Consider the following 115,343-nt stretch of genomic DNA (forward strand, 5'->3'; position numbering starts at 1 on the left):
ATGTCAGTAGAATTAATCCACCCAATCGCAATGGACCCAGGTCTACGTTTTGCGATCCGTGAAGGTGGTCGTACTGTAGGTGCTGGTGTTGTTGCGAAAGTAACTGCATAAGCATAATATAGTGACGGATTACGTCTCAAGTTGAGGGCTTTGGCTCTCAACTTGCATTATAGGTCAGTAGTTCAATTGGTAGAGCGTCGGTCTCCAAAACCGAATGTTGGGGGTTCGAGTCCCTCCTGACCTGCCATATTTTGAAATAAAAAGCTTGATGCTGGCTTAGTTGTTCATATAATAAGTCGCGAGTTCTACGACGAGTACAAAAATGTCGAATGATAAATCGCGTGACGCATTGAGCGACGCGCCAATTCCTCAAAGAAATAATTCTGCTGAAGTTGTTCGTTCTGGTTCGCCTCTAGATATTGTTCTATGGGTGATTGCAATTGCATTGTTGCTTTCGGCTACTATGGTGAATCAGCACTTGCCAGCGTATTGGGCACCTGCAAATAATGTTTGGGTCCGCGTTGGTGCAATTTTAGCTTGTATCGTTGTGGCTTTAGGTTTATTATACGCCACCCATCAAGGTAAAGGCTTCGTTCGTTTGCTAAAAGATGCACGAGTCGAATTGCGTCGAGTAACTTGGCCAACAAAACAAGAAACAGTCACTACATCGTGGCAGGTTCTATTGGTTGTAGTTGTTGCATCATTGGTTTTATGGTGCTTTGACTATGGTTTGGGTTGGTTAATTAAGTTGATTATCGGGTAAAAGAGCTATGAAACGTTGGTACATTATTCATGCCTACTCTGGCTATGAAAAACAAGTGTTGCGTTCGCTTACAGAACGAATCCAGCGTAGCGCTGTTGCTGATAGCTTTGGTGATGTCCTTGTTCCTACCGAAGAAGTGGTAGAAATGAAGGATGGCAAGAAACGTAAGTCTGAGCGTAAATTCTTTCCTGGCTATGTGTTAGTTGAAATGGAAATGAATGACGATACTTGGCATATTGTTAAAGAATGTCCGAAAGTATTAGGTTTTATCGGTGGTACACCTGAAAAACCTGCGCCAATCACTCAACGTGAAGCAGATGCGATTCTTGCGCGTGTACGTAATACTGGTGAAGCTCCACGTCCTAAGACGATGTTTGAACCAGGTGAAGAATTACTCGTTATTGATGGCCCGTTCACTGACTTTAAGGGTGTGGTGGAAGAGGTTCAATACGAAAAGTCACGTTTAACGTTGACGATTAATGTATTTAATCGACCAACTCAGGTTGAACTCGAATTTCGTCAAGTCGAAAAAACGATTTAATCTCAATTGGTTGAAAAGCGCCCGATTTTATCGGGCATTGTTGTTGTAACAGTAGTGTTGCGTAAAGATTGGGGAGCCTAGCGGCGTTTGTACCCAGAGGTATTTTAAAATGGCTAAGAAGATTGACGGCTATATCAAGCTGCAAGTTCCAGCTGGTAAAGCAAATCCATCTCCACCAATTGGTCCTGCATTAGGTCAACGTGGTGTAAACATCATGGCATTCTGTAAAGAATTCAATGCTGCTACACAAAAAGTTGAACCAGGTCTTCCAATTCCTGTAGTGATTACTGTGTACAACGACAAGTCGTTCACATTCATCATGAAAACTCCTCCAGCTTCTATTCTTCTTAAGAAAGCTGCTGGTATCCAAAAGGGTTCATCTGTACCAAACAAAACTAAAGTTGGTAAGTTGACTCGTGCTCAGTTAGAAGAAATTGCGACTACTAAAGAGCCAGATTTAACTGGTGCTGATTTAGACGCACGTGTTCGTACCATCGCTGGTTCTGCACGTTCTATGGGCTTGGAAGTGGAGCTATAAGACATGGCAAAGTTAACTAAACGTCAAAAAGCCATTGCTGCTGCTGTTGAAGCAAACAAAGTTTACACTTTGGAAGAAGCGGTAGAAGTTCTTAACAGCCTACCTGCTGCAAAATTCAAAGAATCTTTGGATGTTGCTGTAAATCTTGGTGTAGACCCACGTAAATCTGACCAGGTTGTTCGTGGCGCAACTACATTACCTGCAGGTACTGGTAAAACTGTACGTGTAGCTGTATTTGCTCAAGGCGCGCAAGCAGAAGCTGCTAAAGAAGCTGGTGCTGATGTTGTAGGTTTTGATGACCTTGCTGAAAGCATCCAAGGTGGAAACCTTGACTTTGATGTTGTAATCGCTGCTCCAGACGCTATGCGTGTTGTTGGTAAGCTCGGTACAATTCTTGGTCCACGTGGTTTAATGCCAAACCCTAAAGTTGGTACTGTAACTCCTGACGTAGCGAATGCTGTTAAAAACGCTAAATCTGGTCAGGCTCGTTACCGTGTAGACAAAGCGGGTATTATCCATGCTGCGATCGGTCAATTAGGCTTCGATGCTGCTGCTATCCGTCAAAACGTTGAAACTTTAGTTGCTGACTTGAAAAAGTTAAAACCTGCAACTTCTAAAGGTGTATACATCAAAAAGATCACTTTGAGCTCAACTATGGGTCCTGGTCTTACTGTTGATGTAAACAACGTTTCTAACTAAGTTTTAAACTTAGTAAAGAATTTTAAAGTCCTGATGAGGACAAAACTTAAATAAAAAATATTTTTATTTAAGTTTGAATGAAGCAAAGCTTTATTACTTACTTATCAGGCAGACTTTGAATTGATAAATGAGAATTTATCAGCGTCAAAGACCTCAGGCGAGAAGGCGTTATTTTTTAATAGTGACTTTTCTTAATAGCTCAGCCTGCGTAGACGCGGTGGTGTGATTTGTTCCTCCTCCGCGTGTAAGTCGAAAGGCTTGCGAATTGGGAGTGTACTTTTTTGAGTACATAAATCACCGTTAGGAGGTTTTACAATGGCTCTTCTTATTGAAAGCAAAAAACAGATCGTTGCTGAAGTAGCTCAAACTGCTTCTACAGCGTTCGCTGCCGTTGTTGCTGACTATCAAGGTTTAACCGTTGAGCAATTAACTACTCTTCGTGTTGAAGCTCGTAAACTAGGTGTTGCTACACGTGTTGTACGTAATACTTTGGCTAAACGTGCTCTTCAAGATACGCAATTTGCAATCTTGAATGACAACCTTGTTGGCCCAACAATCTTAGCATTCTCAACTTCTGAAGACGATATGGGTGCAGCTGCACGCTTGTTTGAAGAATTTGCTAAAACTAACAAAGCATTTGAATTAAAAGCTGCTGCATTTGACGGCAAACTTTATCAAGGTGCTGATGTTAGCGTAATTGCAAATCTTCCAAACCAAGAAAAAGCGCTTACTATGCTCGCATCTGTTCTTCAAGCTCCTATTTCGAAATTGGGTCGCTTACTTACAGCGCTTCAAGAGAAAAACGAGTCAGAAGCTGCTTAAGCTTAAATCTACTTTCACACCATTCAATATCCATTTGGAGTTAATCTCATGGCTTTAACAAACGAAGAAATCTTAAACGCAGTTGCTGAAAAAACTGTTCTTGAACTTGTTGAATTAATTTCTGCTTTCGAAGAGAAATTCAACGTTTCTGCTGCTGCTGTAGCTGTAGCTGCTCCTGCTGCAGGCGCTGCTGCTGCTGAAGAACAAACTGAATTCAACGTTGAGTTGACTTCTTTCGGTGCTAACAAAGTAGCTGTAATTAAAGCAGTTCGTGAAGCAACTGGCCTTGGTCTTAAAGAAGCTAAAGACCTAGTTGAAGGTGCTCCTCAAGTTCTTAAAGAAGGCGTTTCTAAAGAAGAAGGCGAAGAACTTAAGAAGAAACTTGAAGAAGCTGGTGCTACAGTTACACTTAAGTAATTGTAAAAGGAGTCGGTTTTTAAATCGGCTCCATAAAATGGCTGATGGCTCTTGGGTCATCAGCCTTTTTGCGTTACAATAATCGGCTCGATTTTTGTTAGTTTTGTTTATTTTTTAGAAAAAACTAAATAAATCAATTAATTTCAAATGCTTACCAATATTTTTCTTTTTAAAAAATATTGTTAAGTGTTTTAGTACCACTAAAAGTTGCAGCATTTGTAAGCAGTGGTGGCCATATCGGCCTGTGTAATTCCTTCTGAGCCCGTTCTGCAGGCGGGCTTGGTTTACTTTCCGAGGACTCCAGATGGCATACTCATATACCGAAAAGAAACGGATCCGTAAGAATTTTGGTAAGTTGCCCCAAGTAATGGAAGCACCGTACTTACTCTCGATTCAGGTCGATTCGTATAGAACGTTCTTGCAAGGTGGCAAATCTCCAAAAAACCGTGAAGATATCGGTCTCCAGGCCGCATTTCGTTCAGTTTTTCCTATAGAAAGTTATTCTGGCAATGCTGCTTTAGAATTTGTTGAGTATAGCCTTGGTAAGCCTGAGTTTGATGTGCGTGAATGTATTTTACGTGGTTCGACTTATGCGGCACCAATGCGCGTAAAAATTCGTTTGATTATTAAAGATCGCGAAACTAAATCAATTAAAGACGTACGTGAACAAGAAGTCTACATGGGTGAAATGCCACTCATGACTGAAAATGGTACCTTTGTAATCAATGGTACTGAGCGTGTAATCGTATCTCAATTACACCGTTCACCAGGTGTGTTCTTCGACCATGATAAAGGTAAGACTCACTCAAGTGGTAAAGTGTTGTATTCAGCACGTATCATTCCTTACCGTGGTTCATGGTTAGACTTTGAGTTCGATGCAAAAGATCTAGTTTACGTACGTATTGACCGTCGTCGTAAATTACTTGCTACTGTTGTGTTACGTGCACTAGGTTATAACAATGAACAAATCTTGAATTTGTTCTACGAAAAAGTACCTGTGTACCTAGACATGGGCAGTTATCAAATTGACCTTGTTCCTGAGCGTTTACGTGGTGAAATGGCTCAATTTGATATTACTGACAATGAAGGTAAAGTCATTGTTGAGCAAGGTAAACGTATTAACGCGCGCCATGTACGTCAAATGGAAGCTTCAGGTTTAACTAAGCTTTCAGTTCCTGATGAATACTTATATGAGCGTATTACTGCTGAAGATATTACTTTACGTGATGGTGAAGTAATTGCTGCGAATACGTTATTAAGCCATGAAGTGATGGTGAAGTTAGCGGAAGGTGGTGTTAAGCAATTTAACATCCTGTTCACAAACGACATCGATCGTGGTTCTTTTGTTGCTGATACATTGCGTGCAGACACAACAGCAGGACGTGAAGAAGCTTTAGTTGAAATTTATAAAGTAATGCGTCCAGGCGAGCCGCCAACAAAAGAAGCTGCTGAAAACTTATTCAATAACTTATTCTTCTCTTCTGAGCGTTATGACTTATCTCCAGTAGGTCGTATGAAGTTCAACCGTCGTTTAGGTCGTCCTTACGAAGTTGGTACTGATCAGAAGTCTCGTGAAGTTGAAGGTATTTTGTCGCACGAAGATATCATCGATGTATTACGTACATTGGTTGAAATCCGTAACGGTAAAGGCGAAGTAGACGATATCGACCATTTAGGTAACCGTCGTGTACGTTCTGTTGGTGAAATGACAGAGAACCAATTCCGTGTTGGTTTAGTTCGTGTTGAGCGTGCTGTTAAAGAACGTTTAAGCCAAGCAGAAACAGATAACTTGTCTCCACAAGACTTGATTAACGCTAAGCCAGTTGCTGCGGCAATCAAAGAATTCTTTGGTTCAAGCCAATTATCTCAGTTCATGGACCAAAACAACCCATTATCTGAGATTACACACAAGCGTCGTGTATCTGCGCTTGGTCCTGGTGGTTTAACACGTGAGCGTGCTGGCTTCGAAGTACGTGACGTGCATCAAACTCACTATGGTCGTGTTTGTCCAATTGAAACTCCTGAAGGTCCAAACATTGGTTTGATCAACTCGCTTTCTGTATATGCAAAAGCGAATGATTTCGGTTTCTTGGAAACACCTTACCGCCGAGTTGTAGATGGTCGTGTAACTGATGCGGTTGAATATTTATCTGCTATTGAAGAAGTAGGCACTGTTATTGCACAGGCCGATTCTGCTGTAGATAAAGATGGCAACTTAACAGAAGACTTCGTTTCTGTTCGTCACCAAGGTGAATTCGTACGTATGCCACCTGAAAAAGTGACGCATATGGACGTTTCTGCACAGCAGGTTGTATCTGTTGCTGCATCACTTATTCCATTCCTTGAACACGATGACGCGAACCGTGCATTGATGGGTTCGAACATGCAACGTCAGGCTGTTCCTACTTTACGTGCTGACAAGCCACTTGTTGGTACTGGTATGGAAGCGAACGTAGCACGTGACTCTGGTGTGTGTGTAATCGCAAATCGTGGTGGTGCAATTGAATTTGTAGATGCTTCTCGTATCGTTATTCGTGTAAACGAAGATGAGATGGTTGCTGGTGAGGCGGGTGTAGATATCTATAACCTCATCAAATATACACGTTCGAACCAAAATACTTGTATTAACCAAAATGTTATCGTGAATTTGGGCGACAAAGTTGCTCGTGGTGACATCTTGGCAGACGGTCCATCTACAGACATGGGTGAACTTGCGCTTGGTCAAAACATGCGTGTAGCGTTCATGACATGGAATGGTTACAACTATGAAGACTCGATCTTGTTATCTGAGCGTGTTCTTCAAGAAGACCGTTTAACTTCTATTCATATTCAAGAATTGTCATGTGTAGCACGTGATACTAAGTTAGGTGCAGAAGAAATTACTGCCGATATTCCTAACGTAGGTGAAGCTGCGCTTTCTAAACTTGATGAGTCAGGTATCGTTTATATCGGTGCTGAAGTTACTGCTGGTGACATCTTAGTTGGTAAAGTAACGCCTAAAGGCGAAACTCAGTTAACTCCTGAAGAAAAATTGCTTCGCGCAATCTTTGGTGAAAAAGCTGCTGACGTTAAAGATTCATCTTTACGTGTTCCATCTGGTACTAAAGGTACAGTTATCGATGTTCAAGTCTTCACTCGTGATGGCTTAGAGAAAGATGACCGTGCATTAGCGATTGAAAAAGCACAGCTTGATTCTTACCGTAAAGACTTGAAAGAAGAATATAAAATCTTCGAAGAAGCGGCTCGTGAACGTGTAATTCGTTTACTTAAAGGCCAAGAGTCTAATGGTGGTGGTTCAACTAAACGCGGTGATAAACTTTCTGAAGATTTATTATCTGGTTTAGAGCTTGTTGATTTACTTGAAATCCAGCCAACAGATGAAGCAATCGCTGAGCGTTTAACTCAAATTCAAGTGTTCTTGAAAGAGAAGAGCGCAGAAATCGATGAGAAATTTGCTGAGAAGAAACGTAAGCTTGCAACAGGTGACGAGTTAACAACTGGTGTATTGAAAGTTGTTAAGGTTTACCTAGCTGTTAAACGTCGTATTCAACCTGGTGATAAGATGGCTGGTCGTCACGGTAACAAGGGTGTTGTTTCTAACATCTTACCTGTTGAAGACATGCCACACGATGCTAACGGTGTGCCAGTAGATATCGTATTGAACCCACTGGGTGTACCATCTCGTATGAACGTGGGTCAGATTCTTGAGACTCACTTGGGTATGGCGGCTAGAGGGCTTGGTGACAAAATCGAAAAAATGTTGAAAGAACAACGTACAGTTTTAGAGCTACGTGAATTCTTAGACAAGATTTATAACAAAGTCGGTGGCGAGCAAGAAGATCTTGATAGCTTAACGGATGACGAAATCCTAGCACTTTCAGGCAACTTGCGCGCTGGTGTGCCTTTGGCTACTCCGGTATTTGATGGTGCTGAAGAAAGTCAAATTAAAGATTTACTTGAATTAGCTGACATTTCACGTACAGGTCAAACAGTATTGTTTGACGGACGTACAGGTGAACAGTTCGATCGTCCAGTAACTGTTGGTTATATGTACATGCTTAAGTTGAACCATTTGGTTGATGACAAGATGCATGCGCGTTCAACTGGTTCTTACTCACTTGTTACACAACAGCCGCTTGGTGGTAAAGCACAATTCGGTGGTCAGCGTTTCGGTGAGATGGAAGTATGGGCACTTGAAGCATACGGTGCAGCATATACCCTTCAAGAAATGCTTACAGTGAAGTCGGATGACGTTGAAGGACGTACTCGCATCTATAAGAATATTGTAGATGGTAACCATTATATGGATCCGGGTATGCCTGAATCGTTCAACGTATTGACCAAAGAGATCCGTTCTTTAGGTATCAACATTGAACTGAAAAATGGTGACTAAGTCGTAAGACTCACGATTTTTTAGGAAAAAACAATATTTGTGACCCAGTCGGGTAAGCGAGGCTTCCCGACACACGGAGAAAAAAATTGAAAGACTTGCTCGATATCATGCGTAAGAAAACGGATTCAGATGGTCATGCACCAATTGAGTTCGACCGTATCCGTATTGGTCTTGCGTCACCAGAAATGATTAAGTCATGGTCTCATGGTGAAGTTAAAAAACCTGAGACAATCAACTACCGTACGTTCAAACCAGAACGTGATGGTTTATTCTGTGCCAAAATTTTTGGTCCAGTAAAAGATTACGAATGCTTGTGTGGTAAATACAAGCGTATGAAATATAAAGGCGTCATTTGTGAAAAATGTGGCGTTGAAGTAACTACAGCGAAAGTTCGTCGTGAACGTATGGGTCACATCGAACTTGCTTCACCAGTTGCGCATATCTGGTTCTTAAAATCGTTACCAAGCCGTATCGGTTTATTACTTGATATGACTCTTCGTGATATCGAACGCGTGTTGTATTTCGAATCATACGTTGTTACTGATCCTGGCATGACGCCATTTGAAAAGTATCAACTTCTTAATGATGAAGAATACTTTACAGCTCTAGAAGAGCACGGTGACGAATTTGTTGCAAAAATGGGTGCGGAAGCTGTTCAAGACTTGTTGAAAGACATCGATCTTGAAGCTGAAATTTCACGTTTACGTGAAGAAATTCCTCAAACAACTTCTGAAACGAAGTTGAAAAAAGCGTCTAAACGCTTGAAATTGATGGAAGCATTCAAAGATTCAAACAACAAGCCTGAATGGATGGTAATGAATGTACTTCCGGTGCTTCCACCAGATTTACGTCCATTAGTTCCACTTGAAGGTGGTCGTTTCGCGACTTCTGACTTGAACGATTTATATCGTCGTGTGATTAACCGTAACAACCGTTTGAAGCGTCTTCTTGACCTTGCAGCACCAGACATTATCGTACGTAACGAAAAACGTATGTTACAAGAGTCTGTAGATGCATTGCTTGATAACGGTCGTCGTGGTCGTGCAATCACTGGTTCTAACAAACGTCCATTAAAATCTTTGGCAGATATGATCAAAGGTAAGCAAGGTCGTTTCCGTCAGAACTTGTTAGGTAAGCGTGTTGACTATTCTGGTCGTTCGGTAATTACTGTAGGTCCTACTTTACGTCTTCACCAATGTGGTCTTCCGAAGAAAATGGCACTTGAATTATTCAAACCATTTATTTTCGCGAAACTACAAGCTTCAGGTCAGGCAACAACCATTAAAGCTGCGAAGAAAATGGTTGAGCGTGAAACTCCAGAAGTTTGGGACGTTCTTGCATCTGTAATTCGTCAACATCCAGTAATGTTGAACCGTGCGCCAACACTTCACCGTTTAGGTCTTCAAGCATTTGAACCTATTCTTATTGAAGGTAAGGCAATCCGTCTTCACCCACTCGTTTGTGCTGCGTTTAACGCCGACTTCGACGGTGACCAAATGGCGGTACACGTTCCATTGACACTTGAAGCACAGTTAGAAGCTCGTGCATTGATGATGTCAACAAACAACATCTTGTCACCAGCAAACGGTGAGCCAATCATCGTTCCTTCTCAGGACGTTGTCTTGGGTCTTTACTACATCACTCGTGATGCAGTAAATGCCAAAGGTGAAGGCATGGTGTTTGCTGACACTCACGAAGTAAACCGTGCACTTGCAACTGGTCAAGTTGCGATTCATGCGCGTGTTAAAGTGCGTGTGCATCAAACTGTTATCAATGAAAATGGTGAACGTGAACACCAAACGATTATCGTTGATACAACACCAGGTCGTTGTTTACTTTGGGAAGTTGTTCCACAAGGTCTAAGCTTTGACATGATCAACCTTGAGATGACTAAAAAGAACATCTCTAAGTTAATCAACTCTTGCTACCGTAAACTTGGTTTGAAAGATACTGTTATCTTCGCTGACCAGTTAATGTACTTGGGCTTCCGTCAAGCGACTCGTTCAGGTGTATCTGTAGGTATGGAAGACATGCTCATTCCACCTACAAAACACACAATTATTGATAAAGCGGAAACAGAAGTTCGTGAAATCGAACAACAGTTCGAACAAGGTTTCGTAACTGCTGGTGAACGTTATAACAAAGTTGTCGATATCTGGGCGCGTACAAACGACCAAGTTGCGAAAGCGATGATGGATAACTTGTCTTACACTGTTGTTAAAAACAAACAAGGTGAAGACGAGAAGCAAAAATCATTTAACAGCATTTACATGATGTCTGACTCTGGTGCCCGTGGTAGTGCGGCACAGATTCGTCAGCTTGCTGGTATGCGTGGTTTGATGGCAAAACCAGATGGCTCGATTATTGAGACACCGATTAAAGCGAACTTCCGTGAAGGTTTAACAGTACTTCAGTACTTTATTTCGACACACGGTGCGCGTAAAGGTTTGGCCGATACAGCATTAAAAACTGCGAACTCTGGTTACTTGACTCGTCGTCTTGTAGACGTAGCGCAAGATTTAGTAATTACCGAACCTGACTGTGGTACAGCGGGTGGCTTGGTGATGACTCCATTCATTCAAGGTGGTGATGTTATCGAGCCATTACGTGACCGCGTATTAGGTCGTGTAACTGCTGAAGATGTACGTCGTGCATCTGATGATGAAGTTGTATTACCTCGTGGTACGTTAATTGACGAGAAAATCGCAGCTCAGCTTGAAGAAGCTGGTGTCGATGAAGTTAAAGTACGTTCAGTAATCGCATGTGAATCTACATTCGGTGTATGTGCTCGTTGTTATGGTCGTGACCTTGCACGTGGTCACTTGGTGAACCCAGGTGAATCAGTAGGTGTAATGGCTGCACAGTCAATTGGTGAACCAGGTACACAGTTAACGATGCGTACGTTCCACGTTGGTGGTGCTGCGAGCCGAACTTCTGCTGCAAACAGTGTTCAAGTACGTAACAAAGGTACTGTACGTTTCCACAACGTGAAAACTGTACAACATGCAAAAGGCCACTTGGTTTCAGTTTCACGTTCAGGTGAAATTGGTATTGCTGATGAGCTAGGTCGTGAGCGCGAACGTTATAAACTTCCTTACGGTGCAAGCATCTTGTTGAAAGATGGTGAAATGGTTGAGGCTGGTGGTATCGTTGCAACTTGGGATCCGCATACACATCCATTAGTAACAGAAGTTGCTGGTAAAGCACGTTTCAGCCAAATTGCTGATGGTGTAACTGCAACATCGAAAACTGATGATGCAACCGGTATGACAACTGTTGAAATCTTACCTGTAACAGCACGTCCTGCTTCTGGTAAAGATTTACGTCCAGCAATCGTATTAGATATGACTGATGGCACTGAACAGTTCTACTTCTTACCACAAAATACAATTGTAACTGTCCGTGATGGCGAAACAATTGGTGTGGGTGACGTTATCGGTCGTGTACCACAAGAAACATCACGTACTCGTGATATTACCGGTGGTCTTCCGCGTGTTGCTGACTTGTTCGAAGCGCGTAAACCTAAAGAGCATGCAATCTTGGCAGAAGTGTCTGGTATCGTAAGCTTTGGTAAAGAGACTAAAGGTAAGAACCGTTTAGTGATTACACCAGATGACGGCTCTGAAATTTACGAAGAGTTGATTCCAAAATGGCGTCAAATCAACGTGTTTGAAGGCGAGCATGTGAACCGTGGTGAAACTATTTCTGATGGTCCACAAAACCCGCATGACATCTTACGTTTGAAAGGTGAAGTTGCATTAACAAACTACATCGTGAACGAAGTTCAAGACGTTTACCGTCTCCAAGGTGTAAAAATCAACGATAAGCACATTGAAGTTATCGTACGTCAAATGTTGCGTAAAGTTGATATCACTGATGGTGGCGATACAAGCTTTATCAAAGGCGAGCAAGTGGATTACATTCGCGTTGTTCAAGAGAACCAAGCTGTATTGGCTCAGAACAAGTTCCCAGCTAAGTTTGAACGTCAATTGATGGGTATTACGAAAGCATCGCTTTCTACTGACTCGTTCATCTCTGCTGCATCGTTCCAGGAAACAACTCGTGTGTTAACTGAAGCTGCTGTAACAGGTAAAGAAGATGATTTACGTGGCTTGAAAGAAAACGTTGTTGTGGGCCGCTTGATTCCAGCTGGTACTGGTCTTGCGTACCACTTAGAGCGTCGTCGTCAAGAAGCAGAAGCTGCAGAACATGAGCTTCATAATGACTTCAGTGAAGTAGACCAAGCATTTAGCCAAGCATTAAACTCAGAACAATTCTAAGTTTAGATTGGCATTAAAAAAGGCACCTCAGGGTGCCTTTTTTATTTAAAGTTATTTAACAATTTTAAGTTGTAATTACATAAGAATATTAAAGAGCAAATATTTTATTACTTAAGCGGGATAAAGACTCCACATAAGCAAATTAGGCTACCTACTTATGAAAACTGGAGTAAATCGAATGAAAAAAATGATGATGATTGCAGGTGTGGGTTTAATGTCGAGCACTTTGTTTGTAGGTTGTCAAAACGCAAGTCCAGAAAGTAAGCGTATTGGTTCTGCTGCGATTGGTGGTGGTGCTGGTGGTGCAGTGGGTAAAAGCTTGGGTGGTAACCTTGGCGCAGGTTTAGGAGCTGCATTAGGTGCAGGTGTAGCTGCAAATGCAAAAGGTTCGAATAGTAAAACTACGCGTAATAGTGCAATTGGCGCAGGTGTAGGGGCACTTTTAGGTGGAGCAGTCATTGGTGGTGAGGCGGGTGCTGCCGCTGGTGGTGCACTTGGCGGTAGTGCTGGAGCTGCTTATGAGGAAAAAAAAGGGAAGTACTAAGTTAGGTTGATTGTATCTAAATTAGAAGCTCTTAGGTTTTTTGAGAGCTTCTTTTTTTGCTTAATTTATGCGCATTAAGATGAATTAATTATCGATTCTATAAGGCTTTTACAAAATATCAATCGTCCACAACAGTGTATTAACACAAACTCATAAAATTCCCCATAAAAGAAGATTATGCTTGGAATAGAGCACAATGGAGTGAGTATGGTCATGAAGAAAACAATTGGTTTAGTGTCTACTTTAGTATTATCTGCAGTTATGTTTACTGGTTGTCAAAATATGAGCCCATCTGATCAGCGTATTGGTGCTGCTGCATTAGGCGGTGCTGTGGGTGGTGGCGTAGGTAACCATGTAGGTGGTGGTTTAGGTGCGGGTGTTGGTGCAGCAGCAGGCGCTGGTGTGGGGGCAAATGCTAAAGGTAGTGATAGAAGTTCGACAACAAGCAGCGCAATTGGTGCTGGTATTGGCTCTGTCGTAGGTAAAGCAATTTTTGGTGGTGATACGGGCGCTGCAATTGGTGGTGCACTCGGCGGTGGTGCTGGCGCAGCCTATGAAGAGAAAAGATAGAATTTATTGACATAAAATAAGCGCTTTAGAGCGCTTATTTTATTGGTGGAAAGCTTTAGCTTTTTTGCGGCGGATGTAAAGAGTCTTTTGTACTTCAGCAATTCTTACTCCAGATTCATCAAAAATATTGAGATGGTATGTTCTCATAACTGGCGCATAGTTCTCGGCGAGTTCTCGAATCTGCTCAATCTCTGCTAAGTCGACTCGAATGTCAGCGTAAACGGTACTTCGTCCAGGTGATAAAAAGTTAATTTCAGCTGCTTTATCCCAAACAATATATTTGGGTCCTAGATGGTGCATAAGAATAAGCATATAGAACGGGTCTACCATTGAATAAAGACTACCGCCAAAATGTGTTCCCACTAAATTTTGGTTTTTCCAGCTAAGGGGCATTTTTACCCGAACGTGGCAAAGTTCTAAATTCATGATTTCAATATGAATCCCTGCACCACGGTAGGGAGGATAATAATTAAATAAGAATTTAGAGATAGAAGGAATGTTCTGAAGTTTTTTTAAAATAGCCATAATAGTCAATTTTTTTTATTGCAACACTGGTCATACTAGATAAGTATCATCTTTTTTATATTGATGGCAATGCTTTATCCGATTAACGACATGATCAATTGAAAAACAAAATAGGAAATGATTATGCAGCCAAAGATTTATACAGTAACAACAACTGATCAACAAACCCTATGTGCCAAGGCTTGGGGCGATGAGAAAAAGACCCCATTAATTTTAGTCCATGGTTATCCTGATAATCAGGAAGTATGGGAATCGGTCATTGAATATTTAATTAATGATTTTTATATCGTTACTTATGATGTCCGTGGAGCGGGTTTGTCATCTATTCCTAAACGGATACGCGATTATCGTTTAGAGCGCTTATCTTTAGATTTAAAAGAAGTCGTCGATGAAGTGCTGCCAAATCGACAGTTCCATATGGCTGCACATGATTGGGGTTCGATTCAGTCGTGGGAGTCTGCAACTGAACCTAAATTTAAAGGCCGCTTGTTATCTTATACAACCATTTCTGGTCCTTGTTTAGATCACGCTGCGTTGTTCTTAAGAGATAAACTTAAAACGTCTCCTGCAAAGATCTTAAAAATTTTAACAAAATCATGGTATATCGGTGCCTTCCATTTACCATTTGTCGCGCCAACAGTATGGTCTCTTTTTAGCCCAGAAAAGTGGGGTAAAATATTAAAAGACTTAGAGCGAAAAGATAATTTACCGTTAAATAATAATATTTCTGCTGATGGTAAATACGGGATTAATTTATATCGTGCTAATTTTATTCCTCGCTTAACAGCACCTCGTCAGCGTTATGCACAGTGTCCAGTTAAAGCAATTATTTTAAAATATGATACTTTTGTGAGCCCTGAATATATTACGGAAGCGATGCCAAAATGGGTTGAAAACTTTGAGTATGTTGAGCTTGAAGCAAACCATTGGGCTATTTTAAGTCAAGCTGAGAAAGTAGCAGCTCATATTCGTCAGTTTATTCAATCACAAAGCAAATAAGTGATTGTTTAATATACAAAACTGCTAATTTGGCGATATTTTCGGCTTCGTAGATGCGAATCTGATAGAATATCGCCTTTTATTTTGTTCTGAATTTGTTGATGAATGCTGTTGTTGTGGCGATTGCTGTGATGTTTTTACTCTCACTAGCACGTGTTTCTGTCGTATTGACATTAGTGGTTTCTGCCATTGTTGGTGGTCTTGTCTCGGGTTTAAGTCTTTCTCAAACTGTTGATGCTTTTAATGCAGGCCTTGGTGATGGTGCTGAAGTTGCGCTCGCTTATGCCGTATTAGGTGCATTTGCACTTGCTCTTTCTAAATCGGGTTTACCTGACCTACTTGCCCATAAGCTGATTGGTTTATTAGGAATGGAAGCGGGGAAAAGCCGTGAAACCAAAGTAAAATATTTACTCTTAGGCATTCTACTTATTTCTGCAATTTTCTCTCAAAACCTGATTCCGGTTCATATCGCATTTATTCCTGTACTCGTACCGCCATTATTACGAGTCATGAATCACTTGAAACTAGACCGTCGCGCAGCAGCTTGTATTCTGACTTTGGGCTTGGTAGGTACCTATATTTTTCTACCTGTTGGTTTTGGTGCGATTTTCCTTGAACAAATTTTGATGGGGAATATCAACAAAATCGGTGCTGCTTATGGTTTACATGTAGAACGAGGCATGATGCCAATTGGCATGGCAATTCCAGTTTTAGGTATGGTGTTAGGTACTTTAGTTGCGGTATTTATTAGTTACCGTAAACCAAGAATTTATGCTGATCGAGCTATTACTCCTGTAACCACAATTGATTTAGATAAACCTCTACGTGCAACAGTACAAGATGAAACAGCAGATCTAAAAGCAGATGCAGAAGAACTTAAACATGAAGCAGAACAAGCTCCTGTCATTGCGAAAAAAACAATTTTCATGGCTTTACTGGCGATAGGTCTCACTTTAGTTGCACAGCTTTATTCTGGCTCAATGATTTTAGGTGGTCTAGTGGGCTTCGCAATTTTGTCTACAGCAGGCATTTTTAAATGGCAAGATGCAGATGATGTGTTCGTACAAGGTATGCGAATGATGGCTCTAGTCGGCTTTATTATGATCTCTGCTGCGGGTTTTGCATCAGTCATGACGCATACGGGTGATATTAATCAACTGGTAAAAGGTGTGGTTGAAATTATTGGTGATAATCGTGCCCTTGCGGCTTTCTTAATGCTTTGTATTGGTTTGTTTGTCACGATTGGTATCGGTTCATCTTTCTCTAGTGTTCCTGTCTTGGCAGTGATTTACGTTCCTTTATGCGTACAGTTTGGTTTTTCACCATTAGCAACGATTGCACTGATAGGTACAGCTGCGGCTTTAGGTGATGCAGGCTCTCCAGCTTCTGATTCAACGCTAGGGCCTACAGCTGGTTTAGGTGTTGATGGGCAACATGACCATATTTGGGATACTGTTATTCCAACATTTATTCATTTTAATATCCCTCTACTCGTTTTTGGCTGGATTGCAGCTATGATTTTATAATTTTTCATAATATATTAAATTTAAAGCCTTCTTAATAATTATCCAAAGGTGATCATTAAGAAGGCTTTTTTTATGGAATAAATAAAACATGTATTCAAAATAAATTATATTAAAATGCTCGGATTTAAAAGTATATTAAAAAGGTTGGTTATATAAAATAATTCTGATTAATAAGGTTGGAATAAAAACCAATTAAAATAGTTGGTTAATATATAATTTTATTTAAAACAGTTATTTAAAAATAAATATAAAAATAATTTTATAATAGGTGTTGCATCAATTTAAAATAAATGTTTATTATAAATATAAATAAGGTTGGAGATATTAAAGTGTTCAAGAAAGCGTTGGTTATTGCATTAATGGGGATGTCTTCATTTACTTTTGCTGGTAATTGGCAAGTAAAATTTGGTGGTAGTGTTATTGCTCCATCTGACGATACAACAACTCCTTTAGGCGTAGTAAAAGCTGATCATGAATATGCATTTACACCATCAGTTGAATACTTTTTTGGCGAATCTCCTTTTTCGGCTGAATTATTATTAGCAGCGCCCGTCAATCATGATGTTTTATTAGATGGTAAGAATGCCGCTCGTATTAAACAATTACCACCAACAATTACTGCAAAATATCATTTTAAAAACTCAACTCGTTTCACACCGTATATTGGTATAGGGGCGACAGCATTCATTCCTTGGGATGAGCAAGGCGTTGCTGTGAAAGTAAAAGAAGATTTTGGTATAGCTGGGCAAGTTGGTTTTAACTTTCAGCCTGCTGATGCGAAAAACTGGGGAGTATTTGTAGATGTTCGTTATGCAGATATTAGCCCCGAAGTAACAATTGATCCTTCAATTGCTAATTATAAGTTCGATTTAAATATTAACCCATTTGTTTATACTTTAGGTTATAGCTATAGATTTTAAGCATAATAATAAATAGAAAGAATATAATAACAAACCTAGACTCAGGCACCTCACATAGATTTTATGTGAGGTTTTTTATTTTTAACATCACTAAAAAAAGCATAAAACAGACAGTTTTCTACATATTCTTTCACCTTTTATTTTTAAACTATTTTTTATATATCTTTAAAGGAATAATCTCATGAATAGAAAATTTGCCATAGCTCTAGCACTTTTTAGTGGTATGGCTTTTGCCCATAATGTACAGGCTGCTAGTTTTTCGTGTAATGCTGCAAAAACTAAGACAGAACTGAGTATTTGTAAAAACCGCTCTTTAAATGATGCAGATGTGAAAATGGCAACAACCTATCAAATTGTTTTACATGCATTACCGATGGGAGGCAGAGATAATCAAAAAGATACTCAACAACAATGGTTGAAAAAAAGAAATGCCTGCGCTGCCAACGTTAGTTGTATTTCCAAAGCTTATCAGCAGAGACAACAACAGTTGGATTCTATCCTGCAAGATAGAGTGTTAAGCCATGGCCCATTTTAATTAAAGTAAAATTTTTTAATATTCAGGATTGAAAAATTCTAGAAATACTCCATTCATAAAGCATTCGAGAACAAACAGACTTCAAAATTTAAGGAGTGATTTATGAGTGAACAAGCATCACAAAATTATAGTTTCCAAGCAGAAGTAGCACAGCTTTTACATTTAGTGACGCATTCTCTCTATTCTAACCCTGAAATTTTCTTGCGTGAGCTGATCTCTAATGCATCTGATGCATGTGATAAGTTACGTTTTGAAGGAATCAATCATCCTGAATATTATGAAAATGATCCAGATTTACATGTACGAATCAGCTTAAATAAAGAAGATAAAACCTTAACGATCTCTGATAACGGTATTGGTTTAAGCCAACAAGAAGCAATTGATAACTTGGGTACCATTGCAAAATCTGGGACTAAAGACTTCATGTCAAAATTGACAGGCGATCAGAAAGCAGATGCTCAGCTGATTGGTCAGTTTGGTGTGGGTTTTTACTCAGGTTTTATTGTTGCAGATAAAATTACGGTTGAATCACGTCGTGCAGGCTCAGATGCATCTGAAGGTGTACGTTGGATTAGTGGTGGTACTGGCGAGTTTGAAGTTCAGCAAATTGATAAAGCTTCACGTGGTACTGACATTATTCTTCACTTGCGTGATGACGCGCTTGATTATTTAGAATCTTATAAAGTTAAGCAGATCGTTAACAAATACTCTGACCACATTAGTTTGCCAATTGAAATGCAAAAAGAAGTTTGGCAGGAAGAAGAGGCTGCTGAGGGTGAAGAGCCTAAAGGTGGTCAAATGGTCAAAACTGACGAGTGGGAAGCGATTAACTCTGCAAGTGCTTTATGGACCCGTAACAAAAGTGAAGTGACAGATGAGCAATATGTTGAGTTTTATAAAAACTTAACGCATGACTTTGATGCACCACTCGCTTGGGCGCATAACCGAGTTGAAGGTAGTACTGAATATACCCAATTACTTTATATTCCAAGCAAAGCTCCTCATGACATTTTTACACGTGAAGCAAAAGCGGGAATTAAGCTATATGTAAAACGTGTCTTCATTATGGATGATGCAGATAACTTAATTCCAAACTATTTACGCTTTGTACAAGGTGTGGTGGATAGTGCAGATTTACCGCTGAATGTTAGCCGTGAGTTATTGCAAGAAAGCCGTGACGTTAAAACAATTCGTGAAGGTAATGCACGCCGTGTATTGACTGTACTTGATGGTTTGGCTAAATCAGAAGATGAAAAAGACCAAGAAAAGTTCAAAGCGTTCTACACTGAGTTTGGCTCAGTACTTAAAGAAGGTTTGGGTGAAGACTTTGGTAATCGCGAACGTATTTTAAAATTATTACGTTATGCAACTTCAACAAATGATGAAGTCGTAACTTCTTTTGCAGACTATAAAGCTCGCATGAAAGAAGGCCAAAAAGCTATTTATTATGTGACTGCTGACAGCTTAGCTGCTGCTAAAAACTCACCACAGCTTGAGTTGTTTAAGAAAAAAGGCATTGAAGTATTGTTAATGGCAGAGCGTGTTGACGAATGGGCAATGAATTTTGTTCAAGAGTTTGACGGTACTCCATTGAAGAATGTTTCTAAAGGCGCGGTTGATTTAGGTGACTTGCAAGATGCAGAAGAGAAAAAGGCACTTGAGCAAGCGGCTGAACAATTTAAGCCTGTGGTTGAAAAGCTAAGTGACTCATTGAAAGCCAAAACTAAAGAAGTACGTGTAACAACCCGATTGGTCGACTCTCCAGCGTGTTTAGTAACAAGTGAAGGTGAATTATCACCGCAACTTATTCGTATGCTGAAACAAGCAGGTCAAGCTGTTCCTGAAATCAAGCCAATTTTAGAAATTAACCCTGAGCATCCTTTGGTGAAAAAACTTGAAGGCTCGGAACAATTTGATGATTTGGCGAACGTGATTTTTGATCAGGCTGTGATTGCTGAAGGTGGTTTACCAGAAGACCCAGCAGCTTATGTGAAGCGTATTAATAGCTTGTTGTTGAAATAATTTTGATATAAAAAAAGCCTCTGAACTGTCAGGGGCTTTTTTTGTGGATAAAGAAAGAGTTATCCACAACTTAATGATTTTTGGCTAAAAACTAGCTTCTAGATTCATTTGCATACTCAATTGATGCTTAGGGTCATCATCAATATAGTTAAAAAAGTTAAGATCATTTTGCATAAAAATCCAATCTCGCCATATAGGCTGACGCCATGAAAGATAGGGGCCCCAACTATTTACCCGCATGTCATTTTTGGTATATACGCCACCACTATAAATACCGTAAGTCAGACTATTGTCTTTTACAAACTCAAATTGTTGAAAAGTCCAATTACCCCAGTTGTATTCTTCATTTTCACTCTTATTCACATTAAATTTGTTAGCGAATAGGGTGTTGTCTTGCATTTTTTGCGTCAAGTTCAGTGTTGTTTCAGTGTAGTTCCTGCTGGTTGAGCCGTAGCGGAACAGTTGCTCTGTATCTAAGCTCATATTATGTCTTAAATTCCATTTTTTCTTGGCAAGAAATTGGACGTAAACATCACTGTCTGAGTTTGAGCCTAAATCAAGATTATTTTCAAAAGGTATCCATGTTGAAATAGTATCCCAACTTGCAGTAAGTGGATTACTGACTGAAATACGAGGGGTTGAAGCTTTCTTCTTTTTCTTACCCAAGGTTTTATAAGGATGCTTGGGCTGAGTTGCACGGCTCCATAACGTATCATTTCCAAATACGGCCATTAAGTCCTGAATCAGTGCGGCATCTGAATCATTATTTGTTTCTGCTTCACAGGGTGAAGGTGAAAAAGATAGAGAGTGACTGTTACTTTTTATGAATACGATGGACGAATGTAGAGATCGTCTTGTAGAGCGTTGATGCTTAAAAGAAGTAGAGAAAAGTTGCGTATGAGGAATTAAAACCAACATACCTAAACTATAAATACAAAGTAAGGCTTTAGATTTATATTCGAATGAAAAAGAAGAGAATTGATTCATTTTTCTGAAAATCAGGAATCAAAAGTTAGCTCAGTATTGTAAGGGAAAAAGCTTAAATTTTTATTTAAAAGTATTTTATTTTTCACCACCTTGGAGACAGCCTCCAAGGTGGTTCTTAACAATTAGAACAGTGCTTCTAAACGTAAGAATGTGCTGACAAAATGGTTACGGTCTTCACGGTGGTCATTAAAGTAATTGACGTCGCCTTGTACAAAGAACCATTCACGAAAGAGCGGCTGACGCCATGATACAAATGGACCCCAACTGTTTAAGCGTAAATCGTTGTCGTTGTAATAGCCACCTGTATAAATACCATAGTTAAAACGGTTGTTTGCAAAGAAACTATGTTCGCGGAAAACTCGGTTTTCCCATGTTAAATCATCATTTTGATCATCGGCATACGTTAAGCTGAACTGATTTGATAATATTGGTTGATTTGGACGAGCATGGGTGAGTTCTAGGTTAGTACGTAAATAATTTTCGCTATGAATACCATATCGATAAATTTCTTCTGCATAAAATTTAAAATCATTACGTAATTGCCAATCTCTTGATGCTTTTAAACGGACATACACATCGTCTCCAGAGCGTATACCCAAGTCAGCATCTGTTTCAAACGGCAGTTTTTTAGAGAAATTTGACCATCGTAACGCGATTGAACTATTGTCATCTCGTGTGCGTTTAGCATCAATTTTCTTGTTTGAATCTTGATTTGGATTCTGGTTGATATTGGCCGGACTGTTATTAAATTCATTATCTAATGAGTCATCACCAAATACCACGCTCAAACGTTTCTCTAGTGTAGGAAGCTTGATCTTACCGCGAATTCTGGGCTTGATTTCAAAGTTATCGTACTCATTCCAATAGTTATCAACCATGACACGGATCGTTGCTGTTGCTGGTTTTTGAGGGTCGACTTCACCAAACCAGTTGTCAATTTTTTCAGATGTATGATCGGCCCAATTGCGGATTTTCTTTTGCTTGCGATCAAACCAAGTCTGGTCTTCAGTTTGTTCCATGGGTGGAACAATAGGGTGATTGGACTGCTCAGGAAAAATCGTTGGAGTTGCATCAATCCACCTTGGGATCTGATCTAAAAGATTTTCACCTTTATTTTCTTGAGTTTGAGCTCCAGATGGCAAACTCTCTACTTGCTGAGTTGACGAAGAATTTATTTCTGCATGAGCCATGCATACTGAACCAAATCCTAATGTTACAAGTGCAAAAAGCTGCCGATACGTAATAACGTGAAATGTTTTCATATCTATCTTTATGTTTTGTTGTTATTGTCACTTTTGTTGATTTTTCTAATAAAATCAAGAGGACGACACAAAAGTTAAGTAAATTTAACTTTTTTTACATATTTGAACTAAATGAAAAAGTTTAAGCTAGTAGCGAGAATTTTTAAGCAAAAAAAATCCCCCAAACTAGGGGGATTTTAGATCAGGGAAACTTCAAATTCCGATCATTAAACACATAAAAAACAGAACATTACAGCGCGAATATTCTAAGTGGCAATCATAAACGCATTTTAAACAATTGAATAGTTCTTTTTTTAGAACGCTCTATTGCTAAAACGGTGATAAAACATACGATTTGTTCACACTTTACAGTTAAGACTGTTTATTTTGTGGGATATCACATGTTTCATCATTACAAACAGCCGCATCATCTTGCTCGATTTCTTGAGTATTTGCCTTGAGCTGTGCTTGTTCTAACACTTGTAAAAACACTTCACGAGGCTGTGCACCTGCAAGTGCAACTCTTTGATCAAATACAAAGAATGGTACGCCAGTTACGTTGAGTTGCTCGTGCGCAATTTTTTCGTCATGACGAACGAAATCAGCCAATTCATTTGTATCTAATACAAATTCAACTTCGGCATTATCAAGGCCAATACGAGAAGCAATTTCTTCTACCACTTCACGTTCACCAATCGCTAAACCTTCAGTCATATAAGCATGGAAAAAGGCTTCTTTTGCTTGGTTACCTAAGCCTTTACTTTGGGCTAAGTGAATAATGCGGTGAGCGTTAAAGCTATTGCCCGAGTTGGCTTTTTGCCATTGGAAGTCGATTCCTTCAGAGGCAGCCATGGCCGCAATGTTGCGCTCCATTTCTTCCATCTCTTCATAGGTTCGACCATATTTTTTCGCTAAACGCTCAGTATTTGAAGTGTCATGTGTTGCTGGCGCATTTGGATCTAGTTCGAAACTATGCCAATGAATATCAAGTTCAATACCAGCTTCAGCCGCGACATGTTCAAGGCGTTTTTTGCCGATGTAACAGAAAGGACAAACTACATCAGACCAGACATCAACACGCATGGGAGAATCTCATAAATTTTAATTACCCATCATAATAGGGGTGATGTATCAGGATTTAAAGCATTGAATAGCGAATAGAGTGTTGCGTATTGTGAAATAAATGACATATAAAGAATTAAGAGCTCTATTTTATAACTATAAAGAGCAAAACTATAAGAATGGAAATAGGAGGTGCGTATGCGCCGAATTTTGATTGCGATTGCAGGTCTGGTCGTCATTGCGGCTATTGTCTTTTTTTCCTATCAACATATTAAACAGCAACAAGCTAAAGACAGTAGCGAAATGTTCGATGTGGTGATGAGTGAAAAAATGAGTGAACTTTATGAACAGGCTCAAGATTGGTCTAAACCTGTACAACTCGATATTCATGATAAACGGCTTGCAGGACACTACAAGCAAGTCTCCGAGTTTCTTTTAAATTATTGGGTTCAAAACGTAAATGCGCGCAATGAATATTTAAGAGAACTAAAAGCTGCGAAATGGGACACTTTTTTAAATGTTGACCGTTTGGATATTGATAAAAAACAAAAATATGCTGAAACAGAAAAGATGTTGGCGGATGTTCGAAAAGCTTCAGATAAATATCAATCTGAATATGAATCAATTCATAAGACTTTTCTCGCTAAAATTCAGGAATTATCTGTTGATGCAGATACGAGACAACTACTTGAAATGAAATTGGGAACTCAGCAAAAGGCTGATCAGGATCATGCAATTTTTGTGATTGAGCTACAAATTTTAGATGATGCAGAGGAAATGTTTAAACTTCTAAAAAATTATTCGTGGCAAAAGAAAGATCATATGATTCTTTTTCATGAAAATGCCCAAGTTAAAAAATTTAACGAGCTTTACCAGCATGTTTTAAAGCTTAATGCAAAAATTGAAAGTATTAAGAAAAAGAACGTGGCTGCTTTAGAAAATGAGCTAGAAGAATAATGACAGCATGAGCATCAACTACTATGTATTGGTGCTCTCAGCTTTGCCTTTTACCAAGAAAGATTGTAATAAACTTTGAGAAGTTTGTAGTTTGTTTAACTGCTCACATACATGCATCAGTTCTGTTTGTAGCTTTTCTTGAACAATAGGGCAGAGCGTAAATATCCTTTCATCTAAATCAAAACACGGTAATAACACTTGGATATCTTTTAGTGTCATACCTGCATCATTTAATATTTTAATTTTCTTAATATTCTCAATGTCTTTTTGGGTATAACTTCGATAGTTATTGCTTGCACGATGAGGTTGTATTAGCCCTAAACTTTCATAATAACGCAGCATACGCGGACTAACTTTTGTAAGCTCGGCGACTTTAGCTAGGTTCATAAAATAGGCTTGACCTTAACAGTGGTGTCATAGTTTAGCATGCTTTTATCTTTCAAAATGGTACTTGTTCAATGATCAGAAAACTCATTTTATTGGTGTTATTCGGATTGATGTCATTTGTTGCAAATGCCAAAACACTAGAACTTCAGGAGAAGAACATGCGTCAAATATTTGTACTTCACGGTTATTCTGCTTCTATACATGATCACTGGTTTTTGGACCTAAACCATCAAATAGAAGATGAACATACGGCTGTGACCCTAATACCATTTCCAGATTCTGAGCATCCAGATGTAGATGCTTGGCAGAAGGTTTTAGATGAACAGATTCCACAGGTTAATGAAAATACCTATTTTGTGGCACATAGTTTGGGTGTGATTACTTTGCTGCACTTTTTGCAAAGACATGGTTATCAACATATTGGAGGAATGATTTTAGTATCTGGATTCTCTGGACCAATTGCAGATTCTTCACCTCTCACAGCTTATATAACAAAGAGCAAAGTCGACACCAATTACTTTAAGGGGATAAACAAAAAGCTGGTGTATTTGTCTGATAATGATGATTTGGTTCCACCAAAACTGACAGTTCAATTGGCTAAAGATATTGATGCGCCGTACATTACAGTTCCTAATGGCGGACATTTTTTAGGTCGGGAAGGTTATACGACATTTCCGCAAGTCGTGAATTCTTTAAAAGAAATGTTAGAGAACGACTAAAAATTTATAAGATAAATTTCACTCTATAAATGGTTATAAATCATTTATAGGGTGGTTTTTCTATTCGGCTTTCTATTAATAAAAGTCCCTCACTATTACATTAAAAATTTTAATTATATTTACCGTTTATCCGAGCTTTACTGAATCAAGATACAGTTTGTTGTAGCCTATTTATAGAGACCTTTATTTGAATCTTCATCTTTTGATTGAAATAGGATGACTGATTTTTTGGAGCAAGTTATGAGCTTTTTAAAACAATCAGCTTTAATCGCTGCATTTGCTTTTATGGGTTTGCCAACTGTTCAGGCAGAAGAGGTAACGACTTTACCCACTATTCGCGTTATGGCTGAATCTGAGCTACGTGATGAGGTGGGCTTTGTGCCATTTCAAGAAGATAAGAATGTACGCCAAGCACTACAACACCATGAATATAAAATATATAACGATATACAGAATGCTTTAGTCCCTGAAGGTATGACGACCGTAGATTATCAGCCCGTTATTGCGCAGCCTGATCTCTCACAACTTTCTCCATTTTTACGAGAATATATTTTAGCTGTAGCGGGTGGGATTCAGTCTTCTGACCCAACCAATGGTCTTTTTGAAATGTTAAAGCCGTTGAACATTAATCGAGGTAATGTCGATGGTTATCGTGAAGGTACGATGAAAGTAAATTTAGATGATATTTTGAAATTACAGCAACAAATCCAAGACGGTTTAAAAGGCCGATAAAATAAAAATCCCCGCATTGAGCGGGGATTTTTTATCTTGGTGTTAATTAAACACGTTCGATAATCGTTGCAATACCTTGACCAAGGCCGATACACATCGTCGCAAGACCAATTTGAGTATCTTGTTGTTCCATTACGTTCAACAACGTAGTGGTGATACGCGCACCAGAACAGCCTAGTGGGTGACCCAAAGCAATCGCACCACCATTTAAGTTAATGATGTCTTGCTTGTCATAAACGCCTAAGCCTTTCATTACTGACAAGCCTTGAGCAGCAAATGCTTCGTTTAATTCGATAGTTTGAATATCAGCCATCGTTAAACCAGCACGTTTAAGCGCTTTTTGAGTTGCTGGAACTGGACCATAACCCATGATTGCTGCGTCACAGCCTGCTACTGCCATAGAGCGAATTACAGCACGTGGTTTTAAACCTAATGCTTGAGCACGTTCAGCAGACATAAGCAACATTGCAGAAGCACCGTCAGAAAGAGCAGAAGAAGTTGCTGCTGTTACTGAACCACCTTTAGGGTCAAAGACAGGTTTTAATGCTTTGAACGCTTCAAGGTTTGCATCTGGACGAATTACTTCATCGATGTCACAAAGGATTTTAAAGCCATTTGCATCGTGGCCTTCAACACCAACGATTTCATTTTTGAAACGACCTTCTTGAGTTGCAGCCCAAGCACGGCGGTGAGATTCAACACCGAACGCATCTTGTTCTTCACGCGTAATGCCGTTCATGCGACCTAACATCTCAGCAGTTAAGCCCATCATGTTAGATGCTTTTGCATAGTGTTTAGATGCTTCTGGGTTAAGGTCGATGCCGTGCATCATACCTACGTGGCCCATATGCTCTACACCACCAATAATGAAAATATCACCTTGGTTAGTCGCAATTTGTGCAGCAGCAGTATGAAGCGCTTGCATAGATGAACCACAAAGACGGTTCACTGTTTGACCAGCAACAGTTTTAGGCAAGTCAGCCAATAAACCGATGTTACGGCCAATGTTCATACCTTGTTCTAGTGTCTGGTTTACACAGCCCCAGATCAGATCTTCAACTTCATTTACATCAAACTGGTTACGAGCAACGAGCGCGCGTACAAGTTCAGCAGATAAACTGTCGGCACGTACATTACGGAACATACCGTTTTTAGATTTGCCCATGGCAGAACGAACGCCATCAACAATCACAACGTCACGTGGATTTAAAGTAGCCATTCACGTCGCTCCTTAACCGTAGAATTTTTTATTGTTAGCAGCCATGTCGCGCAACATTTGCGGCGCTTCATAAGCCTTACCTAAGTGTGCATATTTATCGCAAAGTGCAACGTATTCAGCAACACCTGTTTGGTCGATGTAACGGCATGGACCACCACGGAATGGAGGGAAACCTACACCCATAATCATTGCCATGTCTGCTTCAGATGCAGTTGCTACAATCTTGTCTTCCAAGCAACGAACTGTTTCGTTACAGAAAGCAAGCATCATACGGTCAATGATTTCTTGGTTATCAAATTCGCGTTTTTCGCCAGTTACGAACGGAGCAATCACTTCATATGCTGTTGGATCAACAGTTTTTGCTTTCTTGCCTTTCTTGTCGAGTTCGTATTTGTAGAAACCTACGTCATTCTTTTGACCAAGACGTTTCGCTTCATACATTGCTTGGATTGCGCCTTTGTAGTCTGGCTTCATACGGTCAGGGAAACCTTCCGCCATGACTTCTGCACCATGCACACCTGTATCAATACCTACAACGTCGATGAGGTAAGCAGGACCCATTGGCCAACCAAACTTAGACATTACATTGTCGATTTGCTGGAAATCTGCGCCGTCTTTTACAAGAAGGTCAAATGCACCGAAGTAAGGGAACAATACACGGTTAACCAAGAACCCTGGGCAGTCATTTACAACGATTGGTGTTTTACCCATTTTTTGAGCAAGAACGACAGTCGTTGCAATTGCTTCTTCAGAAGTTTTTTCACCACGAATAACTTCTACAAGCGGCATCATGTGAACTGGGTTGAAGAAGTGCATACCAACGAAGTTTTCAGGACGTTGTAATGCTTTTGCCAAACGTGTAATTGAAATTGTAGAAGTGTTAGAAGCAATGATCGTATTTTCACGAACATTTTTCTCAGTTTCTGCAAGTACGATTTCTTTAACTTTTGGATTTTCAGTTACCGCTTCGATCACGATATCAACTTCTTTAAACTCATCGTAGCTTAAAGTAGGACGGATACGAGCAAGCGTTTCACCCATTTGCGCAGGTTTCATTTTCTTGCGTTCAACTTGTTTAGTTAACAAGCTGTTTGCTTCTGACATACCTAGTGCAAGTTGTGGGTTACCAATATCCTTCATGATAATTGGAGTGCCTTTGCTTGCCGCTTGGTAAGCAATACCGCCACCCATAATACCAGCGCCAAGTACAGCCGCTTGATTTACAGGGTGAGCACCTTTTTCATGTTGTTTAGATGCTTTTTTCACAACTTGGTCATTGATGAATAAACCAATCAATGCACCAGCTTGTGGAGTAATTGCTGCTTTAGCAAAGCCTTCAGCTTCAACTTTTAATGCTTCATCACGTGCAAGGCTTGCACCAGCTTGTAATGAATCAAGTAATAATTTTGGAGCAGGGTATTGAGCTGGGTTTGCTTTAGCAAGTACAGCCCCTTTTGCTGTGTTGAACGCCATCATTTGTTCAAGCGGGTTCAATTTTACAGCGTCAAGTTTTTCTTGGCGTTTTGCTTTCCAGTTTAAACGACCAGAAATTGCTTGTTTAACCAAGTCAGTTGCAGCATCAAGTAATTTGTCCGCAGCGACAACCGCATCTACAGCACCATCTTTAAGCGCAGCAGCTGGTTTTTTAGGAGCAGCCATTGCCATCCATTCAACTGCATTGTCGATACCAATAACTCGGCTTAAACGAACACTACCACCGAAACCAGGATAAATACCAAGTTTGATTTCTGGTAAGCCCACTTGTGCAGCTTCTGACATCACGCGATAGTCACAAACTAAACACATTTCAAAACCGCCACCCAAAGCCATGCCATTAATAGCAGCAACTTTTGGAAGGTCTAAATCTTCAAAGCTATTGAAGATTTCGTGAACAGGCATAAGCCAGTCAACAATCGCTTTTTCGCCTTGTGCGAAGTTTTCACCAAACTCAGTAATATCTGCACCAACAATAAATGTAGATTTACCAGAAGTTACAACTAAGCCTTTAATATCGTTATTGGCTTTTACAGCCGCGATAGCAGCTTTGAAATCTTCAATTGTTGCACGGTTAAATTTATTGACCGACTCACCTTGTAAGTCAAAGCGGAATTCTGCAATTCCGTCCGCAAGCATTTGGACGGTAATGGCATTGCCAGCGTGGATCATGCCTGATCTCCTTAGTTTTGGAGGATTTCTAAGTTGATGTTATGAAGCGTGTGTACAGCTCCGGTACACATTTATGCTTCGCTAATCTTACGATAACTATATCTAAAAAGAACCCGACAAGTTGTATCAAGCCGTGACGCAAGGGTCATCTTATTTTTTATTGAATTCATACCACTTAAATGCATAAAGAAAATCATATACATAGAGAGCATCTAAAGGCTTTTGTTTTAGTTTAAGTTTTTATTTATGAGAGACTTGAGTCATGAATTTTCTATATGAAAAATGGCATTTATAAAAAATTAATTTCTTGTCAAAAAAGTCAATTGCTTAGTAATACTGCTTAAAAAACTGAGCTATAAATTCACTAAACTTGGGTTATTTATATCTATAAAAAATAAGTTATGTTTTATATTTTAAGGGGATTGATACATCTAAATAGGTTCTTTAATTTTTTGCATTCGCTTTTTATAAGTCAATTTTGTTAAAATTTGCGCCAATTAAATATTCTTCTGGTTACTATTACCTTCGAAAATTAAGGTAATGTTGCCCTAAACTTTTGAAAGAGTAGCAATATGATTAAGTGGATCGTATTAGCGATTTTTGTAATATCTGCATTGTATATCCAACATCGCGGCAAAGTGCGTCACTCGTTTTATCGTCAATTTTTTGACCATTCAACCTTGCTCGCACCGATTAACTTTTTAATGTACATCTTTTCAAAGGTACCGAATCAGCCTTATATCGACACTCAACACTTTAAAGATTTAAAAGTGTTAGATGAAAATTGGGAAATGATTCGAGATGAAGCGAAAGCTTTATATGACCAAGGTGGGATTAAAGCTTCGAGTACCTATAACGACTTAGGTTTCAACTCGTTCTTTAAAACAGGTTGGAAACGTTTTTACCTGAAATGGTATGAGTCGAGCCATCCTTCGGCAGCTGAGCTTTGTCCAAAAACGACAGCTTTACTGAAAACATTACCAACGATTAAAGCGGCAATGTTTACCGAACTTGCTCCTGATAGCCGTTTGGTTAGACACCGTGACCCGTACGCAGGCTCACTTCGTTATCACTTAGGTTTAATTACACCAAATGATGATCGCTGTTTTATTGATGTAGATGGTGAAAGATACTCTTGGCGTGACGGTCAAAGTGTTGTGTTTGATGAAACTTATATTCACTATGCTGAAAATAAGACCGATCAAAACCGTATTATTTTCTTCGCAGACGTTGAGCGTCCGATGAAAGTGAAATGGATGGAACGTTTTAACCATTGGTTTGGTCGTAACGTGATGACTGCAGCAAGTTCACCGAATGAAACAGGTGACCAAACGGGTGGATTAAATAAAGCATTTGGTTATGTGTACCAAATTCGTATTAAAGCCAAAGCATTAAAAGCTAAAAACCGCAAATTATATTACTTCTTAAAATGGTTCCTCATGCTTGGAATTTTCTTCCTGATTTTTGTGCGACCATATGTATTTTAATTAAAGCGCCCGAAAGGGCGTTTTTTTATTGTGATTATTTAAATAATTTAGATTTATTTTTATGCATTTAAAACGATGATTATTAGCGTGGGGAGTATTTTATTTAAAATTTTAGGTGAATTTTATATTAATTATTGGGATGATAATGCGACTGGTAAATATATGCCTTTCTTGTACTTAATAAATTTTAAAAATTTGCGTGGAATATAAATGAATACGGTGATGAAACAAGCTTTAGTAATAACTACATTCAGTGCAGCAGTAATATTAACTGGATGTGGTAAATCTAAGCCAGAGCCAAAATCAAAAACAGAAAAAGTTGAGGCAATTTCGAATTGGAGCTGTACGCATCCTGACAATTTAAATCAGATTCAAACCTCTTTGAAAAAAGAATATTTGAAGCAAATCGAACGTAGCTTAAGACAAAGTCAATATCAGGTTGATGCTGATATTCTTAATAAAATTAATCAAGGTTTGAAGTTTGAAATTAAAAATATTCGTACTTTACCGTTAGAAGATGAAAGCCAAAAAAATACACAGTTAAGTTGTCAAAGCCAATTGGTCGTTTCATTTCCTAAAGGTTTACAAAAACGTGCGGAAAAAGCATATGTTGAAGAACTGCGTCACTCTAATGAAGAATCGCAAACGCTTAATGATTATTTTTCGGATAATGAATCATCTTTGACTCTTGAAAATGACCAATTGAAAGGTGAATTTTTCTATAACATTACAAAAACAGATAAAGAGGGGTTGGTGTTTGACTTACCAAGTCAAAACACTGTGATTGAAGGATTGGTTTTTGTTGCCACTAAAGCTGTGCAATATGCTGCTTATGTTAAAGAAAATGAGTTGATTGACGAAAATATTGAAGAAAATCGACAAATATCTGAACAAAATAATGAAGAGCAGACTGCTTTGGCTCAAGAAGCCATGGATGTTCGTAAAAAAGAATTGGATAGCGACAAAGCGAAGCAAGTGGAACGCTTAAATCAGACTTGGGATAAATTGAGCGCTGAGAAAAAAACTCAATTTAAACAAGATCAATCGGATTGGTTTAAAAAACGTGATGTTGAATGTAAAGTACTGGCACAAAAAAGTGTGGAAGAAATTCCCGAAAAGGACTTAGAAACTTACCAAAAGCAATCCGATTATTGGACTGCTGATATGCGTAAGCAAAATCAAGAGATGCAATATACACAGTGCTTTATTCAAAAAACTGCAGAGCGAACAGTTTATTTAAATAATTTAAACTAATCTGAAACCCTCTATAAGTGCTTGGTCAATCGTGTTGAAATAGATGGGATTGACCAATCTTTAGTAAGCTCGAAAGGGATTTTTTTATAGAATAAATTCAATAAATTGTTTTTGTGACCCATTTCACAGTGCTGGCAATTTGTTACAACTATTAAAAGCCAACGCATAATTTTGATTCTACAATTGCTTCGTTTTTTCGAAGACTGGTTAGCGGAAGTAGGTTTCAAAATGGCTCATGCTCATCACGTAGCTCATGCACATGTTCACCACATTAAATTGAGAAAAGAAGAAAGTTCTCAGGGTGACTTAAAAACGAAAGCGATGTTAAACAAAGCTTCGGCTGAGACTAAAAAGCATAGCCGATCGACTTCTAAAAGACATAAGGTAGAAGACCAAAATATCGATCTGCATAAGTTCTCAAGCAAACTTGAAAGCATGTCAGCAAAGCACAGTAAAGAAAAATGCGCCAAGAATATCCGTATTGCTTTACAGGCTGCTGGTGCAGATGTTTCAAAGCATCCAGTAGCTGCATCTGACTGGGGGCATACTCTAGAAAAGAACGGCTATAAGAAAATTAAACCAGCATTCAACCGTCCTCAAGAAGGCGATATTTATATTATTGAACGTACCAGTGGCCATACCTACGGACATATTGCTGGCTATACGGGCAATGGCTGGTTCTCAGATTTTCGTCAAAAAACCTATGCGGTGTATAAAGAAAAAGACGTGAAATATAGTTACTATCGTCTCGATTCTTAAAGATGTACGACACACTTTGTCGGTCTACTTTGTCATCCCTTGTCAAATTTAGGTTCTGGCACAGTAAAGCACTTGAAAAGTAAGGATGAAAACATCACATTAGGTATTCAGTATTAAGCCATGCATGCCAATAGTGAATCAAAACGCTCGTCCTCATATTGAAAAAATTTTAGCCCATATGACCCAGCTTCCAGGCGTTTATAAAATGCTAGGGAAAGAGGGTGAATTGTTATATGTCGGTAAAGCGAAAAACCTAAAAAATCGGGTATCGAGTTATTTTGTCAAAACCATTGAGCATCCGAAAACTCAGGCTTTAGTTGCACGAATTTATGACATTGAAACGCTTGTTACGCGTTCAGAAACTGAAGCGCTGCTTTTAGAACAAAACTTAATTAAACAACATCGTCCGCCTTATAACATTATGCTGCGAGACGACAAGTCATACGTCTATATCTTTGTATCGGCAGATAAACCTTATCCACGAATTGCCAGTGGACGTGGTAAAGGTAAGCACCAAATTGGTAAATTCTTTGGGCCTTATCCAAGCGCTTATAGTGCGCGAGATACCTTACTGGTTTTACAAAAACTTTTTAATGTCCGTCAGTGTGAAAATAGTTACTTCTCACAGCGCAAACGTCCATGTTTGCAATATCAAATCAAGCGTTGTTCTGCCCCGTGTGTAGGCTTAGTTTCACCAGAAGATTACAAAGAAGATGTGAATAACAGTATTCGTTTCTTACAAGGTGACACCAAAGAATTAAATCAAGAGCTGATTGCGAAAATGGAGCAGGCAGCGGCAGATCTTGAATTTGAAAAAGCTGTTTTCTATCGAGATCGATTGTCTTTGCTTCGTGAAGTACAAGCGCAACAAGCCGTTTTCAAAGTGAAAGGTGAAGCTGATATTTTGGCAATTGCTTATCAGGCTGGTGTGACATGTGTGCAGATTATGCATGTACGTAACGGACGTATGCTAGGTGGTAAAAGTTATTTTCCTGATATGTTGGGTGATGACCTCGGACAAATGCTAAGTGACTTTATGGCAAACTTTTACTTTCAGGTTGCTGATGAAGTACCAAGTGAACTGATTGTAAATACTGCTTTGTCTGACCATAAAGAGCTGGAAGAAGCCTTAGCACAGCAGTTTGGAAAGAAAGTCCAGATTAAGAGCAATGTGCGAGAAACACGTGCTGAATGGTTAGAGCTTGCTGAAATGAACGTTCAGCATGCAATTAAAGGTCAGTTGAGTAACCACTTAGAACTCAATGAGCGTTTCCACCAGCTTGAGCAGGTGGTTGGCCGTCCAATTGATCGTATCGAATGTTTCGATATTAGTCATACCATGGGCGAAGCACCGATCGCATCATGCGTGGTGTTTGACCAAGGCGGTGCGCGTAAACGTGACTACCGACAATTTGCCATTCAAGATATTACTGCGGGCGATGATTATGCTGCGATGCGACAAGCTTTAACGCGTCGCTATAAAAAGGCGATGCTGCCTGATTTGCTTTTAATTGATGGTGGTAAAGGCCAGCTTCATATGGCAATGGAAGTGATGCAAGAACTTGGACTTGAAGCTTTCATGATTGGTGTCTCAAAGGGTGAAGGGCGTAAACCGGGACTTGAAACGCTTCATTTTACTGACGGTACAAAAATTCAGTTACCCGAAGATAATAAGGCACTACATTTGATTCAACAGGTACGTGATGAAGCTCACCGTTTTGCGATTACCAAACACCGAGCTAAACGTGATAAACGCCGTAGCACCTCAGTTTTAGAGGCCATTCCGGGCTTAGGACCTAAACGCCGTCGAGATTTATTAACACATTTTGGTGGGATTCAAGGCGTGTTAAAAGCATCGGAAAAAGAACTGACAGTCGTGCCGGGCTTAGGGGAAGTGATGGCAAGAACGATTTATAAAATTTTGCATGAGTAGCCACGTATTTAAAATTTGAGTGACAAAAGCGCTCGTAAATTAATAGCTGAATGACCATTCACATGATGGTCAAAATAATGAAAGATACTTTCTAATCACGCACATGACTTAGGGATATGCATGTCATTATTACAGCTATTTGAAGATGTAAAACAGAATGAATGGATTGATATACCCGCAGGGTGGTTACAGGGCCGTACGGTTTTTGGTGGCCTTGTTGCTGGGCTATTAATGCAAAAAGCATGCTCCCATATTCAAGATCCAAATAAAAGATTATTAAGTTGTAGTGTTACTTTTGTGGGTCCTGTACAGCAAGGTTCTGCCCGATTGACTATTGAAGTTTTAAGAGAGGGGAAGTCAGTCACTACGCTTGAGGCACGTTTATGGCAAGATGACGCAGTGCAAACCATTTTGGTTGCAAGTTTTGGGGCATCTCGTGCATCGAGTATTGAGGTTAAACAAGAACCCGTTGCTCCTGTATATGTACAACCTGAAAATTTATCTGTCATTCCTTTTGGTCAGCATATGCCTGAATGCTTTCAGCACTTTGAAGTGTGTTGGGCTGAGGGTAATTATCCGGTGACAGCAAGTGAGCATCCAGACTTTGGTGGTTGGTCAAGGTTCTCACCAGAGCAACATGAAAATCGTCAACTAACATTGCCTGATTTGATTGTTCTCATGGACATTTGGCCGCCGGGTGTATTGCCAATGTTTAAGCAAGTTGCACCTGCAAGTTCTTTAACGTGGCACATTACGTATGTGAACCCAGTCCAGCATCAATTGTGTGACTGGTTTAAATATAAAGTCGTCACGGAATATGCAAGTGAAGGTTACTCGACAGAATATGCATATCTTTGGGATCAAAGTGATCATTTAATTGCAATTTTGAGGCAAACTGTTACGGTATTTACCTAAGCAATCTACTTTCTCGATTCACATATTTCGTATAAAGTGGCTGTTACAGATAGATACAATATTGAAGTATGTGTCTTTGTCTGTTAAAAGATGCGTGAAGACTAAATTGGCGGTGTTTATGACCACAGGGCGAATCCTGAATATCCCAAATATCCTAACTTTGGCGCGTATCGCGCTTATTCCAGTATTTTTGGTGATTGCATATTGGCCGCCTGCAATAGGTATTGGTGAGCACGTAGGAAGTATGACTCGTCATATTATCTTGACTGCGATCTTTGTGCTGGCTGCTATAACCGACTGGTTTGATGGCTATTTGGCACGATCTTTAAACCAGACTTCAGCATTTGGCCGATTTCTAGACCCAGTTGCAGACAAACTCATGGTAGCAGCTGCACTTATTGTTTTAGTACAGTGGAAACCTACCATTGCGATGGCTTTTGCAGCAATTGTTATTATTTCACGGGAAATTACTGTTTCTGCTCTACGTGAGTGGATGGCAGAACTGGGTGCGCGAACCAGTGTAGCAGTGTCAACTGTAGGTAAATATAAAACTGCATTTCAAATGATTGCGATTAGTGTGTTCTTACTCAACTGGCAGCCTTTAGAAATGTTGGCTTATGCTTTGTTATATACAGCAGTCATTCTTACTTTGTGGTCAATGTTTATTTATTTAAAAGCCGCGTGGCCATATCTAAAGCAGCCATAAAACCAAATAAGATTCTAAAAAGCCTTTCCTTGAGAAAGGCTTTTTTATTGCAAAGCGTAAAAATAGCGTAACTCACGTAATTGGTATGATAAGTAAATACCATTGGCAAAAGGACGCTAAACTGGCATTGTTAGCTTGAGAGATGGCTAAGCAGCAAGGGGAGATTGCATGACTCTAGATTTATTTTCTCCGGAACCTTGTGAAAATTTATTACCTTATGATGGGGAAGTTCAGGACTATGGATATATTTTTGGTGCTGAAGAGGCCGAGCAATATTTTCAGTATTTGTATCAACATTTGGCATGGCGACATGATGAAGCGAAGTTATACGGCAAGCACTTCATTACTCCCCGCAAAGTTGCTTGGTATGGTGACGAGCATTATAGATATAAGTATTCTGGTGTTTTTCGGGATTCTCTGTCGTGGGACAAAGCGCTTGCTAAGTTGAAACAGCAGGTAGAACAAATTCTTTCAGAAAAATTTAATTCTTGCTTAGCCAATCTTTATGAAGATGGAACGCAAGGTATGGCTTGGCATAGCGACTCAGATGTTTCTTTAGCTAGAACAACCACCATTGCTTCTTTAAGTTTTGGAGCGACCAGAAAGTTCTCTTTTAGACATATTCACACTAAAGAAAAAGTTGAAATGTGGTTACAGCCGGGGCAACTTATTGTGATGCGCGGTGAAACTCAACAATATTGGCAACACCATTTAAATCGTTCGACAAAAATTTTACAACCACGTATTAATCTGACATTCCGTCAGTTCAAATTTTCATAGGTTTTTGCTAAAAATTAAGCAAGAAAAAAGCCCATGATGGCTGCATGAGCTTATTCCTCTGAGGGAGAGCCTTCTATTGATGAGCTGCTGATGAAAAGAATCATCAATAGGTGCTAAAATCATAATATGAGAATATTTTGATGTTTTCAATGCTTAAAAATGTAAAAAAACTTTAAATTATCAAAAATACTATTTTATATCTCACCTTTTTCTGAGAGTTCCATAAAGCGCTGCTCAATCAATCCAGCATTTTCTTGCAAAATTTCAATCAGTTTTTGAATATTTAAAAAGTCAAAACGATTCTTTGATGCGACTAATGTTAAAGCCAAAGGAACTTCTTTACTCGAAAAACGAACGGGAACGGCAAGGCCTGAAACATTAGGGTCAATCTCACCTTGTGAGAAATAGAAGCCTTGTTTTTTTATTTTACGCATGCGTTGAATAAAGCTTGTTTCGTCTAGAGCAAAACCTGACTGCGATAGCTCATTCTGAAAACGTTCATAGTAGTCATGCATGCGCTGTTTACTTAAATGTGACACCATTGTTTTTGGTGATGCTCCAACATAGATCGGACGCGGACAACCTCGGCCATATGAAAGTAGCTCTGTATCTTTAAAAATCTCATGATGAATATCAATACAATAGTCATCATTTAAATAGGTGAGTAAGCAGCAAAGTTCAGTGCGCTCAACAATATTGCGCATAAACGGCGTACTGATTTGGACGAGTGGATCTGTTGTTCTGGATACATAGTCAAGAACTGCTATTTTTGAGCCTAAAGTGTAATCGCCAGAAGTACCATTAATACGTTTTAATAAGTCGGCAGATACGAGTTCTTTCAAATAACGGTAGCTGGTCGGTTTAGACAAGCCAAGTTCTTCGCAAATAATATCGACATTAATCACTGGTCGTGAAACTGAAAATAAATCCAGTACGGTTAAAATTTTGCCAAAACTTGAAATTGCCATGATGTCTTATTCGTATCCTTAATAAAGAGTCACACTTGAGTTCTTATAACAGAAAAATTGAAGCTTTGTCTCAATTGCAAGTTAACTACCTGATTTAAATATTTTACGCTCAGAATCAGAAAAGTTCTCTTGATTCGTACATCATATATGATTAACTAAAAACATATCAAATTATCAAATAAAGATATTTTAGTTGACTAAATCACTTTAATTTGAAAAAATTGTGCAACAAAATATCTAATCGAGAAATTGGTTTACTCTGCCAGCTTTCTCGATGTCTCTCCTTTCCTAAGCTTGGTCGCCTAAATAGCGGTCAAACTGAAATCATCTGGGCATATCATGTAAAGATGTAGGAAAAATCATTGTATTGAAGGATGCTCTCATTAACTCATTTGTCTATAAGGCAAATGACAAAGTCGTGTTGTCTTTTTAAAAAGGCAAGGGCACGCTGAGGAGCATGCTCATCAGTTCAAATCTGTATTTGAGATGAGTTCATGTTATTAAAGCAAATACTGGCTTTTCGCCCGAGTAAGCTTGATCTAATTTTTGCAATAAAGACATTTATTGCCGGCATGTTGGCATTATTTGTCTCGTTTGAATTAGACCTGATTAATCCAATGTGGTCGATCGGTACTGTCTTGATTATCGCCAACCCTTATTCGGGTATGGTGTCGTCTAAGTGTGTCTATCGTGTTTTAGGGACGGTGGGTGGCGCCATTGTTGCATTAACAATCACGCCTCATCTGATTAATACGCCGTGGATCTTTACGGTGGTGTTATCACTATGGGTGGGCTTTGCGCTTTATGTATCCTTACTCGACCGGACGCCTCGCAGTTATGCATTTATGTTGGCGGGTTATTCAACTGCAATGATTGCGTACAACGCGATTACTTATATTGATCAGTACAATATTTTTGATATTGCTTTGGCGCGTGTACTTGAGATTTCAATTGGTGTGATTTCAAGTGCAGTGGTTTCCGCAACTATTTTGCCTATGCATATTGGTTCAGCCATTAAGCAACGTGTAACTAAAACACTCAAAGATACAGAAAACCTATTTGCAAATTTGTTAAATGCAGACCAGCAGCAAAACAATACACAGCTTTTAGCCGCAATTACTCGTGATACAACTGATATTCATGCTTTGGCAGTTCACTTGAGTTATGAAAAAGGTGAATTGCATGGCATGACTAAGCCTTTGCAAGAAATGCTCCATCAAATGTCGATGGTAGTTGCAAACTTGGTTGCTTTGTCTGAACGAATTAAACAGTTACAAGAACTGAATTTTGTTGAAAGTCATGCGGATAAATTAAAACAGCTTTCAGGTCATGTGATTCATTTTCTCGAACAAAAAGACCAGATGATTGATGAAAATGTTTTGCAGTTACCTGCTGAGTTTGAAAATGACTTTTTGAACTTAAATGACTCGGCTTCTGAACATCAGCAAGTTTTATTGGCTGCCATGAAAATGGATGTCCGCCACTTTATTAGTAATGTTTTAGCTGTAAAAGTTTTATGGCAACGCATTAAGCAGGGCAATAAAGAGATTCCAGATAGCATTACCCCAATGACTACGACCTACCCAAGTTTACACCGAGATCACGGGGTAGCGGTCAGAGGCGGTATTAGTGCGGTACTCATTACATTTATTGTGACAGGTGTGTGGATTCTGTCTGGCTGGAAGGCTGGATTTATGATGGCACAGATTGGTGCAGTAACTGCTTGTATTTTAACGGCCTTAGATAACCCTGTTCCTGTCTTGCGTATTTTTATATGGGGCAGTGTGGCATCGGCTGTTTTAGTGTTTATTTATGCTTTTGGTGTTTTTCCTCATGTCACCACATTTTGGGAACTGGGACTCGTTTTGTTACCGATGTTCTTATTTGCGGTTTCTATGATGGCAAATCAGGCACTCATGCCTGTAGGTATGGTGCTCGGTATTAATACCATGATGGGCCTGAACTTGCACAATGCTTATAGCATGGATGCAGTGTCTTACTTAGACAGTTCATTCGGTATGGTGATGGGTGTATTGGTATCTCTCATTGTGATAGATGTCGTGCGTGCCATGTCACCAGATACCAGTGCAAATCGTATTTTAGCTTTACATTATCGCGCGATGCGCCAAGCGATTTATATCCCTTATGGTATTGAATTCAAAGTTCATTTGAGAGGTATGTTAGACCGTGTTGGTGTCTTAAACACTAAAATGGTGCAGTCAGAAGAGATTAAAAAATCAATTCATCAGGCACTTGTTGAATCAAGTGCAATTGTTGATTTAACCCGTTTGCAAGAGTTAGCAAATCAGGTTCAGTCATCTTCAGAACTGGCTCATCATATTGGGCGTTTGCAACAAGATTTAGATGAGCTATTTAGAGCTAAAGAGAATGAAAAAGATGAAGCAGATGTATTAATACAACATATTCATCAGACTTTGTTTGAACTAAAACAGCTTGCTTCAAATATAGAAGATATGGCTATTCGACAAAGATTATTTATTTCACTAAATAATATTGCTTATAGCATGTGTCATGTTTCATCAAACCAAATGAATGCAGATCGTACGCTTACAGGAGCCACAGCGCATGGGTGAGTTTAATGTCTACGGTATTTACGTGCCCGCTTTGCTCGTCCAAGCCTTATTTGCATATATATGTTTCCGCTTGTTAAGTCCTTTAACTAACAAATGGATTGCACAAGGCTGGATTGCATTGCCCAGCATTTTCAATTTGTGTTTTTACCTTTTATTACTTTTGGTGATACACCAAGTTTTTGTTGGGTTAGGTGCTTAAAGATGTTTGCCAGATTAAAGATTGAGTTAGGTGAGTGAAATGAATCAATTGGAGTTGAAAAAAGTCATCCGTCCAGTGATTTTGATTGTCGCATTAATGATTGCGGTCTATACCATTGTGCATTTATGGAATTACTATAATGCAGCGCCGTGGACACGTGATGGTCGCGTTCGTGGTGACGTCATTCAAGTTTCTTCAGATGTAGCAGGGCTTGTAACGGAAGTATTGGTTCAAGATAACCAAACTATCAAAAAAGGTCAGGTGCTTTTTAAAATTGATGTCTCTCGCCGAGCTTTAGATGTAGAGCAAGCAAAGTCTGATTTGGCAAAAGCAAAAGCGGCATATGCTCAGGCGCAAGCAGGTTTAGCACAAGCCAAAGCAAACTTAATTAAGTCGAGTACAAACATTAAGTTAGCCGAGAAAAACGCAAACCGTTATTCAAACTTAATGGATGGCGCTATTTCTAAACAAGAACAAGATCAAGTCTTTGCAACTCGCGATCAATCCCTTGCAGAGCATGAACAACTTCAAGCTGCGATTGAACAAGCAGAAGCAACTATTAAGCAGCAACAGGCACTCGTTGAAGCTGCGACAAGTAACTTGCATTTAGCTGAACTTAATATGCATCGTGCTGCTGTGGTGGCACCCGCAGATGGAACACTCTCTAACTTTGATATGCGCCCTGGTAATTATGTTCAAGTTGGACAAGCAGTTGCAGCATTACTAGACCGTAAACAACTCTATGTTGTAGGGTATTTTGAAGAGACAAAATTAGACCGTATTCATATTGGCGATGAAGCGAGTGTACAGTTAATGGGTGATAGTCAGAAAATTAAAGGTCATGTACAAGGTATTGCATCGGGTATTGAAGACCGTGAGCGTTCAAGCAGTTCTAAATTGCTTGCAAACGTAAACCCAACCTTTAGCTGGGTTCGTTTAGCGCAGCGTGTGCCTGTGAAAATTGTGTTAGACGAAGCGCCAAAAAATCAGCTTGCTTTTGTTTCTGGCCGTACTGCGACAGTACATATTATTGAAAAATAAAAAGCTTAAGTTTTTAAACTCAATAAAAAAGCATGTGTAAAACATGCTTTTTTTACTTTTATGGCGTTAAGCCGACTGGATTTCGATACCAACTCTGGATCAGCAAGGCTGCTGCAAAACTATCTGCTGATAATTTCTTTGCGCGTCCTTGTTCTTGGTAGAAGCCGAGCTCTTCTCTTGCTTCACGCGTCGTTAAGCGCTCATCCACCATCCAAGTTTCAATATTGGTTTGATGGCGTAAACGTCTTGCAAATTTGCGGGCACGTGTAGAAAGTTCTGACTCACTATCATCCATATTTAATGGAAGACCAACAATAAACAAATCAGGTTGCCACTCTTTTACAATTTTTAAAAGCTGGTCCCAGTTAGGAATTCCATCTTTCATTACAAATAACGGTAGTGGGTTAGCACTTTCAATTGTAGATTGACCTATCGCCATCCCCATTTTTTGAGTGCCAAAGTCGAAAGCCATAATTGATTTGGATTGTATCACAGTCATTAAGCATGTCCGATTTCAGAAGCCAGCCATGTACGATCTACCCCAATCTTTTTATAGGCTGCATCCCAACGATCATCGTACGGTAAGTTAAAAATCAGATCCATATCGGCATCACAGATAAGCCAGTCACCACGAGCGATTTCATCTTCTAACTGGTTTTTACCCCAACTCGCATAACCTAGTGCGATTTGATAGCGACCCACACCTTCATTATGTGCGATTGCATCAAGAATATCTTTACTGGTGGTAATACAGACATTTTCACCCACAGCAATAGAAGAGTGCCAAGTTGGTTGGCCAGTATGAAGGACAAAGCCTGCTTCTGGGCGCAAAGGCCCACCTTGTAAAACCTCATGTGGATTTACATTGTCTGCATCAATATCTAAATCATTCAGGAGTTCTTTAATTTGAATGCCAGCAGGACGATTAATGATAATGCCTTGAGCACCTTCTTCATCGTGACGGGCAAGATAAATTACTGTATTTGCAAAAAAGTCATCTGCCAGTTCTGGCGGGGCAATCAGACAACGGTGAGTCATGTATTGTTTGGTCACCTAAGCGGTTCTCCCTCAAAAAATGTCGCTAGAGGGTCTCACGACCCTTTTATCTATATAGGTTCTTTTTATCAACATACAAGAGTTAATCGGATTTCGCCAATCTTTTTCTCTCATTTTCTTTATTAATTTGAAGAAGCCTGAAATTTAAGTTGTCGTAATTGTTTAGCATGCTGTAAGGTCGTTTCATTAATTTCAACACCGCCAGACATACGTGCTAATTCAGAAATAATCTGATTTTCATCAAGTTGTACAATGGTACTGCTGGCTGGGTCAGTTTGCTGCTTTTTAACTAACAAATGTTGATCAGATTGCGCAGCGACCTGTGCTTGGTGAGTAATACATAAAAGTTGGACATGTTGAGCTAAGTCTGCAAGTAAACGTCCAACCACTTCAGCCGTACCACCGCTAATCCCCACATCAATTTCATCAAACACTAAAACTTCGGCTTCTGTTTTTTCCGCGTTCATGACTTGCATGACGAGTGCAATACGTGAAAGTTCACCACCCGAAGCGACGCGTGCTAATGGTTGTGGGGGTATACCTTTATTAGCCGTAAATAAAAGTTGAATAAAGCTTAAACCTTCTGAGCTTGGCTGTTCTAGGGGTTCAAACTTAAACTCAAAGTGGGCTTCTGGTAGTGCTAAGGGTTTCACTTGTTCAGTTAACTGTTTGGCAAGTGGGGCAGCAGCTTCACGACGAATATTGTCTAAATGCTGAGCTTTCTCTAAAAATTCCTCATGTGACTTTTCTACTTGCTCTGCCAGAGTCTCTGGATCTTCAAGTTGGTGCAATTGTTCAAGCTCATTTTGCCAAGTTTCGTATTCTTCTTTGAGCGTCTCTGGCTGAGTACGGTACTTACGTGCCAGACGATGAAAAACTTCAAGCTTGGAATTTAGTTCTTCCATTCGTTCAGGGTCAAAACTCTGACGATCAATAAACTGACGTAAATTTGATGTGGCATCATCAATTTCACTTTGCGCATTTAATAATGAGTTATAAATTTCAGAAAGCTGTTCGCTACGTCCAGCATGAGATTCTAAACGACGAATAATCGACGACATTTCTTGAGTAATGTTTTGCTCAGCTTCATCAAGCGCATTCAGGCTATAGCTACAATCTTGCATGATATGTTCATGATGACTGAGGCGATCGAACTCTTGCTCGATTTCTTTGTAATCAGTTTGAATAACCTCTTCAAGCTCTTCAATTTGCAGCTCTAAGGTCGCAATACGTTGTAGACGTGTTGCTTGAGCATCTAAGGCTGCTTGGTGTAAACGAATGGTACGTTGCCATGTACTATAAGCTTCACGGACATCATTCGCCTCAGCATAAAAATTGTTATAACGGTCTAACCAATGCTTTGGATAAGGTGGTTCAAGAAGTTGCTGTTGGCTGTGCTGGCTATATAACTGAACCAGTAAACGTCCTAATTCTTTAAGCTCAGAGAGACTACTTGGACGTCCATTGACCCATGCTTTACTGCGACCAGTTGCGAAAATAACACGACGTAAATGAATTTCCCCAGAATCATCATCTAGTTCATGGTCTTGTAGCCATTTCGCTTCAGGGCTATTGTCCTGATAAGTAAAAACAGTGGTTACATCCGCTTTGTCCGAACCATAGCGGACATAATTTGTATCTGTACGTTCACCTAAGCAGGCAGAAAGTGCATCCAGTAATAATGATTTTCCGGCACCTGTCTCACCTGTTAGAACATTAAATCCTTGTTCTATATCAATAGCTAAATGATCAGCTAATGCAAAATTAATTAAAGTTAAATGTGTGAGCATAAACGCATCCAACGCGCCAAATTATGGGTTAAAGATAGAGAAGTTTTGAATTTGCTACAAGTGATCTATTATTCTAACTTAAATTATAGAACACCAAGATTCTTGTTCGTTTATTATTTGGCAATAATCGTCGATATCAAAAATTATCAGAATTATTCATAGATACATTTATTTAATTGTGTAGAAAGATATTTTTTACTTGCCAGTTTATTTTGAAGAGTAAAAAAATATATAAGTATTTTCATAATATTGAAGTACATATTGGTGATTATGTTGCCACTGGAAAGTATGTGGAAAATCGAGTTATAGACCAACATTATCTGCGTTATTGTATTTGACCGACTTTAAAATAAAGTGTGCTTGTACATGCTAGTCGGCATTTTGATGGAAATAACGTCGATTTCCCAGCTTGTGAGGCTGCTTCAATGCGAAATAACCCAGACAACTTTCATGTCGGCATAGAAGTTGATTCATCATTAATTACAGCTCCTAGTTGATTATTCAACAGCGCAGAAAGTTTACTGAGTTTTTCTGGATGAAATCTACGATGAAGTTTGCAGATAGAGTGCAATTATGTTGACTAATCGAAATATTGAAATAAATTTACCCTACGCTTTTGCTAAAAAAATTTAGCTACAGCAGTAGAAATTACAAGTCTATGCGTATGAAAACTGATTGATTAGTTATTTAGGCACAATTAAACTACATTCAACATAATTTATATAAATGCGGCATTATCTGGAGAATGTGCATGAGTTCAACCCAATTTGATCATGTAACGGTCATCAAAAAGTCAAATGTTTATTTTGGTGGAGCATGTATCAGCCATACCGTGCAATTTGAAGATGGAACAAAAAAAACATTAGGTGTTATTTTGCCGACTGAGCAGCCTTTAACATTTGAAACACATGTTCCTGAGCGTATGGAAATTATTTCAGGTGAATGTCGCGTGAAAATTGCAGACAGTAATGAAAGTGAATTGTTCCGCGCTGGTCAATCATTTTATGTTCCTGGAAATAGTGTTTTTAAAATTGAGACTGATGAAGTGCTCGATTATGTGTGCCATTTAGAAGGCTAAGAAATTCCTGTTTAAATCGGGTACACTATGCCCAAAGAAATCCTGTGAAGTTGGCTTTGCAGGATTTTTATTTTTTTGCTCAAACGTTGTTAGAGGTCAAGCATGGCAAAACCGGAATATTATTATGGCGTTCACTCAGTGGAGTCATTGTTAGAACTTGAGCCGGAACGTGTGCTAACCCTGTTTACTTTAAAAGGGCGGGATGACCAACGTTTGCAAAAGATTTTGCAATTGGCGGAGCCTTTTGGAATTAGTGTACAAAAGGCAAGCCGTGATAGTCTTGAAAAACTTGCTGGTTTGCCATTTCATCAGGGTGTAGTAGCAGCGGTGCGTCCTCATCCGATTTTAAATGAAAAAGATCTAGATCAGATCTTGGCTGAAACTCCAGATGCTTTATTGCTCGCATTAGATCAGGTAACAGATCCACATAACTTAGGTGCTTGTATCCGTACCGCTGCTGCAATGGGCGTGCAAGCTGTGATTGTGCCGCGTGATCGCTCGGCAAGCTTAACCCCAACAGCTCGTAAAGTTGCAGCGGGTGGAGCTGAAAAAGTTAAATTTATTCAAGTCACAAATTTAGCTCGTACATTGGCTCATCTGAAAGAAACCACTCATGTACGTGTAATTGGTACTATGCTTGATGAAAGTGCACTGCCAATCCAAAAGTGTGATTTCTCTGGCCCAGTCGTGATTGTGATGGGAGCTGAAGATACAGGTTTGCGCCCAATTACTCAGGCACAGTGTGATCACAAAGTTTATATTCCGATGTCTGGTAATTTACAGAGTCTAAACGTAAGCGTGGCAACAGGTATGGCACTTTACGAGGCTTGTCGTCAGCGTTCTGAGGTATAATTGAGCTGCCTTTCCTAGTTTTTAAGCAGTCTTCATATGTCTCCCCGTAAGCAAGGTTATTTCTTTGTATTGGTGACCATGTGCATTTGGGGCGGGTTTACACTTTTTGCTCGTTTAAATGCACAATGGCACATCAGTGCTTGGGACATTGCCGCACTGCGCTTTGCTATCGCCTTTCTAATTTTAATGCCTATCTTAATTTATAAAAAAGATCTCGCTTTTTTATGGAGTAAGCATGCGGTTATTTTGGCGCTCATTGGCGGTGTCATCTATTGTCTGACTGTTTATACAGCTTTTCTTTATGCTCCAGCCGCACATGCTGCAATATTTTTAAATGGCTGCATACCAATCTGTACTGCTCTAGCTGCCTATATTTTATTTAGACAGCCGTTTGATAAACACACATGGGCGAGTCTCGCAATCATGATCGCTGCCTTAGCACTCATGAGCATTTTGATGCTACGTACAAGTACCTCTGCGTTTGGAATTGGAGACATACTCCTTTTTATTAGTGCGATTTGGTGGGGTATCTTCACTGTTTTACTTAAACAGTGGAAGCTCTCTGCTTGGCATTCTATGGCAAGTGTTGCGATTTGGTCTGCAATTATTTATTTACCCATCTATGTTTTATTTTTGCCTAAGCACTTCATGGAAGTTAGTCCTGTTCATTTAGCGATACAGGGCATTTTCCATGGTGTATTTGTCGTTATTATCGCAACTTTGACTTATGTTGCTGCCATTCAACGTCTTGGTGCTTTTAAAACGGGAAGTATTGTCACTTTGGCGCCGTTCATTGCCGCTATTTTAGCTGTACCTTTACTTGGTGAGTCATTAAGCCCATCAATTGTTGTGGGCTTAGTAGGTATGGGAATAGGCGCTTTACAGCCTTGGCGCTGGTTTAGACAAGATAGCCTGACACAAAAAATTAAGCAGCAAAATACACAAAATTAGTTTGCACGCTTTAAATAGCTTTGATGTAAAGGCTCTAATTGTTGATGTAAATGTTCGAGTAATCCGTCATTAAAGACAATGTCATTAGCAAGTTCACGTTTACGCTCGCGTGGCATTTGTGCTGCAATAATTTTCTGGATTTGTTCCTGGTTTTGCCCATCGCGCTGGCTGGCACGCTGAATTTGAGTTTGTTCACTCGCATCAACTAATAAAGTGTGATTAACCAATTCATGTTGGTTGGTTTCAAAGAGTAATGGTGAAACTAAAATCACATAAGGACTTTTTGGGTTTTGCAGTTGTTGAATAATCGATTGGCGAATCGCAGGATGGGTAATGCTCTCGAGTATGTGTCTTGCTTCAGGGTTCTGAAAAATATGTTCGCGTAGGGCACGACGATCTAAATTACCATCGGGCTGAAGTACCCAGTCTCCAAAAGTTTGCTGAATTTTTTGGAGAGTAGGTTGGCCTTTTTCAACGACTTCACGCGCAACAATGTCGGCATCGACGACTTGAATTCCTTGGGACTCGAACCATTGTGTTGCAGCAGATTTTCCACTGCCAATACCACCTGTGATTCCCAGAATAAAAGCCATCTTAACCTCCTAAATAAATCTTCATAATCTGATCACCCCATAAAAAGGCAACCCAACCCGCAATGGCAATATATGGCCCAAAAGCAAAAGGCTGATTTTCATTTCTTAACTTTAATAAAATGATGCCAATAATTGCACCTAGTAAAGATGACAATAACACAATTAATGGCAGCATCAATGGCCCCATCCATGCGCCCAATGCGGCAAGCAATTTAAAGTCACCGTAGCCCATACCTTCTTTGCCAGTAATCACTTTAAATAAGTAATACACAATCCATAGGCATAAAAAGCCGATTAAATAACCCCAAATAGCTGAGTTAGGCGCGGTATAAATATTAAAGGTGTTAATGCCTAAGCCGAGTGCTGCTAAAGGTAAGGTAAAACGGTCAGGTAGCAGCTGAGTATCAAAGTCTATAAAGGTGAGGGCAATTAAAACCCAAGTCAGGACGAGTCCCCAAAGCATTTGTATGGTCGGGCCAAACACCATAACTACCACCAATGAACATAACATGGTGAGTAGTTCAATTGCTGGATAACGAATGCTAATCGAATGCTGGCAATGACCACATTTTCCTCTTAGCATCAACCAGCTTACGATAGGAATATTTTGATACCAACGGATCGGTTGGTGGCAATTTGGACATGATGAAGCAGGTTTGCTTAATGTTAGTTTTTCATGGTCAATAATGGGTTGCTCTGGATTTAGGAGCATTTGACATTCGAATTGCCAATCTTGCTCCATCATTTTTGGAGTGCGGTAAATCACTACATTAAGAAAGCTACCAATACACAGGCTAACGAGTGCAACTGCAATATAAAGTGCAGTTAAGTTTTGAATAAAATAAGCAATGATGTCCTGCATTATACAACTGAGCCCATTTGGAAAATTGGAAGATACATGGCAACAACGAGACCCCCTACCAACACCCCTAAAACCGCCATGATTAAAGGTTCCATCATTGAAGTTAAACCATCAACAGCATTATCAACCTCATTTTCATAATAGGTCGCAACTTTATCGAGCATGCTGTCTAGCGCCCCAGACTCTTCACCAATTGCAACCATTTGTATAGCCATAGAAGGAAAACGGTTAGATAAACGCATGGCAAACTGAAGTTGTTGTCCTGTTGCGACATCTTCGCGAATTTTCATCACAGCTTGTTCATAGATGACATTGTTGGTTGCACCAGCAGTCGACTCAAGCGCATCGATGAGTGGAACACCTGCTGCAAAGGTTGTGGCAAGTGTACGACTATAACGGGCAATAATTGCTTTATAAACTAAGTCTCCAAAAATAGGTAATTTAAGCGCGAGTTTATCTAGGCCATCACGAAACTTTTTACTACGCTTTTTAGCTTCTAGAAAAGCCACAATAATTGCACCAATCACCATAATCATAATGAACCAATACTCTTGCATCCATTCTGACATATTCACGACCATTTGCGTGAATGCTGGTAATTCTGCTCCAAATGAAGAAAACAGATCTTGGAAAACGGGTACGACTTTAACCATCAAAATAATGGTCACTACAATTGCTACTACAATAACTGTGGCCGGATATTTCATTGCTTTCTTGATTTTCTGCTTAAGTAATTCACTTTTTTCTTTGTAAATTGCCACACGATCTAGCATGGTTTCGAGCGCACCTGATTGTTCGCCAGATTCCACAAGTGAACAAAATAAATTGTCAAAATGTTGAGGATACTTTCTTAAAGCTGAGGCAAAAGTGCTGCCACCTTCAACTTCACCTTTAATACCAAGTACCACCTCCCGCATGGCAGGGTTTTCTAAACCTTCTGCTACAATTTCAAAACCTTGTACCAGTGGTACACCTGCTTTCATCATGGTCGCAAGCTGTCGAGTAAAAATCGTAATATCAAGTGTTGATACCTTTTTCTTAAATAAACCTTCAAGAATGTTTTTACGTTTCTCACGTATAGTTCGAACGGTTACACCTTGTTTGCGTAAGGTCACTTTAGCTAAAGCCATATTTTTAGCTGGCAGTTCTCCCTTAATTTTTATGCCCTTACGGTCAACCCCTTCATAAGCAAAAGTCGGCATCATTTGTGCCTTTTTGACAGCCATCAGATTATCCTTATTTTAAATAGTGTCTTATTCACTGGTCACACGGTTAACTTCTTGTAAGGAAGTCACGCCTTGCATCACCTTTTTTAAACCTGAACGACGTAGATTATTAAACCCCAATTTTTCAGAAGCGGCAGCGATTTCTAAAGCATTGCCATCTTCCATAATAATCTTGGAAATTTCAGGTGTAACTTTCATTACTTCATAAATACCAACACGGCCTTTATAACCGTCACGACATTCAGGACAACCCACAGGTTGGAAAACCCGAAAGTCTGGATGTGCTAAGTCCTGCTCGGTAAAGCCCATTTCCAATAAACTTTGTTTTGGAACATTTGTAGGTATTTTACATTGAGAGCAAAGGCGGCGTGCTAACCGCTGAGCAATAACCAAGTTGACTGATGTTGCAATATTGAAAGAAGGAACCCCCATATTGCGTAAGCGAGTCAACGTTTCTGGCGCACTGTTGGTGTGCAGTGTTGACATCACCATGTGACCGGTTTGTGCAGCTTTAATCGCGATTTCTGCTGTTTCCAAGTCACGAATCTCACCAACCATAATAATGTCAGGGTCTTGTCGTAAAAATGATTTAAGTGCAGCAGCAAACGTAAGACCTACTTTCGGGTTCACGTTAACCTGATTAATCCCTTCAAGGTTAATTTCTACAGGGTCTTCGGCAGTAGAAATATTAGAGCTCTCAGTATTTAAAATGTTTAAGCCTGTATATAAAGATACAGTTTTACCGGAACCTGTTGGTCCAGTAATTAAAAGCATACCTTGTGGTTTATCTAAAGCTTCCATAAACAAAGCTTTTTGTTCTTCTTCGTATCCTAGGGCGTCAATCCCTAGCATTGCGCTTGATGGATCAAGAATACGTAGAACTAGCTTTTCACCAAACAACGTCGGAAGTGAGTTCACACGAAAATCAATTGCTTTAGTTTTTGAGAGCTTAAGTTTGATACGACCATCTTGTGGGACACGTTTTTCGGAAATATCCATTTGAGACATTACTTTTAAACGTGACGCCAAACGGTTTGCCAATTGTAAAGGAGGGTTAGCAATTTGACGTAACACGCCGTCGACTCGATATCGAACCCGATATGACTTTTCATACGGTTCAAAATGTAAATCTGAAGCGCCCATGCGAATGGCATCAATAAGCAACTTATTAATGTATTTAACAATGGGAGCTTCATCACCTTGAGGTGTTTCTTCTTCATCCTCTTGAGTCGAAGGTGCATCTAGGCTGACATCGAGATCAAACTCTTCATCATTAAAATCAAAGTTGCTTTCTTCTGCAAAATGCTGGCCTAAAACTTTTTCCAGCTTATGATGCTCGACAATGACAGGCTCAACCATCAGTTTGCTGTTAAAGCGGATCGCATCAATCGCTTCAATATTGCTTGGATTGCTGGTTGCGACATATAAAATTTGCCCTCTTTGAATAAGTGGCAAAATCCGATGTTTTAAAATCAGTTTTTGATCGACCAAATCTTTTGGAATCTGAGATGTGTCATAAACATCAAGATCAAAATATGGTTCAGCAAACTCAGCAGAGATTGTTTCAGCCAATAAAGAAGGGGAGAGATGAACCTCTTCAATTAAATATGCGACTGTATCCTGCTTAGCTCTCTTTGCTGCATCTAATGCATTTTGCATGGTCGCTGCCGACACATGCTTTTCTTCGACTAAACGCCGAAAAAACCCCGTAAATTTTGGAGATGTATGTAATGCTGACATCTGCCTGCCTATGCTAATGTGTTTATAATTGGTATATGAAAAATTATACTTTTGTTATGTAAAATTACTACCTTATAAAATGTTGCTCTAGTCCTACTCAGACTGTTAAAGCTTGAACCAGTCGAAGTTTTTATAGATTAATTTTTAGAATGTTTAAGTTTGAGCCCTTATAAAGTTTTTTAATTTCAAAGAGTAGAAAAGATATAAGTAATCCCATTAAAGAAAAGTATCTGAAATTTGTATAAATGCGTGTAGAATGTGCTGCATTTTTGATGAAAGGTGAGCAGTATGTCGGGTACGACGATTACGCCTTGGGTAGTTGGCAACTGGAAAATGAATCCAATGCGTGCTAACGCCAACCAACTTATAGAAGAATTTAAACAATTATTGCAACAAAACCAAATTGCAGATGAAAGCTGCCATGTGGGCGTTGCCCCTGTTTCTATTGCACTTACAACAGTACAGGCGCAATTGCAGGATGCTGCAAGAGCAGTATATACAGTTGCACAGGATGTATCGCGTGTTGCGGGCACAGGTGCTTATACTGGTGAAGTCAGCGCAGAATTATTAAAAGATAGTCAAATTAATTTCGTACTGGTCGGGCACTCTGAACGTCGTGATATTTTTGGCGACAACGTTGAAATTTTGAAGGCGAAACTCCAGAATGCATTAAATGCGGGCTTAACTGTCATTTATTGTGTGGGTGAAAGTCTTGAACAGCGTGAGCAAGGGCAGGCAGAGCAAGTTGTTTTACAACAAATTTGCGATATTGCACCTGTGGTTACTGCTGAACAATGGCAAAACCAAGTCGTGATTGCTTATGAACCTATCTGGGCAATTGGTACAGGTAAAACAGCTTCTCCACAAGATGCACAAGCGATGCACGCGAAAGTTCGTGAAGGCTTATGTCAGCTTACTTCAGCGGGTTCAGATATTGCTATTTTATATGGTGGTAGTGTAAAAGCAGATAACGCTGTCGAATTGGCTGCATGTCCAGATATTAATGGTGCATTGGTAGGCGGTGCTTCATTAAATGCAGCATCTTTTTATCAAATTGTACAAGCCTTCGCGCAAAGCAAATAACGAGGATAGGGTATGCACTCTTTTGTACTTGTTGTACATATTATTTTAGCGGTACTCATGATTGCATTGATTTTGGTGCAACATGGTAAAGGCGCAGATGCCGGAGCTTCCTTTGGTGGAGGTGGTGCAGCAACCGTATTTGGTGCATCTGGTTCAGGTAATTTCCTGACTCGTCTAACTGCTGTTTTAACTGCATTGTTCTTTGTAACAAGTTTAACTCTTGCTGTTTTTGCAAAAAAGCAAACTACAGAAGCATATAGTTTGAAAACTGTACAAACTTCAGCACCAGTTCAAACCACATCGCCTGAAACTTCACCAAATGCACCAAAAACGGGTCAATAATTCGAAATAGGGCTTTCCTTTTGCAGTTGGAAGGACTAGAATGCGTCCCACAAGCTGCGGTGGTGGTGGAATTGGTAGACACGCTACCTTGAGGTGGTAGTGCCTTCGGGCGTGGGGGTTCAAGTCCCCCCTTCCGCACCAACTTTGAACCAGAAAGTTGAGTGCAAGCAGTTTTTTGATGCGGGATGGAGCAGTCTGGTAGCTCGTCGGGCTCATAACCCGAAGGTCGTTGGTTCAAATCCAGCTCCCGCTACCAATTTGATTAAGGTGCAACTTAATCAAGCAAATATTGGATAAGTTTACATTGACTTTTTTTGATATTTGTATATAATTTTTGCACGTTGATGCGGGATGGAGCAGTCTGGTAGCTCGTCGGGCTCATAACCCGAAGGTCGTTGGTTCAAATCCAGCTCCCGCTACCAAGTTTCTTAAAAGAGGCTCACAGACAAGTGGGCCTTTTTGCACAGTGGACTATTGTTTTCTGTGCTACATAGGGGCGATTAACGCCCTTTTTTATTGGTTATCGTATCGCTATCGTGTAGTGTCGACATCAATTGGTCAAATAGTCATGCTTCACTATAGTAGGTCTGTGTCGGTTAAAACAACCGATTGAATCGCACGAGAATGACGAGAGTAAATGAAATTATCAAATAAATCCCAAGCATTGTATGACATGATTGCCCCAGCAGTGCAAGCATGTGGTGTTGACCTGTGGGGAATCGAATTCCTTCCACAAGGTAAACGTTCATTATTGCGTATTTATATCGATAGACCAGTTGATGAAAATGCTGAACCAGTGATTAATGAAGATGGTGAAGTAGAACAAGGTCGTGGTATTGGTGTGCAAGATTGCGTACGAGTTACACAACAAGTCGGCGCAATGTTAGATGTTCATGACCCGATTTCAGGTGAGTATTCATTAGAAGTTTCTTCACCAGGTTGGGATCGCCCATTTTTTCAACTCGAACAATTGCAAAGTTACATTGGACAACAGGTTGCTTTGCGTTTAATTGCAGCAGTAGAAAACCGCCGTAAATTTCAAGCAAAACTCCTTGCTGTAGACCTTGAAAATGAAGAGATTAAGGTTGAAGTTGAAGGAAAGCATGTGCTTGATATCGACAGCAACAATATCGATAAAGCAAACTTGATCTATCAAGATTAAATTTATTTAAATTATATAAGAAATCGGTAGGTGACTTATGGGCCGCGAAATTCTTACCGTTGTAGAAACGGTTAGTAATGAAAAAGGTGTTAGTCGTGAAGCGATCTTCGAGGCTTTAGAACAAGCTCTAGTTGCTGCAACGAAGAAAAGATTTTACGAAGGTACACATGCTGAAGAAGCTCAGCTTCGTGTAGAAATTGATCGTAAAACAGGTGATTACCGTACATTCCGTCAATGGACTGTTGTGGCAGATGAAGATCATGAAATGCCAGCTTGCCAAGACGCGATTTCTGATCTTGACCCATCTAAATGGTCAATTGGTGATGTACGTGAGCTCGAAGTGGAATCTATCGAGTTTGGTCGTATTGCTGCACAAATTGCAAAACAAGTTATCGTACAAAAAATTCGTGAAGCTGAGCGTGCTTTAGTTGCTGATGCATACGAGTCTAAAGTTGGTGAGTTGATTTACGGTGAAGTGAAAAAACAAACCAAAGATGGCTTTATTATCGACTTAGGCGACAACGCAGAAGCTTATCTTGCACGTGAAGAAATGATTCCTAAAGAAATTCTTCGTCCAAAGCAACGTGTAAACGCTATTTTATATAATGTTAACCGTGAAGGTCGTGGCGCTCAGTTGTTGTTATCACGCGCTAAGCCTGAAATGTTAATTGCTTTAATGAAAAAAGAAATTCCTGAAATTTCTGAAGAAATCATTGAAATTAAAGCAGCAGCACGTCAACCGGGTGTTCGTGCTAAAATTGCAGTGAAAACAAATGATCACCGTATTGACCCTGTAGGTGCGTGTATTGGTATGCGTGGTACGCGTATCCAAGCTGTGCAACAAGAGTTAAATGGTGAACGTATTGATGTAGTGGTTTGGTCTGATGATCCAGCTCAATACATTGCAAGTGCATTAGAACCAGCTGATGTTTCAGGCATCGTGCTTGATGAAGATGCAAGAAGTGCCGACATTATTTTTGCAACCAGCGATCAATTGGCTCGTGCGATTGGCTCACAAGGTCAAAACGTTCGTTTGGCTTCTGATTTAACTGGTTATAAACTCGACATGATGCTTGAAGAAGAGTATCGTGCTCGTCAGCAAAATGAAGCTCAGCAGTATCTTGACATGTTTGTATCACGTTTAGATATTGAAGAAGATTTAGCAATGGCATTGGTAGAAATGGGCTTCACTTCTTTAGAAGAGATTGCTTATGTGCCTGCTGAAACTTTTGACGAAATTGAGCTTGACGCTGAATTGGTTGAGTTATTGCAAAGTCGTGCAAAAGAAGCAGCTCTTACTGATGCTTTGAAACAGCAAGAAAATATTCAAGAACCGAGCGCAGACCTCCTCACTATGGAAGGCATGACTTCTGAGATCGCTTACTCGCTTGCCGCTCGCGGTATTATTACCGTTGATGATTTGGCAGATCAGGCTACTGACGATATCTCTGATATTGAAGGTCTTGATCATGAAAAAGCTGGTCAATTGATCATGAAAGCTCGCGAATCATGGTTTAACTAGGAGATGAAATATGACGGACAAGTCGATTAAAGAGTTAGCTCTCACTGTAGGACGTCCTGTTGAGAAGCTCCTAGAACAGGCTCGTGAAGCAGGTTTGCCTCAACGTACAGCAGACGACATTATTACCACTGAACAACAGGATACTTTGGTCAATCATTTGAAAAAAGTACATGGTCAGGAAAGTGGTAACACAGGAAAAATTGCGTTGAAACGTAAAACAACCAGTACCGCTAAAGTTGCAAGTACTTCAGGTAAAGCAAAAACAATTAACGTAGAAGTACGTAAAAAACAGGTTTTTGCTAAGCCAAACCCAGAACAAATTGCAGCAGAAGCTAAAGCGCGTGCAGAAGCAGAAGCTAAAACACGTGCAGATCAACAAGCGCGTGATACTGCAGAGCAAAAAGCGCGTCTTCAAACAGAGCAAAAAGCAAAAGCAACTTTAGATGCGATGCGTGCTGCTCACCAACAAGATAGCGCTGCACAGTCAGCGCCTAAAGCTGCTGTTGTAGTGAAAAAACGTGGTGGTGGTACAGTAAAACCTGCACCAAAACCAGCAGAAACTTTAGAGCAAAAGAAAGCGCGCGAAGCACAAACAGCTCAGTTAAAAGCAACTGAAGAAGCTGCACGTCGTAAAGCGGCTGAAGAAGCTCAACAACGTACACTTGAACAAATGCGCAAAATGGCGTCTAAGTATTCAAATGATGATACAACGACAACAATTCGCGTAATTGATGATTCTCCACTTGCTTCAGGTCTTGTTGGCCAAGCTTATGAAGATTCATTCAAGCAAGAAGACCGTGAAATTAAACGCGGTGGTGCAACTACTAACCCGCGTGCTGGTAAGAAAGGCGGTCGTCGTGGTCAAGAAGAGCAAAGCTTCGTTAACCATAACAAACGTGGTTTAAAATCAAGCCAAGCAAATAAGCATGGATTTGAAAAGCCAGTTAAAAAGCAAGTCTACGATGTAGAAATCGGTTCAAGTATTGTTGTTGCCGATCTTGCTCAAAAAATGGCGATTAAAGTACGTGAAGTTATCAAAACACTTATGAAAATGGGTGAGTTGGTTAACCAAGATCAAGCGATTGACCAAGATACAGCAGCACTTGTTGTAGAAGAAATGGGCCATAACCCTGTTCTAGTTTCTGATACACAAGCGGAAGATAACTTGCTTGAAGCGGCTGAAGAAGCGCGTGGTGAGCAAACAACTCGTCCACCAGTTGTTACGATTATGGGTCACGTTGACCATGGTAAAACATCATTGCTTGACCGTATCCGTCGTTCGAAAGTGGCGGCTGGTGAAGCAGGTGGTATTACCCAGCATATTGGTGCGTATCACGTTGAAACAGACAAAGGAATCATTACATTCCTTGATACACCGGGACATGCTGCGTTTACTTCAATGCGTGCACGTGGTGCTAAAGCGACAGATATCGTGGTATTGGTTGTTGCGGCAGATGATGGTGTAATGCCACAAACTGCAGAAGCAATTGACCATGCTCGTGCAGCAGGTACTCCAATTATTGTTGCAATCAACAAAATGGATAAAGAATCTGCTGATCCAGACCGTGTGTTAAATGAATTGACAACGAAACAAATCGTTCCAGAAGAATGGGGCGGTGATGTTCCGATTGCTAAGGTTTCTGCACATACTGGACAAGGTATTGATGAACTCCTTGATTTAATTCTTATTCAATCAGAATTGATGGAATTAAAAGCATCTGCTGAAGGTGCTGCGCAAGGTGTTGTTATTGAAGCACGTGTTGATAAAGGCCGTGGTGCAGTAACTTCTATTCTTGTTCAAAACGGTACATTAAATATTGGTGACCTTGTTCTTGCAGGTTCATCTTATGGTCGTGTCCGTGCAATGTCTGATGAAAACGGTAAGCCAATTAAATCAGCAGGACCATCTATTCCAGTAGAAATTCTGGGTCTTCCAGATGCTCCAATGGCAGGTGATGAAGTTCTTGTTGTAAATGACGAGAAGAAAGCACGTGAAGTTGCCGATGCTCGTGCTGACCGTGAACGTCAAAAACGTATTGACCGTCAAAGCGCAATGCGTCTTGAAAATATTATGTCGTCAATGGGCAAAAAAGACGTTCCTACAGTGAATGTTGTTTTAAGAACTGACGTACGTGGTACTTTAGAAGCATTAAATGCAGCTTTATATGAACTATCTACTGATGAAGTAAAAGTTCGTGTAATTAGTTCAGGTGTTGGTGCGATTACTGAGTCTGATGTGATTCTTGCTGAATCTTCAGAAGCTGTATTGTTAGGCTTTAACGTTCGTGCTGATACAGCTGCTCGTCAACGCAGTGACCAAGACGGTATCGATATTCGTTACTACAGCATCATTTATGAATTAATTGATGATGTGAAAGATGCCATGAGCGGTAAACTTGCTCCTGAACACCGTGAAACAATCTTGGGTGTTGCTGAAGTACGTGAAGTATTCCACTCAAGTAAGTTTGGTGCAGCAGCAGGCTGTATGGTACTTGAAGGCACATTACATCGTAATAAACCGATTCGCGTATTACGTGATGACGTGGTTGTGTTCCAAGGTGAACTTGAATCATTACGTCGTTATAAAGATGTGGTTGAGGAAGTTCGTGCCGGTATGGAATGTGGTCTTGCGGTGAAAGGTTATAAAGACATCAAAGTACAAGACAAGATTGAAGTATACGATGTTCAATTGATTAAACGGAGTCTTTAATGGCGGGTAGCCAACGCTTAAAGCGCATGGCGGATTCAGTACAACGCGAGTTGTCTGAGCTAATCCGTCAAGAGCTTAAAGATCCTCGCTTAGGTGGTCTAGTGACCATCTCTGCGGTGAAAGTCAGTGCGGATATGGGATATGCTGAAGTTTACGTTACTGTTATGGGGCGTGAGCTAGGTGATGAACAAAGTGAAGCAGCAAATAAAGAAACTTTAGATGTATTAAATAAAGCTTCTGGTTTCTTGCGTCATGAGTTAAGCCGTCGTATTAAAACTCGTATTACGCCTCGTTTACGTTTCCATTACGATAAGACGAACGCATATGGTAACTATATGTTTGGTCTTATTGAAAAAGCGGTACAAGATTTACCGGAACGTAAGTCAGATGACCAAGAGTAATTAAAACTCAAAATAAAAAAGCCACCTTGGGGTGGCTTTTTTATTATTCAACATTTTACTTAATGTTTAGGTGGATCCATCGGAGGTTTATTCTGTGAAAAGCGTTGTCCGATTTTATAACGATCCCATGGTAATGGACGTTCTATTGCTTCAGGAACTTCACCACTGAGTGAGCGTAAGCGTAGATGTAGTGCCGCTTGTGCTATTAAATTGGCTGAAACAGGAGCTGTAATAAAAGCCAAAAGCGTGATCAATAGTTCGGCAAAACCAAAGCGACCTTGGAAAGCAAAAAAGATCATTGAAGCAATTAAAAAGCTACCTAAACCCAACGTGCTCGATTTGGTAGGTGCATGTAAGCGCATAAATAGATCGGGTAGGCGTACCATTCCGATCGATCCGACTAACATAAAGAATGCACCGAAAACCAGAAAGATCGAAACAATAATTTCCATTGTAAATTGCATTTTGACCTCCCTTTAATCGATCACATGACCAGTTGTGAAATAACGTGCCAAAGCAGCTGTCGAAACAAACCCTAGCATGGCAACCAATAATGCCCCTTCAAATAAAGAGGTGGTTGTCCAATAGATACCTAATACAACAATCAGACAAGTTGCATTTAGAAAAAGCGTATCGAGTGCCAAAAGACGATCTACAATTGATGGCCCCATCACCATTCGAAACAAGCAAAGCAGCATAGAGATTGTGATAGCAATCATGCTAATACCAAGAGCATAAGGTAGGATGGTCATATGTTGTCCTCCGATTTGCTTTTTACATCAAAAATTTCCATGAGCGGAGCTTCATAGCGTTGTTTGATGTCTTGCACATCACTTTCGGTATTTTCTGTACTGAGTGAGTGCACCAGAATATCACCACGCTCTTGATCAATACCAGCTGAGACAGTTCCCGGTGTTGTGGTAATAATCATTGCCAGTAACGAATTCACCTGTTCATGTTCCGTTTCTAAAGGCACACGGTACCATTTAGGATGTAATTTTTTAGGCGGCCCTAATACCAGCTTTGCAACACGAAAATTGGAAATAACAATATCCCAAAGTACAATAAAAAATAGTTTTATTGCTGGTTGCCAATGGATGTGAGGTGTTCTGGTAATAAAAGGTCGAACTAAACGCGGAATCACAAGACCCAAAATTACAGCCATAAGTAGGTCGCTGGCATCAAGACTATGCGAGAGCATTAACCAGAAAATAATAATCAAAAAAGAAACAAATGGATGTGGGAACCAACGTTCAAGCAATTTAGATAGCTGCATTGTTAAGGCTCCATAGGTTTCAGTTGACTTTCATCAGCAATCGTTGGTGTTAGCAATTTTTCTTGCTGCTGAATTTGGCGGCGCTTATATTCGGAAATATGTTCACCGTTAAAAGTGTCTTTAGAAATAATGTCAGGAACGAGATAGGCATTATGATCTTCAACTTCTCCACCATACTTTGTTTCTGGTAAATAAGATGAGTCATAAGGCTGAACACTAATAGTTTCGCCATTTTGGTCAGTCTTAAGAATAGACTGCTGATAGAGCGCATGGTTTTGAATTTGTTGAGCCGTACCAGTGGTATAGTGCAATACGGGTGAAGCAAACACTACATAAGTGATCAAGCCTGCAAGCAGAATATAAATGACCGAATCATTACGTGGTGGTGCTTTTACAGGTAGAGCTTGATAACTCACATAAGCAGGATTCTTTGGATCTTCTTCTGGTACTGAAGCTCTCCAGAATAAAATAAACCCGACACGTGTTAACGCAATAATGCTTAATAGACTTACAACAAGCACAACTCCAATGATCCAGCCTTGATATGCAGTTTCAACAGTCGCTTGTAGAATAAATACTTTCCCAAAGAAGCCACTAAAAGGCGGTAACCCGGCAAGCATCATTGCAATTAAAAAATAAGTCAGCATCGCTGCTTTTTCTTGCTTGATTCTTGGAGCAATCTTTAAGTGATCTTTAAAGTCACCACGTTGTGAAGTCATCCAGCCACAGAACAGGTAAAACGCAGCGCCAATCAGTGTACTGTGTACGAGATAGAACAAAGCTCCTGACCATGCTTGCGTGTTTGACATTGCTATTGCGGTCAATAGAGTACCAATCGAAGACAGCACCATAAAACCAACAAAACGTCTGAGACGATCTGCACCAATTGCTGCAATCACACCATATAAAGAAGTGACTAAACCAATTGGAAGGAGCCAACCTTTAAAGATTTCCTGACTGATTACATCGTTAAATACTGTTCCATTGACACGTAAAATGGCATAAATCCCCACTTTGGTCATAATGGTAAAAATTGCTGCAACGGGCGTACTTGCAACGGCATAAGTTTTTGGTAGCCAAAAACCAACCGGTAACATGGCAGCTTTAATACCAAATACAACAAATAAGAGTAGGGCACCAGCAACTGCTAATTTATGCTGGTCTGCATCTAAAGTTGGTAAAAGGCGTGAAACGTCAGTCATATTTAGACTGCCTACACTGCCATAAATCATACCAAGGCCAATTAAGAATAGGGCTGAGGCTAAAAGATTGATAATGACATAGTGTACGCCAAGCTGAAATCGTGGTTTCCCTTGTCCATGTAGCAGCAGGACATAAGACGCCATAAGCAAAATTTCAAAGAAAACGAACAGGTTGAATAAGTCACCTGTGAGAAATGCTCCACATAACCCCATTAAAAGAAAATGGAATATGGCGTGGAAATAGCGTCCACGTGTATCCCAATTTGCGCTGGCATACCATAGAACTGGAACTGCTAAGGCATAGGTTAAAACCAGCATAAATGCAGAGAGTCGGTCGAGTACCAAGACAATACCAAAAGGAGCTGACCACTCACTCAACTGATAAACCGCAATTTGTCCGGTATTTGCAACAATAAGATAATTAACAGCAGTGGCTAAGCCTGCAACTGCTGAGACTAAACTAATGCCACGACGCCAAGGTTGTCGCCAATCTTCTTTCAATGCGCCAGCGCCAGGATTACCTAGAAGTAATAAGATAAAACCAGTAAAAGCAGGAATGAGGATGCTGAAAATAGGTGTATTTGCTTGCCAAAAAGATAAAAAATCAAACATCACGGCTCATCCTCACGTGGGTCGTATGTTGGGGAAATATCTTCTTTAGCATCAACATGATCACTACCTGATTCATAACGGCTTCGTAATGCTAGTTGCACAATAAAAGCTGTAGTCGCAAAGCCGATAACAATCGCAGTTAAAACAAGTGCTTGAGGAAGGGGGTCGGTAATATTCGTCGTTTCAGTTAAAATTGCAGGTGAGCTCACTTGTAAGCGGCCCATCGCGAATAAAAATAAGTTGACTGCATAACCGAGTACGGCTAATCCCAATACAACAGGGAATGTACGTGCACGCAAAATGAGATAAATGCCTGTCGCAACAAGTAGCCCAATGGCAGAGGCCAGTAAGAATTCTAAACTGATCATGATGATTTCTCCCCATGAGGTACAGGACCAGACATACTCGAATGGCGAGAGTCCCCTAATACAGAGATAAGTAGCATCGTGGCACCTACCACTGTGATATACACACCCAAATCGAAGCTTGCTGCTGAAGCCAGATGTAGTTTTCCTAAAACTGGTAACTCAACATAGACATGAGCACTGGTTAAGAATGGACGTGCCCAGAACCATGCAGCAATACCAGTTAAGCCTGCAATTGTTAAACCCGAACCAATCCAGACTTCGTATAGACGACCAGATTGTGCTTTTAGCATTTGTTCCGCTTGATCTTGACCTAAAGCAATATATTGAATAATCAGTGCCATTGAGGTAATTAGACCTGCAATGAAGCCACCGCCAGGATAATTATGTCCACGCATAAAGATGTAGACACTTACGACAAGTGCCAAAGGCAGTACCCATGATGCCGTAATACGGAACATCAGTGGAGATGGGTTAAAGCGATAGGTGAGGCCTTGTGTCATGGTAGTGCCGTGTACCCGCATACCATCCATTAAGCAAAGTGCTCCAATCGCAGCGATACCGAGTACAGTAATTTCACCGAAGGTATCGAAGCCACGGAAGTCGACTAAAATGACATTTACAATGTTTGAACCACCACCTAGTGGTAAAGACTGCTGCGCAAAGAACCATGAAATTGAATTGTGATCACGAGTTAAAATGAGCCACGTAATCCAGCCGATACCTAAACCACCAATAATTGCTAAAGCTGCATCTCTTAAACGTCGAGAACGAAGAGATTCATACGGTGTAAGTTGGGGAAGTAGAGATAAACTCATTAACAGCAATACAGTAGTAACTACATCGACTGTAATTTGAGTCAGCGCTAAGTCTGGTGCCGACATGGTGACAAATACCATGGTAACCACAAGACCAATTGCACCGCTAATCAGTACTGCTTTGATACGCTCATGGTGAAACCAGAGCATCATCCAGCAACCAGAGAATAATGTTAGCCAAAGAACAATAGCAATCCATGGTGCATGTGTCAGTTCACGGGTACCTGTTGTAAGCCCTTGATTGATTAAAGGCAGGGTAACCATGATGATGCTAAAAGCAATGATGAGGAACAGGTAACTTTGTAGGGAACCATTCTCAGTTTTTTGTTTGATTTTACGGCTAGTTAATAATAAATGTTTTAAAAATAAATCAAACAAGATACGACCTTGTAAGCGACCAAGTCTTGGATCGAGGTCGATTTTACGGATCATGCCGTCTTTTGCTAAAGCAAAATAGAAAAGTGTACCGCCCACTAAGGCAATAATACTCATGATTAAAGGTGCATTAAATCCATGCCAGATCGCAAGATGAGTTCCTGCAAAATCAGGCTGCATGAGACTTGCGCGTGTCACACTGTTAACTAAAGGCTCGACCAGTAAGGATGGGAAAATACCCACTAAAATACAGAGTGTTGCAAGTAGTATGGCTGGTGCTCGCATGCCAATTGGTGGTTCATGCGCATTTTTATTTGGCACTTGTTTACCAATTGGACCGTCAAAGAACACGCCGTGTACTAATCGGATTGAATAACTCACTGCAAAAATACCAGCAAGAGTCGCAATAATACTGGCAAAGATAACCGTTGAACCTGAAAGGTTTGCTAACAGTTCGGTAAAGAACATTTCTTTCGAAATAAAGCCATTGGTGAGCGGAACACCTGCCATTGATGCTGCAGTAATCATGGTAAGTGTTGCGGTAAACGGCAGTAATTGCCATACCCCACTTAACTTTCTAAGATCACGTGTACCAGTTTCATGGTCAATAATCCCTGCAATCATAAACAGCGCAGCTTTAAATGTTGCATGGTTAATAATATGAAAAACCGCTGCTGCAACAGCTAAAGGTGAGCCAATACCAAGCAAGCAGACGATAAGACCTAAATGACTAATGGTTGAATAGGCTAACAGTCCTTTTAAATCTTCTTTAAAGATTGCAAAGCATGCGGCCATACAGAGCGTAAATAGGCCTACAAAAGTAACGATGTTGTGATAAAGCGCGGCACCAATAAAGATAGGTGCAAGACGAGCTAATAAGAAAATACCAGCCTTAACCATGGTTGCTGAGTGCAAATAAGCTGACACCGGAGTGGGTGCAGCCATTGCATTGGGTAACCAAAAATGGAAAGGGAACTGCGCACTTTTTGTAAAAGCACCGAGTAAAATAAGTAAAAGCGCTGGAACGAAAAGATGATGACTTTGAATCAGATCTTTCATTCTAACAATGTCATTAATTTCGTAGGTACCTGTGATTTGTCCTAATAAGACAAATCCACCTAGCATAGCAAGTCCACCCATTCCTGTGATGGTAAGTGCCATACGTGAGCCACGCTGGGCTGCTTCGTAATGACTCCAGTAACCCACTAATAAGAAGGATGAAATACTGGTAAGTTCCCAAAAGACTAATAAAATAATTAAATTATTGGAAAGAGAAATACCCAACATAGCTGCCATAAACAGCATGAGTAATAAATATAGTTTACTTAGTGAATTTTTAGGGCCTAAATAGTAATAGGCATAAATATAAATGAGTGTACCGATACCGGTAATAAGAAGAGAAAATAATAAACCAAGAGCATCAAGTCTAAAGCTCAGATTAATCCCAAGTTGTGGTAACCAATCCCAACTTTGTTGAATGCTTGCACCACTAAGCACTGTTTTAGCTTGAGTCAGTAATAAACCAAAACTGGTTAAACTGACTCCGATTGCCCCTAAAGCCGTTACTCCACGTGAAAACCGTTGAAGCAATGAAACAAGGGTGGTGCCTAATATTAACGGTAATAAGATAATTATCGGTAGCACACTCGTATCCATATATAATTTAGACCGAAGCCTAAAGGTGAAATTTTCATTTCAGAATAGATAGGAATTCAAAGAGATTTCCAAAGCTTATATTCTGAAAACCCGACCAAATTAGAAAAATAAAGCGAGAAACAAGTTGTATTGCGCAACTTGAATAATAAAAACGCAAAATGAAATTTATTGTACACTAAAAAATCATTAAAAATCTGATGTTATTACATGCGGTAACAACATCTAGTGATTTTTCAGCTTAAAAACCAGATTTCATCGTATATTTAGCGAATGAGGTTTTTATTATAAAAATTGCACTAAATGAATAATAACGTTTTAAAGAGAAGAAGTTTCTTCTGAAGTATCTCCTGTATGAATCATACGTAATAATTCAATTTTTTGCTGTTCATTTAAGCTTTGGATTTGTTGGTACAAACTGTCGATTTGAGTTATTGAAGGTTGAGTATCAAGCGGTAGCGTATCGACATGAGGAACTGTTTCATCTCTTTGCAATAGCGTATAAAGGTGCTCAAGCTGCTGTTGAGTGGTATTTAAATCAAGTTGAGTAACCTTGCCATGTTCTAATTTAAGACATTGGTAGGTAACTGCATGTTCAAGTAGTTCTTCACGACTTCCAGTCACAATAATTTGTAAACGCGGAAAGGCTTGATGTAGACGATTTAAAATTTCAGAACAATGCAGAGCATCTAATTGTGAATCAATCTGATCAATTAACAAAACTCCTTCGCCTTCAAGACAAGGGTTTAGGCTCAATGGATTGAGTAAACAAAGTCTACGAACAATATCACCTACCAAAGCAATCCATGTTTTTGTGGTATTTGAAAGTTGTTGAAACGTTAAAACCTCACCTTGGTAATGGGCCATGAGTTGAAGCTTTGGGTGATATTGTAAATAGAGCTCAGAAAGCTCAGGAAAAACAATTTTTAACGCTGATTTGAGTGCGTATAAATTTGGTGAGGGAAGTTGCTTTGGTTGTCCTGCCAATTCGATTTGAAGTTGGCGTAAAAGTTCGTCCTGATCTTCTGGATTTGATTGTTGTGAAATAATTTTTTGTACAACATGAGCTGCTTGCGCATTTTCAATATCGCTAATTTCACGTAACCATTCAAAAAAGCGAGTAAACGTTGTAAATGGAATTAAACTAATATCGTAAGCAGAAATAGATTGGGTAATGCCCGGTAGATTTTTGTTGAGCAAACTTATATCGTTAACAAAGCGCTCAGATGGATAATAGGCAAGTAAGGGCAGACCTTGAAGTGGGTCTTTTCTCGTTACTTGATGATAAAGTGCAATGGCTTGATCGAGTTGTTGGGTTTCGACTTGACTCATGCCTATTCCACTCGAATTTAAGGTCTTAAATAGTTTCCAGCTACAAAGTGAGGTGTCAGTCTGCTGTGCTGAAGTTGTTTCAGGGAGTTGACCAAACTCTGAAGGAATATGAATACTGACTTCTATTTTAGACTGCAAACGAGAAAGGGTAATGTCTTGATCAGGCATAACCACGCCCGGAGTACGGACATCTTTCAAGCGAGCAGGAAACCATGTTAAGGCATTATAAATATGCTTAAGCAGCATACTTTTTCCGGTTGCCTGTTCACCTAAAATTAAAGTAATTGGTTGTTTATCATATTCAAACTGGATCTTTAGATCATGAAACAGAGCAACATGTTTAAATTGGATAGATTCAAGTCTCATAGGCTCACCTAATTATGAGCGCTTCAACCAACTGACTTTCGAAGACTTAAAGGCGCCCTTACTTTTAATTGTTGTATCAGATCATAAAGATGATGGATGTTTAGACTTACTTTAGCACGAGTACAGGCCACGTAAAGTAATCTTAATTCTTCATCTGTAATCTTGTGTTCTAAGCCATTAATTTTAAATTGATAGTCATCTTCAATATGGACACGATTCCACTCTAAGCCTTTTGCTTTATGGGCGGTAGAGATGACATAGTCAGCCTGTTCAAGTGGGGTAATCTTTGCAAGCGCTTTTTTCAGTGGGTCAGTGCCGTGATCATCTACCAGTTTAACCAAGGGTTTAATGTCACTTCCTTCATTGGTTTCACAATATTCATGAACATCATGCCATGAGTTAAACCATGCCAACTCGGGAACGTCAGTAACTCGTTTCCCTTGTTTCAAGAGGCTTGCGGCATCTACAAAACGGTTTAATTTTTGATGGTCTGCCTGCAAACTTACTTTATCACCGTGAACTAAACCAGCTAATAAAAGCTCCATTGCCCGAGCATTGGTACGACACAAAATCGCATCACGCATTTTGGTATGAGGCTTATTGACGACACTTGATTTTTGGTTCGGATTGCCAAGCAGAGGAACTGTCTCATTTAAGCCACCTAGCAAAGCATTGGCAACATCGGCAATTGCCTCTCCGAAACGGAAAGAAGTAGTGAGGCGAGACTCTGGCAAAGGCAGCTGTTGCATGGCATTTACTGCACCGCGCCACGCGTAGATTTGCTGATGTGCATCGCCTACATAAATAACCTGCGTACTTTTTTGACGAAGTAAAATTCCCAGCATTAAAGGATCAGCATCTTGGGCTTCATCAAATAAGACATAATCGGCTGGAATGTTAGGTTCAGACAAGGCCCAAAGCTTAAGATAAATATCGTGACCAATTCCGGCTTGATGGTTCGGGTCGATAGACTCTAACCAGCGCCGTTCAACAGCAGGGTAAAGGTGGGCTTGTAGCTCAGTAATATCGTCTGGATGTAACCAGTTAGGTGCCTGAATATGTCGAGGAGCGGGGTATTGTGAGCTAGTCGAACAGAAATAGCTCACCGCATTTGCGATAAGGCTTGCGAGGCGACTTGGCATTAAGACGTATTTTTCATAACGCCCACCCATCATACGTCGCAAGGTAATCGGTTCTAGTCGATATTCTTTTGCAATAAAGCTTGGACTTAAGCGCGGCAAGCGTAATTTATCAGTCACACCTCGTGGCACACTGCGAAAGGCGAGTGAGTGAAAAGTACGACAATCTACATTACGATGAAATTTGTTTTGTGCTTCACCAGCAATTGCTTTGTTAAATGCTAGGTACATACCACGCCGTTCAGGCATGGCATCGCTAATCATTTGTAATGTAGTAGTTTTACCTGTACCCGCATAGGCAATCACTTTAAATGATTGCCCAAGACGTCCATTATCTATGGCAATTGCTTGCTCATAGGTGGCTTTAGGTTTTTCGATATTCGACACTGAGTGATTTTAAACCTTGTTGCGGTTAGCTTTTTCAACTAAACCAGATAAACCCTGACGACGAGCTAATTCGTCAATAATAAGTTGTGGATTAAGATCGAAATAACCCAACATGACAATGCTGTGGAACCACAAATCGGCAGTTTCATAAATCAAGTCATTTAAATTGCTTTCTGTATTTTGAGCAGCGTAGTCTTTTGCAGCAATAATAGTTTCTACGCTTTCTTCGCCAACTTTTTCTAAGATTTTATTAATGCCTTTTTTGTAGAGGCTTGCAACATATGAAGTGTCTGCTTCTGCTTGCTTGCGCTCTTGCATTAATTGCCCTAAGTGAGCAAGCACATCAACTTGTTCAGTGGTATGAGCGTGATCGTGGCTTTCAGTTTTAGCTTTGTCACCATAAATTGCAGTAGGGTCTTTTAATTGTGCATCGACAATTTCCCAACCCTGTGGGGTAAGTTTACGGTAGAAACAAGACTCACGACCTGTATGACACGCGATACCACCGTGTTGTTCAATTTGTAGAATAATTACATCGGCGTCGCAGTCCAAACGAATTTCATAAACTGTTTGAAAATGGCCTGATTCTTCACCCTTGTGCCAGAGTTTTTGGCGAGAGCGAGAGAAGTATACAGCCTGATTTTTTTCTGCTGTGAGCGCAAGTGATTCACGGTTCATCCACGCTACCATCAAAATACGTCCGGTTTGATGATGTTGAGCAATGGCAGGGATAAGACCTTGTTCGTTAAATTTTACTTCATCGAGCCATTGCGTATTGTTCATGAGGAATCACCAAAAGTGTTATGTGAGTAAAAATGAACCGTAAAAACGGTGACTATAGTGTACGGTAAGAAAGCTGTGTTTAGGAATAATTCTTTCTATATTTCTATTTCATTTCAAAAGGAACAGCACCGAGTATTTAATGAGTAAATAATTGAACTTTGTAGTGTGGCAATTTTTTCCAATACAGATTAATGCATGGCGTGGTTTATTTGAAAATATAATTTAATACAACGGAGCAAATCATGTTCTCGACTAAGTTTTGGCCTTTATCTTCTCATTACCATGTCCATATGATGGACATTCCTCTTCCAAATAATTTTTCACCAAAGGCGCTAGAGCTTATAAATCAAGCAATTCGTATTAGTGATGCAATTAATAATATTCAACCTCTTAATCAAGAAAATCATGATGGCTTAATTAAAATAATGAAAGAAAAGCTGGCTTTTATATGCTTGAGATTGACACAAGAATTTAATGATGAGGACACAAAAAAATCATTAATGATGAGAGCAGAAATTTTGCAAGATGAAAAATTACAGAGTGAACTGTTACCAAGAATTGCTGCTCTTAATGAAAATGAGCTTCTTCAAGGCATAGGATATATGTCTACTTGGATAGGGAAATCAAAATCCCAGTATCATTCGGCATGGTTTGGAATTCCTAATAATGAGTTACAGAATATTTCAGACACTGTAGATAAATTGTTCAATAAAAACCTTGGCTGGCTAAAAAATACAATTAATGAGGACCTTATAGCACTACCATTTTGCTCTTATAAAATAGTTGATCTATTAGCAGTCGCTGGTGAGGCTAATGGTTACCCAAAACATTTTGCTTACTTATTTCCAGAAGATGAAGGCATTAAATATTCACCTGTTAAAAGAACAGTTGTATTTGCAAATACATATCTAACAATGTTTGAAAAATTTTCTCGTAAAGAGACGAAATTATTTGGGTGGGATAAAATAGAAATTCCTGATATTAGTATATGTTCTCGATATTTAATAGCATGGTTTCGGGGGCATGATTTAGGTCATTCTATTGTTCGTTCTTGTACGAGATTTGATCTGCTAAGTAAAATGGATCGATGGGGATCAATGGTAATTCAAGAATCTCTAGCAGATCTTTTTGGATTTTTAATGTGTACGACGGAACATACAAAACATGAACTTGATTTAGATAAAGAAATTTTAGGGAAAATTTACCTTTTAGAATTATTCCGTTATTTAAGAAGAGGAGCGTGCGATTTTCCTGATGCTGGCTCTGCTTATATCCAATTAAAGTATTTAATTGAAGAAAAAGTAATTGATATTTCTAATAATCATATAAATGTTAATCTTGATATTCTTATTCCTGCCTTTGAGAAGTTAGTAAAAGAGTTGAGTGAAACTGTTTTGAGTGATGATATTGAAAAGGGATTGATGTTCATTCAAAAATACTCTCCTCATCATAATAAAAAAGATGCTGAAGAAATTATAATCCGTCTTGGTAAAACAGTAGATGTAATTGAATATAGTCAGAGAGTTAAGGAGTGCGCTTAATGGAACCGTTTTCAAATGGTTTTCTTCTTAGTTTGTCACTCTGTTTAGATATTGGTATTGCTAATATTGCGATTATTAATTTAGCAATGCAACGTGGCTATTTTCAAGGACTTTGGCTAGGTATCGGAACCTGTGTCGGTGACCTGATTTATGCTGTTTTAGCCTTGGCGGGTATGAGTATTCTACTTCAATATGAACCAATAAGATGGTTATTATGGATTGGTGGTGGAGCAATACTCATTTGGTTTACTATCAAAATGCTAAAAGAAGCCTTACAAAAAAAACAAGAGATTCAACTACAAAAAGCTGTTAAAGAGGAGACTTCCTTTAAGTCTTTTGGTAAGGGAATGATATTAGCGATGTCTTCTCCTACAGCAATTTTATGGTTTGCTACCGTAGGTGGAGCACTCATTTCTAGAATGGGAAACAATGGTTCTTTTGCAGTCTCATGGTTTCTGGTAGGTTTTTTTATAGCAGGTATATTCTGGGCTGCAGTACTATCTGGTGTTGGTGGCTTTGGCAGTAAGATATTAGGCAAAAATATTTTAAAGTATTCTTATATTGCTTCTGCTGTGATTTTTGCTTATTTCTCATTTTATGTGATTTATTCAGGTTATAAAGAATTTATTCTTTCCTGAGTTAATTTGTGTCAAATAATGGTGGGGGGTTAGCCCCATCGTTTTTCTAAAAGCATGAATAAAATGGCTTTGATCATAAAAACCAAGGCTCATGGCGGCTTCTACAGAATTCATATTGTTTCTTAGTAAGTTTCTTGCTGCATTTAGGCGTAGTTGCATGTGATATTGCAGTGGTGGCATTCCAACATGTTGTTTAAATGCACGCACGAAATAATATTTGCTTAAACCACTCATGTGAGCAAGTTCATCGAGTGACAGCTTTGCCGTCAAATGCGCGCGCATATATTCTTGAATAAATAATACTGCCGATTTGGCTTGAGCATCGAGATAAATTTTGTCTTCAACAAGTTGGCCTAAAAGCAATAATAACTGTTGTTCTTTATTAAAAGGTGAGTCATCTTTTTGATTAAATGAAATAATGGCATTGAATAACTCAGTATTTTTTATAATTCCTTCTTTTAATACTGGAGCAGTATTACTGCTATAGATATTATTTTCAGATACAAAAGCACGTAGTGCGCACTGGGGAAGATGAATACTAAAAAATTCAACTTGATTGTTACTAAATCGAGAAGATTGTATTGATGTAGGATTATATATAGTAACTTGTTTTGCTTTTACAGAATCTTGTTTGCCATTTAGCCAAATTTCTTCAATTCCTGAAATATTAGCGCTAATTACATATTCATCATGCACATGACGTGGATAGGCATCATTGCAAGCAATTGTGCGAGAACATTCTATCTGATTGATGCTAAACCATTCCGATGAAATAAGCACTTGGCATTCTCTTAATCTGATGCATATGAACTGAATAAATCATATACATCATTTATTTTCAAGTCTTAAAAAAACTTGAATAAATTAAGAACCTTTTTAATTATTTTAATATACGCCAAAGCGCTAATAAACTGCTTAGCACAATTAAAATAATAGAAACAAACCAAGGGCTAATAATCGCGATGGTGAGCAAAATCAGCATGGTACTGCCAAATATCCAACTGCGGCGTTGTTGATGTTCCATTTGCAAACGAAGTTGCTGCATTTCGCGTAACTGACGGTCTTGCCAAGCAGACTGATTTTTTAAACCATTTAAACTATCAACAATTAAGCTTGGGAAATCTTGGGCACCTAAAAGCAGGTCAGGTAGTTGCTGTCCTAACTCTTTTATATTTTTGACTGGGTTCATGTTGGCTTTGACCCATTCTGTCAAAATTGGTTTTGCCAATTTCCAGATGTCGAGCTGCGGGTAAAGATCGGTTCCTAGGCCTTCGACATGCACTAAAGTTTTGAGTAGCAGCATGAGCTGTGGTGGAATCTCTAAATGGAAGCGACGGGCAATGTCCATCACTTGAATTAAGATGCCCGCAAAATCAAGTTGATCCATTGGTTTAGAAACCATTGGCCCAACTGTACGACGCATTTCACGAGATAACGCATCTTGATCAGTTCCCGGTGGAATCCAGCCAGCTTGATGCACAATTTGAATGAGCTGCATAAAGTTGCTGTTCATTACAGCAAGCAACATGCGGGCAATGGTCATCTGGTCATGCTTAGATAACTCACCCATAATTGCACAGTCGAGTGCAATAAAGCGTGGATTGCTTGGGTTAATTGTTTCTACAAAGACATTGCCGGGATGCATGTCAGCATGGAAAAAGTTATCGCGGAATACTTGCGTAAAGAAAATGGTTAATCCTTTTTCTGCAAGTTGTGCGCGGTCCATGCCAAGACGATCAAAGGTTGCCGTATCTGAAATAGGCACACCAGTAATACGTTCAGCCACCATGACATCTTTGGTGTCCATGTAGACTTCAGGCACGTACATCATGGTTGAGCCAGTAAAGTAATGGCGCATACGACGAGTGTTGTCTGCTTCGATACTCAAGTCCAGCTCATTTAAAATAATCTGGCGGTAGTCTTGAATAATTTCAGAGAGATGTAAGGCACGAGCAGCTTCAAGGCGACTTTCTAGTGTGTTGCCTAACCATGCCAAAATCTCAAAGTCTTGCAAAATTTGATTACGAATGTCGGGGCGAGTCACTTTAACAACGACTTCTCGACCATCGTGCAAAGCAGCAGTATGAACTTGTGCAATTGAAGCAGCCGCTAATGGCTGATCATCAAATCGTGCAAACAAGGTATTTACGTCAGCTTTTAATGATTCTTGAATACGTTGTTTGGCAACATTGCTATCAAAAGGTTTGACTTGATCTTGAAGTAAGACCAATTGAGCGAGTATTTCAGGTGGAATTAAATCACGTCGAGTTGACAATAATTGTCCAAGTTTGATTGCAAGTGGACCCATCTCTTCTAAAGCTTCTTTAAGCTTTAAAGGATTTTTACGTTCGCGACTCGACCATGCAGCAGGATGCATTTTAATAACACTTAATGCACGCTGAGCTTTAACAGGTAATTCATCCGCAGGGAATAACGTATCGAGTCTATAGTGCGCTGCAATACGCCAAAGTTCGAGTAAACGTGAAACGTGCGGAATCATATACAGTCTTACCTAGTCTTGAGTGGGTTGTAGTTGTGCATTGAGCTGCTGCAATTTAGCTTCTAGACGGTCAATATCTTGATTAAGCTTACGCGTAGCTTGATTTAAATTGTCCATTTCCCAACGTGGGGCAAATAAACCGCTGTCTTCTTTTAAAGCATCTTCAGCAAAAAATAGATGGCTTTGAAGAGAACGTTTTAAATGCTTTGGTGCAAGTTGAATCTTGCCAATTTCATGAGCGAGTTGAGGACCAACCCATTTTGATAAATGCGCAGCTAAATCAGGTTCAGCTTGCTGCATAATTTTTTGAATATCTTGTAATAGGTGATAGTCACCTTCTAGCGGGATATTACCAATCTGGTCTGGATCACTCACCAATAGTTTGATGAGTTCAACCACATCTTTAACATGCAAAGTTGCTGTTGCTTCAGAAATTTTGAATTGCGGATCAAAAGGGCGTTGTTCAAAAATAGAAGGTTTTTCGCTATGCCCAGTTGCAGTAGGTTCAAGACGTACTTTTTCTTGGTCAAAGAATACATCGACAGAAAGCTGCGGGTTATCAATCACAACACGCAACATTTTGCCCTGTAACTGATTGAGCTGAATGCGGGTTAATGCATCCAGATCGATCAGATGATGAATGATACGTTCGACTGCACCGAGTGCCAGAATCGACCACATATCGCTATACCTTACAGTTTGAAGCCACGGTGAACGGCAACGATACCAGCAGTTAAGTTGTGATAGTCACAGTTCTGGAAACCAGCATTTTCCATCATACCTTTTAAAGTACGTTGGTCTGGATGCATACGAATTGATTCAGCCAAGTACTTATAGCTTTCTGAGTCATTGGCAACCAATTTACCCATAATCGGTAAAGCAGTGAATGAATAAAGGTCATAAAGTTTTGAGAATGGCTCAAATACAGGTTTAGAGAATTCAAGAATCAGTAAACGACCACCTGGCTTAAGTACACGGAACATAGAAGCAAGTGCTGCATCTTTATCAGTTACGTTACGTAAACCAAAGCTAATAGTGACAAGGTCAAAGCTGTTGTCTGCAAATGGCTCTAATGTTTCTGCATTGGCAAGAACGAAATCGACATTGGTACAGCCTGCATCGATCAGACGGTCACGACCAACATTCAGCATAGATTCGTTAATGTCGGAAAGTACCACATGACCTTGCGGACCTACTTCACGGCTAAATACTTTTGCTAAGTCACCTGTACCGCCAGCAATGTCTAATACGTGTTGACCACGGCGAACACCAGACATATTAATTGCAAAGCGCTTCCATAGACGGTGGATACCAAATGACATCAAGTCATTCATCAAGTCATATTTGCTTGCAACCGAGTGGAAAACTTCAGCAACTTTTTGCGCTTTATCTTCAGTTCTAACTGTTGAGTAACCAAAGTGTGTTGTTTCACCAACGTTACCAGTGTTACCTGCGCCACGTGGTAAATTATATTTAGGTATAGAACCACTAACAGGTGTATCTGTTAGCGTTTGCTGTAAAGATTGTTGTTGCCCTTGAGGTGTACCTTGCGGTAAAGGTGAGCTTAGGAATGGGCTAACTTTGTCTGAACTTTGTGCCTGCTCAGTTGGAGATGTTGGCTTTTGGTTTTCGTTAGACATATTGTCTCTCCTAGACTCAAACTCAAGTGAAACGGAATAAGTTCTGCATGATGACAGATTTTGTCTATTTTTACAGGCATCATCATGCAAATATAATGAATAAAATCTCAACTTCGTGAGGTTGAGTTTTTCTATGTGCCGACCTTATCACACTCTAAACGGATTCGGATGCCCTGAATGTACATTTTCAACAATTTGGCGTTCTTTTTCCGTAAAAGTCTTGATAAAGCTCTCGGCAGATTTTAACGGTTTCATCGCACTAAAACCATCTTGAATAAAATCATACATCAATTCGAAATGATATTTTTGAGCAATTCCTTTACACATTTTAAATGCAGTGAACATCATAAATGAACGCATGTATTTATCTAAAGCGATCCCTAGATCGTCAAGAAGAGCAAGTTGTTGATAACGGGCTTCTGCTTGATCAAGCTTGATTAAGGTTAAGCGCATGATCTCGTCGGTGAGTACGGTATCTGCTGGGTAGTCTGCGAGAAGTTGCATGGCCACTTGCTCATCAAGTTGAGTCGCAAGCACAGCCAAACTTACCGATTTAGTTCCGGTTTTAATCGCATTTTCAGGCAATACTTTTTCGGCTTTATGGGCATATTTCAATAGACGTTCAATTTGTGCAGCAAGTGCATCGAACTCTGGGCCACCATATAAACGGTTTAAAAAATATTCTGACATGAGCTTATGCTCTGGCAAATTAAAAAAGTCATGATGGGTATCTTTCATCCGCTCTTTTAGCCATGTTTGTACATCTTGCAAACGTTGGGCAAGCACAGGATTATCATGATAATTAAATGTTTTATATTGTTGTAAAAGATCATCAAAAGCAGCGAGTTTAGACATGTAAGGCTCTAATATTGGGCTATTTACAAAAAATCATAAGAGGCATTGTAACCTTCTACTATGGCGAGTAGATGTAAAAAAAATGATTTATGCGTCAATTTTTAAGTGAAATCTTGCCGCAATGACATAATTTGTATAGCAATTCATCATTTAAGCGCATAAGTTAAAGATCATCGAAATTAAACAATAAAAGATTAGAGCAGTGGACCATGAGTGAACAACAGCCAAAATTTGAAATTCGAGATAAAGAACAGCTTTCAGTCGATTTGATTGAAGCACAATATGCTTTAAAAGATAGTCGAGGTAAGCCTAATGCTAAAAGTACATTGATATTAATGAGTGGTATTGAGCTTGCTGGAAAGGGGGAGGCAGTTAAGCAGCTTCGCGAATGGTTAGATCCGAGATATTTGCGGGTAAAAGCAGATGCGCCACGTATGCTCACCGATACAGAAGCATTTTGGCAGTTTTATTCAGAATTTATTCCAACTGAAGGCCAAATTGTGGTGATGTTTGGCAATTGGTATAGCGACTTGCTTGTCACAGCAACTCATGTTGCAGAGCCTTTGGATGAAGCACGGTTTGATGCATATGTTGAAAATATGCGTTCATTTGAGCAAGACTTAAAAAATAATTATGTCGATGTGATTAAAGTCTGGTTTGATCTTTCTTGGAAATCATTGCAAAAACGGTTAGATAAAATAGACCCTTCTGAACAGCACTGGCATAAACTCCACGGCTTAGACTGGCGTAATAAAAAACAATATGACACTTTGCAAAATTTACGCCGCCGTTTTACCGATGATTGGTACATTATTGATGGGGAAGATGAAACACAGCGTGATCAGTTTTTTGCCCAATATCTTTTGCAAAATATGCGTGATTTACCTGAGCATGAAAGTGAAGTCAAAGGAAAATGGCAGCAAGCAAAGATTCCTGAAAGTTTGTTAAAACCTGCTCAGGAACAGCTTGATAAAGCCGAATATAAAAAAGAGCTCGATAAACTGAGCAAAAGAATTGCAGATAGCATGCGCTTTGATAAACGAAATGTGGTGATTGCATTTGAAGGAATGGATGCCGCAGGTAAAGGTGGTGCCATTAAACGAATTGTTAAAAATTTAGATCCGCGTGAATATGAAATTCACTGTATTGGAGCCCCTGAACGTTTTGAAGCGAGACATCCTTATTTATGGCGTTTCTGGAACCGTATTAATGAAGCTGAAAAAATTACGATTTTTGACCGGACATGGTATGGTCGCGTACTCGTTGAGCGAGTTGAAGAGTTTGCGTCACCTTTAGAGTGGCAAAGGGCATATGATGAGATTAACCGCTTTGAAAAAGATTTGTTTGATAGTCAAACCATTGTAGTGAAAATTTGGCTAGCGATTAGTAAAGATGAGCAAGAGCAGCGTTTTAAAGCCAGAGAAGAGACACCGCATAAACGCTTTAAAATTACCGCAGAAGACTGGCGTAATCGTGATAAATGGGATGATTATTTAAAAGCGGCGGCAGATATGTTTGAACGAACGAGCACTGAGTATGCACCTTGGCATGTTGTTGCGACTGATGACAAATATACAGCTCGGTTAGAGGTATTAAGAGCGATTTTAAAACAGTTAAAGGCAGACTAAGGTCTCCTTTAACTGTTTAAATATTACTGTTTATTTGATTATGCAAGTTGATCCTTCATTGATGGGGATTCTATAGCAAGAGTTTTCCGATTGCGAAATACAATAAGCGTTGCAATTAAACTAATGATTGCGGCAAACATTAACCAGAAAGCAGGCATACTTTTGCTGCCAGATTCTTGTACAAGATATGTGGCAATCATAGGCGTTAACCCACCAAATATAGAAGTGGCAAGACTGTACGCTACAGAGAACCCAGCAATTCTTACAGAGCTTGGCATCATTTCAGTGAGGGAAACGACCAATGCGCCGTTATAGAAACTATAGAGCAGAGATAGCCAAAGTAGTGAAATTAACATGTGTGCCAAACTAATGTTTTGAGTCAGCCAGCTTAATAGCGGATAAGCACTTATAAAAATTAAAACTGTTGTGGTAATCAATAATGGTTTTCGACCAATTTTATCTGATAAATAACCACCTATAGGTAATAAAATAAAGTTACTTGCCCCGACCATTACCGTTGCAAATAAGCTTTCTGCAGTTGTTAAATGTAGAACTTCTTTTCCATAAGTTGGGGTGTAAACTGTAATGAAATAGAACATGGTTGTAGTTGTTGCAACCATACACATTCCAACGACTACAATTTTCCAATTCGCTGCAAGCGTTGACATAATTTGTTTAGTAGTTGGATGCTCTTTTCGAGAGGCAAAAGCTTCGGTTTCGGCTAAAGATTTACGTAACCAGAATATAAACGGAATAATTGCACAACCGACAAAAAATGGAATACGCCAAGCCCAAGCATCAACTTGCGCTTTCGTAAACGCTAAGCTGACTAAATAGCCTAATGTGGCAGCAAAAATTACAGCAACTTGTTGGCTAGCAGATTGCCAACTGGTAATAAACCCACGGTTATGTGGTTCAGCAATTTCAGATAAATAAACGGAGACACCACCTAGCTCAACTCCAGCTGAGAAACCTTGGGCTAGACGACCAACAAATATTAAGACAGTGGCTGCAAAGCCGATGGTGGCATATCCCGGTGTTAATGCAATTAACAAGGAACCAAGTGCCATAATACTTAAGGTGACCATTAATCCTTTTCGGCGGCCAATTCGATCGACATATGGGCCTAAGACGAGTGCGCCAATTGGTCGCATCAAAAAGCTAACGGCAAATACCAAAAAAGTTTTCATTAGTGCGGCATAGCTGCTATCAGAATGAAAAAAAGTTTCACCTATCGCTTTTGCATATAGACCGAAGAGGAAAAAGTCATATTGTTCTAGGAAGTTACCACTGGTTACATTAAAAATGGCACGTAAACGGGATGTTGATTGTCCATATTCCACAATGACTCTCCGTATTTCATTTGGCATTGTAGATTGAAGAATAGACTTTTAAACTTTAGTAAAACTTAAAAAAATAAGTGAAGATTAAAGTTTTGAACATATCTTTTGTTTTATTGTGTAAATTTTAAAAGCAAAAAATAAGGCACAGTCACGTGCCTTAAAAAATTACGATAGGATTGTATTAACTCTCAAGTACTGTTGAGTTGATTCCCTTTTGTTGAATGCGTTTAGCAAGGTTGTAGCTATCATTTAGATGAGTTTGGGCTATTTTTTTCATCATAAAATAACCTAAACTTGCTGCAACAATTTGTCCGCCTAATGGTATAAATTTTGTCACTTGTTTGGTTACGATTTTGCCAAAGAAACCATTAAAGGTTTTTTTAACGGTTGTACGCGCGACCATAAAACCTGAAAATTGAAAGCCACGTTTACGCAATTCATCCCAATGAATAGTTTTTGTTTTTGGATCATAGACGCTGACATGTTCAGGTGCTAAGCCAAAGCGAGCATTAATATCGGGAATAAGCTGTGTCAAAATTCCCAAATCTACGACCACGTCAAAAAAAGGAATCGGTACAATTGCTGCACCAGCAGACACGTAAGCTCTTTTCTGAATGAGATCGTGGCACTCATCGCGAATTTGTTCCAGATTTAGGCTAGGATCAATATAGTCAGGAATGTTATCAATTTTCATAATGTTTACCTGTAATGGGTTCCTTAATGGTGCCTTCCAAACACAAGGCAAGTGACACCTAAAGTTAGATTATGCTGTGTTTAAACCAACGTGACATAGTCAGATTCAGTTGTATAGTAATGAATGTTTATGATTTTGTGCATAAATTATGCGAGTAGGGTATGAAATAAATGGGCATCCATGTTATTCAAAGTCAACGTATTGATGTGTTGTTGCAGGGCGTACTCGCATCTACGTCCCAACCTTCTACGCATCCTTTACAGGTTTTGAAAGCCCAGCATTTTATTGTACCTAGTCCTGCAGTTGAGCAGTGGCTGATACAAAAACTTGCAGAACAACAAGGAATGACGGCCAATTACCAGTTCCATCAACGAGTTCGCGGTTTTCAGTGGTACGCCTATCAACAGGTTCTTACTGCGCATAAAGAACAGGTTCGTAAAGCGAATATTCCACGCCTGATTTTTAAATGGCGTGTACATCAAGCCTTACAAGAATTTATTCAGCCTGATGAAATGAGTATAGATGGCTCTCATCCATTACATTCTATTGTTCAGCGTATTTACGACAGCGCAGATCGGCTGGAACAAGGTATTGAGAAGCAGCTAAAAAAACAAAAAATGTTGTATTGGGTGGCTGAGCAGGTTGCCGATTTATTTAGTAACTACATGGTTTATCGGGGACAGTGCCAACGTGGGTGTGAAAATACCTGTACTTGTCCAAATAACTGGTTAGCAGCGTGGGGACAAGGCCGAGCACTCGATATCGAAAAGTATATTGCGCAGAAAGATAAAGAAATTTCTGCTTTTACTTTGCAGCAAACACAAGAGTTAGAACGTTGGCAGCGCTGGTTATGGCAGCAGCACTTTCATGATGATTTTATGCAAATGCAGCAAATTGACGAGCTGTTTTGGCAGGAATTAGACCATCCTGAGCGTCAGAAGAAGGCATTATCTCGTTTGCCAGAGCAAATTGTCGTTTTTACTTTGCTAGATTTACCGCCTAGCCAGCTTCAATTTTTGCGCCGTTTAGGGCAATACATTGATGTTTTGATTTTGCACTATAACCCTTCACAGGAATATTGGGCCGATAGTGTCGATCCGCTGTGGAAACAGCGTTATGACTTAGGTGTGAAAGAGCGTTTTATAGCGAAAAATCCTCAAGCGACCGATGCTGAAATTGCCGATTTTTTTGATAAATTTACGCTTAACTTTAATGCTGAGGCGCGTGAGTCGAGACATCCACTTTTAACAAGACTGGGCAAACAAGCCCGCGACCACTTCTCATTACTTTCGAACTTGTCTACTGGTGAGGAAGGTAAATGGGTCGACGCCTTTGTAGATGATTTTCCTGAAAGTTTACTTGGCAAAGTTCAGTCAGATATTTTGCATTTGGTGGAACCACAGCCTAAGCAATATGAACTCGCATCGAATGATGACTCTATCCAGATTCATGTTTGCCACTCAACATTGCGCCAACTTGAAGTATTGAAAGAGCAGTTGATTGGCTGGTTGGCTAAACCGCATGAACAGCCGCGTCGTCCAAATGATATTCTGGTTTTAGTGCCTAATTTGGCAGAAGTTGAGCCTTTAATACGAAGTGTTTTTCCAGCTACGGCAACCGAGCAAGGTGTGCATTTACCCGTAAAAATTGCAGGTATTGCCTCACTTGATGCACTCAATGCATGGCGTGCCGTGATTGGGCGTATTCACCTTATGCAAGGACGATTTAGCTTTGATGATTTCGCTGATTGGCTTGGTTTACATGCGACGCAGCAGCGCTATGCTCTTGAATATGCTCAAGTAGAGCGAGTTTTGGCATTACTGGCCGATGCAGGGTTTAAACGTGGTCTTGATGCAGAGCATCTAAAACGTAGCTTATGTGACGGCGATGATGATTATCGGTATAGTTTTAAATTTGCTTTAGAGCGGTTAGCACTCGGCATTGCAATTCCTGAACATGCTACGTTTAATCAGGTACTTAGTTACGCCAAGGTTCAACCAGGCGATTTTGAGCTGATTGGTACACTCATTCAGATTTACCAAGATTTAAATGAGCGCCGTGACTGGCTCATTATGCATGAGCAAAGAAAAGTACATACAGTAGAATACTGGCTGCAAGTGTTGTCGCAAGATATAGTCGAGTTTGAACAGGCTGGTGTGGCTGCTTTAAAAACTGCTCGGGAAATTGTGAAAAAACAAGAGCGTATGTTAACGCTTGCGAGTTACTATGCCGAGGCAGAAACAGGCACCTTACGTAAAATCACCTTGCCTTTGCCTTATATCCTCGATGAGATTCAGCGAACTTTAGAAAACCAGACGGCACAAGCTGAACCAACTGGACAGATTACCTTTGCTCAGATTGGACAAATTCGTCCCTTACCTTATCGCTTAATTGTGATGTTGAACCTTGATGCAGGGCAGTTTCCAAACCGTGATACCCACGTGCCATTTGATTTGATGGATGCTTTACGTCAACAACTAGGTGACCGTTCCCGCCTTGAGGATGACCAAGGCGCTTTTTTAGATGCCTTACTTGTAGCTCAAGAAAATCTATGGCTGTTTTATAACGGATTTGACGTCAATGACGGTGAAGTGAGAGACCCTTCAAGTATTCTTCAAGAGTTCCGTGAGCATCTTGCACTTATTGTAAAACCAGAGCCAAATACACCTGAGCGTGAAGTCATTGAAGGCATTGAAATTCCATCTCAATTAAAACAACTCTACCATTTACATTATTTACAGCCTTTTGACCCGAAGGGTTTTATGGCCGAGAACAGTTACATTCGTTACCAAGATCACTGGTTTAATGTGGCAATGCAAATTCAGCAAGCATCTGGTGTTCTTAAGCCTTGGGCGAATACATCTTATCCTTTAGAAATACCTGACATGCTGGTTTTAGATAGCCATCAGTGGATACAGGATGTGACTTTCCCTGCACGCCTTTATTTAAAAACTTTAGGTGTCGAAAATTTGGGAAGTGTGGGGGAGTTAGATCAGAACGAACCTTTGCTTTTAGATGGTTTAGGCCGTTATAGCATTCGACATTTTTTACAGCAAAACGAACAGCAGGCACAGCCTGAAGCTCTACTTGATCAGTTGCCTGTAGGCAAAGTTCAATATAGTGCTTGGCAACAAGGCGTTTTTGAACAGGAATGTTTGCTTGAACGTCTTCAGCATTATGCACTAGCCGTGACACAAACCACGCAGCGAGTCTGGCGAATTGCCAAACAGCTGCATATGAATATTACGGTGCCAAAATCTGAAACTCAGGATTGGGTCAGCATGGAAGCATCAAGTGCTCGTGCAAAAAGACGTGCAAAAGTCTGGTTAGAGTACCTGCTTTGGTTGGCCTATTTAAATGAGGGACGTGCAGGAGCTGAAAGACGCCGTATAGTGGTTTTTAGTGATCAAACCGTAATCTGTAAAGGTATTAGTTCGGAGCAAGCTCGGCACTATTTACAACCGTGGTTTAAGATCTGGCGTTATGCTCAACAGCAACCACTGGTGCTACCAGCAGCTTTAATGCTAAAGCCTCTGGAAAAAGCCAAGGCATATCAGTGGGAAGTATCAAATCAGACAGAAAAAATAAAACTGGATGAGAAGAGCTATACCGAGCTGTTAAAATACTGGAATGAAACTGGGTCATTTACCGCTATCGATATGACTCAAAATGAAGCGTGTAAGTTACATAAGGACTGGCGTTTTATTTTGCAAGAACAAGATGCACAAGCATTGCTTCAACAAGCTTGTGATGAGTTTGCATATGATTTGTATCATCCGGTTTTTCAATTTCAATATTCGGAGTAAGGCATGAACTCAAGAGTACAGGTGTCTTATCAACCTATTACTGATATTGAATTTAGCGGATTGCACTTAATTGAAGCTTCGGCGGGTACCGGGAAAACCTATACACTGTCGAGTTTGATGGTACGTATTTTCCTTGAGAAATATTTACCGCGCCAAGTCATTGCGACCACGTTTACCCGTGCTGCTGCGGCCGAGTTGAAAAGCCGAATTCGTGCACGTCTGGTCGAAACCTACCGTTATTTAGATACTAAGCGGAGTCTGACTGAAAAAGAGATTCTTTTACAGGCTGAGCTTGAATCTGACTTATTACTGCAACATGTTCTCAAGCATTTTGCGACACGTATTGCCTACGCCTGTGAACGTTTAAAGCTTGTCATCGATCAGCTAGATGAGTTGTTTGTTGGAACACTCGATAGCTTTAGCCAAAAGCTATTACGTGAGTTTGCTTTTGAGAGCGGCAAAATTGAACGTGCTCAAATTACCGATGATGCTAAAGCCTATAGCCGCCAACTGATTCATGATGTACTACGTGAATGGATACAGTCTCAGCCTCAAACTGTGATTGATGCGTTGTATCTGGCAGGTGAGTTAAAAAGTGTCGACAGTTTTGTCAAACTGGTCGAAGACTCACTAAATTTTAGTTCGGCTCATTTTAAACTTCCCGAAAAGCCTACCATTGAATTTGAACAGCTTGCTCAGCTCAAACAGTTGGCAACAGAAATTGATATCAGCCTTTTAGAACCGTATTACTCGCTTGATGGTGAACACTATAAACATGTAAGCGGCACAGTATTTCGTAATGGGGCGTTTAATAAATTATTTAGCGAGTATTTACCGCAGCTTTTGCAAGTTCTCACCCAAAGCGACAGTATTTTAGTTTTTGATGGATCTTTGGCAGCACAACGAGAACTTATTTTTAAGTTTTTAGGCCAACTTGCCGATCAGAAAGTTTTTAAGAAATGTCCTGCCGAAATTTCAGATGGATTCTATCAACATCCTTGTATTCAGCAGATTCAGCAGTTATTTGGTGTGCTGAAAAACTACGCTGAACAGTTCGATCAGCTTCATATTTATTTAAAAGCCTATTTGTGTGTAGAAGTTAAGAAACGTTTACCTCAGATTTTACAAAATAAGGGTGAGACGACTTTTTCTCAGCAAATTCGCACTTTGTCAGAAGCGCTAAAAGGTGAGCAGGGGCAGCGTTTTGCAGTATTTGTTCAGGCTCGATATCCCTTAATTTTAGTCGATGAATTTCAAGACACTAACCAAGACCAAGACGATATGCTCGCCAGCATTTGGCGCCATCCAGAGCGTTACCAAAAAGGTTGCATGATTATGGTAGGTGACCGTAAGCAGGCAATTTACGGTTTCCGTGGTGGGGATATGCTCACCTTCTTAAATGCCTACAAAGATATTCAGGCAAAGCATGGTCGCGAATATAAGTTAATTCATAACCATCGTTCAGTCGCTGACTTGGTTGAAGTGGTTGATGCCTTATTTCAAAGGCAAATCGACTTCGGTGAGCAAGTTCAATATGACCCGATTCGGGCAGGGACTCGACCTCACCCAGCTTTAGTCGATCAAAATCAGCCTAACCCGCACCCTTTACGTTGGCTTCTGCTAAAAGACAAGGAAACGGAAGCACAGCAAGTAGCATGGAAGATTCGGGATTTACTCAACCAGTCACATACTGGGCAGTTATATCTTCAAAAAGATACTCAGACCCAAGCTTTAAATGAAGATGATATTGCGGTCTTGTCACGCAATCATGATGGCCTTGATAGAGTTCAGTTTGAATTAGAACGTTTAGGAATACGCGTTAACCGACCATCAAAACGAAGTGTTTTTGATTGCACAATTGCTCAAGATGTTGGGGCCTTACTCACTGCGATTCTTCATCCTTACGATGAGGCAAAAGTGAAACGAGCTTTGATTAGTCGATTGTTTGCTATGGATCTAAAACAACTGTTGCAACTTGAGCAAACAGCTGAAGGTTTAAGCCAGTTTATGACAGGCTTTGATGCTATTCGGGAATTGTGGTCGGCTCAGGGTTTTTTAGTGGCATGGCAGCAATGTTTAAACCAATTTGGTATTTGGAAAAATCTGGTTGCTGTCCAGAGTAAAGATAATGAGCGTGTCGTGGTGAACTTGCGTCATTTGACCGAAATTTTAAGCCAACATAGCGAGAAATATCAGGGTGCGCAAAATCTCTATCATTGGTATCTCAAGCAATTACAATCGCCGCTTGACCGAGAGTGGGAGCTAGAGCGTAGATTGTCGAGTGAAGCTGGCGTACAGCTCATGACTATTCACCAGTCGAAAGGCCTTGAGTTTAAAATTGTCTTTTTGCTTAGGGCTGATAAGCCATTTCGGGAAAATAACAAAACACTCAATTTCTCAACTCAAGATGTCACTACGCCTGAATCTGCTCAAACCGTAACACAACGAGTTGTTGCGATTGCCGATAAAACGTATTTAAACGAAACCGAACTGAAGCAGCATGAAGAACGGGCTTTGGCGGAACAAAACCGCCTTTGGTACGTGGCTTTAACCCGGGCTAGTCATCGTGTTTATGCGCTCATGCAAGATACAGATGGCAAGTCTGTTTCAGGTTTGGCATTTTGGAAAAATAGAGCTGAACCTTTCCAGCACCGTTGTTGTACCGATGAAATGATTTTGGAGCAGCCACCTGCTGCCATGCATTTAAATCAACATATCAATATTATTGAGATACAGGCACAACACTTTCCTGACCAGCGCTTTTATTCGAGAGGCAAAACCAGTTTTAGTTATCTGGCACAGCATTTAAGACATAAAGTGGGTACAGATTTACTCGCGAGCCAGAATCATGAAGCTGTTTTAGCTGAAGATGAACTCGATCAGGTTATTTCTGTTGAAGTGACCGCAGCACAGCCAATTAGCTGGATCAAAAGCAACTTTCCTAGAGGAACACTTGCAGGTAATTTCTTACATGAAATTTTTGAACATATCGATTTTCAATGTGCAGATGAGTGGATAAGTGAAATACGTCGTCGTTTTAAAAATGACTATAGTAGTTTGTGGCAAGATTTATTAATCAAATACCAAGAAAGCTTTCCCGAAGAACAAGAAGCGGAATATTCGCTTTATCACGCTGTGGCGACATGGTTGCAAGAGATTCTAAATACGCCGTTATCTCAAGGTTTTCGTTTAAATCAGTTACAACCAGAGCACTATTTATCAGAGTGTCCTTTTTATTTGGCCCTGTCAGATCGTGTGTTAGCCATGAAACGTATTCAGCAGCTGTTTGCTGAATATGGTATGGAAATGCCTGAGTTATTAGAGGCTCGTTCCGCACGCTATTTAAATGGTTCGATAGACTTGGTTTATTTTGATGGGCAGCGTTATCACATTGCTGACTATAAGAGTAACTACTTGGGTGAAAACCTTGCCGATTACAGTGTAGAAAGTATTGCTCAAAGTATGTCTTTAGCCAGCTATTGGCTGCAAGCAGGCCTGTATTTGGTTGCGTTACATCGTTATTTAAAAGTCAAAATGCAAAATTATGATATTGAGCAACACCTAGGTGGGGCGACTTATCTTTACTTGCGTGGTATGAATGGCGAAGCTGAGCAAGGTTATTATTATTGGCAGCCAAGTACAGAATTTGTTCTACGACTTGATGCTATTTTAGGGTACTTTGCTGAGGATAAAATTGCATAAAAAATGCTGATAAATGATCTAATTTTAGAATTAACAAATACTTGGGGTGTGGATAATCCTGTCTATAACCATGTGGACAAGCGTGTGGAAAACTAGGTGGATAAGTGTGTGGACAATCTAAATAGCCCTGAACAAAGCGATTTAAGCTGGTTAACGACTTGGAGTACCTTTCTAAATCAAGCTCCGTTTACTGCACAGACACAAGCTCCAGAGGCAGCTTGTTTTTTGCAGCAGCTTATTGAAGCGAGCTTGCAAGGTGACAGTTGTATTGCGATTAGCCCAGAAGAAACAGAAATACTTGGTCAACTGGCGATATCCGCAGAACAAGCGATGACTCAAGTTGCCCCTTGTGTCCACGACGGGCAGGGGTTGGCATTATACCGATATTGGAACCTAGAGCAACGTCTAGCTGAGCAAATTCGTCGATTAAAGCAACAACCAATTCAACCAGTTTCGTGTGAAGAGCATTTAAACTTACTCACTGACCCACATCAGCAATCTGCTTTGCAAATGGTGACTCAGCAGAGCTTAAGTATCATTACAGGTGGGCCGGGGACAGGTAAGACGTATACGCTGGCTCGTATTATTGCTGTACTTAGCCAAGCTATCCCTCATATTCGTGTGGCGATGGCTGCTCCGACGGGTAAAGCTGCACAGCGTATGCAAGAAGCCTTACAAAACTCGTTTAACGACCCCAAGCTTCTTGAGTCAGGACTAGTTAGTGATGAGCTAAGAAACCAAAGTACCCAAACTATTCATCGCTTATTGGGTATGGGGCATAGTCAAACTCCACGTTTTAATCAAAAGCAGACTTTGCCTTATGACGTTATTGTGGTGGATGAGGCCTCTATGCTGGATTTAAATCTGGCAACGTTATTATTTGAAGCGGTGCCTGAGTCTTGCCGAATTATTTTGCTAGGCGATGCCAACCAGCTTGCTTCCGTAGACGTTGGAGCGGTACTTGCAGATTTACAGCAAATCGACGCTTTGTCTGAAAACCGTGTTCACCTTCAAACCAGCCGCCGTTTTGCAGAAGGTGCGTTAATTGGGCAAGTGGCACGATTTATTCAAATGCAAACCAGTCAAATCAATCATGAGCAGGTTTTGCAGCAATTTGAAATTGATATTGTTCAGGTTTCAGAGTTACGTTCAATTCCTTTAGAAGTTGATATGCCCGATGTGGTTCAGCTCGAATACTTACCTGAAGAGTCACCTATAGAGCTAGAAGCTTACTATCAAAAGTTGATGGTGGGTTTTCAAGGCTATGTGCAAAGCCTAAAAGCTTATTTACAAGATAATCGCTCAATTGAGCATATTGAAAATATCGTTAAGTCATTCGATGACTACCGTATTTTAACTGCTGTACGTCATGGACCATTTGGCTTACAGCAACTTAATCAATATGCCGAACGCTGGTTACAACAACAGCTGGGTATCGTGACTTTAGGAGGGTGGTATGTTGGTCGTCCAGTTATGATGACTTATAACGATTACCAACTTGGCATTTCAAATGGTGACATTGGTTTATGTTTTGAACACCGTACTCAGCCTCAACAGTTTGAAGTGTATTTTCCAAGTTTAAATAAATGGGTTGCTGCAAACAGACTACCTAAAAGTATTCAAAGTGCATTTGCCTTAACCATTCACAAATCGCAAGGCTCTGAATTTACACATACTGCTGTAGTTCTCGATCAGGCTGCCAAGAATTTGCTAAGCCAAGAACTTATTTACACTGCGATTACACGAGCGAAAAAGGTAGTGAGTCTTTTGGTTCACCCTGAGGCTTTATTACAATCTTTTACAGTTCGTACGACAAGAAGAAGCGGTTTAGTTGAAAAGGTTAATCGGTTAGTTCGTTAAGTCAAACTTAATATTTTGACCTTTGTAAGAAAAAGCTTACATAGATTCGAGATATTTGCTGCTAGAGAACACCCCCTGTTTTTGAGATTATAAACGCACAACGAGCTTGGCAAGGAATGTCGGGCAAAATCGCACAATAATAATAACTTAAGTCGAGAGACTGCGAACTTACAATGAAGTAGGTGAATAAAGAGGAAACTTACAGCCGCTAAGCCTTGTAGTTTTGGGAGAGACTACAGGGCTTTTTTATATTTTGAGTTTTTATCATGTCAAATAAATTAAATAAATCTTTATGTATTTCACACGATTTCTTGTCCTTATTATCAACAATTTAAACCAATCGTATTAATATATTTATTTGTAATATGATTCTTAAATAGTCATTTTTCCTGTGAATTGTTAAGTTAAATGTTATACAGAACCGTACGTTATTTAGCTGTTACAGGCAAACGCCAAATATTAGACAGACCTGTACGTTTTTGCTTACATGATGATAAGAAAAATACTACTTTTCTTCATAATTGGATATGAGAGAATACATCCCATAAGGAAATAGAAATAAAAACAACGGAAGTGAGTAAAACTAGAAGAAAGATGTATAAAGCATCTCACATATAAAAAATAAGAACAGCGATAAACACGATAAATAAGAACTACAGCGCCAAAAACCCAAGCAGAAATGCTTGGGTTTTTTATTTTATAGCTAGATTATTGCTATTTAAACTAGATCTGTTTCATGTGAGTCACTACCGAACAATGAACGACGTTGATCTCTAGGAATTCGAGGACATTGGCTAGAAATTTGATAGAGCAGATTTGCCAAAGCAGGCAGATGAGTACCTACTACGGATTTTCCAGTAGTCAACAGAGAAACGCTAATATCACGCTCTGGATCGGCCCAACATAAAATATTGGAAAAATCAAGATGACCAAAAGCTTGACCAGTCATTGGACCAAATAAACCTACCGGATTGCTACCGAGCATTGGACCTAATGCATAACGCATCGGGATTAATAAGGTTCGATCAATATTAACTCCTGTGGTCGGTAGAGTTGCTCTAAAAATTGTTTTCTCACTTAAAACTTGTTTGCCTTGATAGCTTCCACCACTCAAGAGCATTTCGAAAAAACGTCCAGCCTGTTCGGCACTCGTATAAATGTTACCGGCAGGACAAATCGTATCCATAAAGCGGCTGTCATTAGTGACATCTACAGCGAGTTGTAGACCACCGCCTAATACATGATTGAGATAATGGTCTGTCCCCAAGCGAGGATGTAAGCCTGTTGCACAATTGAGTGCGACTTTTGCACGATATTCTGGTTTCAAACCATAGTTAAAATAGGGCATACCCATTGGTTTTTCGATGGTCTCATGTACAAACTGACGAAGATCTTGTCCTGTGACCCGTTCAATAATTTCTCCCAAAATATAACCTGCAGTTACAGCATGATAGGCGAGGTGATTACCTGCAGGGGAAGCGGGTCTTGCTGCATATAGACGCTTTAAAATTTCATCTTTATCAAAAAGCAGTTCAGGAGTGACTTCGCCGTCTATATACGGGATGCCGCCACGATGCGCTAATAAATGAAAGATCGTCGCACGGCGCTTCCCATTTACACCATATTCTGGAATGTAATAACTGACAGGGTCGAGTAAGTTGATTTCACCTTTTTCATCTAAAAGATGAATCAACATGGCAGTAATCATTTTTGAGGCTGAAAATAAGCAAACAGGAGTGTCAGGCGTTGCAATGAGTGCATTATTTTGCAGACCTGCTGGAGAGTTCCCTTGAGCATAGCCGATGCTTCGATTTAATAAAATTTTCCCTTGTCTACGTAAACAAAAAGTAATGAGCGGATAGTTCCCGGTTTTATAGAGTGACTCAATACTTTTCCAGATCTTTTGAACCTGATGTTCATTCATTCCGCCCAGTTCGGCAGGCACTTCATCTTTGTGATGAATGACCGATCCAATATCGTCTGGTACCGGACAGGTATTAGTCGAAAATATTTTCACACGTCCCTCGCGCTTCTTTCTTTTTATTGAAGGCCAAGTGTGCAGGGTTGAGACGCTGATGTCAGTGTCTAAAATGACAGGTAACTGAAAACAATTTTGCAATCCATATATAGATACCTTAAAATAGGCGACTTGCTGTAGTGATGCACGGCAGTCAGTTGCGCTCAACTGATTCATATCATTTTATTTTTTAAGCATCTCGGAGAAATCGAATGGCTTTAACTAATGCAGACCGCGCAGAGATCATTGCTAAATTTGCTCGCGCTGAAAACGACACTGGTTCACCAGAAGTACAAGTAGCTTTATTGACTGCTCAAATCAATGATTTACAAGGTCACTTTAAAGCTCACAAACACGACCACCATAGCCGTCGCGGTTTGATCCGTATGGTTAACCAACGTCGTAAATTACTTGACTACTTAAATGGTAAAGACCACGAGCGTTACACTGCTTTGATCGGTGCTTTAGGTCTACGTCGTTAATTCGATTTTGCTTTGTTTTCGGTTTATCGCATGTTGCTATGCTTTGTTCCTGAAAAGAAAGTTTCGTCTAATCACCGTTAGGCGATTTATAGAAGGGGCGCTTGTGCGCTCCTTCTTTGCGTTTAATATTATTTAAAATTTTTGGTCTAGTGTGATGGCTTCTAAGCTTTGTCATTTATCTACCAATTGGTGTAGTCTGAATGCCAAACCTTAGGGGTCTCACTAGAATAAAATTAGGAAAATACAATACATGTCAATGTTTAACATCGTTCGTAAAGAATTCCAATTCGGTCAACATCAAGTCGTTTTAGAAACGGGTCGCGTTGCTCGTCAAGCGAATACAGTTTTAATCACAATGGGTGGTGTAACTGTTTTAGTTGCAGTTGTTGCTCAACCTAAAGCAAAAGCGGGTCAAGATTTTTTCCCGTTAACAGTTAACTATCAAGAAAAACAATATGCAGCGGGTCGTATCCCTGGTGGTTACGGTAAGCGTGAAGGTCGTGCGTCTGAAGCTGAAACTTTAATTTCACGTCTTATTGACCGCCCAATTCGTCCATTGTTCCCAGAAGGTTATTTCAACGAAATTCAAGTAACAGCAACAGTTGTTTCTTCTGACAAAACTATGGATGCTGATATCGCAGCAATGCTTGGTACATCAGCAGCATTGTCTATTGCTGGTACTCCTTTCCGTGGTCCAATTGGTGGCGCACGTGTTGGTTTAATTAACGGTGAATACGTTTTAAACCCGAATTTTGAACAACTTGCTCAATCTGACCTTGACCTTGTGGTTGCTGGTACAGAGTCTGCTGTATTAATGGTTGAGTCTGAAGCGAAAGAGCTTTCAGAAGACCAAATGCTTGGTGCTGTGCTTTTCGGTCATGACGAAATGCAAATCGCGATTCAAGCAATTAAAGAATTTGCTGCGGCTGCTGGTGCAGTTGAATCAACTTGGGTTGCTCCAACTAAAAATGAAGCACTTCTTGAGCAATTAAAAGCAGCTTTCGAAGCTAAAATTTCTGAAGCATATACAATTGCGGTTAAACAAGACCGTTATGCAGCACTTGATGCACTTTATGCAGAAGCTGTAGCTCAGTTCGTTCCTGAAAATGACGAAACTGGTATTGCTGACGAAGTAAACGAATTATTTGAAGACCTTAAATACCGCACAGTACGTGACAACATCTTGTCAGGTAAGCCACGTATTGATGGTCGTGATACTAAAACTGTTCGTGGTATCGACGTTCAAGTTGGTGTATTAGACCGTGCTCACGGTTCTGCATTATTTACACGTGGTGAAACTCAAGCGTTGGTAACAACAACTTTGGGTAATACTCGTGATGCGTTAATGGTTGATACGCTTTCTGGTACTAAAACTGACAACTTCATGTTGCACTACAACTTCCCTGCATACTCTGTAGGTGAAACAGGTCGTGAATCTGGTCCTAAACGTCGTGAAATTGGTCATGGTCGTTTAGCACGTCGTGGTGTTCAAGCAGTTCTTCCTGCTGCTGACCGCTTCCCGTACGTGATCCGTATTGTATCTGATATTACTGAATCTAACGGTTCATCTTCAATGGCTTCTGTATGTGGTGCATCATTATCACTTATGGATGCAGGTGTTCCACTTAAAGCGCCAGTTGCAGGTATCGCAATGGGCTTAGTGAAAGAAGGCGAGCGTTTTGCTGTACTTTCTGACATCTTGGGTGACGAAGACCACCTTGGCGACATGGACTTTAAAGTAGCAGGTTCTGCAAACGGTATTACTGCACTTCAAATGGACATCAAGATCGAAGGTATTACTGAAGAAATTATGGAAGTTGCATTAAACCAAGCATTTGCTGGTCGTATGCACATCCTTAATGAAATGAACAAAGTAATTTCACGCGCTCGTCCTGAAATTTCAATGCATGCTCCAACATTTGAAGTAATTACAATTAATCCGGACAAAATCCGTGACGTAATTGGTAAAGGTGGTGCAACTATCCGTCAAATTACTGAAGAAACTAAAGCTGCAATCGATATCGAAGATAACGGTACAGTTCGCGTATTTGGTGAAACTAAAGCTGCTGCTAAAGCTGCGATTGCAAAAATCCAAGCGATTACTGCTGAAGTTGAACCAGGTAAAATCTATGACGGTAAAGTTATCCGTATCGTAGAATTTGGTGCGTTCGTAAACATTATGCCTGGTACTGATGGTCTTCTTCATATTTCGCAAATCTCGAATGAGCGTATTGCGAACGTAACTGATGTTCTTAAAGAAGGTCAGGAAGTTAAAGTACAAGTTGCTGATGTTGACAACCGTGGTCGTATCAAATTGACTATGAAAGATATTGAGCAAGCATAATTGCTTAACTCACTAATAAAAAAGTCCGCTTGATGCGGGCTTTTTTTATGGCATGATGCAAGTAATACACAAACAGATCGACGTGGTATGCAGGTTTATTATTTTTATCGTCATCAAAAGGATGGCTATGTTTTTTTGAGCCGAGAAAAGCACACTGAACATGTTCTAGAGTTCTTCTGGATTGATAGTGTGAGATCTGATGTTGTTAACCATAATGAAGAATGGCAACAGAAAATTCAACAGCTTTCAGATGTCGCAATTAATGAATTTCATATGCGAGATATTGCCAATATTGAGCATCCTTGTGCCTTTGATACGCTTGAAGAATATGATCTGCTCATTTTCAAAAAGCTCGTGACACCTGATGATGAAATTAAAAATGGGGAAACTCACGAGAGTGTATTTGGCTTAGCCACCACGCCAATTAGTTTTATTTTTACGCCTAAAGTTCTGATTAGCGTACGTGAGCAGGGCAACAAGTCGATTGAAAATTATATTCAGCGTCTTGAAAATATTTTATGTAAAACCTTAGAAGAACAAAACAAAACCCGTAAGTTGCCTAATTCACCTGTAGATTTGTGTTTACGTCTGCTCAATAGCATGGTGGATGGTTATCTGGATATTCGTTCACCTTTAACTAGAAGGGTCGAGCACTGGCAACAACAACTATTACAGGGCAATCGCCGTTTTAAACAATGGCATCAACTGTTTCATGAAAATATGGCCTTTCAACAGGTCGAAAATTTATGCGAAGAGCAAATCGAAACCTTGCAAGAGTTTCGAGATGAAATTGTCGAAAACTATCATCATGTGATTGGTGAGCGGACACATAGTTCTCAAGATCTTCTGTTAGTTCGTTTGAATGATTTAATGAGTCATGTCGAACGTATTCAAAAGCATACTTTACGTTTACGTAGCGCTATTCAGTCGGCGATTGATTTGCATTTCTCAGCGATTGCGAACCAGACCAATGAAAATATGCGTATTCTTGCCATTATTACGGCCGTATTTGCACCGCTTACACTCTTAACAGGTATTTATGGAATGAACTTTGAGTTTATTCCAGGGCTTAAGTCGCCAGTGGGTTTCTGGATTATGCTCGGTGTCATGTTGCTCAGTACGGTTTTCTTGCTTTACTACTTCTATCGACAGCATTTGGTAGGGCGTGGCGAGAAAAGTGTTATTGATTTATTGGCTCAGCAGCATCGCCAAGAGCGTATGAATTTGTTCTGGTTTTTGGAATATGAACCGATTAAGCAGACTTTGAAGGAAGTGGAGAAGATTACTCGGTTGAAGTAATAGGAATTTTCAAAATCAGTAAAGTTGATTTGTTAGTACTGCCTCAAATTTAGGGATTAATTTGATACTTATTGCATAGGCATATCCTTACTTTTGACTGGGCAAAAGTAACAAAACCCCTTTCTTGGACTGACGGTACATCCATGTTACCGCAGCCCAAAAGGCGGCATCCATGCCGCCCATCACGTTAGCTCATACCTGTGTGAAAGATTATTTAGAAGAAAAAATCTTAATGAAAATGCTTCAACTGTTTTCTAAGTTGTTGCACTTCATCAATCAAATCTAACATCACCGCAACTGCTGCCAAACTTGCGTCAAAGTCACGTTGTAAACGATACGCTTTACGAGCACGAATGACATCTTCACCCATGAACTGATGTTTTTCAGGTGTACTTTCAATCACTAAAATGTCGTACTCAATAAGCTCTAAAATCCAGTCCGGGCTTTGACCACAGGCTTGGGCAAATTGTTGTAAGTCAAATGTAGATTGTTCATCAACGACTTCAGCACTAAAGGTGTGGCCGTCACATACAATTTCTCGATAATGGATGGTTGTCATGATCTTGCTCCCTAATGAGATGAACGAGGTTCGAATGAAGCAAAGGCTTCAGCCAATTGCTGATACGCTTCTTTTTCTTTTTCAGAATGTGCAGGCGGGAATACAATATTTAAAATTAAATAAAGATGGCCTGGCGTTTTATTTGGTATCCCTTTGTCTTTTAAACGTAGCTGTTGTCCTTGTTTTGCATTTTTAGGTAAATTGACATGTAATGGCCCAGCAGGTGTTTTTACTTCAATACCTTGACCTAATGCGGCCTCCCAAGGTGCTACATCTACAGTTAAATATACATCACTGCCTTCGACATGAACACGATCTGTGTCTTTATACTGAATCTCGATGTAAAGATCGCCGTTGGCACCACCATTGATACCACTTTGTCCTTGTCCGCTTAGGCGAATTTGTTGGCCTTCCTTCATGCCTTTCGGTATTTTCACCTGTAGGGTTTTACGTTGTACCTCAGGCTCACCATAGACATTCACAGTCGGAATTTGTAAGGTAATCTGTTGTGTTGATCCATGGTAGGCAATATCAAGATCAACCTCTATGCTGGCATGCTGATCTTCACCTCGGTAACTACGTTGTTGCCTTTGGTATTGTTGTTGCCCACCGCCAAAACCAGCACCAAAACGGCCGAACAAATCCTCGAAACCGCTAAAATCAGCTTGTTCACCACCGCCGCCCGTAAAGCCCTGACGATAAAAACGCGCGCCATCAAATCCACCTTGAGCTGCACCTTGACCAAAGTCATTAAAGCCCTGTGGGTGATCTAACATTTGGTCATATTCAGCTTTTTTTTCTGCATTGCTTAACGTGTCATAGGCAACGTTAATCGCCTGCATTTTTTCTTCTGCATCTTTTTCTTTGCTGATATCGGGGTGATATTTACGAGCTAATTTCCGATATGCTTTTTTAATTTCATCAGCAGAGGCTTCTCGTGTAACCCCTAATTCTTCATAATAATTTTTGGCCATAATGTTTTATCACGATGGTGTTGTTTATTTCATTATGAAACAATTTTTAAGGCTTTCAATGAGCTAGATTGTATAAGAGTTGTTCTCTTACAGAAATGGAGAGGCAAGGTGGAAGAGACATAATTCGATTAGGGTTATGCCTCTCAATCTTTACATAAAAGTCTGATATAAACCGTATAAGGCAATTAATAAAAGCAATAGGCCGCATAAGCCGAGTATTTTAGGATATAAGTGGCTGTTAGAAAGACGGCGGAAAAACACATACACTAAAGACAGGGTTAAAAAATCCAAAACAATCCATGTCAGGGTAAGAACAGTTAGACTGAAATTTAAGTTAGGTGAAATAGAGACAAACTGAGGAAAGAAAGCCGAAAAGAAAATAATATCTTTAGGATTTGAAATACCGACCAAAAAGCCTTTTTTAAAACCACCATTTTGGGCAGAAACGGTTTGTATTGCTTCTGGATGTGGAGCTTGAATCACTTCTTTAAGAATACTAAATCCTAAATAGCCAATATAGAGACAGCCTAAAACACGAATAATATTTAAATAGCTTTCATTAATACCGAGTACTCCTTTAAGTACGAGTACTGAAATAAAAATTAAAACCAGTGATGCGAGATTTGTACCAAAAATGGTTTCGAGTGCTTTTTTATAGCCGCCTTTAAGCCCAGCGCTTGCCACTAAAATCATGACTGGGCCAGGGGTAGCAATCATAATAATGACACTGAAAATAAAGAGAAAATAATCAAAATAATTCATGAAATATAAGCATCTTGTTTATTAGGCTATAAAGTAAGCTCATATTAACTGATTTAAAATAAGATGCTGAAAATTATCATCAAAAAACTATAGATAAATAAAAAGGCGGTTTGACCGCCTTTTTATGAGGTGAGTAATTAACTCAAATGTTCGCCAAATAAACCTAGTGCTTCTTCAGCAGTGAACTCATAACGGGTGTTACAGAACTGGCAATCCATTTGAATTGGGTTCTGAGCTTCCAGTGTTTCATGAACAGCATCAACACCAATTTGAAGTAATGCTTTAGCACAACGTTCTTTAGAACACGTACAGCCAAATTTTAAGTGTTCAACTTCTGGCAAGCGTACTTCTTCTTCGTTATAGAGACGATACAAAATTTCATTCGCTGAAAGCTCAGTCAGTTCTTCAGGCTTAAGCGTTTCAGTCAGCATAGTCAAACGCGGCCATAGGTCTTCATCAACCAGTTTTTGCTCTTCTTCATCATGACGAGGTAATAACTGAATGAGTAAACCACCAGAACGTTTAGCTGTACTTGCCAATACAATACGAGTTGGAATTTGAGCAGATAAATCATAATACTGCATCAAACAACCCGCTAGATTTGTCTGGTCAAGAGGTACGATCCCTTGATAACGCTCACCATGCTCAGGCTCGATGTTAATAAATAAAATTGGATTAACTAAAGCACCAAGGACTGTACTGCTGTCAGTTGCTTCAACAAAACGTGGATCTGTTTCGTAGTCTGCTAAAGCACGAACTTCACCTAAGTGATTACATTCAGCCATAGCCCATTTGAAAGAGCCGCTAGCCTGGATTTGCAAGCTGATACGGCCTTTGATTTTTAAAGTACTTGCAAGTAATGCAGTCGCGCTCAACATCTCGCCTAGTAGAATTTTAACCGCAGGCATGTAGTCGCGTTGAGCTAAAATAGTTTGTAATGCTTCTTCTAGATGAACTACTTCACCGCGAACAGGAAAGTCCTCTATATAAAAGCGTTGGCGTAAATCAGACATAATATTCTCCAGGGCCCTAAGCAGATTATAACAACTTCGGTTTAATCAAGCTTAGGGAATGCAGCGAAGCTGCAAGCAGGACAACGGCAACTTTTGTACCGATTGTCGCAATCATTTAGGCAATGTGAATAAGTCCTTAATATAGCCATTTTGCGAAATCTCAAGTTATTCTTCGTGATCTCGTGTAATGTCGATACGATTTGGTTGTAAATGACGCTTTAAGTTAACGTCATGTCTTGATGTGGCTTGCTGTGCATCGCTTTCAAATAGATGCTCAAGTTCAGCCAGCGCATTACGATGGGTTTCAAAAACCTTTTGTTCATCGGTATAAATGCTTTGCTGCTGTATGAGTAATTTCTCATCATAATCTCGAAAGATTTCGATATTATTATAAGCCTGTTCATCGGAAATACCGAGTTCGCGTAAAGCGCGATAAGCCATACCTAATGATGATAAATAGGTTTCACGCCAAATATGTTCAACACCTAAATCTCTTAGCAGGTGTACATGATGGCGGTCACGAGCGCGTGCTAATAGCTTTATGTTTGGATAGTTTAATCTCAGATGTCGTGCAACATTCATAGAGTCTTCGACATCATCAATTGCCAAAATAAATACTTGGGCTTTTTCAATGCCTGCCGAGCGAAGTAAATCAGGTTGCGTGACATCACCGTAATAGAGTTTACCGCCATATCGACGCACAAAGTCCACTTGATGAAGGTTGTTGTCGATCGCAGTAAAGCCTAAGTGCTGCAAGCGGGCAATACGTGCAATAATTTGTCCAAAGCGACCAAACCCAGCAATGATAATTGGATTATCTTGCTGAGGAATTTCATCATACTCAGGTGGACGTTCTTTATTAAACAAAGGAATGATTTTAGTTGCCATAATCCAGTAAATTACTGGTGTAAGGACCATCGACAACGTCACAATTAGCGTAACAGGCTCTAATAAAGCATCAGTTAAAACGTTTTCACTTTTCGCAAGACTTAAAATGACAAAAGCAAATTCACCACCTTGAGCCAAGCAAGTTCCAAGCAGTAGGCTATTGTTCCAACTGTATTTTTTATAGCGGGCAATGGCAGTTAATACGAGGGTTTTTATCACCAACAGACCGACCGCTCCACCAATAATGAGCCAAGGCATTTCAATCAGTAAAGACAGTTGCGTGGTCATGCCCACAGTCATAAAGAACAAACCAAGTAATAGTCCTTTAAATGGAGCAATACTTGCTTCAAGTTCATGACGGAATTCCGAGTCGGCTAAAAGTACGCCTGTGAGGAAAGCGCCTAGAGTGGTGCTAATTCCTAAAGTATCCATGAGTAGTACAACAGCAAGGATAATAAATAACCCTACTGCGGTAATCAGTTCAGTTGCACCACTTTTTGCAACGAAACGGAAAAATGGACGCATCACGTAACGACTAAATAGGAACAGACCACTGAATGTCGCGATGATGGCCGCAAAATAAGCAATACCATGATGAGTAGATTCGGTTCCTGCTAACAGTGGAATGACTGCCAATAAAGGAATCGCTGCAATATCTTGGAAAAGCAAAATTGAAAACGATTGCTGACCGTAGGTGGTGTTGAGCTGTTGTTTTTCGGTCAGTAGTTGTAATACAAAGGCTGTAGAAGACAGCGCAAGTGCAAAACCAATGACAAAGCTAGCAGCAAGTTGTTGCTGAAATAGTAGCAATACGGTGAGCATGAGAATTGCGCCCGTAATCACCACTTGTAAACTTCCCATCACGAAAATGGAATCACGCATTTCCCATAACCGTTGTGGACGTAACTCTAGTCCAATTAAGAACATAAGTAAGATTACGCCGAACTCAGCCAGTTCCATAATGGCTTCAGGGTCATGAGCAATATTTAAAACACTCGGGCCAAGAAGGATGCCCGTAAATAAATAACCTAAAACTGTTGCAATCCCTAAGCGTTTACCCAAAGGGACTAAAATCAGAGAAGCTCCAAGAAAAATTGTTGCTTGCAGTAGGAATGACATTCATTACCCCGAATGTATTGATCTTTTTAAGTGTAAAGCCAAAAAGGCTTCTTCACACCATCATATTCAAATCATCTAACTAAATTCTTGTGGGTCAACATCAATAGAGAGCCTAAGTTGATGCTGTCTTGGTGCATGAACCAACTGAGCCCACCATTGTCTTAAGTAAAAGTGCAGACGAGCACGGTCGGCAGACAAAATCACCATATGTGCGCGGTAACGTCCCGCTTTACGTTCCATTGGTGCTGGAATGGGTCCCCAGATATCAACAATATCACCTACAATTTGGCGAAGCTGTTCAGCAGCTTCATTTAAAAAATGCAAGGTATAGTCACGATCTTTCGACTCGGCACGAATTAAAACTGCATAACGATAAGGCGGCAGTAAAGCAACTTTTCGTTCAGCTAATGTTTGTTTCGCGACCGCCCGATAATCTTTTTCGATGAGTGTGGTGAGTAAAGGATGATCTGGCCTTAAAGTCTGTAAATAAACATGGCCTTTGTGTTCTCCACGACCTGCACGACCAGCCACTTGTACAATCAACTGTGCAGTACGTTCTGGCGCACGAATATCGACACTCAGTAAACCCGCATCAATATCTAAAATAGCAACCAAGGTCACATGTGGAAAATGGTGACCCTTTGCCAACATTTGAGTACCAAGCAAAATTGTGGGTTTGTTTTGATGAATACGATCATAGATTTTTTGCCAGCTACCGACACGACTTGTACTGTCACGGTCAACACGAATCACATCATAGTCTGGGAATAGTTCTTGTAAGTGTTCTTCAACCTTAGCTGTTCCGGCACCTAAAGTTTTTAAACTCTTCTGCTGACATTCAGGGCAGTGGTCTGGCAAGCGATGAACCGTGCCGCAGTGGTGACAATGCAAATAAGAATAAGGCTGAGTATGCAACGTAAAATGCGCATCGCAATGTGGGCAATTTGCTTGCCATCCACAGCTTTCACAAACCAATACAGGTGCATAACCACGGCGGTTTAAAAATATTAAAACCTGTTCTTTTCTTGCTAGGGTATTTTTAATTTGCTCGATTAAAGGCTGGCTAATTCCATGCTGCTTTTTGACAATTTTAAGATCTATCAAATGCATTTTAGGTAAAAGCGCGTGGCCTGCACGCTGGTTCAGTTGCAGTGAAGTTAACTTACCAGTTTCTACTAAGTGATAGCTGTCGATACTTGGAGTCGCCGAACCTAAAATAACAGGGCAGCTTTGTAAGTGGCCTCGGTACAGTGCGACATCACGCGCATGATAACGGAAGCCTTCTTGCTGCTTATAAGACAGGTCGTGTTCTTCATCTAAAATGATGAGGCCCAGACGTGGCAACGGCGTATAAATGGCGGAACGAGTCCCTAAAATAATAGATGCTTTACCAGTTTGTGCCTGTTGCCATGCTTGTAATCGTTTAGAGTCATTTAAGCCAGAGTGCAATAAAGCAATATCGCAGTTAAAACGAGACTTAAAGCGCGAAATAGTTTGAGGGGTTAAGCCAATTTCAGGAACCAATACTAGGACTTGCTTACCTTGTTTTAACACCTCATGCATGATGTGCAAATAAACTTCAGTTTTACCACTTCCAGTTAAGCCATCTAGTAAAAATGCTTGGTATTGATGCTGTGCATTAATGACGTGCTGAGTTGCTTTCTTTTGATCATCATTTAGCGTAAGTGGCATTTGAGCCAATTGCACAGGTGCTGGGCTAAAATCATGAGGCTCAAGTGTACAGTCTATGAGCCCTTTCTTTTGTAACGCTTTAAGCGTAGCCGTTTCTACACCACTTAAATTAAGAATATTTTCTGTAGTTCCGGCAGGGTGTAATTTTAAAATCTGATACGCATCTTGTTGCTTAATGGAACGCCTTAACAAGGCTTCTACATTTTCACAAGGAATGATTTTCCATAGATGAAACAATACATCCATTGGTTTACCCTGACGCAATAACGCGGGTAGGGCCGTTTGCATCACTTCACCAATCGGAAATTGGTAATACTGGGCAGACCATGTCAATAAACTTAAAACTTGTTCATCTAAAATAGGTTCATCATCTAAAAGTTCAGAAATGGCTTTAAGCTGAAAGGTGCCTGTAAATGATTCTTGTGGGTCAACTTTTTCAGTAATGATACCAATCAGGTTTTGCCGTCCAAATGAAATCGCGACGCGTGAACCTACCTGAGCCCGTTCATATTGTGCTTTGGTGAGTGTATAGTCAAAAGTTTCGTACAGATGCACAGGTACGGCAACACGCACACGATAAACAACTGAATCAGGTTTTGGCGTTATGGTCATAGAGGCTCATTTCGTCAATTTTAAAAAACGGCATAGCGTCGTGAAGAGGACTTGGGTATTCTACACAGGCTATAGAATGAATATGAATGATTGCGTAGCATAGATGCAACAGCAGCGACTATTATTTTTGGAAAATTAGAACATTACCATGCCTGCATATCAATTTACTGCTATTGATGCTTCAGGGAAGCAGCAAAAGGGGGTGCTTGAGGGAGACTCAGCACGTCAGATTCGCCAACAATTACGCGATAAAGCATGGACTCCGATTAGCGTTGACCCTGTTGAGCAAAAAGATAAGCATCAAAGCCACGGATTATTTCAGAAAAAGTTTAGTGCTTATGATTTGGCACTAATGACCAGACAACTTTCAGTTTTGGTTGCTGCTGCAATTCCTCTAGAAGAAGCTTTACGCGCCGTGAGCAGGCAAAGTGAAAAAGCACATGTGCAAAATCTTTTACTCTCGGTTCGTTCAAGAGTATTGGAAGGGCATTCACTCGCGCAAGGCATGCAACAGTCAGGTCGTTTTCCTGACCTTTATATTGCAACGGTTGCGGCAGGTGAGCGTTCAGGTCATTTAGATCTGATTTTAGATCAGTTGTCCGACTACACTGAGAACCGTTTTGCCATGCAAAAGAAAGTTCAAGGTGCCATGATTTACCCCATCATTTTAATGCTGATGTCATTTGGTATTGTGATGGGATTAATGACCTATGTTGTACCCGAGATTGTAAAAACCTTCGATCAAAGCAAAGATGCATTACCATGGATTACAGTCGCTTTAATGAAAGCGAGTGATTTTATTCGCCATGCGTGGGTGTTTATTATTCTTTTTGCTGTGATAGGCATTGTTGCCTTTGTGCGGTTTTTAAAAACAACGGCTGGTCATTATGCTTTTGATCGCTTAACACTCAAGTTGCCATTATTCGGTAAACTGTCCCGTGGTATTAATGCTGCACGCTTTGCCAGTACTTTATCTATTTTGACTCGTTCAGGCGTGCCTTTGGTAGACGCTTTAAAAATTGGTGCTGCTGTGACCAATAACTGGGTGATCCGTGACTCAATTGCGAATGCTGCTGAACGTGTCACAGAAGGTGGTAACTTGGGTACGCAATTGGAGCGCAGTGGTTATTTCCCACCAATGATGGTACAAATGATTCGAAGTGGTGAGGCATCAGGTGAGCTTGACCGTATGCTGGAACGTGCGTCGACTATGCAAGACCGTGAGGTGACGACATTTATTTCAACCTTATTGGCATTACTTGAACCGCTTATGCTGGTATTAATGGCAAGCATTGTGCTGGTTATTGTAATCGCGGTTATGCTACCAATCGTAAATATGAACAATATGATTTAATAACTTTGATATTAGAGATAATGATGAAAGTAAAAAATATTCAAAGCGAAACAGTGATGAAACAACATAGTGAAGCTGCGGTTTCAAATCAGCTTGAGCCAACGAGCCATTCCGAGCATAGCTTTGTCTCAGATGTTTGTTCCTCAAGCACAGCTTTCGGACTTGCGGCACGTTCGAGCGGTGCTCGAATGAAACGTGTATCAGGCTTTACCCTTATTGAAGTTATGGTTGTGATTGTGATTTTAGGGGTATTGGCTGCTTTAATCGTACCGAACGTCATGGGCCGTAGCGAAAAAGCTAAAATCGATACGACTCAAATTACCTTGAAGGGTGTAGCGGGTGCTTTAGATCAGTACAAGCTTGATAATGGGCATTTCCCAACCATGCAAGAAGGTGGGCTAGATGCACTTATTAACCAGCCTGCTACCGCAAAAAACTGGATGCCAGGTGGTTATGTGAAAGGTGGTTACCCTAAAGACAGTTGGAAAAATGATATTCAATATGTCATTCCTGGAAAAGACGGCCATCCTTTTGACCTATATTCATTTGGTGCAGACGGTAAAGAAGGTGGTGAGGGTAACGATGCCGATATTTATTACCAGCCTTAATTAAAATATAAGAGAGATTATCAATTCGGATAGTAAGAGAAAATGATAATTCGAATTGATAATCTTTCTTAATCACAAAAATATAATAAGCTGTTGAAAATAAAATAATAAAGTTAATAATTATATTTGAGATTTAAAATAAGAATTATTCCCATATTTAATAGTTACAAGAAAGTTAAAATATCAGAGGAAATAAGCTATATATTTAAATAAAAGCTTTGCATAATAAATAAAAATCACTTTATAAAACTATGGGAGAGATTAAATGAAAGCATTTCTCGTACTTGATGAACTAAATCAGTTTCATTGGGCGATGCTTAAGTCTGTCCTATTGATTTTAGCATTATTACCCATTGCTGAAGTTTCATTAAAACTATGGCTGAGTACAGAAGGTAGCAGTCAAATCATGATTGGCTTCTTTGCATTAAGTATTGTCAGTGCATGGTTAATGGTGAGTTTTTTCACTGCATTAAAAGCGAGTGTATGGCAAGCTAAACAAATATCTTCTAAATATGAACAATTACTTTTTAAAGCTTATCGCTATGTACCCATGGTCTTTTTATCAAGCTTAGTTGCTTATTTATCTTTGCAATTATCAATCGCTTTTTAATGATATTTAAAACCAAATTTTTAGATAAAACGTAGACTCAATATCTACGTTTTCATTTTTTAAACAGGCTCTACTAATAGTGCCGTGATTTTACGAACGACAGGTAATACCAAAAGTAGTGTTGGAAAAGCAATTAACCAAGAAATGATCCATGCTGACATCCAGACATTTATAGAAAACTCTTCTAATCCTAAACTTCGTAAAGTACCGACCATGGACACTACAAAAGTCATAATGATGGATAGAAAAAAAGGTAAAACAATAGCAGTATAGCGACTTGGAAGTTTCTTAAAACTATAGAAAGTTTTTTGGTTTTCCATTTTGACTCCGTAAACCAAAAAACGCCCGTGCCATTCAAAATATAAAAATATTTTGAACAAATAGCTCCAAGCCTTGTTGGAGGTATGTTGGAACGTTGATTGACGTAAACGTTTACGGCTTTTGAATCAGCGGATTTAATTTAACATGAAATTTTCAAACTAAAAATAAAGAAACAATTTATTTTTAAATATTATATGTTTTTTGTTTGAAAATTTAAGAATATGAGAAAAGTAAATGGAACAAATCGAGTGGAATGATTTTTTAAAAGTAGAACTTCGCGTTGGTAAAATTATTCAAGCTGAGGTTTTTGAAAAAGCGCGTAAACCTGCTTATATTTTGCATGTAGATTTTGGTGAAGAATTGGGTGTACGTAAATCGAGTGCTCAGATTACTAAACTTTATCAACCTCATGACTTGATTGGTAAATTAGTAGTTGCTGTCGTAAATTTCCCTAAAAAACAAATCGGGCCTATTCAGTCAGAATGCTTGGTGACAGGGTTTCATAACGCAGATGGGGATGTAGCACTTTGTATCCCAGAGTTTGAAGTGCCTCTGGGTACAAAGCTATTATAATTTAGCGACGCGATTTATAAGACACATCAACTTGACGTGGACGATAGATCCAACCTAAAACCAACAGTAATACTGCAAATCCTAAAATTGGGTAATCACCTAGACGGTTATAGAGAGTTTGGCCTTGCATAGCTGGTAAATCACCTCTCAAGACAAACTCTTTATCAATCGGTGCTTGTTCAGTGATATGACCATTTTGATCAATAAATGCTGTTACACCTGTGTTGGTTGCACGAATAAACCAGCGCCCATTTTCTTTCGCACGCATTTGCACCATTTGTAAATGTTGCCATGGACCAGCAGTACCCGTAAACCAAGCATCATTAGATACAGTCACCAAGAAGTCGCTATCTTCTGCATTACGTCGTGTCAGGTTCGGATAAGCCACTTCATAACAAATTGCAGCAGCAAGCGCATGCCCTTTAATTAAGAGTGGTTTCTGGTTGCTCTCGCCACGTGTAAAACCGCTCATGCTAATATCATTTTGCATGGCAGGTAAAACCCATGACAGTAAACCTGAAAGCGGAATATATTCACCAAAAGGTACGAGACGCTGCTTTTTATAAAGGCCGCTTGAATCGCTGCCAGACGCCATAATACTGTTGTAATACAGAGGACTGCCGACTTGATGTGATTTTGCAACATCCCAATAAGGAATACCGGTTACCCAAGCGGTATGGTTCTTTTTAGCTTGTGCATCCATGGCATCCAAAAACGGTTCAATGTCGGTTTGGAAGAGTGGAATTGAAGACTCAGGCCATACAATGAGGTCACGGCCCCATTCAGATTGAGTTAAACCTGCATAAATTTCTAATGTTCTAACTTGATATTCGGTTAGCCATTTTAAATCTTGTGGAATGTTACCTTGAATAAGCGAAACGCTCAGTGGTTTAGCCGCTTTAGGTTGTACAAACTGAATATATGATGCTCCCCATGCACCTAAAACTAATAGGGCAGCAGGGATAACCCAGAAAATACGCTTACGCAGAACTTCAACTAAAGCACACGCTAGAACAATTGCCACGAAGGAAATTGCATAAATACCAAATAGCGGTGCATAACCATCGAGTAGGCGTTCAGTAAAAGCGTAACCTACAAATAGCCACGGGAAACCCGTAAATACCCAAGTTTTAGCCCACTCAAAAACAATCCAGAGAGGTGCGAAAGTCAGTGGTGTTTCAGGGAAGAAGCGTCGATAAACCCAAGTTTGAAATGCTGTAAATAACCCCATCACAAGAGCCATAACAGCAATCATACATACGCTTAAAAAGGCATTGGTATCGCCATATACATGGATAGATGTATAGAGCCAGAAAGCCCCTACAAACCATAAACCAAAACCATAACTCCAGCCAATCGCAAATGCTTGTTTGGCTGAGCGTTTATGCAATGTCGCATAGAGTAGGGCAGGAGACAAAATTGCCAGCCACCACCAATAATAAGGTGCCAGTGCAAAGCTGAACACGGCACCTGAAAATAAAGCAATGAGCAATGGAAAAATTAAAGGAAGCTGTTTTTGTTGTTGCGAAGAATCTAACAGCTTTTCAAAGTATGCTCTCATTGACGTACAGCTCGAATCAGATGAATAGTGCGGGCATCTGCTTCAACAATCGTAAATAACCATTTTCCAAGTTCAACAGTCTGACCTTGTAAATCACTGACTAAACCAATTTCTTGAAGCAATAAACCGCCGACAGTTTCTACTTCATCGTCAGAAAAATCAGCATCTAATACAGTGTTGAAGTGTTCAATTGGTGTAAGTGCCTGCACCATCCATGCATTCGCTACACTGTGGTCACTATCTGGAACAATGTACTGAGCATCTTCATCAGCAGTATCATGTTCGTCTTCAATTTCCCCCACGATCTCTTCAAGAATATCTTCAAGCGTAACTAGACCAGCCGTTGAACCATATTCATCAATGACAATCGCGATATGGGTTTGGGTATGTTTGAGCATACGAAGAACTTGATCTGAACGTGCGCTTTCAGGCACAAATAATGGCTGGCGCATAAGCGAGCCAATATCTAATTTGGTATTTGGTTCAGTCAAAAATGGCAATAAATCTTTTGCCAATAAAATACCGACAACATTATCGGGTTGGTCAGCTGAGAAAACTGGAAAACGTGAGTGAGCAGACTCAACCAATACGTGAAGAATATCAAGTAACTGATCATCTTCTTGCATACTGATCATTGCTGTTCGCGGCGTCATAACTTCACGAATTTTTGTAGCAGGAAGGTCAAGAACACCTTCAAGCATGGCAACAGTATCAGGTTCTAAAAAACGACGTGAATTTTGGACTAGTTTTAATAATTCATCTCGGGTTTCGGGCGCTGTACCTAACCACTTTCGTAAGCCTCGCATTCCCCACGACGGACTCGGTTCCTCTTGCATGATCTTTCCTAAAGACTCAATGTATCAAATGAATACATTGATCATACCGAAGAAAAGGCCCTTATGCATCTATAAAACAAAGTAAAAGACAAAACACATATTGTTATGTAAACACCAGTTACAGTTCATAAGTCAGTGATCGGTTTATGCTAAAATGTGAAAATTCTATTTGTTCGAGTTAGTTATGTCAGAACAACCTATTTCACCTACTGTACAACTCAATACACGTGGTTTACGTTGTCCAGAACCTGTCATGATGTTGCATCAAGCCATTCGTAAATCTAAGTCTGGAGATGTGGTTGAGGTCTTTGCAACAGACAATTCGACATCGTGGGATATTCCTAAATTTTGTATGCATTTAGGTCATGAGTTGCTTTTGCAAGAAGAACGCTTAGATGAAAATGGTCATAAAGAATTTCATTACTTGGTGAAAAAGGGCTAATAGAATAAATAAGGCTTCTAATGAATAATGTTGGGAGCCATTAAACATTTAAATTATTTTAAAATGATAATTTTTTACAAATAAGAATCATTATATAATCTATAAAATTAAGTATATAAATGACATATAAAAATGAAAGATTATTTTCTAAAACGAAGCTTATTTATTTTCCTTTGGTTCGCATGTCTTGCTGGTTTGTTACGTATAGAAGTTTCTTGGTTAACTGAGACTATGGCTACCATAATTCTAGTCACTTTTATAATTCTCGGTTCAATTATATTAGGTTATAGAAATACATCTTTTGCTCCAGAATCAAAAATTAGCAATAGCCTCATCTTACATACAGGATTCATGGGATTTATGCTAATGATTGATTTATTATTTGGAAAATCAGCTTGGTATATTGATGTAGCGCGGAATTTTGGTTTTCTTAGCTTATTTTTATTAGGCACATTTATTTTCTATAAAAAGAATTTTAATTTAAAAGTATCAAAAATACCGCCTTTTCAATAAGTGGATACTAATAAAAAAGCCCCGATTATTCGGGGCTTTTTTATTACATGTTAGGGTAATTCGGACCACCGCCGCCTTCAGGCGTTACCCAAGTAATGTTTTGAGATGGGTCTTTAATATCACAAGTCTTACAGTGAACACAGTTTGCTGCGTTAATCTGGAAGCGTTTAGAACCATCATCATTTTCCATGATTTCATAAACACCAGCAGGGCAGTAGCGCTGAGCAGGCTCATCCCATTTTGGTAAGTTCACATTCACTGGAATTGAAGGATCAGTAAGCTTCAAGTGAGCTGGCTGGTTTTCTTCATGTACAGTGTTTGAGATAAACACAGAAGACAAACGGTCAAATGTAAGCTTGCCATCTGGTTTTGGATAGTTTGGTTTGAAGCTCGTTGCATCAACAGTTTTCAATGCAGCAAAGTCTTGCTTCAAGTCATGTAAAGTAAATGGAACTTTAAAGACGTTTTGGTCGATAAAGTTAAATGCACCACCCATCCATTGACCAAATTTATGCATTGCTGGACCAAAGTTACGAGAGTTATAAAGCTCTTCTTTTAACCAGCTGTTGTTAAATTTGTCAGTGTATGAAGTCAATTCTTTAACGAATAAATCTTCGCCTTCAGTAACACGTGCAATTGCAAGGTCACCGCCTTTTTCTACACCAGCAGCAATCGCTTCAAATACAGCTTCACCACATAACATGCCTGATTTCATGGCAGTGTGTGAGCCTTTGATTTTTGCAAAATTTAAGAAACCTGCGTCATCACCAATTAAGCAACCACCTGGGAAAGTCAATTTAGGCAATGAGTTGAAGCCGCCTTTCACTACAGCACGTGCGCCGTAAGAAATACGCTTACCACCTTCTAAATATTGTTTAATGAGAGGATGAGTTTTCCAGCGCTGCATTTCCATGAATGGATACATGTGTGGATTTTCATAAGACAAGTCCACGATCATACCCAAAGTCACTTGGTTGTTTTCAGCGTGGTATAACCACCAACCACCAGAAGAACCAGTTTCAGCCAATGGCCAACCAGCACCGTGCATTACTAAGCCCGGCTTATGTTTTGCTGGGTCAATTTCCCAAAGTTCTTTAATCCCGATACCGTAGTGCTGAGGGTCAGCATCTTTATCAAGATTGTATTTTGCAATCAGGCGTTTACCTAAGTGACCACGGCAACCTTCAGCAAAGAGGGTATATTTCGCGTGAAGCTCATAACCTGGAGTAAAGTTATGCGTTGGTTCGCCATCTTTACCAATACCCATGTCACCAGTTTGAATACCTTTTACAGTACCGTCTTCATGGTAAAGCACTTCAGATGCAGCAAAGCCAGGGAAGATAGAAACTTCTAATTCTTCAGCTTTTTGACCTAACCAACGAACCACGTTACCTAATGAAATAACATAGTTACCGTCATTGTGCATGGTTTTAGGAACCATCCAGTGAGGTGCTTCTTTAGACGTAGTTTCTGAAAGCAAGAAGAATGTTTTGTCTTCAGTTACAGGTACGTTCAGAGGCGCGCCTTCTTCTTTCCAGTTCGGGAAAAGTTCATTAATAGCACGTGGTTCAAGTACAGCACCAGATAAGATATGCGCACCTACTTCAGAGCCTTTTTCAACTACACAAACTGAAAGATCGGGTAAGTTATTCTCAATCGCTAATTGACGGATCTTAATCGCAGCAGATAGACCTGCAGGTCCTGCACCTACGATGACAACGTCAAACTCCATCGATTCGCGTTCGATGTGTTCCATGTAGGACTCCTCAATACTTAAAGGTGGCAACCGTAATGTCAGATCATCCGGTGCTGCCGTGAGTTTTAATCCATAGGCGCAAATATGCTATTGTGCCTTTTATCGTTTTGGCTAGTATAGTTTTAAACCATGATCTAGCCAATTGGCTGAGTCGTCATATTTTCTCGTCAGCAAGGCATAAACTATGGTAAATCAAAATAATTCCCCATCGGATATGGGAAAAAAACCGTTATCTGATGATAAAAACTTAATGAACATTGCACAATACTTAAAAGATGTACAGCAAAGTCACAAAAGGTCAATTCCACCTTTAGAGCAATGGCATCCAAAGCATTGCGGTAAAATGGATTTAACGGTTAAAGCCAATGGAGAATGGTGGCACGAAGGTCAATTAATCAAGCGCCAAGCCCTATTGGATTTGTTTACCAAAGTCCTATGGAAAGAAGAGGGTAAATTCTACCTGAAAACCCCTGTAGAACAAATTGAAATCGAAGTTGAAGATGAACCTTTATTGGTCAATCAGGTCGATCAGGTCGAAATTTCAGGTGATCAGTTTTTACAACTGACGACGACCAATCAAGATGTGATTTTGGTTGATGCAGAACATCCGATTTTTATGCGCGAATATGCAGGCGAATTACGCCCTTATGTGCATGTCCGATTTGGTATTAATGCGCTTATTCAACGCCAAGCTTTCTATCACCTCGTGAACTACGGAACACTGGTCGAAAATGATAAAGGTGAAACCATTTTGCAGTTAAAAAGTGGTAATTTGCACTTGCAATTAGGCACTTGAGGTTTAAGCTTTATAGAGTGAAATTTTCCGACACTCTCTAGTACTGCCATGACAGCCATACAGCCTTTATTTACTGAATTAGAATCTATGCCTAAAGCATCAGCAGATGCCCCAATTGGTATTTTTGATTCGGGAATTGGAGGAATGTCGGTTGCGGCAGAAATTGCCAGATATTTGCCAAACGAACGTATTGTCTATTATGCCGATACAGCCTATGTACCTTACGGCCCTCGTTCTGATGACGAAATTAGAGAGCTTACCGCTCGCGCTGTCGATTGGTTATACCGCCAAGGTTGTAAAATTGCAGTCGTAGCATGTAATACTGCCTCAGCATTCAGTCTTGACCATTTACGTGAACATTATGGCGAGCACTTCCCAATTGTTGGTTTAGTACCGGCATTAAAACCTGCCGTATTACAAACACGTTCTAAAGTAGTGGCAGTATTGGCAACGCCTGCTACTTTTCGTGGGCAACTTATTAAAGATGTTGTTGAAAAGTTTGCTGTTCCAGCGGGTGTTAAAGTCATGACTTTAACCAATCTCGAACTTGTTCCTTGTGTTGAAGCAGGGCAGCAAATGAGTCCTGTTTGTTTGAATGCATTAAAAGAGGTTTTACAGCCTGCAGCCGATCAAGGGGCTGACTATTTAGTGCTCGGTTGTACGCATTATCCGTTCTTAAATGAAGCAATTCATCATCTTTTTGATAACCAATTCACACTGGTTGATTCGGGATTAGCAGTTGCCCGACAAACAGCCCGTATTTTAATAAAAAATGAGTTATTATGTGACCAAATACGTCAGAATGTTGCACGTATTGAATGTTATGTAAGTGGTAATAATGCCGATGCATTGCAACCTGTTTTACAGAATATGATTCCACAAGAATTGACATGGACGCTGCACAATCTGAGTTGAGCTCTGTTGTAGGCATTCAGAAGAAAGCGTTTTTTATATTTATTTTTTCTTATTTGGGGCGGTTCATAGTCTTGGCTTATTTAGGCCATATTAAGATTATGGGGCGATAAGGGTATTGTTATGCTCGATACACGCTATCAGATTTTTATTTCAACGTCAGGTCGCGAGATGCAACCTGAACGTGTAGTTCTCTCTCAAACTTTAGTCAGTATGGGTTTCTTTGCTTGGGGTTTAGAGTATAGAAGTCCTTTAACTACAACACTTTCCCGTCGACAAATTGATGAATCGGATTACGTTGTCTTACTATTAGGCAGCCAGTACGGTGAACAATCTATTTCTGGCGCTAGCTATTTTGCCCAAGAGTATGAATATGCTTTAAGCCGAGCTAAACCTATTGTGGTATTCATGCATGAGCAACCTGAAAGCCGTGATATGCATTTGCAAGAGACTCATCCACAGCTTAAAGAAAAATTTCTAGCATTTAGAAAGAAACTATTACACGAAGCTCACCACGTATTTTACTTTAAAAGCCCGCGTGATTTAGAGCTAGCTGTCCGTTTAAATATACCTCTAATGGTTGAACAACATGTGGGACAGGGTTGGGTACCTGCACACCAAGCACATCAGTTGGAAGATGAGGTTAATCGATTAAAAAGTAAAATTTTACAATTAGAGAAACAATTAGCAGATGTACCTACACAACTCAATGAAGTAGCACCACAAGACATTTTTGCGTTTGAGTATCAGATTCAAGCGTTTCAAGATGGTAACTTTAAAGAGCTGAAGCGGCAGAGACAAATGACGTGGTCTGAGCTATTAAGTATTTTGGCTAAACACTTTGAGACAGCTATGCCAGAAGAAAACTTCGGCACTTGCCTTAATGAATATCTTAATCAAGCAGGGCTAGAAGATGCCCGTGAGGTGTTACCTCGTGCCCATGCAGTAGCTTGTGCACAAATCAATCATAAAGCGCTATTTCGAATTAAAAGGCAAATGCAGTCACAAGGTTGGATTATTCCAACAAAATCTGAGCAGTACCCAAGTTTGTGGAAATTGACCACAAAAGCGCAAAAACTTTTACTGAGTTATAAATGGAATCATCGAGGTGCTCGATTAAAAGCTTAGAGCGATTCAATTTATATATAACAATGAAAACTGTTACATTAGTGTCATAAGTTGAACTGAAAGGCATTTGCGCATGTCGTTTGAACAAA

General features: G+C 39.8%; 98 protein-coding genes, 4 tRNA genes and 3 pseudogenes (1 of these 105 running past the window's edge). 63 read left to right on the forward strand and 42 right to left on the reverse strand.

Going from position 1 to position 115,343, the window contains the following annotated elements; genetic code table 11:
• From ABFY81_RS12485 to ABFY81_RS12540, 12 genes and pseudogenes are all read left to right on the forward strand, one after another.
• A pseudogene (locus ABFY81_RS12485) lies at positions 1 to 111 on the forward strand (elongation factor Tu); the annotation flags it as partial.
• Between the two features lie 60 nt (positions 112 to 171).
• A tRNA-Trp gene (locus tag ABFY81_RS12490) sits at positions 172 to 247 on the forward strand.
• A 75-nt stretch (positions 248 to 322) separates the two neighbouring features.
• Complete coding sequence (gene secE, locus ABFY81_RS12495; RefSeq protein WP_004699177.1) at positions 323 to 763, forward strand: preprotein translocase subunit SecE; 441 nt, start codon at positions 323 to 325, stop codon at positions 761 to 763.
• A gap of 7 nt (positions 764 to 770) precedes the next feature.
• A complete protein-coding gene (gene nusG / locus ABFY81_RS12500; protein WP_003654499.1) occupies positions 771 to 1,304 on the forward strand; it encodes a transcription termination/antitermination protein NusG in 534 nt (177 codons plus the stop codon).
• Positions 1,305 to 1,413: 109 nt separating this feature from the next.
• Positions 1,414 to 1,842: a 50S ribosomal protein L11 gene (rplK, locus tag ABFY81_RS12505; RefSeq protein WP_001074682.1), complete on the forward strand. Its 429-nt coding sequence runs from the start codon at positions 1,414 to 1,416 to the stop codon at positions 1,840 to 1,842.
• 3 nt (positions 1,843 to 1,845) lie between these two features.
• A complete protein-coding gene (rplA, locus tag ABFY81_RS12510; protein ID WP_004699173.1) occupies positions 1,846 to 2,541 on the forward strand; it encodes a 50S ribosomal protein L1 in 696 nt (231 codons plus the stop codon).
• Between the two features lie 315 nt (positions 2,542 to 2,856).
• Positions 2,857 to 3,363, forward strand: a complete 507-nt coding sequence (gene rplJ / locus ABFY81_RS12515; RefSeq protein WP_004699170.1) for a 50S ribosomal protein L10 — start codon at positions 2,857 to 2,859, stop codon at positions 3,361 to 3,363.
• Between the two features lie 48 nt (positions 3,364 to 3,411).
• Positions 3,412 to 3,780, forward strand: a complete 369-nt coding sequence (gene rplL, locus ABFY81_RS12520; protein ID WP_004699168.1) for a 50S ribosomal protein L7/L12 — start codon at positions 3,412 to 3,414, stop codon at positions 3,778 to 3,780.
• Between the two features lie 304 nt (positions 3,781 to 4,084).
• Positions 4,085 to 8,173: a DNA-directed RNA polymerase subunit beta gene (gene rpoB / locus ABFY81_RS12525; RefSeq protein ID WP_004699165.1), complete on the forward strand. Its 4,089-nt coding sequence runs from the start codon at positions 4,085 to 4,087 to the stop codon at positions 8,171 to 8,173.
• Between the two features lie 86 nt (positions 8,174 to 8,259).
• On the forward strand, positions 8,260 to 12,453 hold the full coding sequence (gene rpoC / locus ABFY81_RS12530) for a DNA-directed RNA polymerase subunit beta' (protein WP_004699163.1): 4,194 nt from the start codon (positions 8,260 to 8,262) through the stop codon (positions 12,451 to 12,453).
• A 178-nt stretch (positions 12,454 to 12,631) separates the two neighbouring features.
• Complete coding sequence (locus ABFY81_RS12535; RefSeq protein WP_004699161.1) at positions 12,632 to 12,997, forward strand: hypothetical protein; 366 nt, start codon at positions 12,632 to 12,634, stop codon at positions 12,995 to 12,997.
• A 213-nt stretch (positions 12,998 to 13,210) separates the two neighbouring features.
• Positions 13,211 to 13,567, forward strand: a complete 357-nt coding sequence (locus ABFY81_RS12540; protein ID WP_025465051.1) for a hypothetical protein — start codon at positions 13,211 to 13,213, stop codon at positions 13,565 to 13,567.
• Between the two features lie 39 nt (positions 13,568 to 13,606).
• Here the strand turns inward: ABFY81_RS12540 and ABFY81_RS12545 are convergent, their stop codons facing one another.
• Positions 13,607 to 14,092: a DUF4442 domain-containing protein gene (locus tag ABFY81_RS12545; RefSeq protein ID WP_347913887.1), complete on the reverse strand. Its 486-nt coding sequence runs from the start codon at positions 14,090 to 14,092 to the stop codon at positions 13,607 to 13,609.
• Positions 14,093 to 14,209: 117 nt separating this feature from the next.
• On the opposite strand from ABFY81_RS12545, the gene ABFY81_RS12550 reads away from it, so the two are divergent.
• The 5 genes from ABFY81_RS12550 to htpG all read left to right on the forward strand — a co-directional run bounded on the left by ABFY81_RS12550 (position 14,210) and on the right by htpG (position 20,094).
• Complete coding sequence (locus ABFY81_RS12550) at positions 14,210 to 15,091, forward strand: alpha/beta fold hydrolase (RefSeq protein WP_347913888.1); 882 nt, start codon at positions 14,210 to 14,212, stop codon at positions 15,089 to 15,091.
• A 101-nt stretch (positions 15,092 to 15,192) separates the two neighbouring features.
• Entirely contained in the window at positions 15,193 to 16,617 is a 1,425-nt protein-coding gene (locus ABFY81_RS12555) for a Na+/H+ antiporter NhaC family protein (protein ID WP_004699154.1), read from the forward strand.
• Between the two features lie 329 nt (positions 16,618 to 16,946).
• The gene (locus ABFY81_RS12560; protein ID WP_191000806.1) at positions 16,947 to 17,537 is read left to right on the forward strand and encodes an OmpW family outer membrane protein; all 591 of its coding nucleotides are present in this window, start codon (positions 16,947 to 16,949) and stop codon (positions 17,535 to 17,537) included.
• Positions 17,538 to 17,718: 181 nt separating this feature from the next.
• The gene (locus ABFY81_RS12565) at positions 17,719 to 18,072 is read left to right on the forward strand and encodes a lysozyme inhibitor LprI family protein (RefSeq protein WP_004699150.1); all 354 of its coding nucleotides are present in this window, start codon (positions 17,719 to 17,721) and stop codon (positions 18,070 to 18,072) included.
• A 102-nt stretch (positions 18,073 to 18,174) separates the two neighbouring features.
• On the forward strand, positions 18,175 to 20,094 hold the full coding sequence (htpG, locus tag ABFY81_RS12570; protein WP_191028700.1) for a molecular chaperone HtpG: 1,920 nt from the start codon (positions 18,175 to 18,177) through the stop codon (positions 20,092 to 20,094).
• Between the two features lie 84 nt (positions 20,095 to 20,178).
• Here htpG and ABFY81_RS12575 read toward each other — a convergent pair whose 3' ends face one another.
• The 3 genes from ABFY81_RS12575 to ABFY81_RS12585 form a co-directional block, all read right to left on the reverse strand.
• Positions 20,179 to 21,081: a selenocysteine synthase gene (locus ABFY81_RS12575; RefSeq protein WP_347913889.1), complete on the reverse strand. Its 903-nt coding sequence runs from the start codon at positions 21,079 to 21,081 to the stop codon at positions 20,179 to 20,181.
• Positions 21,082 to 21,203: 122 nt separating this feature from the next.
• The gene (locus ABFY81_RS12580; protein WP_347913890.1) at positions 21,204 to 22,343 is read right to left on the reverse strand and encodes a hypothetical protein; all 1,140 of its coding nucleotides are present in this window, start codon (positions 22,341 to 22,343) and stop codon (positions 21,204 to 21,206) included.
• Positions 22,344 to 22,694: 351 nt separating this feature from the next.
• Positions 22,695 to 23,405: a DsbA family oxidoreductase gene (locus tag ABFY81_RS12585; RefSeq protein ID WP_039251221.1), complete on the reverse strand. Its 711-nt coding sequence runs from the start codon at positions 23,403 to 23,405 to the stop codon at positions 22,695 to 22,697.
• Positions 23,406 to 23,582: 177 nt separating this feature from the next.
• Here ABFY81_RS12585 and ABFY81_RS12590 point away from each other — a divergent pair, with 177 nt between their 5' ends.
• Positions 23,583 to 24,341, forward strand: coding sequence for a hypothetical protein (locus ABFY81_RS12590; protein ID WP_004699140.1), 759 nt, complete (start codon positions 23,583 to 23,585; stop codon positions 24,339 to 24,341).
• Positions 24,342 to 24,362: 21 nt separating this feature from the next.
• Here the strand turns inward: ABFY81_RS12590 and ABFY81_RS12595 are convergent, their stop codons facing one another.
• Complete coding sequence (locus ABFY81_RS12595; protein WP_100290198.1) at positions 24,363 to 24,728, reverse strand: MerR family transcriptional regulator; 366 nt, start codon at positions 24,726 to 24,728, stop codon at positions 24,363 to 24,365.
• Between the two features lie 71 nt (positions 24,729 to 24,799).
• On the opposite strand from ABFY81_RS12595, the gene ABFY81_RS12600 reads away from it, so the two are divergent.
• Together ABFY81_RS12600 and ABFY81_RS12605 are read left to right on the forward strand one after the other, a co-directional pair.
• The gene (locus ABFY81_RS12600; protein WP_347913891.1) at positions 24,800 to 25,447 is read left to right on the forward strand and encodes an alpha/beta hydrolase; all 648 of its coding nucleotides are present in this window, start codon (positions 24,800 to 24,802) and stop codon (positions 25,445 to 25,447) included.
• Positions 25,448 to 25,687: 240 nt separating this feature from the next.
• On the forward strand, positions 25,688 to 26,179 hold the full coding sequence (locus ABFY81_RS12605; RefSeq protein ID WP_347913892.1) for a hypothetical protein: 492 nt from the start codon (positions 25,688 to 25,690) through the stop codon (positions 26,177 to 26,179).
• A gap of 46 nt (positions 26,180 to 26,225) precedes the next feature.
• Here ABFY81_RS12605 and fadA read toward each other — a convergent pair whose 3' ends face one another.
• Complete coding sequence (fadA, locus tag ABFY81_RS12610; protein ID WP_335864134.1) at positions 26,226 to 27,398, reverse strand: acetyl-CoA C-acyltransferase FadA; 1,173 nt, start codon at positions 27,396 to 27,398, stop codon at positions 26,226 to 26,228.
• A 12-nt stretch (positions 27,399 to 27,410) separates the two neighbouring features.
• Positions 27,411 to 29,564, reverse strand: coding sequence for a fatty acid oxidation complex subunit alpha FadB (fadB, locus tag ABFY81_RS12615; RefSeq protein WP_311070300.1), 2,154 nt, complete (start codon positions 29,562 to 29,564; stop codon positions 27,411 to 27,413).
• A 572-nt stretch (positions 29,565 to 30,136) separates the two neighbouring features.
• Here fadB and lpxO point away from each other — a divergent pair.
• The 8 genes and pseudogenes from lpxO to ABFY81_RS12655 all read left to right on the forward strand — a co-directional run bounded on the left by lpxO (position 30,137) and on the right by ABFY81_RS12655 (position 37,398).
• Complete coding sequence (lpxO, locus tag ABFY81_RS12620) at positions 30,137 to 31,051, forward strand: lipid A hydroxylase LpxO (protein ID WP_004699120.1); 915 nt, start codon at positions 30,137 to 30,139, stop codon at positions 31,049 to 31,051.
• Positions 31,052 to 31,138: 87 nt separating this feature from the next.
• Positions 31,139 to 31,265, forward strand: a pseudogene (locus ABFY81_RS12625) (hypothetical protein).
• Positions 31,262 to 32,305, forward strand: coding sequence for a lysozyme inhibitor LprI family protein (locus ABFY81_RS12630; RefSeq protein WP_343568471.1), 1,044 nt, complete (start codon positions 31,262 to 31,264; stop codon positions 32,303 to 32,305). The pseudogene ABFY81_RS12625 and the gene ABFY81_RS12630 overlap by 4 nt, the downstream one beginning before the upstream one ends.
• Positions 32,306 to 32,533: 228 nt before the next feature.
• Positions 32,534 to 33,064, forward strand: a complete 531-nt coding sequence (locus ABFY81_RS12635; RefSeq protein ID WP_077162870.1) for a CHAP domain-containing protein — start codon at positions 32,534 to 32,536, stop codon at positions 33,062 to 33,064.
• A 133-nt stretch (positions 33,065 to 33,197) separates the two neighbouring features.
• On the forward strand, positions 33,198 to 34,997 hold the full coding sequence (gene uvrC, locus ABFY81_RS12640; protein ID WP_347913893.1) for an excinuclease ABC subunit UvrC: 1,800 nt from the start codon (positions 33,198 to 33,200) through the stop codon (positions 34,995 to 34,997).
• Positions 34,998 to 35,117: 120 nt separating this feature from the next.
• The gene (locus ABFY81_RS12645; RefSeq protein ID WP_347913894.1) at positions 35,118 to 35,912 is read left to right on the forward strand and encodes a thioesterase family protein; all 795 of its coding nucleotides are present in this window, start codon (positions 35,118 to 35,120) and stop codon (positions 35,910 to 35,912) included.
• A 118-nt stretch (positions 35,913 to 36,030) separates the two neighbouring features.
• Positions 36,031 to 36,618 carry a CDP-diacylglycerol--glycerol-3-phosphate 3-phosphatidyltransferase gene (gene pgsA / locus ABFY81_RS12650; RefSeq protein WP_004699108.1) on the forward strand — a complete coding sequence of 196 codons (588 nt, stop codon included), beginning with the start codon at positions 36,031 to 36,033 and terminating at the stop codon, positions 36,616 to 36,618.
• 168 nt (positions 36,619 to 36,786) lie between these two features.
• A complete protein-coding gene (locus tag ABFY81_RS12655; protein ID WP_347913895.1) occupies positions 36,787 to 37,398 on the forward strand; it encodes an alpha-ketoglutarate-dependent dioxygenase AlkB in 612 nt (203 codons plus the stop codon).
• 194 nt (positions 37,399 to 37,592) lie between these two features.
• On the opposite strand, the gene ABFY81_RS12660 is transcribed toward ABFY81_RS12655, so the two are convergent.
• Complete coding sequence (locus ABFY81_RS12660) at positions 37,593 to 38,366, reverse strand: IclR family transcriptional regulator C-terminal domain-containing protein (protein ID WP_004699103.1); 774 nt, start codon at positions 38,364 to 38,366, stop codon at positions 37,593 to 37,595.
• 494 nt (positions 38,367 to 38,860) lie between these two features.
• Between ABFY81_RS12660 and ABFY81_RS12665 the strand changes: the two genes are divergently transcribed.
• The 3 genes from ABFY81_RS12665 to ABFY81_RS12675 are packed head-to-tail and all read left to right on the forward strand — an operon-like array spanning position 38,861 to position 42,200.
• Positions 38,861 to 40,960, forward strand: coding sequence for an FUSC family protein (locus ABFY81_RS12665; RefSeq protein WP_347913896.1), 2,100 nt, complete (start codon positions 38,861 to 38,863; stop codon positions 40,958 to 40,960).
• Positions 40,953 to 41,159: a DUF1656 domain-containing protein gene (locus ABFY81_RS12670; protein WP_004699097.1), complete on the forward strand. Its 207-nt coding sequence runs from the start codon at positions 40,953 to 40,955 to the stop codon at positions 41,157 to 41,159. The genes ABFY81_RS12665 and ABFY81_RS12670 overlap by 8 nt, the downstream gene beginning before the upstream one ends.
• Positions 41,160 to 41,198: 39 nt before the next feature.
• Complete coding sequence (locus ABFY81_RS12675; protein WP_347913897.1) at positions 41,199 to 42,200, forward strand: HlyD family secretion protein; 1,002 nt, start codon at positions 41,199 to 41,201, stop codon at positions 42,198 to 42,200.
• A gap of 58 nt (positions 42,201 to 42,258) precedes the next feature.
• On the opposite strand, the gene ruvX is transcribed toward ABFY81_RS12675, so the two are convergent.
• The 3 genes from ruvX to recN form a co-directional block, all read right to left on the reverse strand.
• Entirely contained in the window at positions 42,259 to 42,699 is a 441-nt protein-coding gene (ruvX, locus tag ABFY81_RS12680; protein WP_347913898.1) for a Holliday junction resolvase RuvX, read from the reverse strand.
• Positions 42,699 to 43,253: a YqgE/AlgH family protein gene (locus tag ABFY81_RS12685; protein ID WP_004699090.1), complete on the reverse strand. Its 555-nt coding sequence runs from the start codon at positions 43,251 to 43,253 to the stop codon at positions 42,699 to 42,701. The genes ruvX and ABFY81_RS12685 overlap by 1 nt, the downstream gene beginning before the upstream one ends.
• A gap of 125 nt (positions 43,254 to 43,378) precedes the next feature.
• Positions 43,379 to 45,046: a DNA repair protein RecN gene (recN, locus tag ABFY81_RS12690; RefSeq protein ID WP_347913899.1), complete on the reverse strand. Its 1,668-nt coding sequence runs from the start codon at positions 45,044 to 45,046 to the stop codon at positions 43,379 to 43,381.
• 239 nt (positions 45,047 to 45,285) lie between these two features.
• Here recN and ABFY81_RS12695 point away from each other — a divergent pair.
• The 4 genes and pseudogenes from ABFY81_RS12695 to ABFY81_RS12710 all read left to right on the forward strand — a co-directional run.
• A pseudogene (locus ABFY81_RS12695) lies at positions 45,286 to 45,679 on the forward strand (tetratricopeptide repeat protein); the annotation flags it as partial.
• 118 nt (positions 45,680 to 45,797) lie between these two features.
• A complete protein-coding gene (locus tag ABFY81_RS12700) occupies positions 45,798 to 46,124 on the forward strand; it encodes a pyrimidine/purine nucleoside phosphorylase (RefSeq protein ID WP_000099685.1) in 327 nt (108 codons plus the stop codon).
• 102 nt (positions 46,125 to 46,226) lie between these two features.
• Positions 46,227 to 46,976, forward strand: a complete 750-nt coding sequence (gene rlmB / locus ABFY81_RS12705; RefSeq protein WP_039251214.1) for a 23S rRNA (guanosine(2251)-2'-O)-methyltransferase RlmB — start codon at positions 46,227 to 46,229, stop codon at positions 46,974 to 46,976.
• Positions 46,977 to 47,012: 36 nt separating this feature from the next.
• Positions 47,013 to 47,927: a DMT family transporter gene (locus ABFY81_RS12710; RefSeq protein WP_347913900.1), complete on the forward strand. Its 915-nt coding sequence runs from the start codon at positions 47,013 to 47,015 to the stop codon at positions 47,925 to 47,927.
• On the opposite strand, the gene coaE is transcribed toward ABFY81_RS12710, so the two are convergent.
• From coaE to pilB, 4 genes are read right to left on the reverse strand one after another with little or no spacing between them, the layout of a single operon-like run.
• Positions 47,924 to 48,520 carry a dephospho-CoA kinase gene (gene coaE / locus ABFY81_RS12715; RefSeq protein WP_347913901.1) on the reverse strand — a complete coding sequence of 199 codons (597 nt, stop codon included), beginning with the start codon at positions 48,518 to 48,520 and terminating at the stop codon, positions 47,924 to 47,926. The two genes, ABFY81_RS12710 and coaE, sit on opposite strands and share 4 nt — an antisense overlap.
• Before the next feature lies 1 nt (position 48,521).
• The gene (locus ABFY81_RS12720) at positions 48,522 to 49,382 is read right to left on the reverse strand and encodes an A24 family peptidase (protein WP_347913902.1); all 861 of its coding nucleotides are present in this window, start codon (positions 49,380 to 49,382) and stop codon (positions 48,522 to 48,524) included.
• A complete protein-coding gene (locus ABFY81_RS12725; RefSeq protein ID WP_347913903.1) occupies positions 49,382 to 50,608 on the reverse strand; it encodes a type II secretion system F family protein in 1,227 nt (408 codons plus the stop codon). The genes ABFY81_RS12720 and ABFY81_RS12725 overlap by 1 nt, the downstream gene beginning before the upstream one ends.
• 27 nt (positions 50,609 to 50,635) lie before the next feature.
• A complete protein-coding gene (pilB, locus tag ABFY81_RS12730; protein WP_347913904.1) occupies positions 50,636 to 52,348 on the reverse strand; it encodes a type IV-A pilus assembly ATPase PilB in 1,713 nt (570 codons plus the stop codon).
• 288 nt (positions 52,349 to 52,636) lie between these two features.
• Between pilB and tpiA the strand changes: the two genes are divergently transcribed.
• The 9 genes from tpiA (at position 52,637) to ABFY81_RS12775 (ending at position 59,568) form a co-directional block, all read left to right on the forward strand.
• Positions 52,637 to 53,431 carry a triose-phosphate isomerase gene (gene tpiA / locus ABFY81_RS12735; protein WP_134262172.1) on the forward strand — a complete coding sequence of 265 codons (795 nt, stop codon included), beginning with the start codon at positions 52,637 to 52,639 and terminating at the stop codon, positions 53,429 to 53,431.
• Positions 53,432 to 53,443: 12 nt separating this feature from the next.
• The gene (gene secG, locus ABFY81_RS12740) at positions 53,444 to 53,773 is read left to right on the forward strand and encodes a preprotein translocase subunit SecG (RefSeq protein WP_019456770.1); all 330 of its coding nucleotides are present in this window, start codon (positions 53,444 to 53,446) and stop codon (positions 53,771 to 53,773) included.
• Between the two features lie 56 nt (positions 53,774 to 53,829).
• A tRNA-Leu gene (locus tag ABFY81_RS12745) sits at positions 53,830 to 53,914 on the forward strand.
• Between the two features lie 38 nt (positions 53,915 to 53,952).
• Positions 53,953 to 54,029, forward strand: a tRNA-Met gene (locus tag ABFY81_RS12750).
• An 89-nt stretch (positions 54,030 to 54,118) separates the two neighbouring features.
• Positions 54,119 to 54,195 (forward strand) — tRNA-Met (locus ABFY81_RS12755).
• A gap of 215 nt (positions 54,196 to 54,410) precedes the next feature.
• Entirely contained in the window at positions 54,411 to 54,935 is a 525-nt protein-coding gene (gene rimP, locus ABFY81_RS12760; RefSeq protein WP_002157009.1) for a ribosome maturation factor RimP, read from the forward strand.
• Positions 54,936 to 54,972: 37 nt separating this feature from the next.
• A complete protein-coding gene (gene nusA / locus ABFY81_RS12765; RefSeq protein ID WP_004699068.1) occupies positions 54,973 to 56,457 on the forward strand; it encodes a transcription termination factor NusA in 1,485 nt (494 codons plus the stop codon).
• 10 nt (positions 56,458 to 56,467) lie between these two features.
• A complete protein-coding gene (infB, locus tag ABFY81_RS12770) occupies positions 56,468 to 59,167 on the forward strand; it encodes a translation initiation factor IF-2 (RefSeq protein ID WP_004699066.1) in 2,700 nt (899 codons plus the stop codon).
• Entirely contained in the window at positions 59,167 to 59,568 is a 402-nt protein-coding gene (locus tag ABFY81_RS12775) for a ribosome-binding factor A (RefSeq protein ID WP_002114836.1), read from the forward strand. The genes infB and ABFY81_RS12775 overlap by 1 nt, the downstream gene beginning before the upstream one ends.
• Positions 59,569 to 59,627: 59 nt before the next feature.
• Here ABFY81_RS12775 and ABFY81_RS12780 read toward each other — a convergent pair whose 3' ends face one another.
• The 9 genes from ABFY81_RS12780 to hisIE form a co-directional block, all read right to left on the reverse strand.
• Complete coding sequence (locus tag ABFY81_RS12780) at positions 59,628 to 60,032, reverse strand: Na+/H+ antiporter subunit G (RefSeq protein ID WP_004699064.1); 405 nt, start codon at positions 60,030 to 60,032, stop codon at positions 59,628 to 59,630.
• A 12-nt stretch (positions 60,033 to 60,044) separates the two neighbouring features.
• Positions 60,045 to 60,320: a monovalent cation/H+ antiporter subunit F gene (locus tag ABFY81_RS12785; RefSeq protein WP_019456876.1), complete on the reverse strand. Its 276-nt coding sequence runs from the start codon at positions 60,318 to 60,320 to the stop codon at positions 60,045 to 60,047.
• Positions 60,317 to 60,844 carry a Na+/H+ antiporter subunit E gene (locus tag ABFY81_RS12790; RefSeq protein WP_004699061.1) on the reverse strand — a complete coding sequence of 176 codons (528 nt, stop codon included), beginning with the start codon at positions 60,842 to 60,844 and terminating at the stop codon, positions 60,317 to 60,319. The genes ABFY81_RS12785 and ABFY81_RS12790 overlap by 4 nt, the downstream gene beginning before the upstream one ends.
• A 2-nt stretch (positions 60,845 to 60,846) precedes the next feature.
• Positions 60,847 to 62,658: a monovalent cation/H+ antiporter subunit D gene (locus ABFY81_RS12795; RefSeq protein ID WP_347913906.1), complete on the reverse strand. Its 1,812-nt coding sequence runs from the start codon at positions 62,656 to 62,658 to the stop codon at positions 60,847 to 60,849.
• Positions 62,658 to 63,026, reverse strand: a complete 369-nt coding sequence (locus ABFY81_RS12800; RefSeq protein ID WP_000624229.1) for a Na+/H+ antiporter subunit C — start codon at positions 63,024 to 63,026, stop codon at positions 62,658 to 62,660. Before ABFY81_RS12800 ends, ABFY81_RS12795 begins: the two co-directional genes overlap by 1 nt.
• Entirely contained in the window at positions 63,023 to 65,872 is a 2,850-nt protein-coding gene (locus tag ABFY81_RS12805) for a monovalent cation/H+ antiporter subunit A (protein ID WP_347913907.1), read from the reverse strand. The genes ABFY81_RS12800 and ABFY81_RS12805 overlap by 4 nt, the downstream gene beginning before the upstream one ends.
• A gap of 315 nt (positions 65,873 to 66,187) precedes the next feature.
• Complete coding sequence (locus ABFY81_RS12810) at positions 66,188 to 67,567, reverse strand: AAA family ATPase (protein WP_347913908.1); 1,380 nt, start codon at positions 67,565 to 67,567, stop codon at positions 66,188 to 66,190.
• A gap of 23 nt (positions 67,568 to 67,590) precedes the next feature.
• Positions 67,591 to 69,093: a UvrD-helicase domain-containing protein gene (locus ABFY81_RS12815; RefSeq protein WP_019456881.1), complete on the reverse strand. Its 1,503-nt coding sequence runs from the start codon at positions 69,091 to 69,093 to the stop codon at positions 67,591 to 67,593.
• Positions 69,094 to 69,102: 9 nt separating this feature from the next.
• The gene (hisIE, locus tag ABFY81_RS12820) at positions 69,103 to 69,876 is read right to left on the reverse strand and encodes a bifunctional phosphoribosyl-AMP cyclohydrolase/phosphoribosyl-ATP diphosphatase HisIE (protein WP_019456882.1); all 774 of its coding nucleotides are present in this window, start codon (positions 69,874 to 69,876) and stop codon (positions 69,103 to 69,105) included.
• A 242-nt stretch (positions 69,877 to 70,118) separates the two neighbouring features.
• On the opposite strand from hisIE, the gene ABFY81_RS12825 reads away from it, so the two are divergent.
• On the forward strand, positions 70,119 to 71,417 hold the full coding sequence (locus tag ABFY81_RS12825; protein WP_347913909.1) for a hypothetical protein: 1,299 nt from the start codon (positions 70,119 to 70,121) through the stop codon (positions 71,415 to 71,417).
• Positions 71,417 to 72,055, forward strand: coding sequence for a LysE family transporter (locus ABFY81_RS12830; protein WP_039251193.1), 639 nt, complete (start codon positions 71,417 to 71,419; stop codon positions 72,053 to 72,055). Before ABFY81_RS12825 ends, ABFY81_RS12830 begins: the two co-directional genes overlap by 1 nt.
• Here ABFY81_RS12830 and ABFY81_RS12835 read toward each other — a convergent pair.
• The 5 genes from ABFY81_RS12835 to ABFY81_RS12855 form a co-directional block, all read right to left on the reverse strand.
• On the reverse strand, positions 72,026 to 72,835 hold the full coding sequence (locus tag ABFY81_RS12835) for an AraC family transcriptional regulator (RefSeq protein WP_347913910.1): 810 nt from the start codon (positions 72,833 to 72,835) through the stop codon (positions 72,026 to 72,028). The two genes, ABFY81_RS12830 and ABFY81_RS12835, sit on opposite strands and share 30 nt — an antisense overlap.
• Before the next feature lie 100 nt (positions 72,836 to 72,935).
• Entirely contained in the window at positions 72,936 to 74,555 is a 1,620-nt protein-coding gene (locus tag ABFY81_RS12840) for an AarF/UbiB family protein (protein WP_004699046.1), read from the reverse strand.
• A gap of 12 nt (positions 74,556 to 74,567) precedes the next feature.
• The gene (locus ABFY81_RS12845) at positions 74,568 to 75,236 is read right to left on the reverse strand and encodes a hypothetical protein (protein ID WP_347913911.1); all 669 of its coding nucleotides are present in this window, start codon (positions 75,234 to 75,236) and stop codon (positions 74,568 to 74,570) included.
• A gap of 11 nt (positions 75,237 to 75,247) precedes the next feature.
• Positions 75,248 to 76,195, reverse strand: a complete 948-nt coding sequence (ubiE, locus tag ABFY81_RS12850; protein WP_347913912.1) for a bifunctional demethylmenaquinone methyltransferase/2-methoxy-6-polyprenyl-1,4-benzoquinol methylase UbiE — start codon at positions 76,193 to 76,195, stop codon at positions 75,248 to 75,250.
• Between the two features lie 147 nt (positions 76,196 to 76,342).
• Positions 76,343 to 77,050: a hypothetical protein gene (locus ABFY81_RS12855; RefSeq protein ID WP_019456887.1), complete on the reverse strand. Its 708-nt coding sequence runs from the start codon at positions 77,048 to 77,050 to the stop codon at positions 76,343 to 76,345.
• A 209-nt stretch (positions 77,051 to 77,259) separates the two neighbouring features.
• Here ABFY81_RS12855 and ABFY81_RS12860 point away from each other — a divergent pair, with 209 nt between their 5' ends.
• Positions 77,260 to 78,678: a phosphate--AMP phosphotransferase gene (locus ABFY81_RS12860; RefSeq protein ID WP_347913913.1), complete on the forward strand. Its 1,419-nt coding sequence runs from the start codon at positions 77,260 to 77,262 to the stop codon at positions 78,676 to 78,678.
• A gap of 38 nt (positions 78,679 to 78,716) precedes the next feature.
• Here the strand turns inward: ABFY81_RS12860 and ABFY81_RS12865 are convergent, their stop codons facing one another.
• Both ABFY81_RS12865 and ABFY81_RS12870 read right to left on the reverse strand, forming a co-directional pair.
• A complete protein-coding gene (locus ABFY81_RS12865; protein ID WP_077169119.1) occupies positions 78,717 to 80,021 on the reverse strand; it encodes an MFS transporter in 1,305 nt (434 codons plus the stop codon).
• A 181-nt stretch (positions 80,022 to 80,202) separates the two neighbouring features.
• On the reverse strand, positions 80,203 to 80,715 hold the full coding sequence (locus tag ABFY81_RS12870) for a hypothetical protein (RefSeq protein WP_004699033.1): 513 nt from the start codon (positions 80,713 to 80,715) through the stop codon (positions 80,203 to 80,205).
• Between the two features lie 170 nt (positions 80,716 to 80,885).
• On the opposite strand from ABFY81_RS12870, the gene ABFY81_RS12875 reads away from it, so the two are divergent.
• The 3 genes from ABFY81_RS12875 (at position 80,886) to recD (ending at position 90,083) form a co-directional block, all read left to right on the forward strand.
• On the forward strand, positions 80,886 to 84,521 hold the full coding sequence (locus tag ABFY81_RS12875; RefSeq protein ID WP_347913914.1) for an exodeoxyribonuclease V subunit gamma: 3,636 nt from the start codon (positions 80,886 to 80,888) through the stop codon (positions 84,519 to 84,521).
• A 3-nt stretch (positions 84,522 to 84,524) separates the two neighbouring features.
• Positions 84,525 to 88,223 carry a UvrD-helicase domain-containing protein gene (locus ABFY81_RS12880; RefSeq protein WP_347913915.1) on the forward strand — a complete coding sequence of 1,233 codons (3,699 nt, stop codon included), beginning with the start codon at positions 84,525 to 84,527 and terminating at the stop codon, positions 88,221 to 88,223.
• Between the two features lie 108 nt (positions 88,224 to 88,331).
• Complete coding sequence (recD, locus tag ABFY81_RS12885) at positions 88,332 to 90,083, forward strand: exodeoxyribonuclease V subunit alpha (RefSeq protein WP_347913916.1); 1,752 nt, start codon at positions 88,332 to 88,334, stop codon at positions 90,081 to 90,083.
• Between the two features lie 718 nt (positions 90,084 to 90,801).
• On the opposite strand, the gene ABFY81_RS12890 is transcribed toward recD, so the two are convergent.
• Entirely contained in the window at positions 90,802 to 92,100 is a 1,299-nt protein-coding gene (locus tag ABFY81_RS12890) for a serine hydrolase domain-containing protein (RefSeq protein ID WP_347914011.1), read from the reverse strand.
• A 212-nt stretch (positions 92,101 to 92,312) separates the two neighbouring features.
• Here ABFY81_RS12890 and rpsO point away from each other — a divergent pair, with 212 nt between their 5' ends.
• From rpsO to ABFY81_RS12905, 3 genes are all read left to right on the forward strand, one after another.
• On the forward strand, positions 92,313 to 92,582 hold the full coding sequence (gene rpsO, locus ABFY81_RS12895; RefSeq protein WP_001229357.1) for a 30S ribosomal protein S15: 270 nt from the start codon (positions 92,313 to 92,315) through the stop codon (positions 92,580 to 92,582).
• A 256-nt stretch (positions 92,583 to 92,838) separates the two neighbouring features.
• Positions 92,839 to 94,926, forward strand: coding sequence for a polyribonucleotide nucleotidyltransferase (gene pnp / locus ABFY81_RS12900; protein WP_171220364.1), 2,088 nt, complete (start codon positions 92,839 to 92,841; stop codon positions 94,924 to 94,926).
• A gap of 87 nt (positions 94,927 to 95,013) precedes the next feature.
• Complete coding sequence (locus tag ABFY81_RS12905) at positions 95,014 to 96,225, forward strand: magnesium transporter CorA family protein (RefSeq protein ID WP_049065194.1); 1,212 nt, start codon at positions 95,014 to 95,016, stop codon at positions 96,223 to 96,225.
• Positions 96,226 to 96,454: 229 nt separating this feature from the next.
• Here ABFY81_RS12905 and ABFY81_RS12910 read toward each other — a convergent pair whose 3' ends face one another.
• The 6 genes from ABFY81_RS12910 to ABFY81_RS12935 form a co-directional block, all read right to left on the reverse strand.
• Complete coding sequence (locus ABFY81_RS12910) at positions 96,455 to 96,784, reverse strand: chaperone modulator CbpM (protein WP_068935766.1); 330 nt, start codon at positions 96,782 to 96,784, stop codon at positions 96,455 to 96,457.
• Between the two features lie 11 nt (positions 96,785 to 96,795).
• Positions 96,796 to 97,758, reverse strand: coding sequence for a J domain-containing protein (locus ABFY81_RS12915; protein ID WP_068935763.1), 963 nt, complete (start codon positions 97,756 to 97,758; stop codon positions 96,796 to 96,798).
• A 150-nt stretch (positions 97,759 to 97,908) separates the two neighbouring features.
• Positions 97,909 to 98,520: a LysE family translocator gene (locus tag ABFY81_RS12920; protein ID WP_004699012.1), complete on the reverse strand. Its 612-nt coding sequence runs from the start codon at positions 98,518 to 98,520 to the stop codon at positions 97,909 to 97,911.
• Positions 98,521 to 98,657: 137 nt separating this feature from the next.
• Positions 98,658 to 99,533: an Hsp33 family molecular chaperone HslO gene (locus tag ABFY81_RS12925; protein WP_004699009.1), complete on the reverse strand. Its 876-nt coding sequence runs from the start codon at positions 99,531 to 99,533 to the stop codon at positions 98,658 to 98,660.
• A 165-nt stretch (positions 99,534 to 99,698) separates the two neighbouring features.
• Positions 99,699 to 101,540, reverse strand: a complete 1,842-nt coding sequence (locus ABFY81_RS12930; RefSeq protein ID WP_347913917.1) for a monovalent cation:proton antiporter-2 (CPA2) family protein — start codon at positions 101,538 to 101,540, stop codon at positions 99,699 to 99,701.
• Between the two features lie 75 nt (positions 101,541 to 101,615).
• Positions 101,616 to 103,844: a primosomal protein N' gene (locus tag ABFY81_RS12935; RefSeq protein WP_347913918.1), complete on the reverse strand. Its 2,229-nt coding sequence runs from the start codon at positions 103,842 to 103,844 to the stop codon at positions 101,616 to 101,618.
• Between the two features lie 148 nt (positions 103,845 to 103,992).
• On the opposite strand from ABFY81_RS12935, the gene gspF reads away from it, so the two are divergent.
• The 3 genes from gspF to ABFY81_RS12950 all read left to right on the forward strand — a co-directional run bounded on the left by gspF (position 103,993) and on the right by ABFY81_RS12950 (position 106,416).
• Positions 103,993 to 105,198, forward strand: coding sequence for a type II secretion system inner membrane protein GspF (gene gspF / locus ABFY81_RS12940; protein ID WP_151749805.1), 1,206 nt, complete (start codon positions 103,993 to 103,995; stop codon positions 105,196 to 105,198).
• Positions 105,199 to 105,221: 23 nt separating this feature from the next.
• Complete coding sequence (gspG, locus tag ABFY81_RS12945; RefSeq protein ID WP_347913919.1) at positions 105,222 to 105,806, forward strand: type II secretion system major pseudopilin GspG; 585 nt, start codon at positions 105,222 to 105,224, stop codon at positions 105,804 to 105,806.
• Positions 105,807 to 106,071: 265 nt separating this feature from the next.
• Complete coding sequence (locus tag ABFY81_RS12950) at positions 106,072 to 106,416, forward strand: hypothetical protein (protein WP_019456903.1); 345 nt, start codon at positions 106,072 to 106,074, stop codon at positions 106,414 to 106,416.
• A 59-nt stretch (positions 106,417 to 106,475) separates the two neighbouring features.
• On the opposite strand, the gene ABFY81_RS12955 is transcribed toward ABFY81_RS12950, so the two are convergent.
• Positions 106,476 to 106,736, reverse strand: a complete 261-nt coding sequence (locus tag ABFY81_RS12955; RefSeq protein ID WP_347913920.1) for a DUF2798 domain-containing protein — start codon at positions 106,734 to 106,736, stop codon at positions 106,476 to 106,478.
• A gap of 235 nt (positions 106,737 to 106,971) precedes the next feature.
• Here ABFY81_RS12955 and ABFY81_RS12960 point away from each other — a divergent pair, with 235 nt between their 5' ends.
• A complete protein-coding gene (locus ABFY81_RS12960) occupies positions 106,972 to 107,310 on the forward strand; it encodes a tRNA-binding protein (protein ID WP_019456905.1) in 339 nt (112 codons plus the stop codon).
• 1 nt (position 107,311) lies between these two features.
• Here the strand turns inward: ABFY81_RS12960 and lnt are convergent, their stop codons facing one another.
• Positions 107,312 to 108,871: an apolipoprotein N-acyltransferase gene (gene lnt / locus ABFY81_RS12965; protein WP_191012520.1), complete on the reverse strand. Its 1,560-nt coding sequence runs from the start codon at positions 108,869 to 108,871 to the stop codon at positions 107,312 to 107,314.
• A complete protein-coding gene (locus ABFY81_RS12970) occupies positions 108,868 to 109,707 on the reverse strand; it encodes a CBS domain-containing protein (RefSeq protein WP_004698992.1) in 840 nt (279 codons plus the stop codon). Before ABFY81_RS12970 ends, lnt begins: the two co-directional genes overlap by 4 nt.
• Positions 109,708 to 109,891: 184 nt before the next feature.
• Here ABFY81_RS12970 and tusA point away from each other — a divergent pair, with 184 nt between their 5' ends.
• Together tusA and ABFY81_RS12980 are read left to right on the forward strand one after the other, a co-directional pair.
• Positions 109,892 to 110,149, forward strand: coding sequence for a sulfurtransferase TusA (tusA, locus tag ABFY81_RS12975; RefSeq protein ID WP_002053527.1), 258 nt, complete (start codon positions 109,892 to 109,894; stop codon positions 110,147 to 110,149).
• A 132-nt stretch (positions 110,150 to 110,281) separates the two neighbouring features.
• Positions 110,282 to 110,662: a hypothetical protein gene (locus tag ABFY81_RS12980; RefSeq protein WP_143221090.1), complete on the forward strand. Its 381-nt coding sequence runs from the start codon at positions 110,282 to 110,284 to the stop codon at positions 110,660 to 110,662.
• 43 nt (positions 110,663 to 110,705) lie between these two features.
• Here the strand turns inward: ABFY81_RS12980 and ABFY81_RS12985 are convergent, their stop codons facing one another.
• Entirely contained in the window at positions 110,706 to 112,418 is a 1,713-nt protein-coding gene (locus tag ABFY81_RS12985) for an electron transfer flavoprotein-ubiquinone oxidoreductase (RefSeq protein ID WP_347913921.1), read from the reverse strand.
• Between the two features lie 184 nt (positions 112,419 to 112,602).
• Between ABFY81_RS12985 and ABFY81_RS12990 the strand changes: the two genes are divergently transcribed.
• The 4 genes from ABFY81_RS12990 to hemH form a co-directional block, all read left to right on the forward strand.
• A complete protein-coding gene (locus ABFY81_RS12990; RefSeq protein WP_347913922.1) occupies positions 112,603 to 113,214 on the forward strand; it encodes a DUF1285 domain-containing protein in 612 nt (203 codons plus the stop codon).
• A gap of 48 nt (positions 113,215 to 113,262) precedes the next feature.
• A complete protein-coding gene (gene murI, locus ABFY81_RS12995) occupies positions 113,263 to 114,129 on the forward strand; it encodes a glutamate racemase (protein WP_039251168.1) in 867 nt (288 codons plus the stop codon).
• A 120-nt stretch (positions 114,130 to 114,249) separates the two neighbouring features.
• Positions 114,250 to 115,254: a DUF4062 domain-containing protein gene (locus tag ABFY81_RS13000; protein WP_019456909.1), complete on the forward strand. Its 1,005-nt coding sequence runs from the start codon at positions 114,250 to 114,252 to the stop codon at positions 115,252 to 115,254.
• Between the two features lie 73 nt (positions 115,255 to 115,327).
• On the forward strand, positions 115,328 to 115,343 hold the 5' end (the start) of the coding sequence (hemH, locus tag ABFY81_RS13005; protein ID WP_347913923.1) for a ferrochelatase. 1,001 nt of this gene lie beyond the right edge of the window; only the first 16 of its 1,017 coding nucleotides appear in the window; its start codon is at positions 115,328 to 115,330; the stop codon falls past the right edge of the window.

This window comes from Acinetobacter sp. WA-87, assembly GCF_039938935.1.
Classification (GTDB): Bacteria; Pseudomonadota; Gammaproteobacteria; order Pseudomonadales; family Moraxellaceae; genus Acinetobacter; species Acinetobacter seifertii.

Bases quoted from the DNA above. Each gene is read 5' to 3' on its own strand.
- recN (WP_347913899.1), bottom strand. From the start codon at position 45,046: ATGCTCACACATTTAACTTTAATTAATTTTGCATTAGCTGATCATTTA.
- ABFY81_RS12910 (WP_068935766.1), bottom strand. From the start codon at position 96,784: ATGACAACCATCCATTATCGAGAAATTGTATGTGACGGCCACACCTTT.
- rpsO (WP_001229357.1), top strand. From the start codon at position 92,313: ATGGCTTTAACTAATGCAGACCGCGCAGAGATCATTGCTAAATTTGCT.
- ABFY81_RS12600 (WP_347913891.1), top strand. From the start codon at position 24,800: ATGATCAGAAAACTCATTTTATTGGTGTTATTCGGATTGATGTCATTT.
- ABFY81_RS12725 (WP_347913903.1), bottom strand. From the start codon at position 50,608: ATGGCTGTCAAAAAGGCACAAATGATGCCGACTTTTGCTTATGAAGGG.
- nusG (WP_003654499.1), top strand. From the start codon at position 771: ATGAAACGTTGGTACATTATTCATGCCTACTCTGGCTATGAAAAACAA.
- ABFY81_RS12785 (WP_019456876.1), bottom strand. From the start codon at position 60,320: ATGACCATCCTACCTTATGCTCTTGGTATTAGCATGATTGCTATCACA.
- ABFY81_RS12795 (WP_347913906.1), bottom strand. From the start codon at position 62,658: ATGTTTGATTTTTTATCTTTTTGGCAAGCAAATACACCTATTTTCAGC.
- pnp (WP_171220364.1), top strand. From the start codon at position 92,839: ATGTTTAACATCGTTCGTAAAGAATTCCAATTCGGTCAACATCAAGTC.
- ABFY81_RS12800 (WP_000624229.1), bottom strand. From the start codon at position 63,026: ATGATCAGTTTAGAATTCTTACTGGCCTCTGCCATTGGGCTACTTGTT.
- coaE (WP_347913901.1), bottom strand. From the start codon at position 48,520: ATGGCTTTTATTCTGGGAATCACAGGTGGTATTGGCAGTGGAAAATCT.
- ABFY81_RS12870 (WP_004699033.1), bottom strand. From the start codon at position 80,715: ATGAAAATTGATAACATTCCTGACTATATTGATCCTAGCCTAAATCTG.
- ABFY81_RS12855 (WP_019456887.1), bottom strand. From the start codon at position 77,050: ATGTCTAAACTCGCTGCTTTTGATGATCTTTTACAACAATATAAAACA.
- ABFY81_RS12830 (WP_039251193.1), top strand. From the start codon at position 71,417: ATGGAACCGTTTTCAAATGGTTTTCTTCTTAGTTTGTCACTCTGTTTA.
- ABFY81_RS12925 (WP_004699009.1), bottom strand. From the start codon at position 99,533: ATGTCTGATTTACGCCAACGCTTTTATATAGAGGACTTTCCTGTTCGC.
- ABFY81_RS12670 (WP_004699097.1), top strand. From the start codon at position 40,953: ATGGGTGAGTTTAATGTCTACGGTATTTACGTGCCCGCTTTGCTCGTC.
- ABFY81_RS12955 (WP_347913920.1), bottom strand. From the start codon at position 106,736: ATGGAAAACCAAAAAACTTTCTATAGTTTTAAGAAACTTCCAAGTCGC.
- ABFY81_RS12645 (WP_347913894.1), top strand. From the start codon at position 35,118: ATGTCATTATTACAGCTATTTGAAGATGTAAAACAGAATGAATGGATT.
- pgsA (WP_004699108.1), top strand. From the start codon at position 36,031: ATGACCACAGGGCGAATCCTGAATATCCCAAATATCCTAACTTTGGCG.
- ABFY81_RS12575 (WP_347913889.1), bottom strand. From the start codon at position 21,081: ATGAATCAATTCTCTTCTTTTTCATTCGAATATAAATCTAAAGCCTTA.
- tusA (WP_002053527.1), top strand. From the start codon at position 109,892: ATGTCAGAACAACCTATTTCACCTACTGTACAACTCAATACACGTGGT.
- ABFY81_RS12660 (WP_004699103.1), bottom strand. From the start codon at position 38,366: ATGGCAATTTCAAGTTTTGGCAAAATTTTAACCGTACTGGATTTATTT.
- ruvX (WP_347913898.1), bottom strand. From the start codon at position 42,699: ATGACTGTGATACAATCCAAATCAATTATGGCTTTCGACTTTGGCACT.
- ABFY81_RS12970 (WP_004698992.1), bottom strand. From the start codon at position 109,707: ATGCAAGAGGAACCGAGTCCGTCGTGGGGAATGCGAGGCTTACGAAAG.
- htpG (WP_191028700.1), top strand. From the start codon at position 18,175: ATGAGTGAACAAGCATCACAAAATTATAGTTTCCAAGCAGAAGTAGCA.
- rplK (WP_001074682.1), top strand. From the start codon at position 1,414: ATGGCTAAGAAGATTGACGGCTATATCAAGCTGCAAGTTCCAGCTGGT.
- infB (WP_004699066.1), top strand. From the start codon at position 56,468: ATGACGGACAAGTCGATTAAAGAGTTAGCTCTCACTGTAGGACGTCCT.
- rplJ (WP_004699170.1), top strand. From the start codon at position 2,857: ATGGCTCTTCTTATTGAAAGCAAAAAACAGATCGTTGCTGAAGTAGCT.
- nusA (WP_004699068.1), top strand. From the start codon at position 54,973: ATGGGCCGCGAAATTCTTACCGTTGTAGAAACGGTTAGTAATGAAAAA.
- gspF (WP_151749805.1), top strand. From the start codon at position 103,993: ATGCCTGCATATCAATTTACTGCTATTGATGCTTCAGGGAAGCAGCAA.
- murI (WP_039251168.1), top strand. From the start codon at position 113,263: ATGACAGCCATACAGCCTTTATTTACTGAATTAGAATCTATGCCTAAA.
- ABFY81_RS12950 (WP_019456903.1), top strand. From the start codon at position 106,072: ATGAAAGCATTTCTCGTACTTGATGAACTAAATCAGTTTCATTGGGCG.
- rpoB (WP_004699165.1), top strand. From the start codon at position 4,085: ATGGCATACTCATATACCGAAAAGAAACGGATCCGTAAGAATTTTGGT.
- ABFY81_RS12810 (WP_347913908.1), bottom strand. From the start codon at position 67,567: ATGAGACTTGAATCTATCCAATTTAAACATGTTGCTCTGTTTCATGAT.
- ABFY81_RS12675 (WP_347913897.1), top strand. From the start codon at position 41,199: ATGAATCAATTGGAGTTGAAAAAAGTCATCCGTCCAGTGATTTTGATT.
- ABFY81_RS12710 (WP_347913900.1), top strand. From the start codon at position 47,013: ATGTCTCCCCGTAAGCAAGGTTATTTCTTTGTATTGGTGACCATGTGC.
- ABFY81_RS12565 (WP_004699150.1), top strand. From the start codon at position 17,719: ATGAATAGAAAATTTGCCATAGCTCTAGCACTTTTTAGTGGTATGGCT.
- rplA (WP_004699173.1), top strand. From the start codon at position 1,846: ATGGCAAAGTTAACTAAACGTCAAAAAGCCATTGCTGCTGCTGTTGAA.
- ABFY81_RS12630 (WP_343568471.1), top strand. From the start codon at position 31,262: ATGAATACGGTGATGAAACAAGCTTTAGTAATAACTACATTCAGTGCA.
- ABFY81_RS12880 (WP_347913915.1), top strand. From the start codon at position 84,525: ATGAACTCAAGAGTACAGGTGTCTTATCAACCTATTACTGATATTGAA.
- ABFY81_RS12595 (WP_100290198.1), bottom strand. From the start codon at position 24,728: ATGAACCTAGCTAAAGTCGCCGAGCTTACAAAAGTTAGTCCGCGTATG.
- ABFY81_RS12550 (WP_347913888.1), top strand. From the start codon at position 14,210: ATGATTATGCAGCCAAAGATTTATACAGTAACAACAACTGATCAACAA.
- fadA (WP_335864134.1), bottom strand. From the start codon at position 27,398: ATGGCTACTTTAAATCCACGTGACGTTGTGATTGTTGATGGCGTTCGT.
- ABFY81_RS12845 (WP_347913911.1), bottom strand. From the start codon at position 75,236: ATGTGGTCGATTCTGGCACTCGGTGCAGTCGAACGTATCATTCATCAT.
- ABFY81_RS12590 (WP_004699140.1), top strand. From the start codon at position 23,583: ATGCGCCGAATTTTGATTGCGATTGCAGGTCTGGTCGTCATTGCGGCT.
- ABFY81_RS12775 (WP_002114836.1), top strand. From the start codon at position 59,167: ATGGCGGGTAGCCAACGCTTAAAGCGCATGGCGGATTCAGTACAACGC.
- pilB (WP_347913904.1), bottom strand. From the start codon at position 52,348: ATGTCAGCATTACATACATCTCCAAAATTTACGGGGTTTTTTCGGCGT.
- ABFY81_RS12840 (WP_004699046.1), bottom strand. From the start codon at position 74,555: ATGATTCCGCACGTTTCACGTTTACTCGAACTTTGGCGTATTGCAGCG.
- ABFY81_RS12920 (WP_004699012.1), bottom strand. From the start codon at position 98,520: ATGAATTATTTTGATTATTTTCTCTTTATTTTCAGTGTCATTATTATG.
- hisIE (WP_019456882.1), bottom strand. From the start codon at position 69,876: ATGAACAATACGCAATGGCTCGATGAAGTAAAATTTAACGAACAAGGT.
- ABFY81_RS12635 (WP_077162870.1), top strand. From the start codon at position 32,534: ATGGCTCATGCTCATCACGTAGCTCATGCACATGTTCACCACATTAAA.
- ABFY81_RS12780 (WP_004699064.1), bottom strand. From the start codon at position 60,032: ATGCAATTTACAATGGAAATTATTGTTTCGATCTTTCTGGTTTTCGGT.
- ABFY81_RS12960 (WP_019456905.1), top strand. From the start codon at position 106,972: ATGGAACAAATCGAGTGGAATGATTTTTTAAAAGTAGAACTTCGCGTT.
- gspG (WP_347913919.1), top strand. From the start codon at position 105,222: ATGAAAGTAAAAAATATTCAAAGCGAAACAGTGATGAAACAACATAGT.
- tpiA (WP_134262172.1), top strand. From the start codon at position 52,637: ATGTCGGGTACGACGATTACGCCTTGGGTAGTTGGCAACTGGAAAATG.
- ABFY81_RS13000 (WP_019456909.1), top strand. From the start codon at position 114,250: ATGCTCGATACACGCTATCAGATTTTTATTTCAACGTCAGGTCGCGAG.
- ABFY81_RS12540 (WP_025465051.1), top strand. From the start codon at position 13,211: ATGAAGAAAACAATTGGTTTAGTGTCTACTTTAGTATTATCTGCAGTT.
- ABFY81_RS12700 (WP_000099685.1), top strand. From the start codon at position 45,798: ATGAGTTCAACCCAATTTGATCATGTAACGGTCATCAAAAAGTCAAAT.
- rplL (WP_004699168.1), top strand. From the start codon at position 3,412: ATGGCTTTAACAAACGAAGAAATCTTAAACGCAGTTGCTGAAAAAACT.
- lpxO (WP_004699120.1), top strand. From the start codon at position 30,137: ATGATTAAGTGGATCGTATTAGCGATTTTTGTAATATCTGCATTGTAT.
- ABFY81_RS12990 (WP_347913922.1), top strand. From the start codon at position 112,603: ATGGTAAATCAAAATAATTCCCCATCGGATATGGGAAAAAAACCGTTA.
- ABFY81_RS12980 (WP_143221090.1), top strand. From the start codon at position 110,282: ATGAAAGATTATTTTCTAAAACGAAGCTTATTTATTTTCCTTTGGTTC.
- fadB (WP_311070300.1), bottom strand. From the start codon at position 29,564: ATGATCCACGCTGGCAATGCCATTACCGTCCAAATGCTTGCGGACGGA.
- ABFY81_RS12535 (WP_004699161.1), top strand. From the start codon at position 12,632: ATGAAAAAAATGATGATGATTGCAGGTGTGGGTTTAATGTCGAGCACT.
- ABFY81_RS12905 (WP_049065194.1), top strand. From the start codon at position 95,014: ATGCAGGTTTATTATTTTTATCGTCATCAAAAGGATGGCTATGTTTTT.
- rimP (WP_002157009.1), top strand. From the start codon at position 54,411: ATGAAATTATCAAATAAATCCCAAGCATTGTATGACATGATTGCCCCA.
- ABFY81_RS12930 (WP_347913917.1), bottom strand. From the start codon at position 101,540: ATGTCATTCCTACTGCAAGCAACAATTTTTCTTGGAGCTTCTCTGATT.
- ABFY81_RS12555 (WP_004699154.1), top strand. From the start codon at position 15,193: ATGAATGCTGTTGTTGTGGCGATTGCTGTGATGTTTTTACTCTCACTA.
- ABFY81_RS12790 (WP_004699061.1), bottom strand. From the start codon at position 60,844: ATGCAGCTATCTAAATTGCTTGAACGTTGGTTCCCACATCCATTTGTT.
- ABFY81_RS12585 (WP_039251221.1), bottom strand. From the start codon at position 23,405: ATGCGTGTTGATGTCTGGTCTGATGTAGTTTGTCCTTTCTGTTACATC.
- rlmB (WP_039251214.1), top strand. From the start codon at position 46,227: ATGGCAAAACCGGAATATTATTATGGCGTTCACTCAGTGGAGTCATTG.
- ABFY81_RS12875 (WP_347913914.1), top strand. From the start codon at position 80,886: ATGGGCATCCATGTTATTCAAAGTCAACGTATTGATGTGTTGTTGCAG.
- ABFY81_RS12915 (WP_068935763.1), bottom strand. From the start codon at position 97,758: ATGGCCAAAAATTATTATGAAGAATTAGGGGTTACACGAGAAGCCTCT.
- ABFY81_RS12605 (WP_347913892.1), top strand. From the start codon at position 25,688: ATGAGCTTTTTAAAACAATCAGCTTTAATCGCTGCATTTGCTTTTATG.
- secG (WP_019456770.1), top strand. From the start codon at position 53,444: ATGCACTCTTTTGTACTTGTTGTACATATTATTTTAGCGGTACTCATG.
- ABFY81_RS12655 (WP_347913895.1), top strand. From the start codon at position 36,787: ATGACTCTAGATTTATTTTCTCCGGAACCTTGTGAAAATTTATTACCT.
- ABFY81_RS12720 (WP_347913902.1), bottom strand. From the start codon at position 49,382: ATGCAGGACATCATTGCTTATTTTATTCAAAACTTAACTGCACTTTAT.
- ABFY81_RS12825 (WP_347913909.1), top strand. From the start codon at position 70,119: ATGTTCTCGACTAAGTTTTGGCCTTTATCTTCTCATTACCATGTCCAT.
- ABFY81_RS12985 (WP_347913921.1), bottom strand. From the start codon at position 112,418: ATGGAACACATCGAACGCGAATCGATGGAGTTTGACGTTGTCATCGTA.
- ABFY81_RS12860 (WP_347913913.1), top strand. From the start codon at position 77,260: ATGAGTGAACAACAGCCAAAATTTGAAATTCGAGATAAAGAACAGCTT.
- ABFY81_RS12545 (WP_347913887.1), bottom strand. From the start codon at position 14,092: ATGGCTATTTTAAAAAAACTTCAGAACATTCCTTCTATCTCTAAATTC.
- secE (WP_004699177.1), top strand. From the start codon at position 323: ATGTCGAATGATAAATCGCGTGACGCATTGAGCGACGCGCCAATTCCT.
- ABFY81_RS12935 (WP_347913918.1), bottom strand. From the start codon at position 103,844: ATGACCATAACGCCAAAACCTGATTCAGTTGTTTATCGTGTGCGTGTT.
- ABFY81_RS12805 (WP_347913907.1), bottom strand. From the start codon at position 65,872: ATGGATACGAGTGTGCTACCGATAATTATCTTATTACCGTTAATATTA.
- lnt (WP_191012520.1), bottom strand. From the start codon at position 108,871: ATGAGAGCATACTTTGAAAAGCTGTTAGATTCTTCGCAACAACAAAAA.
- ubiE (WP_347913912.1), bottom strand. From the start codon at position 76,195: ATGTCTAACGAAAACCAAAAGCCAACATCTCCAACTGAGCAGGCACAA.
- ABFY81_RS12665 (WP_347913896.1), top strand. From the start codon at position 38,861: ATGTTATTAAAGCAAATACTGGCTTTTCGCCCGAGTAAGCTTGATCTA.
- ABFY81_RS12580 (WP_347913890.1), bottom strand. From the start codon at position 22,343: ATGAAAACATTTCACGTTATTACGTATCGGCAGCTTTTTGCACTTGTA.